Below are 115,343 nucleotides of genomic sequence, written 5' to 3' on the forward strand. Positions count from 1 at the left end.
CTGGCATCATGGCTGACATGGGCGGCGGCTTCCTAGGTTGTATCGTCGCTGGTTTTATCGCTGGTGGTGTAGTTCTACAACTTAAGAAGATCCCTCTTTCTGCTAACATGACTGCGTTGGGCGCTTACTTCATCTACCCACTTGTTGGTACGCTTATCTCTGCAGGTATCGTTCTATGGGGTATCGGTGAGCCAATCAAGATCTTCATGGCTTCTATGAACGAATTCCTAGCTTCTATGGCTGGCGCTTCTAAAGTGGTTCTAGGTACGATTCTTGGTGGTATGACTGCATTCGATATGGGCGGTCCAATCAACAAAGTAGCAACGCTATTCGCTCAAACTCAAGTTGATACTCAACCATGGCTAATGGGTGGTGTTGGTATCGCAATCTGTACGCCTCCTCTAGGTATGGCACTAGCAACATTCCTATTCAAGAAGAAGTTCACTAAGCAAGAGCAAGAAGCCGGTAAAGCAGCAGCAATCATGGGTTCTATCGGTATCTCTGAAGGTGCTATCCCATTCGCTGCAAACGACCCAGTACGCGTTCTTCCTTCAATCGTTGCTGGTGGTATCGTTGGCTGTGTGTTCGGCTTCCTAACAGACGTACTACTACACGCACCATGGGGCGGTCTAATCACAGCACCTGTATCAAGCAACATCCCAATGTACGTTGTGGGTATCGCACTAGGCTCACTAACAACAGCAGTTATCGTTGGCTTCTGGAAACCAGTTGCTGAAGAAGAAGCAGAAGACGAAATCGCAGAAGCAGCACCGACGCAAGCTCAAGCGGCTCCAGCAGCAGGCGAAGGCGAGTACGACATCGTAGCAGTAACATGTTGCCCATCTGGTGTAGCACACACATTCATGGCAGCGAAAGCACTAGAGAAAGCAGGTGCGGCAGCAGGTCTGAAAATCAAAGTAGAAACTCAAGGTCAAAACGGAATCCAGAACCGCATCACTGACCTAGATGTAGCAAACGCGAAGCTGGTTATTCTAGCTCACGATATCCAAGTAAAAGACGCTCACCGCTTTGCAAAAGCAAACGTTGTTGAGTGTTCAACGAAAGAAGCGATGCGTAACGCAACGACTCTTGTGAAAGCTTAAACCTTAAGCTCCTCCCCCTAAGAGCCCTTTCCCCCAAAGGGCTCTATTTCAAGTTTTTAAGTTTTAGTAATACCTCTGCTTTCAACAACTACATAAACCTACAACTTACAAGGCTTTAAAAATGAAATTCAAACCTTCCCTACTCGCTTGCGCAGTTCTCAGTGGTCTAGTCGGTCTGACTGGCTGTAACGACGACACAACCAACATTTATGAAGGCGGTGATACCAACCCTGCACTGCCGGATATTCCTGACGGCGGCAAGCCAGTATGTCCTCCAGTTGGCGATGGCGACTGTGATGACAAGCCAAACCCAGAAACACCTGAAATCGACATGGGCGTTCACATCCCGGTAGATTTCGCCGATATGGACGTAACACGCTACGTCAACCCATTCATCGGCACAGGTAACCTAGGCAACACCTACCCTGGTGCAACCACACCACACGGCATGGTGCAGCTTTCTCCAAACAACGGCTCTAATGGCTGGGAATACATTTCAGGCTACTACTACCACGACGCACGTACTTCCGGTTTCTCTCATACCCACCTTTCCGGAGCTGGTGCTGGCGACTTGAACGACATTCTCGTCATGCCAATCAACTCGCGTTCGGATTACATGATTGATGAAGGTTCGGCAACGCTAAACCTAGAAGCGTCTCGCTTCCAACATCGTGACGAGCAAGCGACAGCAGGTTACTACAAAGTCGATCTATTGGATTACGACATCAAAGCTGAGTTGACGGCGTCTGATCGCGTTGGTGTACACCGGTACACCTTCCCTCGTGATGAGAAATCAGAAATCATCGTGAACACCGGCTTCAAAATTAACTGGGACTACACATCAGATTCTTACTTGAAATGGGACAAAGACAATAACCGTCTTGAAGGTCACCGTTTCTCTGATGGTTGGGCACCAAGCCAAAAAGAATTCTTCGTGATGGAATTTGACCAACCAATCAAAAACGTTCGCTTTGCTTACTACGATAAAGAGCAAGGTCGTTACATGGATGTGCCAGAAGGCATTACGGAAATCGGTAACGAAACACGTGGCAAGTATCAATACGCACGCGCTTACGTTGAGTTCGACACATCTAAAGACGGCTTAACGGTTGAAGCGAAATTGGCGCTATCAAACGTTGAGATTGGCGAGAATGGCAAGTCTGGTGCTTCTCTTAACATGACAGAAGTTGCGGGCATGAACTTCGACCAAGTACGCGAAGCGGCAACGAAGAAATGGGAAGACGAACTCGGCAAGATCCAAGTCTCTGGCGACGAAGATTACAAACAAACCTTCTACACCGCGATGTACCACTCGTACCTAGGTCAAACCATTCACTCTGACTTAGATGGTCGCTACCGCCAAGTTCACCAAGGTCGCAACGCCTACCCAGATGGCAACACACCTTGGGGCGATAAGATCGATACGCTGAAAGAGTCGATCCGCACAGCCGATGCTAACAAAGATGGCAAAGCAGACTTCACGCGCTACGACACTTTCTCTTTGTGGGATACCTACCGCGCAGTTCAACCGCTGTCTTCGATTCTTGAACCTGACCGCCTAGCAGACGTGGTGCTGTCTATGCTGTCTTACGCCGAAGAAGAATGGGTGGATGACAAAGGCAACGTGCGCAAAGGTCGCCTGCCTGAGTGGACATTCAAAGGCAACGAAACTGGCATGATGATGGGCATGCACTCAACGCCTGTGATTCATGATGTGTTGTCGAAAGGCTCACTAGAAAAACGCATGATCGACCTTGGCTTCACAGAAGCAGAGCGCAAAGACGTTAAAGAACGTTTAGTTGAAGCGATGATCACAGACGCACGCGCCGCAACGAGCCAAGGCGTAGCATGGATCAAAGAGTACGAAGAACAAGGTTACGTGCCAGCGCAATTGCACGATACACCACCAGATTCTTACGGCAGTCACTCACCATTTAAAGACTCTTGGACAGCATCTTACTCGCTTGAATACTCAATGAACGACTGGGCAATCGCACAATCGATCAAAGAAGTGTTCGGTGAAGAAGATCCACGCTACACCGAGTTCGCTAACCGTTCTAAAAACTGGCAAGCGCAATTCGACTTCGGTGGTAAGCAATACCAAGGTTGGTTCAAAGCCCGTGACTACGATGGCGAGTTTATCGATGCAGGTTGGGTAGACCCAATCACCGGTCGTGCGGTTGGTAAAGACTGGCGTCCAGACATGTTCAACTGGTCATTCTCTGAATCGAACGGCTGGCAATACTCGTTCAGTGTTCAGCACGACATTCATGGCTTGATTGACCTGATGACACGCTTCGACAAGACACAAAACCCTGAAGCAGAACGCGGTGACTTGTTTGCAGCGCGCTTGGATGAGTACTGGTCAACCTACCCAGACCGCAACGCAGGCGACAACCAATTCCCAGTGTTCAACACAGGTAACGTTGGTCAGCACGTTCAAGGTAACGAACCAGATATCCACGTTCCGTACTTGTACAACTACGTAGGTCAGCCTTGGAAAGGTCAGGCAGCCATCGCCGCAGCGACCAACATTTGCTACAAGAACACCGCTGACGGCATTTGTGGTAACGACGACTTCGGTACGCTCTCTGCGTGGTTCGTGTTCCGGGCGCTTGGTTTCTACCCAGTAAACGCTTCTTCTGGCATCTACGAAATCGGTACTCCGCTGTTTGAAAGCGCGTCTATCGATGTCGGCAACAACCAGAAGCTCACGGTGACTGCGAAGAACGTTAGCCGCGAAAACATCTTCATTCAATCGGCTCGCTACAACGGCAAAGACTTCAACCGTACTTACCTGACTCATGACGAAATCATGTACGGCGGTGAGTTGGAGTTCGTGATGGGCGACAAACCAAATCAACGTTGGGGCTCTCTAGAGCAAGATCTTCCACCAGCACAAGGCATCGGTGAGTTCTTGCATGAAGACGAGATGCCAGCAGGTTCTCGTTAATCCCAATAGTGACAACTCAGCCGGGAGCGCATCTCCCGGCTATCCCTACAAGCAAATTTTATAAGCAGTCCTTTAGAAACAGTCTCTTATAAACACTTTTATATACGAATAACGACAAAACGGTATGCACATGTTTAAACGTAATCTTATCTCTTTGGCTATCCTGGTTGGTCTGACGGGTGGCTTGGCTGGCTGTAACAGCGACAACGATTCTTCCTCTTCACTGCCGGGCGATCCAATTGTTGATCTCGCGGTGTTGAAATACGTCGATCCAATGATCGGCACAGCAGCTTCTGGTCATACATTCCCGGGCGCGACGGTACCGGCAGGTATGGTTCAACTGTCTCCAGATACTTTCATCGGTTCTAACACAGACCACGAATCGGGACTTAACCCATGGCATTCAGCTTCTGGCTACTGGGATTCATCCAACTACGAAACTGGCGAAGTAGTTAACACTGACGTTCCGCTGTACGGCTTCTCCCATACTCACCTTTCAGGTACAGGCGCAACGGACTTAGGCGACATCTTGGTTCTGCCATACGCAGACATGGCGAACACACAACTGAACTCTTTCGACAAAGCCAATGAAGAAGCAAGCGCAGGCTACTACAAAACCAAGCTAAACCAAGGTCAAATCGAAGTCGAACTGAGCGCAACCAAACGCGTTGGTTTGCACAAATACACTTTTGCTGAAGGCGCGGACCGTAACGTGAAGTTCGATTTAGGTCATACCCTAATGAACAACAACGGCAAATCTTTGAAGAACAAAGTAGAAGTGGTGGACGAATACACCATTCGCGGTCGTAAAACCTCAACAGGCTGGTTCCAAGGGCAAGATCACCAAGGTCAAGACATCTTCTTCTACGCGAAATTCAACCAACCAATCGCCAAAGCACTGTTGGGCGAACAAGATCTAGAACCAACGCGCGAAATGCGTAGTGGTGCGGTTTACTCAGGCGATGATCTGACGGCTTACCTAAACTTCGGCACTGGCGAAGAGCCAATTGAAATCCGCGTCGGTATCTCTCCTGTTAACTGGCAAGGCGCACAGAAAAACTTAGAAGCGGAAGCACCAAGTTTCGACCTAGCACAAGTGAAAGAAGACGCGGAATACGCGTGGGCTGAGAAGCTAGCAAAAATCAAAGTAGAAGGCGGCACAGACGCAGAGAAAACCAACTTCTACACTGGCATGTACCACATGATGATCGCCCCAATCGAGTTCTACGATGTGGATGGTCAATACGTGGATATGCTTGGCACGGTGCGCACACTGAAAGATGGCGATACGCCAAACTACTCGATTTACTCAACGTGGGATACGTTCCGCGCGGTTCACCCAATGTGGACCATCATCGACCCAGACCAAGCAACGCTATACGTGAAAGACTTGATTCGTAAATCCAACGACGAGTTTGGTCTATTGCCGAAATGGGAAGGTCACGGCTCAGAAACCGGCACCATGATCGGCTACCCATCGGCAGCGATTCTTGGCGATGCCGTAACCAAAGGCTTGATTGATGCAGAGCAAGCTTACACCGCATCAGTAAAATCAGCACGCTACACACCGCATGAGTACCCACAGATTCATGACGACATCCTAAGCTCACTTATGGCAGGTCAGTTGAATTACCACGAGAAAGAACAGTGTGTTCGTTACCCGAACTGGAACTCAGTATCGTACTCGTTGGAATTTTCATTCTACGATTGGACGATCGCAGAAATGGCAAAAGCCGCTGGCGATATGGACGCGTATGAAGAGTTCAAAGCTCGTTCTTACAACTCTTTGAAACACTGGGATGCAGAAGCAGGTAACGCAGACGGCACGGGCTTCTTTGTACCGACAGAACTGAAAGAAGGTGACCCATGTGCACTGAAATACGCTTCAACTGACTTCGACCCTTACAAATCTGACGCGTTCTACTACACAGAAGGTAACGCGTGGCAGTGGCAATGGGCGTTCATGCAAGACTTAGACAAGCTGACTGAAATCATGGGCGGCACGCAAGGTCTGAACGACAAACTGAACAACCTATTTACTGCCGATCCAAATGGCGGCGAAGCGCACCAAGACATGACAGGCTACATCGGTCAGTACATTCACGGTAACGAACCTTCGCACCACGTCATCTACTTGTACAACCGTACTGAAGAGTCTTACAAGGCGCAGGAATACCTAGACCAAGTTTACGACCAGTTCTACAAACCGACGCCAGACGGCCTCATCGGTAACGAAGACGTAGGTCAAATGTCGGCGTGGTACTTGATGTCAGCACTGGGCTTCTACCAAATCTCGCCAACCGATCCAACCTACAGCATCGGTCGTCCAATCTTCGACAAAGCGACGGTAGACATTGGTTCTGGCACGTTCACGGTAACGGCTGAGAACAACGGTCCAGACAACATGTACATCAAAGAAGTAACCATCAACGGTAAGCCTCTGGATATGTACAACACCTTCAAGCACAGCGAATTCAAAGCAGGCGGCGAACTGCACTTCGTGATGACAGCTGACAAGTCTGAAGCAATGCAAGCCAACCTAGGCAAATAATAATTTTGAGGGGACCTTGTGTCCCCTTTTCTCGTGGAATAAAAACAATGAAACTAAAAAGAACCCTACTCTCTACCGCAGTGTTAACCGCCATGCTTGGTCTTGCAGGTTGTGGCAGCGACTCTGATCCAGAAACTCCGGTTATTTCTACCCCTACTTTGGAATTCGTTGATACCTTGATCGGCACTAAAGGTCTTGGCAACGTCAACCCATCGCCAGTGATGCCAGAAGGTATGATTCAACCGTCACCAGATAACTTCGATCCAAACGGTTGGAATGGCAAAGGCTCGCCTGTCGAATACGACCCAGTACACAGCTTGCTTTCTGGCTTCTCAATGACCCACATTTCTGGCGCAGGTAAAGGCGACCTAAACGACTTCGCTTTCTTGCCATACACAGGCTTCAATACCGATGCCGTAACCATGGATAAAAGCTCGGAAGTGGCAGAAGTTGGTTACTACTCGGTTGACCTTGTAGAAACTGGCGTAAAAGCAGAACTGTCCGCAACCGAGCGCGTGGCGTTCCAACGTTACACTTTCAAACCGGGCGAAGACCGCAAAGTACGTATCGACCTGCAACACGAACTGTTGGAGCAATACGGCAACCACTCTCGCAGCATCTACTACAAACGCGTTAACGACACCACCGTCGTAGGTGCACGTACCTCAAACGAATGGGGTCAATGGCAAACCGTGTTCTTCGCAGCAGAATTCTCTGATCCAATCATTGAAGAAAACCTGTACACCAAGCTGGCTTCTGAAAGCAAACTCACCCCAACTGACGCTACCGAAGTCGGCTTGGAAGATTACCGTGGTTACGCTGAGCACAAACCAATGCTGGGCGAGCCAGAACCTGACCCAGAACGTTTGGCAAAACGCGCAAACGATGTCCTGACGCATTTGAACTTTGGCAAGAGCGATGAGCCATTGGTGGTCAAAGTAGCGATTTCTGGCACTGGCGTTGACGGCGCACTGAAAAACCTAGAAGCAGACACTAACGGCTGGGACTTCGACAACGTCGTACAACAAAACCGCGTGGCTTGGGAAAACATCCTTGGCGAGTTTGAACTGGAAGGCGGCAACAAAGCTGATAAGACCATGTTCTACACCTCGCTCTACCGTACGTTCGTTGCTCCATTCCTATACCAAGATGTGGATGGCAAATACCGTGGCATGGATGGCAAAGTGCACCAAGCAGAAGATGGCTTAGTGAACAACTCAGTGTACTCAATGTGGGATACCTTCCGCGCCGCACACCCACTGAAAACCATCATCGATAAAGACCGCGCGATTGAACACGCACGCGATCTATTGAACAAATACCAAACGGGTGGCGTGCTACCAAAATGGGAACTGCACTCGGATTACACTGGTGAAATGGTCGGTCATCCTGCAGTCTCAGTTATCGCCGATATCATGGTCAAACACCCAGAAGCCTTTACCGCAGCTGAGTTTGATTTGGCGTTGAAAGCCGCTGACGAAACGGTCAACTTTAACCTTGATAAAACTGAAAGCTGGGTGCCTTACCAAGATGCTTGGAACGGCGACAAACGCTTCACAGTAATGACGCGTCATAACGACTACCAAGAAGACGTCGGCTTTATTCCAGCCAACACTAAATGGGCGCCGGACTCTGGCGAAAAACCGGGTTACGTGGAAGGCTTGAAAGTCGATAAATACGACGAGCTCGTGAACGAATCGGTGTCTTACGGTCTTGAGAATGCTTACTACGACTGGTGTATCGCTCAGATCGCTAAACTTGCGGGCAACGACCAGCAGTACGACCGCTACATGGCTCGTTCTGAATCGTTCAAGAACTACTTCGATTACAACCCAGAGCAATACGGCAAACTGCAAGACACCAAAGGCAACGCATTGGGTGCAACGGGCTTTATGCGTCCGGCATACATGAATAGCGGCAGCAAGGTTTGGGCAAACAACCTGAAAGCCGAATGTTTGGACGAGAACATGGCACTGTCTATCCCAGACGGTATGGACTACAACGCCTGTAAAGACCGTAAAGCACTCAACGAAAGCGACGTGTTCTGGCCTTACCGCGCCGAGCACCGAGGCGAAGACTTTACTGAAGGCAACACATGGCAATGGACATGGTTTGCACCGCACAACTTGAACGGTCTGGCTAACGTGATGGGTGGAGAGCACATCGACCGCACCGACTTCTCTCTTCCTGAAGACGTAACCGAACAAGGCAAAGCGGCATTCCTCGCTAACTTGAATGCACTGTTTAATGCGGACTCCAACGCCGATACAAGCCAATCACACGATATGTCCGGCTACATCGGTCAGTTCGTGATGGGTAACGAGCCTGATCACCACGTGCCTTACCTATACAACTGGACGGCAGAGCCTTGGAAGACACAAGAAATCGTCGTTCAGGCGATGAACGAGTTCTACCACCCAACGCATGAAGGCCTGATTGGTAACGAAGACGTCGGTCAGATGTCGGCGTGGTATGTGATGTCTGCATTGGGCTTCTACCAAGTCACACCGGGCGAAGCAAGCTACACCATCGGTCGTCCTCTGTTCGACAAAGCCGTTATTCCAGTCGCGGACGGTAAATTCACCATCACCTCAGAAAACAACAGCCAAGAGAGCATCTACGTGAAGTCGGTGACCATCAATGGCAAACAATTGAGTGACAACTTCAGCTTCGCGCACAGCGATTTGAAAGATGGTGGTGAGCTGCATTTCGTCATGACTTCAGACAAATCTGAAGCGATGAAAGCGCAGTAGTCGATACCTATCCAAATAACGAAAGGGGGCATCTAGCCCCCTAAAAAACTTCACTACAGTGGAACCATAAAAATGAAACTAAAAAGAACCCTTATCTCTACCGCTATACTCGCTGCCATGTTTGGTCTTGCTGGTTGTAACAGTGATGACGACAACAGCAAATCTGGAACACCATCCCTCGACACCACGCTAACCCAATACGTCAATCCATTGATTGGTACAGGCGCAGATGGTCACACCTTCCCAGGGGCGGTTGTGCCTTACGGTTTGGTGCAACTTTCTCCTGATACCGAAATGGAAGGCTGGGGCTCTGCTGCAGGTTACTTCGACCACGGCAAGCTGACTGAAATCCCAGTGTATGGTTTTTCCCACACTCACCTTTCTGGCACAGGCATCACCGACCTTGGTGACATCTTAGTTCTGCCTTTCACCAAGAAAGAAAACGCCGTTTTCAACACCTTCGATAAAGACAACGAAACCGCAGAAGCGGGCTACTACGCGGTTGAACTAAACAAAGGCGAAATCAAAGCCGAGCTAACCACCACGCAACGTGTTGGCTTCCACCGCTACACCTTCAAAGAAGGCACTACGCCACACATCAAGTTCGATTTAGACCACACCCTCAACAAAGGTCACTTCAACAACCGCACCATGAAGGGTGATTTAGAGTTCATCGACGCTTACACCATCCGCGGTTTACGTAGCTCGAACGGTTGGGCGAACAACCAGCACGTTTACTTCTACGCCACTTTCAACCAACCTATCGTCAAAGCCATCGCTTTGGTTGACGGCGCAGAAACGGAAATCGATGTAAACAACGACAACATCGACGCAGTGAAAACCATCGCTTACCTAGAATTCGCACCATCATCAACACCGCTAGAAATCCAAGTCGGCTTGTCACCAACAGGCACAGAAGGTGCGGAGAAAAACCTAGAAGCAGAAGCGAAAGACGTGTCATTTGATACTGCGCGCGCTCAAGCCAACGACGCATGGCACCAAGAGCTTAGCCGCATGATGGTATCTGGCGGCACGGAAGATCAAAAAGAGATCTTCTACACCGCGCTTTACCACGCTTCTATCGCGCCAATGATTTTCCAAGATGTCGACGGTCAATACCCTGCGATGCGTACTCGCATTCAAAAAGACGCGGGTGACACACCAAACTACTCTGTGTACTCCATGTGGGATACCTTCCGTGCAGCGCATCCACTGAAAACCATCATCGACCCAGAACGTGCCGAAGAGTTTGCCAACGACTTAATTCGTAAATACGAAGACGGTGGCATTCTGCCGAAATGGGAACTGCACAGCCACTACACGGGCACCATGATCGGTTTCCCTGCGGTTTCTATCATTGCTGACGCGATGGCGAAAGGCTTAGACATCGACCCACAACTTGCCAAAGAAGCGGCTGAGTTTACGGTGCGTTACCACGAGGCGTCTGAATTCCCAGATTGGACGGAAGACAACAACATCGGCGCGGCAAACGTTGTGCAAGTGAAGGTGTATGAAGAAAATGGCTTTGTTCATCACGGCTACTGGAACAGTGCGTCTTACACGCTTGAGTTTGCTTACGGCGACTGGGCAATGGCAGAAATCGCGCGCATGGCTGGCGATGTAAAACTGCAAGAAGAGTTTATGACTCGTGCCGACAACTGGCTTAACCATTGGGATGCAGAAACTGGTTTCTTACGTCCAAAGAACCACCCGCTAAGCTCATCACCAAACAAACCACCATTGGAGTTCAACCAACCAATTGATGAAGATCGTTTGGATGAGTGTGAAATGGTTGAGTGGCCAGAAGGCTCAGGCGTGATGAAAGAGAAATGCCCACTGCTACCATTCGACCCTTACTATGTGGACGAGTTTGCCTACACCGAAGGGAACGCGTGGCAATGGAAGTTCCAACCAATGCACGATTTCAATCGCCTGAAACAAGAAATCTATCAAGCCGACTTGGCGCAAGGCAAAGACACCACGCCAGAGAAAGCGTTCCGTGAAGACTTGGACGAGCTATTCAACGCGCGTTCTTCAAACACAGGTGAAGAGCTGCCAGACCTAACGGGTTACATCGGTCAGTACATGCACGGTAACGAACCATCGCACCACATTCCTTACCTATACGCGCTAACGGATGAGCCATGGAAAGCGCAAGAGTACCTAGACCGCATCATGTCAGAGATGTACACCAGCGAGCCAACCGGTTTGATTGGTAACGAAGACGTAGGTCAAATGAGCTCTTGGTACTTGATGTCAGCAATGGGCTTCTACCAAGTGACGCCTGCGGATCCTGTCTACACCATCGGTCGTCCTATTTTTGATGAAATCACCATTCCAGTGGAAGGCGGCGAGTTCACAGTCATCGCAGACAACAACAGCCCACACAACAAGTACGTGAAGTCCGTAACCATCAACGGCAAACCGCTAGATGCCAACTTCACCTTCAAACACAGCGAAATCAAAGCGGGCGGCGAGCTTCACTTCGTCATGACCGGTGACAAGCAAGAAGCTCTTCAAGCTCAGTAACGTTTTATGTAATTCGTGTTTAAAGAATAAGCAGATAGATTAACTCAGTGGCAGGAAGTGACGCGCTTCCTGCCTAAGGAATCAAGATTATGAACTTTACGAAAACCGCTATCGCCACCGCAGTGATTGCAAGTGTTATTGGTTTGGCTGGCTGCAACGATGACGACGATAACACCTCACCAAGCGTCGATACTTCCAACCTAAAATACGTCGACCCATTCATTGGTACCGGCTTTAACGGACACACCTTCCCGGGTCCTGTTGTGCCAGAAGGCATGGTGCAACTGTCTCCAGATACCGAGCTGATCGGCTGGCACTCTTCATCAGGTTACCACTTCGATAAAAAGACCTTATTTGGCTTCTCCCACACTCACCTATCTGGCACGGGTATGGGCGGCTTAGGTGACATTCTGTTCCTGCCGTTTACCGAAGATAAAACCAAGTACATCGAAGACAGCGACGACTACCGCGAAGCGATTTCGGTCAAGATGGACAAAACCTCAGAAGTGGCAGAAGCGGGTTACTACTCGGTGAAAATTGCTGAGAACGGTATCAAAGCTGAGCTTACAGCTTCTGAACGTGTCGGCTTCCATCGTTACACATACCCGCAAGGTCAACCACAACGTCTGAAGATAGACCTCAACTCCATCCTAAACAGTGACTGGGGTTCGACCTCTCTGCGCAACAAACTGACGGTGAGCGAAGACGGTCATACCATCACGGGCGAGCGCGATGCAGCGCACTTCTCTGGTTGGGCGAAAAACCAAAAAATCTTCTTCTATGCGACTTTCGATAAGAAGATCAAAGACGTCTACATCCTTGCCAATGGCGAACCTGTTGACGGCCTAACGGCAGAACACGTTTCTGAATTGATATACGATGACCAAGGTAATCCAGTTAAGCGTGTCAAAGCGGACGTCACTGCCTACATCGAATTTGAAGATGAAGGCTCACAAGAGTTGAATGCGCAAGTGGCGTTATCTGCGGTTGACCCACAAGGCGCAGAAAACAACTACGATGCCGAAGCGAATGTCTCTTTCGATACTGCGCGCAACAACGCACGTGAGAAATGGGCAAAAGCACTCAACTTCTCAATTGAAGGGGGCACAGAAGATCAGAAAGAGATCTTCTACACTGCGCTTTACCACACCAAAATTGCGCCTATGGTGCATCAAGACGTGGATAGTCGATTCCGTGGCATGGGCAAAGGCTCAATTCGTGAAGGCGAAGGGGAATATTCCATCGCTTACGGTCAAGCGACAGAAGAGCAGCCAAACTTCTCGGTATACTCTCTATGGGATACCCAACGTGCATTGCACCCACTAAAAACCATCACTGAGCCAACCCGCGCGGTGCAATACGCGAAGAACCTAGTTCAGAAGTACACTGAAAGCGGCTTGCTGCCGAAATGGGAGCACTTAGGTGACGAGACAGGTACCATGGTTGGCTACCCAGCGGTAGCAGTGATTGCGGATGCGATCACTAAGTTCCCAGAAGAGTTTACTCAGCAAGAGAAAGAGCTGGCGCTGAAAGCCGCGATCGACTCTTCGACTTACGAGAACTACCCTGCATTGCAAGCAGATTGGGATCAAGGCGTATTGGATCGCACTTTAACCAAGCACATCGACTACATTGAGAAAAACGGCTTCACGCCTGCTATTCAGCGTGTCGATGGTGAACCTGTATTTGAAGACTACACGGTTGAGTCTGTTTCTTACGGTCTGGAAAATGCGTTCTACGATTGGGCTATCGCGCAAATCGCCAAAGCAGCCGGTGATACTCAAGCGGAAGAGCAATACCTTGAACGCTCAAAAGACTACAAGAAGTACTTCGATTACAACCCAACGGAATACGCAGAACATGGCGTGACGGGCTTCATGCGCCCAGTGATGATTGATGAAACCTTCATGACGCCATTCGACCCATACGGCACAGAACACGAGACAGGTAACTACACCGAAGGTAACGCGTGGCAGTGGACTTGGTTTGTGCCGCATGACATCGCGGGCTTAAAAACCATCATGGGTGGCGATGCTGAGTTCCAGAAAAACCTAGAAGCGACCTTCACCGCAGAAAGCCAAGGTACAGAAACACCGGATATGTCTGGTTTGATTGGTCAAGTTGCGTTTGGTAACGAGCCTTCGCACCACATTCCTTACCTATTCAACTGGACCGCAGAACCATGGAAGACGCAACAAGTCGTCGACCACATTCTTGATGACATGTATTTCGCTGCGCCAGAAGGTGTTATTGGTAACGAAGACGTGGGCGCAATGTCCGCTTGGTATGTGATGTCTGCATTAGGCTTCTACCAAGTGAACGCAGCAGAACCTATTTACACTGTGGGTCGTCCGCTATTCGACAAAGCGGTGATTCCGGTGAAAGGCGGCACGTTCACCATCACCACAGAGAATAACGCCGATGACAACATGTACATCAAGTCTGTCACCATCAATGGCAAAGCTTTGGATAACGGTTTCTTCTTCGACCATTCCGAGTTCAAACCAGGTGGTGAGTTGCACTTCGTGATGACAGGCAAGCAATCTGAAGCGATGAAAGCGCCTCAATAACCTTCACTTGAAATGTGTTCCTCAGGCCAAATCAGTCTGAGGAACATAAGCTCAAATCAATCCCTTCCACTAATGACAGTGTCATTTCTGCTGCCGAAACTTCCTTGCAACCCGACGAATTTTGTCCGCACCACAACGGCGTAAATTCATCTCGGTTTTGCTTCTCCATAAGCGCTCTTAACTGAGTCATTTCAATGGAAGCATATGGGAATTTCGGCGCAGACTCACAGATGTAGCCTAGATCCGACATCGCGCGATTCACAATGCCTCGTGCTGGCCTGCCCGAGAAAACATTGGTCACCGCCGTATGCTGCGCACGCTCACTGGCAATCGCATATCGATGTAAAGACGATGTTTTCGCCTCATCACACAACAAATAGGCGCTGCCAACTTGAACGGCACTCGCTCCTAACTTCAGCGCGGCTTCTACACCGTTTCTATCGGCAATTCCTCCTGCTGCAATAACAGGCAAATTCACGCGCTTGACGATTTGCGGTAACAACGCCATCAGACTTAATTGAGTAGTTAAATCATCCGATAAAAACATGCCTCGGTGTCCACCAGCCTCCAAGCCTTGAGCAATAATGCCGTCAACGCCTTTTGCTTCCAGCCACAGTGCTTCATCCACAGTGGTCGCTGTCGAAAGGATCTTCCCTCCCCAACCTCTAATTCGCGCTAACAAGTCATCGGCAGGCAAACCAAAGTGGAAACTGATTACTGGCGGTGCAAATGGTTCAATCGCGTCAGCAATATCATGATTGAAAGGCATCCTTGTCGGAGCGTTTGGCTGAGCCTGCACGGTTGCACCCACTTCAGCAAAATACGGTTGCAGCGTTTTTTGCCACTCTTCGTGCTTGTTGGCATCATATCCCGGCATTTCATGGCAAAAGAAGTTGAGGTTGAACGGTCGGTTGGTTGCCTGTTTGATAAGTTGAAGTTCTTTTACGATGGCGTCTTTGTTCAGCATTCCACAAGGTAACGAGCCAAGCCCGCCAACATTACTGACAGCTATGGTCATTTGGCTGTCTTGCACGCCGGCCATTGGCGCTTGAATAATCGGTAACTCTGTTCCCAAAAGTGTATTAAATACCTTGTTTATCATGATCTTTCCTTGAAAACTTAACCTTTACCTGTGATGGCTCTGCGCCATAGTTATCCAGACTAGACTTTCACATGATTAACCACTTATAAAGTTAAAGTGATGCATTTGTGCGCTATGCACTTTTGATAGAAATGACAAAGGGAGCCTATGGCTCCCTTGATGTAGTGGCGAACAAGAATTGAAATAGCTATCGTGCTACATCTGATTCAAGCTCTAATTCTGCAACAGAAAGCATGGCAAACTCTTCTTCGGCGGTTGCTGCCACCAATTTGTTGCGGCTGTACAACCCATAATAAACACCACCGATAAGAAACAACCCCATTGTCATGAAAAAGGCTGAGGGATCAAAAGCATAAACACCTGTCATTGCAATCAAAGAAAGCACCAGAGAAATACTCGAAGTAATTATCCCGCCAGGCGTTTTATATGGGCGAGCTAACTCCGGCTGTTTAATTCGCAATAAAATATGGCTCAAGGACATTAATGCGTACGATACCGTCGCACCGACAACAGCCATCGCCAAGATTAAGTCCCCCTCCCCCGTAAGAGAAACCAAGAACCCAAAAACGCCCGGAACCAAAAGCGCACGAGAAGGCACTTTTTTGTCACTGGTTAATGACAAAGTTTGCGGCAAATAACCCGCGCGGGAAAGCGCAAACACCAAGCGACTGTAACCATAAATGATAGAGAAGAAAGACGCGATAAGACCTGCCAACCCAAGTAAGTTCACGGCCATTGCTATCGTTGAATTGCCTGTAAGCTTCAGCGCGTCAACTAATGGCACCGCGCTATCGCCTATGACCTTTGAACCAACCGCACCAGCCAAAAGAACGACTACTAGAGTTGCGGTTAGTAATAAAAACAACATCGCACCAATGATGCCTTTTGGAACATCTTTTGCCGGATTTTTTGCTTCCTCTGCCGCTAAAGGTACACCTTCAACCGCAAGAAACAACCACATTGCAAATGGCAACGCCGCCCATACGCCATACCACCCAAACGGCAAGATTTCTGTTGCCTGAGCCGTCGCCGGAGCAATATCGAATAAGTTATTAACATCAAAGTGACCAATAAGCACAGCAGCAGTGATTAGAATAGCTAGCACAGCCAAACCGCTGATGACCATCATTACTTTGAGAGCTTCGCCAACACCTGCCATGTGAATAGCGATAAAGACGGCGTAGAAAAGTGCGTAAACAACAGGGCCATCGATACCAACCAATTCATTCACTGCTGAGCCAATAAAAATTACTATCGCAGCAGGCGCGAGCGCATATTCAATCAAAACTGATAAGCCAGTGAAAAAGCCACCTGTCGGCCCCATCGCCTGCCTTGCGAAGCTGTAACCACCACCCGCAGCAGGAATAGCCGCAGACATTTCAGCTAAAGACAATACTAGCGTGAAATACATTACTGCCATCGCGATAGCAGCAATAAGAAAGCCTCCCCATCCTGCTTGAGCGATGCCAAAGTTCCAACCGGCGAAGTCACCAGATATAACATACGAGACACCTAAGCCAGCAAGTAAAATCCAACCTGCGGTGCCTCTTTTTAGCTGCCTTTTGGCCAAGTACTCCTGATGTTTAGACATAGTAAATCCTTCTACTTTGATGAAATTAAAAAGTTGTCGCTGTGTTTATCTTCAACGCTTGCGCCACTTGGCTCATTGATGTCGGAGCGATCTTTCAGGTTCACTCCTGACAGTTGTAATTTTCGAGCCTCCTTGAGCAAGTAAAATGCGCGTTCACAGGCATCGTCATAATTGAGCCCCTGAGGGCGCACATTGGAAATGCAGTTTCTTTGGGAATCTTTAGAGCCTCGTTTAGCCCCCCAAGTGAGATACATACCCATGCTATCCGGAGAAGTTAGACCGGGCCTCTCTCCAATTAAAACCAGCACGGCCTTAGCGTTAAAACATTCACCAACATCATCCCCTACTGCTACTCTTCCTTGCTTTACGATTGTGATAGGTGTGAATTTCCATTGATGTTCATCATCAGCGCTTAAAAGAGAAATCAATCGCGTAACAACAGGCACGGCATGGTTTTGAATTGCGACGGAAGAAAGTCCATCAGCAATAACAATCGCAAGATCAATGTCAGTGTTATGCTCATTTGCTATCGAGTTGAGCGTTTTCCAAGAAGATTCATCGAGCTGCCGTCCTAAATCGGGCCTTTGCAAGTACATAAGCCGATCACTCACTTGGCTGCTCACTACCACTGGAGGCTCTAAGGTATTTTCAAGAATCGAGTAAGAGTCCGACAAACCAGCAACGAGGGACTCAATATTCAAACTGCAATGCACTGCATCCATAGCTTGGGCATGATCCAGCTGAAATGAGAGTAACTCGTTGGTTGGTACACTGTTTCCGCTGCGACCCAGAGCGATCCGAGCAGAGGTGAAGTCGCGTAACTTGCCCCAAGGGTTGTGTGTGACAACTTCAGACTCGTCTTGTGTGGACTGAGAAATGGTGATCACTTTACCCATGAGAATACCCCTTATTCAGTTGGTTAATTGCTCCCGAAAACGAGCGAGAGATTTGCTCACTTAACCGAACGTCTTGCACGCTCTCGAAAATTTGCATCTCCATTAACCATTGTTCAAACTCTGGTGCTGGCTTCAAACCGAGTACTTTTCTTGCATAAAGGGCATCGTGAAATGAGGTAGTTTGGTAGTTGAGCATGATGTCATCAGACCCTGGAATACCCATGATGAACGAGCACTCGGCCACGCCTAACAGTGTCAGCAAATTATCCATGTCATTCTGATCGGCATAGGCATGATTGGTATAACAGATGTCGCAACCCATAGGTAAACCAAGCAGCTTCCCACAGAAATGATCTTCAAGCCCAGCACGAATGATCTGTTTGCCATCAAACAGATACTCAGGGCCAATAAACCCAACAACTGTATTAACCAACAAAGGATCGAACTGTTTCGCGACAGCATAAGCACGAGCTTCGCAAGTCTGTTGATCGACCCCATGAAATGCATTCGCAGACAGCGCGGTACCTTGTCCGGTTTCAAAATACATCACATTGTTTCCTACACTACCTCGATTCAAAGACAACGCGGCTTCATGGGCCTCTTTCAAAATTGATAAGTCGATTCCGAAGGTATCGTTCGTTCCTTGCGTGCCGCCTATCGACTGAAAAACGAGATCGACTGGTGCACCCATTTCAATGGCTTCGATTGTGTTCGTTACATGAGTTAACACACAAGACTGAGTCGGTATTTGATAGTGTTGAATCACCTCATCCATTAAGTTCATTAACTTAATAGCTTGAGGCACATTATCTGTTGCCGGATTGATACCGATAACCGCATCGCCATTTCCGTACATCAGACCATCAAAAATGGTCGCTGCGATACCGTTGAGAGAATCAGTGGGGTGATTCGGTTGTAAGCGAGTAGACAGGCGACTCGGCAAACCAATCGTATTCCGAAAAGCCGTGACAACTTGGCATTTTTTAGCAACGAGAATCAAATCCTGGTTGCGCATAATCTTACTGACTGCGGCCACCATTTCTGGTGTTAAACCTTGACGAATTTTAGCCAACGTTTCACCATCGGCTTCTTCACTCAGCAGCCAATTTCGAAAATCCCCGACCGTCAAGTGCTCAATCGGTTTAAAGGCTTCAAGGTCATGCGTATCGATAATTAGGCGAGTGATATCGTCGCTTTCGTATGGAATAACCGCCTCGTTAAGAAACGTTTTAAGTGGTAACTCAGACAGCGCCATTTGTGCGACTACGCGTTCTGCCGCTGACTGAGCACAAACCCCGGCTAACGCATCGCCTGAGCGCTCCGGTGTCGCTTTCGCCATCAAGTCAGCCAATGACTTAAAGGTATAGACTTTACTGCCTTGTTGCCGACGATAAGTTGCCGTCATTGCTCTTCCTCTTCACTATTTGGTTCGCTTTTTGCTGAACTATCAATAAGCTTTAAGAAAGTATTGCCAAATGTGTTCCGTAGCGTTATCAAAAACTGGCAACATTTATAAAACAATAATAAACAATGAGTTACATAAAAACTGCTCCAACATGACTCACAAAAAAGGAATGAGCATCACAAGGATGAGTGACCCAACACCCCAAACCGCACCAATGCTGTGCATCAATCACACAAAGGATGCAAACCAACAAGCTGCAAGCCTAATAAACTGGCAACAGGAATACGATCAACTCAGCGATGGCCGATTTTTAGGTCAAATTCGAGAACGACGATTTCCCAATTTCCATGTATTTCGAGAAGACAGTAACCGCTCACTAAGACAGCAATGCAGGGTTGAAGAAGGGGGAATTTGGTTGGGTTTGAGTGCGGAAAATAAGCCGCTACACCTAAATCACAGTCAGTTTAATGCAAGCCAGCTTTTGCTTAGACAAGGTGGCGCTGATTTTGAGTTAATGACACCGGAGCAGTTTTCTATCTATGGGATAGTGCTCGACAAAAACTTCGCTCACATCATAGAAAATCAACTTGAGCTTGGGAGCATCCAAAACAACACATTACACTTAACGGGTTTGACGGAAAAACACATTCAACAACTTAAATACTACTTAGGCACGTTACTTGGTTCCGCCGAGCCAAGATGGTCTGAAGCCACACATCAAGCAATCTTAAAAGATATTGTACTGGAGTTGTTCTCACTCAGTTCACTGCACACGAGCCATCCGATATCAATCTCTCATCGTCAACACGTGATGCACCGTATAAAACAACAGCTACAGGATCTAGACTACCGTACACCGATAACCGTCAGTGAACTGTGTGACGCAGTACACGTCAGTCGCCGAACACTGCAGTACACCTTTGAACATTGCTGTAATACTTCGCCAAAGCAGTTCATACATCGAATGCGGCTGAATCAAGTACGTAGAGTGCTACAAAGCCCTGAAGATAATCGAACAATTGCAGAAATCGCTTTTGACTTTGGTTTTTTTCATCTCGGGCAGTTCAGTCAAAGCTACAAGCGGCTATTTGGTGAGACGCCAACTGAAACGAGAAAATGGGAGTCCAGCAAATAAAATGACAGGCAGTATATTCTTTCAAATTCTGCGTTGGGGCCATGTTATGTAGTCGCAATGATTTGCTGAAACTTAGCATGAAGATCTGTAAGCGCGGCTTCAACATCTGGTTCTGCTCGGCTTAAATGTGCGATTAGCGTCATGAAGTAGCAGTCAAAAATCAACGGCATTTTGTCTTCAAGAACAGAACTTACGCTCGCAGATTGAAACAAAGCTTGGTTAAACGACTGGTAATAATCCAAATCCCAAATCACCTCTTTCAACAAGGCTCGGCTCAACTCGACGTTCGCAAAATAGTAGCGATAGTATTTCTCCGTCAGCGCCAAACCAATGTCGATAGCTGTCTTACCTTCCACACTGACTAGCGTCTCTTGGCTGATCTGTTGCAGTTGCGTCAGCATCCCTTCGCGCAAAATCGACAGTTTGGTCGGGAAGTGGCTAAATACCGTACCATCGGCGACTCCTGCTTCTCTCGCAATCTGCCTTGTGGTCGTCATGTCATAGCCATTCTGAGCAAAAGATGCCCACGCGGCTTTTAGGATTTTGTCTCTGGTTTGTTGTCGCTTCGTCATTGATGTATCTACTTAATGAGCCTGAAAGGATCATACCTTGAGCGGCTGACATTGACAAATTGAGCGCGCTCAATTATAAAAATGAGCACGCTCAATTTTTATATAAAAACAAAAGGAATCGCTCATGTACGTATTAAACAAACTAGGCCAAGGATTGATTTTCTTGCCGACCATATTCTGCTTTTCTTATATTTTAAGACCAATATTGATGGTGATTCTCATACCAGGTGGACTCGCACTTTTGGCGTTAATCGGTGGGGCAGAAGTCAGAGCAGAACTCAAAGCCATGCTGCTTGAGGAGCTTTTGGGGGTCAGTCCATCACACACCACCTCGAAAAAGGCGTGAGTGCGCGAGAAACGTTGGCAAGGTTAAGCAAAAACAAAACGCGCAGGTATCGAGATCTCAATACCTGCGCGATATAGATGTGGTGAAAAGAGGACTGGCGTTAATCAGTATTCATGTTCTGACCGATTCGCCATAAAACGCCACTAGGGTCAAACAAACAACATTCGCGCATACCCCAAGGTTGCTCGACCAGCTCAGTTAAACGCGAACCAAATTCCTCATGGCCTACTTTGGATAAGTGCTGATGCCAGCTTTCTGCGTCTTCTACGAGCAAATGCATCATGAAGTTGTTGCCGTGTTCTGGCTCATAAAAATTCTGTAAAAGAAACGCGCAACTGCCTTGAGAGAAGTACGCCACATCACCGAAGTCTGACGCCATATCAAAGCCTATCGCCTCATAAAAACGTTTTGAGAGCGCGTAATCTTTCGCTGGAACAAATGATTTGATTTCAACAATATTGAGGTTTTCCATTTCCAATTTCCTAAGCCCTTTTCCATCAAACTGACTGACGTAATCACGCTCTACGCCTTCTATTCGCCTTGCGTATTTTTTTGCGATGGTAGTGGTACACACTCTACCATTTGCGTTTGTAACCACGTGATGAATTTATGTTCGAGTTCTGTACGCTTTTTATCTTGGCTCAATAAAACATAATTGCAACCTGATAGCACAAAACCAAATGGCGCGACCAAATTACCGCGCTTAATATCGTCCATAACAAAAGGATACGATCCCATCGCCGCGCCTAAGCCATCCACCGCGGCTTGTATGCAAAAATAAAAATGCGCAAATGATTGCTGAGTGTTGCCGTTGAAGGTTTCACAACGTGTTGATTGCTGCCAATCCACCCAAGCATGCGGTCTAGTTTGGCTATTCAACAATCGAACTGCATCCAAATCGTCTTGAATGGATTGCCAATATTCAGGAGAAAATACTGGCCCCACCCACTCTTCCACAAGAATGGTTTTGTTGTAATCGTGCTGCTGAGCAAAATCGTCTCGACGAATCGCCATCGAAAGCCCTGTTGACCCTAATGTTACCGGGCCTCCCGCCGTCGACAAACGAACATCAGCACGGTGTTCATCATTAAACGCAGCAAGCCTTGGCATCAACCAACGCATGGTTAATGTCGGTTCACAAGACACTTCAAGATGCTGATGCTTTTCTTGAATGAGTGTATTCACGCCTGTTTCTAGCGTTTGGAATGCCGTTTTTGTGTATGTCTTGAGTAATTCACCTTCTGCCGTCAACACGGCTTTCCTGCCCTCTTTCAAAAACAAAGGTTGCGACAGATATTGCTCAAGTTGCTTGATCTGCTTACTCACGGCTCCGTGGGTGATGTTCAGTTTGTCAGCCGCTTCAGTGTAGCTTGAAGAGCTCGCCGCAACGTGGAAGACATAGAAAGATTTTAGGTGACGCATCTGTGAGTTTTTCTCACCAATATGGGAATATTTTTCGATTATAGTCAGTAACAAAGACGCCTACAATTCCGCTACATCACAGACTTCATCATTCAAACAGGAAACCGATATGGAATTTGTAACTCTTGCGCTATTGGGGGTGCTTATTGTTATTAGCCCTGGCGCAGACTTTGTTTTGGTATTAAGAAACAGCTTAAATCAAGGACGAGAAGCTGGCGTGTACAGTGCGATTGGTATCAGCATGGCGATAAGCATCCACATCGCTTACTCCATGCTGGGGATCAGTTACTTAATTTCACAAAATGAATGGTTGTTTAATCTCGTGCGCTATCTTGGGGCTGCTTATCTTATCTACCTTGGGATTAAAGGAATATTCTCCTCGCAGCCTGCGCCAAACTCAGAAACCATTCAACAGAGCGAGTATTCAATGTGGCGATTTTTCATGCAGGGATTTCTGTGTAATTTACTCAACCCTAAGACGATGCTGTTTTTTCTGAGTATTTTTAGCCAAGTGATTTCTCCCGATTCTAGTCAGCAACATATCGCCTTGTTTTACGGGATTTATATGATTGCGCTGCACGGCATTTGGTTTTCTATCGTTGCAGTTTTACTCACGTCCCCCCAATTACAAGCCTTCTTGTTGAAGATTAAGCATCGACTCAATCAAGCATGTGGGGCGGGTTTGGTCATTTTCGGCGCGATGCTGGGCTTAAAGGCTTAATACGTTTGCGGTCAGAGTTTGAACACAAAAAATGCGGCTACTGGAGCCGCATTACAATCCACAAACCTTAGGTCTGATAAGTGAAACGTTTATTGAGTGATAACGGTGAGCTTATCCCAATCAATCGTGAAGCGAATTTGCGCCTCAGTGTAGTGGCTCGTTGTACCTTGATCGTACCAGTTGCACGCATTGCGAGAGAAACCTTCTTCAACTTCTTTCATGCCAGCTCGTGCGATCATCTCCGTTTTTGGCTCTTCTCCGCGCTCAAATTCTGGTGTGAACACGTACTGGAATTTCGGTTTGAAACCGTAGATCAAACGCGGCAAGTTCTCTTCTGGTAATAGGTTCTCGTTTGAACAACCTGTGTAGTGGTAAACGCCCGCCCATTTACCGTAGTACTGGTAGTCGTTGGTGTAAATTTGGCTAAGAGAGGTGGTCCACTTAACGCCCATACCGCGTTCCATGGAAGCCTTTGGTTTGGCTGCGGTGACGTAATCCTTACTTGAGTAGCGAGACGTATAAGCCACACCGAGATCGGTCGTCAACGAGCCAGAAAAACTTGGTGCCGAGCCCGGTGTTGCAGTCGCGGTTAAGCCGATAGACGGAGCAACCGTGGTTGTCGATACGGAAACATCATTGGCTTCGTTTTGCGGTGAGTAATCCTCACTAAATACCGGCGTGCCACCAGCTTGATAGATACTGTAGTCGAACGCGACTGGATAGTTTTGAGTAAAACGGTCCACAATCGCAGCATCGTAAGTGTGTTTTACACCCGGATTACCTGGTACATAACCATTCCCTAGAGTGATCACGCGAGCCGCTTTTTTGTCGTTCTTTGAATTATGGAATAACTCAACCAGTAACTTCATTTGCACACGGCTACCACGAAACGCGTACGGGAAAAGCTCAGGCTCGCTTTGCATCACGACCTCATAGCTTTTCTTCACGTAACCTTCTAGCGCGATGTCATCAATCAAGACACTTTCTACAACCTTGTTATCAGAAGCAGCGGCAGTAGCGGAAATCCCTAACATTAAGGGAAGCAGTATTTTCTTATTCATTATTTTATTACCTTACTTGGGAACAGTCCCAATTTAAGCTAACACATTGAACAAGTAGCGACAATCAAACGAAAACGATTCACATTATCAATAATTTGACCTACACCCAGAAATGAAAAAAAACAGCCAACTTACGCTGGCTGTTTCGATGCAGTTAATGAATGACCCGTGCGTCCCCTTTAAATAACTGAGACAAATCGATAGTGAATATTGTCACTGTCGGACGTTTAGGCAGAGCATTTTCGATCGAAAACTCTGGCCCAGCTGGAACGAGGGGGAAGTGAATAGCCGTCGGCCACGTTGACGAAGCTTCATTACCGCTCGGCTCAGATATTGAGAAAGAAAACGCAGGTAAACGGGTCATAACACTTACCTCAAATGACTGATTCGCGGGCTCAAGCGAGCCCGCTTAGGTTTTGCAATGTTATTGTTGTTTTAACGCTTACTTAATCACTAACGATTGGTAACGTTAGATATCAAGTTCTTTGTCTTCAACGTGGTTGGTGATCATCGCTTCAGTGGTGATCATCAAGCCAGCAACAGACGCTGCGAATTGAAGCGCTGAGCGTGTTACTTTCGCAGGGTCCAAGATACCCATTTCGATCATGCTGCCGTATTCACCTGATGCAGCGTTATAACCGTAATCGGCATCACCCGCTTTGACAGCATTCGCTACGACTGAAGCTTCGTCACCTGCGTTGGTTGCGATTTGACGAAGAGGCTCTTCCATCGCACGTAGCGCAACTCGGATACCCACGTTTTGGTCATCGTTGTCACCTTTTAGATCAGCCAATTCTTTCGCGATCTTAGTTAAGGCAACACCACCACCAGCGACAATACCTTCTTCAACCGCTGCGCGAGTAGCATGTAGCGCATCGTCCACTCGGTCTTTCTTCTCTTTCATCTCAACTTCGGTTGCAGCGCCGATCTTGATCACCGCTACTCCGCCAGAAAGCTTCGCAACACGTTGTTGAAGCTTGTCTTTGTCGTATTGAGAAGTGGTTGTTTCGATTTGTTTTTCAATCGAAGCCACACGATCAGCAATCGCGCTTGCTTCTGCTGCACCACCCACGATGGTTGTTGTGTCTTTGGTGATGGTCACTTTCTTCGCGCTACCTAGTTGCTCTAGCGTTGCTTTTTCAAGCTCTAGGCCGATTTCTTCAGAGATGACCGTACCTGCGGTTAGTACCGCAATGTCTTCCATCATCGCTTTACGATTGTCACCAAAACCAGGTGCTTTCACCGCAGTCGCACGCACGATGCCACGCATGTTGTTCACAACCAATGTCGCTAGCGCTTCACCTTCGATGTCTTCAGCAATGATCAATAGCGAGCGAGAAGATTTCGCCACTTCTTCTAGCACTGGCAATAGCTCGCGGATGCTGCTGACTTTTTTGTCCACCAATAGGATGTAAGGGTTGTCTAGCTCTACGCTGCCATTTTCTTGGTTAGTGATGAAGTATGGCGACAAGTAACCGCGGTCGAATTGCATACCTTCAACCACAGACAATTCGTTGTCTAGACCTTGGCCTTCTTCCACCGTAATCACGCCATTGCGACCCACTTTTTCCATCGCTTCTGCAATGATTTCACCGATCGCGCGATCGCTGTTTGCAGAAATGCTACCCACTTGGGTAATGGATTCTTTGTCGCTACATGGCTTAGACATTTCACGTAGTTTCTCAACCGCCGCTTCAGTGGCTTTGTCGATACCACGTTTTAGGTCCATTGGGTTCATGCCAGAAGCTACCGCTTTAAGACCTTCGTTGATGAAAGATTGCGCCAGTACAGTAGCCGTCGTTGTACCGTCACCCGCTTCATCATTCGCTTTGGACGCCACTTGTTTCACCATTTGTGCGCCCATGTTTTCGAACTTGTCTTTCAGTTCGATTTCTTTCGCTACAGACACACCATCTTTGGTAATGGTTGGCGCGCCGTAAGATTTATCAAGCACAACGTTGCGGCCTTTAGGGCCTAGTGTCACTTTTACTGCATCCGCCAGTAAGTTCACACCTTTCAGCATTTTTTGACGTGCGTCATTAGCAAATAATACGTCTTTTGCAGCCATAATTATCTCCTCAAAAACTACTACAAAAATAATTACTCAACGATTGCTAACACATCAGATTCGGACAGAATCAAGTATTCTGCGCCGTCAATTTTCTCGGTTTTCACGCCGTAACCGTCATTGAAAATGATTTGGTCGCCCACTTTGACTTCCATCGCAGCGCGTTCGCCATTTTCGAGGCGTTTACCTAAACCAACAGCAATGACTTTCCCGCGGTTTGATTTTTTCACCGACTGAGAAGTTAAAACGATTCCCCCTTCAGATTTATTTTCCACCTCTTGTCTTTCAACAATTAGCTTGTCATTTAAAGGACGAATTTTCATTTTTAAGTGCCTCCTACTTGGAACCAAAAATAAAAGACAGAATAAACATCAAGATGGATTTGCGAGTCGACCGCTCGCTTTCGATGAGAATAATAAGGTCGAAAAATTGGAGTTCAAGAGGTGGATTTCATAAAAATTTTTTATTGAATTGAATAAAATCTTCTATCGAAACTTTTGACATTCACGACCACTTAAAACCTCTTTATGATGGAAAATGTGTTCAATCAAATCTAGAGTGGTTACATACTCTTAAAAAGGATAATCAAACAATGAAAAAGGTCGTATCTCTGTTTCTTGCAACATTGTGCGTTGGCTTGCTTTCTCCCAACGTGGCGGCTTCTGAGCGTGCTGAGCAAGGGTGGCAACTGATTGAGAAAGGCGCAATGATTGTCGATGTACGCACGCCGCAAGAGTTCTCTGAGGGGCATTTAGACAATGCGGTCAATTTCCCTCTATCTGAGCTTGATAAACACTTCCAAGCCGTCGATAAAGATCAAGCGATCGTATTGTACTGCCGCAGTGGTAATCGCTCTGGTAAAGCGTATCAATATTTGCAATCGCAAGGGTTCACGAATCTGCACAATGCAGGTGGCTTAGAAGAACTGCAAGACGCCAAATAATCATCTCTGTTCTAATTTCAAAAATAAAAGTGCAGAGGGCGTTGCAAACTTATTGCAACGCCCTCTGTTACTAAATAAATCTCTTCCGCTACTACTCTATTTGGGCCCGGCCTCAAACTGAGTCAGGTTATCCGATATCTCAAGCCACGGCGCTTTGGACGCGACAAAAATATGGAAATTTGGCTTGTGGGATGGTGCATCATCCAAGACCCCTAGGCGAATATTGACAATCCCATTGTTCTTTTTCGAATACAGGCTCGACCCGCAATGGCGACAAAAACATAACATGGTATTTTCGCTTTTCTGATAAGTCTGAATATCCTCTTTTCCTTGAACAATTAGCAACTTATCCAAAGCGACACCACCTGCAGACGAGTAGTCGGAGCCTGTGAACTTGCGACATTCCGAGCAATGGCAATTTCCCATGTACTTGAATTCATCTGCCACTTCCAATTTCACCTTACCACACAGACATGAGCCTTTGAGTACTTCCATTTGAGTCCCTTTTTGTTATGAATCTAATTGAATTAGACGAATACACCGACACCTTGCCACTGCAATGCGAAAAATTAAAGGCAGGTAATACAGGTTTTCAAAAATGAAACGAAAATGTAAAACACTCTACTCAGAGGAAAGATAGGTGTGTTCAGCACGTGAGAGCCCAAGCTATTGTCGATACAAAAACACCAAGCAAGACGCTTGGTGTTTTCTTAATATTTTGTCTAACACAGTCATCGCTCTTAATGAGAGACGCCTTGTTGAGAAAGTGTAGTGCTTAGAAAATGCAGTGCTTAGTGAAGCTGGTGGCTTCGTTTGCACTCCAGTCACCTTTTGGCTTATCTTTCAGGTTCTCACACCATTGCTCGCTGCCCACACCATCTTGAAGAACACAGTGCTTCGCAAAGTCTACTGCGTTGTCTGCTGTCCATTCTGTTTTTGGCTTATCGCGCATGTCGTTACACCAGCCTTCAGTGCCCACTTCATCACTACAAGCGGTTAAAGCATAAGCCGCCAACATCAGCATGACTAGTTTTTTCATAAATTTAAGGTTCCAGTTGCAAACAATATTAAAATAAAACTCAATCGCTTCAACAAATGCCCATTCAACTGTTGAACTAAGCAGTCACTTGTTGAAGTGACTTTTGTATCAACTATAACGAAATTATCAGTCTACGTGTTAAGACACCGAAAAATTATTGAGCCAAGCTGCGTAAATGACACCATAAACACCTATAAGCAGCGCGCTTGCGTTAATGCATTGATCTTAGAAGAACCCGTGCCAAAACATGCTAAACGTAACTCTAACGCCATTTGCTCAAAGTGCTCGACCACCGCTTGAGTGCTTATGGTAGCCGCTTTCAAGACTGCGCCCGCTTGCCCAACGAGATTGGCGCCCAAATGTATGGCTTTCGCCGCTTCAAGTCCGTTATGCACACCACCTGAGGCGATCAAAGGTAATGTAGGATGCTGTGCTCTTATTTGAGTCAAACATTTTGCCGTTGGGATGCCCCAATCGCGGAAAAGCTCGGCTGCACGCTGCATTTTCGGGTTATCTTGGCAATAGCCTTCAACCGCGCTCCAACTTGTGCCACCCGCGCCCGCTACGTCAATGGCATCCACACCGGCATCAACCAATCGCTGCGCAACGTGACCACTAATACCAAAACCGACTTCTTTGATAATGATCGGAACATTCACGCGAGATTTAAGCTGCTCGATAGCGTGTAAGACCCCAATCCAATTATGGTCGCCATTTTTCTGAAACGCTTCCTGCATTGGGTTTACGTGTACAAACAACGCATCCGCTTGAATGGATTCAACCGCACGCTGCGCATTATCAAGTTTACCTTTGTCGCGCAATTGAGCGGCTCCAAGGTTGGAATAAAGCGGCACATCTTTGGCTAAATCACGAATGGTTTTACCTAGACCTGCGTGTTGGCGCTCTTCTAAGCTAATACGCTGCGACCCCACGCCCATCGCAATGCCTAATTCACTGGCGGCTTCAGCCAAACGACAATTGATCACTTCAGCGTCTTTCGCTCCACCTGTCATCGAGCTAATCAAAAACGGCAGCGCCAATCGGTGGCCAAGAAACTCTGTCGACAGGTCGATCGCCTGAAAGTCACATTCTGGCAGCGCGCAGTGTTCAAACTCGACAGACTCAAAGCCCGCCGTTTTATGCTTCATGCTCATGTCATGATGTAAAACAGCGTCTAGATGTAAATCTTTTCGGTTAGTTTGCGGAGCCATAATGTCACCCTAAAGTAAAACAGTCGCGCAGTATTGCGATCCTTATCAGTAACGTCAATGCGAATTTTCTGAATTCACGAGATTACTTTTCCGAAACCAGTAATGAATCACGACTTACTCTGACATTATAGAAAGAGAAACTCGCCTTCTGTTTTAAACAAGCAGGCGAGTGTTTCTCCAAGTTGAAGTAATCAGCGTGCGAGAAACCACGATAAAAGAGCCGCATACTTCTCTAATTTACTTTGCGCTTTCTGACAGAATCAGAGACACAACGGTGCTTGTGGTGGTTGGAGCAAACTGCTCAGGATCATCACAGAATTGAATTTTCCCTTTTTCTTCAACGTGGAACAACGGTACTACCGAGTTCCCTTTGTGGTGCGCTAAATAGTCTTGATACGTAAAGTTGTCGCTCAATTTCGTGTGTTTTATCTCTGCACCGCGGCTCAACAAACTGGCCAGTTGGGTATAGCTTACGTTACCGCCCATCAGCAATTTACCGTGGTACTCCTGAGCCACGGAGTGCTTCTCGCTACCATTGCCGTTGGTTTTCACTTTTTGCAAGCAGTGAACTTTATCTTCACCAAACTCGTCGACAAATTGCATGCAAGCCATAATGTTGAAATGCTGGTCAGGCGTTAATGCAACGACTTGTCCCACCCCTATCAGGTTCAAATTGTCATCTGCGTGACTAGAAATCGGATTCCCGTAGTAGTAATCCAGCCCCAACATACGAACTTGACTGATGTACTCCCAGTTAGAATCGGTCATCAATATGCGGCGGTCATAACGTGCCAACGCTTGACCAATTTCTCTTGCTACTCGGTTAGCACCAATCAACAAGAAGCCACGTGGCGCTGGCTCCGCGACGCCCAACATCAATGCGACAGGACGTGCCGTTGCACTTTGTAAAACAACCGTTCCGATGATCACCATGAAGGTCATAGGAACCAGTAAAATCGCTTCATCAATACCGTATTCGGTCAATTTGATCGCGAAAAGAGAAGAAATAGAGGCAGCGACAATACCGCGCGGTGCAACCCAAGACAGAAACAGTTTATCTTTAAGTCTCAAGTTACTGCGGATGGTTGAGAGGAAAATCGACAACGGGCGCGACACCAACTGCATAAATACAAACAGCAATAACGCCCCACTACCCAGCGCAGCAAAATCATCCAAGCTAATGCGTGCAGCAAGGAAAATAAATAGGCCGGTGATCAGCAATATGGTCAAGTGCTCTTTAAAGTGCAGAATTTGTTGAATATTGATGCCCTTTGCGTTGGCAAGCCACATACCCATTACAGTAACCGTGAGTAATCCGGCTTCAGACTCAATATGGTTGGAGACGGAAAATACGCCGAGCACGATCATCAAAACCGCAAATGGCTGCAAGTATTCCGGTAGCCACGCACGGCGCATAATCGTTGCGACTGCTGCGCCAGAGGCCGCACCAAGAATGACGCCCACGGCAATGAGCGTCCCGAACACTTCGACGCTATTTATAGCGCTGTGCGATACGATGAACTCATAAACCATCACAACAAAAAGCGCACCGAGTGGATCAATCAAGATCCCCTCCCAACGCAAAATATTAGCAAGCGTACTGTTAGGCCTTACCGTCCGAAGAAGTGGCACGATCACCGTCGGACCTGTGACCACGGTTAAACTGCCGAACAACATGGCGAGCTCCCAAGTAAAACCGAGGAAATAGTGCGTCGCAATACTGGTTGCTGCCCACGAAATGATGGCCCCGATGGAAACGATACTCCAGACTGAGCCACTCACACCGCGAATTTCTTTAAAGTTTAGGGTCAAGCTGCCTTCGAAAAGAATCACCGCAACCGCCAATGAAACCAACGGAAAGAGCAAACTCCCTAAAATCTCATCTGGATTTAACCACTGCATAAATGGCCCGACAATCAACCCAGCTAGCAGCAAAAATAAAATCGCTGGTAAGCGCAATCGCCATGCCAACCACTGACAACCTAAACCAATGACCCCAACCGCTGATAGAACCAGCGCTTCATTACCCACTTGCATTAATCATTACCTGTTTTGTCTTTTTTCGCGTGAATGCGCTATACCCAAATAACCTCGGCGTGCGGTTCAATAAGCATGACTTGGCATGCAGACTAAACGGCTTACCTTCGACTATTCGACAGCATGCCTCTGAAATGCACATTTTTGAGGTCACTTGGGTATCGCATCAGAATTATGAATATAGTTGAACCCCAATGACTTAACGACTCATTTCTGTTCATCAGATCTTAAAGTGACACACAAGTATGTCGCTTCGTCGAATTCATCATTACGCATTGAGTTTCATTATGTAGAATGATTCTTAAAGAAAGCGCGGAACCTAGCACTATATGAAGCTAAGGCAAAGCGCTTGGACTAAGCTTTAGCGTACGTGCTCAAAGTTAAGAATCGTGTGTCACGCGACGTACGCAAGGAGAAATGGATTGTACGTAATACTAGCACTATTCATGGCATTGATCGCCATCCTCATCGGAGTGAAAGCCGCCAACCGAGCAGCACTTTTAGAAAAAGAGCTAACCAAACTTCGTGAAGAGGTAACATCACTGCGAGTCAGTCTAAATGAGGACTCGAACCAACCAACGCGTCAACAATCCAGCGTTGAAGAGGTAGCAAAAGAGGCAAATTCCTCATCCTCTAAGGAGCATGACCCGATTACCGACCGAGCATCTTATCCAAACACAACACATCAAGCTCAATACCAGGCAAGCGAAGTTCAACTGGACGTTTTTAGTCAAGAACAAGAGTCTATATTGCCAAGTAGAGTGCAGAGTCTGCTTAGCAACATTCAAGAAAACTGGTTGGTTTGGGTGGGCGCGCTGGCAATGCTAATTGGTGGGGGGTATCTCGTACAGGTTATTGGTAGTCACATTGAATTTTCGCCATTTATGCGTGTGTCCTTTGCGTTTGTACTCTCGTTACTTATGGTGCTTGTTGGCGAATGGTTCCACCGCAAAGAACAACAAAATCCTCAACGAGCAACACGAGCCCAAGGCTTTACTTATGTGCCTGCCGCCGTTACCGGAACCGGGCTAACTGGCATTTACTGCACGGTTATCTTTGCGTTTGTTGTTTATCAAATGCTGACGCCTAGTGTCTCGCTTATCATCTTAGCCGCTGCCGCATTTTGCAGCTTGGCTCTATCTTTACAGCAAGGGCCGTTGATGGCGGTGCTTGGTCTGATTGGTGGATACACCGCACCGTTATGGATTGGTGGAAGCGAGCCTAATTACTTCTTACTGGCTGGGTATATCAGCGCGATCTCGGTCGCGGCAACATTGCTAATGCAAAAAGTACGTAGTGCATGGATTTCTCCAAGCATCGCGCTTCCACATGTTGTTTGGATGCTGTTGCTCATTGAAAGCATGCCGCTTGAGACACTTTTTTCTTGGCTGGCTATTTATCTCTCCATTACTCTTTATCTTATTTTCGCCGTTCCAAGACTGGGTTGGACACTCAATCCTCGTTATCATCACTGCCAGAATAAGTGGACAAATCCGCCGACCGCTACCTCTCTCGCGATTGCGTTATTGACCTTTTCGGCTGTCACCAGAATGCCAGAATTGGACACACTGCAAATGGTGTACTGTTATGCGCTGCTCGTTGCGACAGTATGGCTCCCAGCGGTTCGCACAGGTTGGTCATTGCGCGTATTTTTGCCTTCCATATTGGTCTCTGCGACCGCACTTGTTGTCCTCACTGTCGCGTTTGACGCTTTGTATATGCCAGAACATGGTGCCAGTATCTTACTCGCATTGGCCACCAGTATTGCACTGATCTGCTGTCGAACTTATTGCCAGTCACTCAGTGACCGATCGCAACTTAGCGGCGTACTTCTGTTAGTACTGGCTCCTGCAATGAGTTTGATTACGCTGTTTTATGTCGACGAATTTATGCAAGGCTACCTGTGGCACTGGACTGCATTCTGCGCATTGGTGACCGTTTATTACGTTGTACTTGGTCAGCGCTTACATTCGCTAGCATTGGAATGCTCTGCCGTCATGCACGCTTTAATCGTAGGCGTCGCCTTTGTTTGGTTAAGCGATACCTGGTTGACGACAGCAATCTCGATACAAGTTGCGGTAATGGCGCTACAGACGCAATCAGGGTTATTTCGCCCCGCAAGTTGGGCGATTAAAGTGGCGATGGGGATACTGGTCATCCGCCTCACACTTTTACCCTTCATCCCTGAATGGCAACCCGTAGAAGCAGGACATTGGGCTTGGGTTATTGTGAGTTACCTACCGTCTCTCATCATCCTGCTCTATGCTCGAGCCACGCTAAAGCAAGTGGACCTCGAACTGACCAACTGGTTTGAAGGCGCATTTTTGCATGTATTCTTAATGGCGCTATTCACCCAAACCAACTACTGGTTAACTGGGCAGTACGGCTATTTGGGACACCTTGATTTCACAAGCGCCATCGTTTTTGCTAACCAAGCGTTGGTTATGGGTTTGGTGTACAGCTACCGTAGCCAATTTGCACAACGCTTAAGCCGCATCTATGAAGCCTACAGCTACCTGCTTTGGTGTGCCTTCGCATTGCTGATAATTTTGCTTAATACGGCAGAGTCGCCATTGGTGACTGACAACGTCTCAGCCCAAGCTCTTCCCGTCATTAATATGCTAAGCGTCGGCTGGTTGCTGCCAGCTTGCATCCTACTTATCGCAACCTTTAGAGGCTGGAATACGTTACAGGTTCATCGATTTGCGGTTGCTAGCCTGGGCTTTGCACTCGCTGCTATTTGGTTAGGTATGTCTATCCGTCAATTCTGGCAAACCACATCCATGATGCTGTACCAACCGACCAGCATGGCAGAACTGTTCAGTTATTCAGTAGCAGGTTTGCTCGTGGGTGGATTGCTTACTTGGCGCGGTGTGACACACAGAGGGTTGATGATGCAGCGCGTGGGTCTAGTGGTTTTAGCTTTTGTCGCACTAAAAGTATTCTTATGGGATGTTAGCTCTCTGGATGGGTTCTGGAGAGCAATCAGCTTCTTAGGTTTAGGAGCATCTTTAATCGCGCTTGGGTGGTTATTCCAGAAATTGAATCGCTCGGTGGCAAAAGCACTCGAACCATAAACGAATTAAAGAGAGATTCCCGACAATGCACCGTTCTCGTTATTGGGGGGCGATAGCGATGCAAAGCCGGGAATCATTGGAGTGTTCGTTATTTTAGCAAGGCAACAACCGTATGGCGACGCACGTTTGCTTGTGCATTCAACGCTTGAAAAGTCGAGGTGAACTCACCAGACTTCTGCACAAAACCATCCAGTTTTGCATTCACATCATCCACAGAAAGCTGCGCGGTTTTATTTTGAATTGAGCGCATTTGAGTATTCAACTCTCCATGAAATGCTTTCGCTTCCTGCAAGCTCGTTTGCACTTGTCTTAGATGCTGGTTCACTTTGGCAATCGTCTGTTTCATGCCATCGCGTGATGCCAAATCAAACCCAAGTTCTGCAATACCATCTGGCTCTGACTTTAGATTTAGAACGTTCGGCTGGCCCGCAGGAAAACGGTGCCCTTCGCCCGTAACCATCACTTTCTGCTGCATTTGCTGATAAGCGTTGTCTCTGGCTTCAAATAAAATGCTGCCATCGTCAGCTAATGAGGCGCGCATCCCTAAAGCAATCAAGCTTCGGTCAAGCATTTTGACAGTTCGAGCACCATCGGCTTGTCCATCGAACTGAATCATTACCGCTTGACCCTGAGGGAAATCCAAACGAATTTGCTCAGCTTTGTCACTTAAGCGATGCACGTTCAAGCCAGGAATAGAAAAGCGACGAATGTCTGCTTTATCTAGCTTTAAATGCAGTTCGTTGTTGAGCACTTTCTGGCCGTCGAAACGAGCATGCTCCACAACGTTCTGAATGGTGGCTTTAGAACGAACCAATGTATCCTGCAAGCCAGGCACATTTTGCATGCCTTGATTCACCGCTTGCGTCAAACCACGTTTAATTTGAGTCAGCTCTTTGCCAATCACCTGCAACGATTTCGATGCGATCTGCACTGCCGTCGCTTGCTGCTGACCCTGGGTCAGTTGAATCCCAGAGACAGAGTAGGCTGACGCAGTGTCAGCCTGAACTTGCGCCGGGCGCGGTTTAATTGCAGTACTTGAGTCTGCAGAACGGGTCGGCATGATAGAGGCTTGTTCTTGCCCACCCAAGCGTATGCTATGGGGTCTAACCTCTACTGTACTCATTACCATAAAAGAACTTCCTAACCTTATAGACGGTCAAACAACGATAGATCATTGATCTTTACATAGCTTGCTTGCGTTGCTTGCAAAGCCGCCATGTAATTGCTCAAGCGTACCGATGCTTCACCGTAATCCAGAGCTGAGAGGTCACCTGATACTTTATCAACGAACAGTTTATTCTCACCATGAGCACCGCCAACCAAATCTAGGTTATTGTGTCGGCCACCAATCTCCGTCATCGTGCCAAGTACGCTTGCCAACGTATCATCAATGGCACTCAGGCTTGCGTCCACTTCAGCTTGGAAATTCGGACTCGGGTTCTCAAATTCCGTAATTAGATTATTAATTTGATCCAGTACGTTTTTGCCGCCACCAAGGTCCAAAATATCCTTTGCCGTCATGTTGGAATCCATCGTTACGCCTTTCGCAATCGTCACGACACGTTTATCGCTGTTGCCCTCGATGACATAACTACCGCTTGCACTGTTTATAGCAGGGGTGTCAGTTTTGGTGCCTGAAAATAGGTAGTGCCCTTCTTCATCCTGAGCATTGAAAGACGACTCAATTGAATCACGATAGCTCTTTAGCTCCGTGATCATACCGGTACGGTCTTGATCAGTCAGTGAGCCATTCGCGCCCCATAATGCAATATCACGCATGCTCATCAGGCTCTCTTTCACTGAATCTAAATGTGTTTCTTGACTCGAAAGTGTGGTTTTGACGTTTGCGATATTGTTTTGATATTGGGCGATGGCGCTGTTTTCACGATCCAAATTAAGCAGCTTAATCGATGCCATTGGATCGTCAGATAGTTTAGTTAGACGCTCACCTGTCGTCATTTGTTGTAGCACGTGCCCCAGACCTGCATTGTTACCTTGCAGGCTTTGCAGCATCATTTGGCTAAATTGATTGTCACTGATTCGCATCTGGGTTTCCTTTAGAATAACTGCAATACAGAATCGAACAGCTGATTCGCTGTGCTGATCACTTTCATGTTGGCATTGTGTGCATTAGCAAACGTCATTAAGTTAGCCGCTTCTTCATCACTGTTAACGGCACTCACATTGTCACGAGCCGCATGTGCTTGCTTGTTCATGGCTAACTTAGCTTGGTAATCAGCGTCTGCTTGGCGTGCTTTAATCGCGGTTTGACCCACCATAGAACTGAATGCGTCATTCAAGCTCACTGAGCCATAGCCAGTCACAGAAACAGGCTTGTTGCTTAAATTAATCAACGACTGCAATACATCCGCATTACCTGGCGTACCATCACTTGAAAACGCAAGCTCACCTGGAGTCAACTCAGTGATATCCAAACTTGCCGCTGGGTTGGCAGGGTCGTAACTGAACAATGGTTTACCTGGGTTACCATTTAAATCTTGTCCAGTAGCGAGCACAGCGTTGTATTCATCCGCTAATGCTTTCGCCATGTCATTCAAAGCCAATTGGTTTGGTTTTAATACATCGGTTTGATAATCGTTAATCGCACCTAATTTGCCACCAAGAGAGTCACCAATCGCAAAACTTTGGCTTGAGAATGTTACGTGTAAGTCTGCTACGTAAGGGTCACTAGGGTCTGGAACGGCTGCGAGTTTGCCATGGTCCGTGCCCATCACAAGTGGCTGACCAGAGGTCAACGTTACCTGAACACTGCCGTCAGGCTGTTCTGTTGTTCTGATTTCGATGGTTTGAGATAACTCGCCGATCAATTTATCTCGTTCATCCATAAGTTGCGATGGGTTGCCGCCTGTTCCTTGCATTTCAACCAGCTGCTTGTTTACCTTCGCGATGTTTTCCATGAGGCTATTCGCGTGGTTAAGTGCCGCATTACGCTGATCGCTCATATCTTTATGTTGATTGTGCAAAGACTCGGTCAGCGTATTAAAGCGGCGTGCCAACGCTTCAGATTCGTTGATGATTTGTTGACGGTAAGGGATCGACTCAGGCTTAACCGTAGCATCGTTAAGCGCAGCGTTTAGAGAGTCCAAACCAGCAGAAATACTGAAGCCATCGGCCCCTAGCGTATTTTCCAATTGGCTCATGTTGCTGGTGTAACCAGAAGCGTACGCCGCCATACTGTTAGTTGACCACGTTTGCTTAATCAGAAATTGGTCTGTAACGCGGCGAATGCTGGTGACCTCTACCCCTAAACCAGGGCTTAAGCGGTTGGCTTTTCCGTCATCAACTGATGCCATCAACGCTTGTTGACGACTGTAGCCCACAGTATTCACGTTCGCCACGTTTTGTGCCGTTACGTCTAAGGCCACGCGGTTCGCGCCTAAACCTGAAAGGGCAATATTAACTAGGTTCATTTACAGCTCCATTTTCCTGATCAACGGCTGAGAAAACGCGGTAGTCATACCGGCCTCACCGAGCACCTGTTTTACAGAGGCGACGGCTTGAGAGGCGGTATTAAATAAGCTTGAGTTCCCCTCAATCTCGTTAGCATCAAGCTGTGAGATAGATTCAGAATTCGCACCTTTACCATCGTTTGCAGATGAGATGTTACGCGCAGCGTCAAAGGCGACTTCGCGCATAGAGGGGCTAAGTTGCTGGATGAGCATATTGGCAATGCCAGAGCTCTGCTTTTTTGCCAGTTCCATTGCCAGTTGCCCATCGTACATATCGCGGAAAACACCTTGCTGTTGGCTCGCAAACGGGCTGTCTTTATCCGCTAGAACATCGCTGCTGCTGCGCATTTGACGCAGCACCATTTGTAAAAACATCGCCTCAAATTGACCCGCTACTACTTCAAGCGCGCCTTCCTGATCTCGACTCTGCTTGATGTTGGCAAGTGCGCTGTTGTCGTGATACAGCATCGAATTCAGTTGAGTTTGTTCATTGGTACTGTCTAGTTTCATCCTTAACTCCTTAAATCACGACCAATTCAGCGTTCAATGCACCCGCTTCGCTCAGTGCTTGCAGGATAGACATTAAGTCAGTAGGTGTGGCACCTAAGCTGTTTACCGCAGTCACAATAGTGTTGAGCTCCGTGCCTGGAGGCCAAATCACCATTTGAGCTAAATCTTCGTTCACATCAAGATCCGTTTGGTTAACGACTTTCGTATCGCCATTTGCAAACGCATTTGGCTGACTGACTTGTTGTGATTCAGAAATTCGCACGGTTAAGTTGCCGTGGCTCACTGCCGCCTCACTCACTTTGACACTCTTACCGATCACGACCGTTCCCGTGCGAGAGTTAAAGACAATTCGAGCCGGCTTGCGGCCTTCCACGACGCTCATTTCTTCAAGCATCGACATCATCACTACGCGCTGTTGGGTATCTTTTGGTGCACGCATATCAATGCGCGCTTTATTGATCGCAACAGCAACGTTAGGCCCAAAAGTATTGTTAATTTCACGCGCGATATTTTTTGCCGTCGTGAAGCTTGGTTTACGCAGGTTTAAGGTGACTTCATCACGCTGGTTGAAATCAGTTTTGATTTCTCTCTCTAACGTCGCACCATTCGGGACGCGACCTGCCGTTGGTGTATTAACTTCGACTTTGGAGCCGCTTCGCCCTTCTGCAGACAAACCGCCCACCACGACGTTTCCTTGTGCAATGGCATACACTTCACCATCAATACCGCGTAAAGGCGTCAACAATAGCGTACCGCCACGGAGGCTTTTCGCGTCACCAATTGAAGACACGACCACGTCCAAAGTTTGTCCGGGGCCCGCCATTGGATCAACGGTTGCTGTCACGCTCACAGAAGCCACGTTTCGTAGCTTAGGGTTCATACTGTCATCAATTTGAACCCCAAACTGACGAAGCATGTTGGTAATAGATTGAGAAGTAAATTTCACTTGGTTTCGGTCACCCTGGCCAGCTAAGCCAACCACCAAACCATAACCAACCAATTGGTTTTCTCGAATGCCGCGTACATCGACCAAGTCCATGATCGGAATTTCCACTTCAGCATGTGAAGTGGTTGGTAATCCCAAGGTCAACACCAATAGGAAAGACGTAAAGAAAGATTGCATTGTCTTCATTAGAAAGGTACCCATGGGCTGTTGAAGAATTGAGTTAGCCATCCGGCTGCGTTGCTGTCAGCCAGAGCTCCGCGACCTGCGTAGGTAATTCGTGCATCAGCAATTCGTTGAGAAGAAACTTGGTTGCTGCGATTAATATCATCCACACGAACAATGCCAGTGAGACGAATAAACTCATCTCCCTGGTTTAGGCGCAGCCATTTTTCGCCACTGATACGCAATACACCATTAGGTAACACCTCGTGTACCGTTACGGTGATTGCACCTTGCAGCTTATTGCCCTGTGAGCTTGAAGCGCTGCCATCAAAGTTGCGGCTGCCATCGACACTAACCCCTAACTCATCGAACGTTTTCGTTCCTATGGTCGGCGCCGCGAAATTAACCGCTGAGCTTTTGCCAAACTTAGTACCCGCTTTTTTGCTCGATGAGGTTTCTTCTGATAGTTGAACCGTTAACACATCGCCAACTCGGTAAGCACGACGATCCTGAAACAGGGTCATCGTGTATTGGTGACGATAAAGGCTACCAGACTGGGTTTCCGGCAACGTGTAATCGAGCGTTGGTGGTGCGTATTCCTCGGCATTTGGCTCAGGCGGAATAAATTCCTGACGGCCGGCACATCCCACCAGCAACACGGCGGCTACTGCCCAACTCTTAGAAAGCCATTTCATTGCTTTTTCCTTCATCATCACCAATTTCATACTTACATTGATTGCGAAACAAACTTCAGCATGTCATCTGCAGCAGAGACCACTTTCGCATTCATCTCATACGCACGTTGAGTCGTGATCATGTCGACCATCTCTTCCACTACTTGTACGTTTGAACCTTCCAATGCACCTTGCTTGATGAGGCCTGCGCCATCTTCACCAGCAATCAGTTCATCTGCCGGGCCGCTGGCTTCCGTTTCACGGAACAAGTTACCACCCACGGCCTCTAAGCCTGCTGGGTTAATGAATTTTGCGAGCGTGATTTGACCAAGCTGCTGTGGCGTTGGATCGTCCGCCGTCGTTGTTGTTACCGTGCCATCAACACCAACAGAGAATGAAGAGGCATTATCTGGGATCTGAATTTGTGGCTCTAACGGCAAGCCTTGGCTATTAACCATCAAGCCTTCAGAGTTGACATGGAACTGACCATTACGTGTGTACATGATCTGTCCATCCGAGTTTTCGATTTGAAAGAAACCCTGTCCCATAACGGCAAGGTCCAACTCTTGTGTTGTATTTTGAGTGTTACCTTGCGTAAACACTTTTTGCGTGCCGACTACGCGAACACCGCTACCTAGCTGAATACCACTTGGCAATTCGTTAACTTGATCTACTTGAGCACCAGGTTGACGCTGAATGCTGTAGAAAAGGTCTTCGAATACAACTCGGTCACGCTTAAAGCCAACTGTATTTACGTTCGCTAGGTTGTTAGAAATGGCAGTCATCTTCGTGTCCTGCGCTGCCATGCCTGTTTTACTTACCCATAATGCTGAATGCATTTTTTATTACTCCTTGCGGGGCGAGACTTATCTCGCCGCCATTAATTTATTACCAGCTTGTGCCAACGTCTCGGCCGTTTTCATCATGCGAACTTGCATCTCGAAGTTACGCGTTAACGACATCACGCTAATCAACTCATCAATGGCAGATACGTTACTGCCCTCAATGTGCTCAGGAGAAAGTTGCACGGTTTCATCGGCAGCGAATGGCACGCCATCTACACTGTGCAGTAGGCTGTCACTCTCTTTTTGAAGTTGGTTCATTTCTGGTTTAACCAACTTCAACGTTCCCGCGACGATTTCTGCGCCACCACCTGGCGGAATCACGGATACTTGACCACGCTCGCTGATTTCAATCTTTTGATAATCAGGCACAACCAAAGGCCCATTTTCACCAAGAACAGGGAAACCATTGATGGTCATGGCACCAAAAGTGTCGACTTGGATATTGCCCGCTCGCGTGTACGCTTCGTTACCCGCAGGGGTTTCAACAGCAAGATAACCCTCACCCATGATGGCGACATCCAACGGGCGTCCCGTTTTCATAATGTCGCCAGAATCAAAGCGCGTTGAGGCAGAGTTGGTCACAACCATAGTGCGACCATCAAAACCTGGGCCTTGCATTTCTACACTGCGCACGCGCTCCATATCCGCTCGAAAGCCAGCAGTATCAGCGTTTGATAAGTTGTTTGAACGCACGTGCTGAGCCTTAAGAACTCGACTCGCACCTGACGTTGCAGTAAATAACAAGCTATCCATGCAAAACTCCCATTACACCGCGTTAAACAAAGCTTGAGTTAGCTTGTCGCTGGTAGAGATGGTTTTCGCGTTTGCTTGGTAGTTACGCTGTGCGGTCATAAGCGCCACAAGCTCACTGGTTAGGTCAACGTTAGAACCTTCTAGCGCACCTGGAGTTAAATCACCCAACGTACCTGAACCAGGGACACCCGTGATTGGCGCACCAGAGCTGAAGCTTTGAGTCCATGCCGTACCACTCACTTTTGCTAAACCTTGTGTGTTGGCGAAGTCTGCAAGTACAACTTGACCTTGCAGCTGTGATTGGCCGTTAGTGTAGGTCGCGTAAACCATGCCATTACCTTCAACGCGTACACCTGCAAGCTCACCGGATGTATAGCCGTTCGGGCTGTTAGTACTTACGCCGAATTTCGCACCGAACTGCGTGCTGCCCTTCAAGTTAATGTCGACACTCATCGCGTTTGCGCCTGCCGCAGGGAATGAAACATTAAACGGAGCCGTCGGTGAAGAAAGCGAACCGTCTTTGTCAAACGTTACTGGCACCGTTGTCACTGGTGTTGCACCACCATCCACTTGAACATTCACTTCCCAAGAGTTAGAAGCGGTCTTAGTGAAGTACTGAGTTACCGTGTGCGAGTTACCCAGCGAGTCATAGACTTTTGTGGTGTAAGACGAATTGAATGAGTTTGGATCGTCCGGATTAAACGGCGTTACCGTTTTATCAATGGCAGACGCACTTGCATCAAAGTTTGCAACAAAATCAAGACCGTCTGTCGCTTTTGCATTCAGTGATGACGTAGATACTTGGATATTGCCCACAGAGCCTGTCATCAGGTTGTTGTTGCTATCCACACTGTAACCTTGCAGTTTTGCGCCACTGTTAGCGGTAACAAAGTTATCTTTATCTGTCGCGAATACACCTGAACGCGTGTATAGCGTTTGACCCATGTTGTCTTTAGTGACAAAGAAGCCACCACCGTTGATCGCCAAGTCCATCGCACGGCCAGTTCCTGAGATACTGCCGTCTTTGTCGAAGTTCTGTGAAATTGACGCGACTTCTACACCACCAGGTTGCATGCCGTTGTATACTGCGGAGAATTCTGTGCGGCCACCTTTAAAACCATACGTTGATGCGTTGGCAATGTTGTGACTGATTGTGTTTAGCTCTGTGTTGGTCGCGTCCAGACCACTTAGTGCGATGTTAAAACTCATAAAAAGACCTCTGATTTCCCTATTTGGTTAAGCACCAAACTGAGTGATTTGATAGAAAGGAACGTTGCCAACGCCATGGACATTGACTAATGCTGCGCCGCCAGTATTTGGAATACGCACTTGCTCAACAGTGCCAGCCATGAGCACATTTGGACTTGCTTGCCCTTCTTGCACTTCTACTGCCACTGAGTATTTGCCTGGTTTAAGACCAAGTTCTTCAGGATTAATTGAAAAGTCGACGTCACCTTTGCCGTGAGCACCTAATGGCACTTTAGTAGATTGACCAAACTCATCTTTCACAACTAACGTCACTTGGTTTGAGCTATGAGCGAGTTCGATTTTTCCGTTCTGTACGCCTTCACCAAGCTCAAATTCTTTGGAGTTGACGTAAACAGTTTGTCCGACGAGCCCCGCTGTCGATAGCACTTGCATGTTGTCTAGGAGAATCATGCTCTGTTGCATTGTCTTGGACATATTCTCGGTACTTTGAACTTGAGAGAATTGAGCCAACTGACCAACGTATTCCGTGCCATCAAGTGGGTTAAGTGGATCTTGGTTTTGGATCTGCGCCACCATCAAAGAAATGAACTCGTTCTCTAATGAAGAAGCACTGTTCATATCTTTAGGATTTGGTGCAATGCCATTGTTCTCTTTTGCTTTAGTGCTCACCGGAGCATCAGACGATAAAGGTGTATATTGTGCGAGACTCATTAACTGCCCTGCCCTAATCTAAGCAGACCTTGCTGCATACTTTTCACATTTGATAACACTTCAACATTGGTTTCGAAGCTACGTGTCGCTGACATCATGTCTGCCATTTCAGCCACGACATCGATATCTGGGTAATACACATAACCTTCATCATTGGCCAACGGGTTGTTTGGCTCAAAGCGTTTCTCGGCTTCTCCCGCATTTTTCACAACGTCAACAATGCGAACTTCAGCATTGGGATAAACCCCGTTTTCCGTTGTCAGCTGCGCTTTTTGGTACACAGTCGCGAATACGGGCTTCAGCGCTTTATAAGCGTCATCTGGATTTGCAGACACCGCGTCCGCGTTAGCTAAGTTACTGGCGACCGTGTTAAGACGCACAGTTTGTGCCGTCATCGCGGATCCAGTGATCGAGTAAATATCAGTGAATGACATAATTAACGTCCCTCAATCGCTTTCGTTAAGCCATTAAATTTCATGTTGAGAAACGTCAGGCTAGTTTGAAAGTCCATGTTGTTTTGCGTGAATTTCGCTTGTTCAACACCCAGTTCTACAGTGTTGCCATCTTTGCTGTTCTGGTAAGGCACCGAGTATTGGGCCTGAACCTGAAACTTAGGCACTGGTTTGTTCACACCGCCTGCAGCCACCTGGTTCATTACGGTGGTGAAACTTAGGTCTTTCGCCAAATACCCAGGGGTGTCAACATTTGCTAGGTTACTGGCAAGGACTTTGGTACGCTGAACGCGAAAATTAAGTGCCTCTGGATGTACACCTAAAGCATTTTCAAATGTGATCGCCATGCATCTTCCTTACAGTTGGCTCGAATACGCCAACATACAAACAAGATGCGTGCCATAAAAAATAGTTATACATATCAATGATTTATAAACAAGGATGGAAGCCAAACTTCCGGCTCACGGAAAGCATTAAAAGCAAGGGGAAAGTGCTTACTTCCTCAACATTAATGCTAACTCTGCTTGCTCTAATACCAGGACAAACTTTCGCCAACACCTCTGGCAGAACCCTAAGCGTTGAGGAGATAAAATCCGTTGTAGCAGAGCATTTCAAACAAGAAGTGGCCCAAAATGCTCACTCTAACCAGTGGGGAGAATACCAACTGGATTTCGACATGTGGGTACCAGGCTCGGCGAATCACCTACCTGAGTGTGAGTCGCCTCTGGTCATCACTGGTCGCGACAATCAAGCGTTGCCAGTTGGAAACCTTAAGCGCTCAGTAAGTTGCGATGACATCGCCTCACCCTGGCGAATTAACGTCACGATAAAATCTTCTCTGACACTGCCTGTCTTGGTTGCCACAACCACGGTCGGTCGAAATGAAGTTGTGACTGCCAAGCACGTTAAACTGGAAACGCGCACCATCTCGCGACAAGACGATTTTTATACTCGCCCAGGACAAGCAATAGGCTTAGAAACCTCTCGCCGTTTACGTGCAGGGCAAGTGGTCAACCCATCCAATTTATCGGCTCCACCTTTAATCGAAAAAGGCAATGAAGTCATAGTGATTGCGAGCAAAAATGGATTTAGCGCCAGCACGAAAGGAGTCGCCTTAGAAGATGGTGCGAAAGGGCAACAAATTGAAGTAGAAAACCTAAGTTCTGGCAAGGTCATTAGAGCTGTCGTAACCGGGTTAAACCAAGTTCATACTCAATTTTGATTTTGGACTCAGAGTAACATTTTTTAATTTTGGCTCTCGTCAGTAACGCTGAACTTCGAGTACAAAAAAATATTTAATGTTTATCACATCCTAACCGCCTACTTAATTTAGAACATGATGATGAGGACCACAGCATGAAAATCGACAAAGTCGCGGGCGGTCATGTCCCACAAACAAAATTACAGCAAGCAAGCAAACAGCCTGTCGACGTCGTCGAACAGAGCAAGGTACACGAGCCTGCATTTCAAGCGAATACCGTAGCGATAGATCGCGCTCAAGCTGAAATGGCATCACTACCTGATGTTGATATGGAAAAAGTAGAACAAGTACGTAACGCATTAGCGCGTGGCGAACTTAGCCTAGATACCAAAGCACTATCAAAGGCGATCATGCAATTCCATACAGGTCACGAGTAATAACACACTAGGAAGAGATCATGGCAAGCGCAGTATCGCAGCGAATTCAACAATTTATTCGCTCAATACCTGAGGATATCAAGCTCTATCAACAACTTATCCCTTTGCTTCAACAGCAAAAAACGTTGTACTTAAAGTTTGATGGTGAGGCACTGAGCAACAATGTTCAGAAACAAATGCCAATACTCAATAAGCTTAGTCGCTCAGCCAGTGATAGAAGCCAGTGTATGCGAGAGCTGGGGTTAGCGTGTAATGACGCCAGCGTAAAACGAATTTTCAATGCTTTGCCTGCCCAAATAGGTATGCAAGCTAGAAAACAATGGGCGCTATTGGAAACGTTGGTAAGTCAGTGCCAACAATACAATCAGAGCAATGGCCACAGCTCTGCGGCGTTCCATGAGTTGGTCAGTCAACTCAAACAACCTGTGCAACACACTTATGAAGATAAATCGTTCTAAACGATGTTCGTCTTGCCTACAGATTCAGTCGCCATCTCGGCTGAGTACTGTAGGCCTTTTTATTTTTATCGCCTTACTATCCTGCCTTTCAATCACCAGTCAGGCGAAACCAAGCTCAGCTGATATTCAAACGCAATATCAAGTTTTAGCCCCATACAAGCCACAAATTGCCAAGCGTCTCGATTCATCCATCCTGGTGATTCATCATATTTTCAAACAACTGCAAAGCCACTCTTTACCAAAGAGTCTAGCCTTAGTGCCAATGTTGGAATCCTCTTACAACCCCAAAGCCGTTTCTCATGCCAACGCCGCCGGACTTTGGCAACTGATACCAGCAACAGCTCAACGATTCGGGTTGACTGTAGATACAAAACAAGACGATCGCTTTGATACAGAAGCAAGCACAGCTGCAGCACTCAAGTATCTGACGTTTTTATACAACAAATTCGATCAAAACATGGCGCTGACATTAGCGGCCTACAATGCAGGCGAAGGGCGTGTCGCACGCGCTATTCAGCGAGCAGGCAGTAACGACTTTCAGAAGCTCACACTACCTAAAGAGACTCGCCAATACGTTAGTCGATTCTTCGCGCTGGAAAAGTTGATAGATATCGGTCAGTTACAATCCTCATCATTTCAACCTTTACTCTTATTTGCTTCAGATGCTCCGATGGTTTCGCAACCGCTGATCGACTTTAGTCCACTACCTCCGTTGGTCAATTTGTGATAAAAATCACGACAAAATCCAATGTCAGAAAAACGTAAAATTACAAGATCGTGTTCGGCCAATTTGAAAACTCGTGATCTCTATGCAAACGTGTGCAAAAAAGTTGAGGTAAGGTATCTCAAAGATAAGAAAGAGTAGTGGTTTATTAAAAGGTACCCAAATTGCGCTTGCCAATTGGGTAGATATGCGTCACATTGCGTTTGCAAAAAACATGAAAACCAATGGTTGGACCTAATAATTATTTACACACTAAATGTAAAACAGCTATTGTTTTCATAGTTCGAAACAAATTTAAAAATATCAAAATGACGCTTCGCTTGCGCGTCTGGAATAAGTCCGGGTTCCGGGGGGGAGTCCGGACTTTTTTTATCGATTTAAAAGCTGACCTATCAACAGAGCAACGAGTGGGTAAGTCACTATGAGGCGAGCTAAGTTATTTATAGTAATTCTTTAGAAATCAACTGAAGCAAAAACGTTTCGCGCTCGATGCTCATACCTTTTTTTGGGCTTTCTGCCATGGTCTTTTCATTGTGCGCTATCGCTTCGTGGATGTTCATCCATACTGGACGCATTCCATTTTTAACTTCATAGTCTTCATAAGCCGTTTCGCCTAGCTCACGATCAATTTTACATGTATAGCAATACGACACCATGTGCATTACGTCAGCGTCGTCTTTGTACCAAGGACGAAATTCCTCAAAGATCCCGAAAGGCTTAATACCATGGATATTTTGCGCGCCGGTTTCTTCTTCTAGTTCACGAACTAGTCCAGCAATCACATCTTCACCATCATCAATACCACCACCTGGCAAAGTGTAGTCATGGTAACGCTCTGTATAGAGCAACAACACATCTTCACCATCTAGTACGATGGCGCGTGCCGCATTGCGCTGGAAAATAATTTTGTCGTCCAAGTGCTCAATGTCCGGATGAACGGTCGATTTTAAGTGTCTCATCGAAAATACCACTGTCATGTTTTGCGCGCATATTACCGAACTTCACGCTTTAAATCATCGTTGTCGGTCCAAATGCGTTCAAGACATTGGTTTGAACGCAACGGTTCTAACCTTCGTAACAATCCGCAACAAATAGAAGTGTGACGTGATAACCAGTAAAAGATGAGAATATCTAAATTCTTATACGTCCCTCTTACTTTTAACATCGATAAGACAATAATCTCTGAAAGTTGCCTATAATCAATACAATACTCGCCCACCCCATGCGGAGATAAAGAATGAAAAAGACAAATTTAATGATGGCTATGGCTGCAACGTTGGTACTGGCTGGTTGTTCAACTTACGAAGGTGCCACTCGCTCGACTGAGTATACCTCCGTCGCAAATCCTGCAGCCGTTTACTGTGTTCAGCAAGGTGGTGAGTTGGATACCGTTTCGGAAAATGGCGAACGTGTGACTTACTGCGTGCTGTCTGACGATAATCGTGTCGAGCAATGGGAATACTATCGCGACAATCACAAAGAAAGTGAGAGTGGCGACTACTAAAATTTTTTGTCGACACGCCAGATTCCCTCTATCACTTAGGAGCCTTTAGGCTCCTTTTTTATTTGATTTATCAAAACTTTCTCACTTCATTTTTACATACCTCTGACTTTACCGCACATCGATACTATATCGAACAGTGTTCTATTCTTGACATTCCTCTGACATAACTTTCCACTTGGACAATAAAATCCCAAACACAGATCACACTAATTCACATTTCTTCCACATTTTCTGGAACAGGTGAGCAAGATGAAAACACAAATAGTAAAAGAAGCCGAGTCAGCCCCAAGCAACGTTGTTACTGAAGAGTCAAAGCGCATCATTTATAAATCGAGTTTAAGTGCATTGATGATTGTCGCTATCAGTATTCTCGTTAACCTCAGTCTTCGCCTTGATTATGTCGTGTTGGGTTCAAGCCTTGGTGAGCTTTCCATAACAGAAACACTCCAGCTTGTGATGCTTGCGATTGCGTCATGGTCATTTTTTAGCCTATCCAAACAACAGCCTCAGCTAAAGCATGCGGCCATTTTGATTGCCGGCTTTTTCGCGGTGCTCATTATTCGTGAAACAGACTATTGGACAGACATGATTCGTCATGGTTCTTGGGTTTTCCCTGCGCTCGCTGTCACCGCACTGGCTTGCGCCAAAGCTTACCAAGGTGGTAAAGGTACCATGAACGAAATGGCGACCATCTTAACGGTTCCCCACATGAAACTGTTAATTGGTGCCGTGATGCTATTGTTGGTCTTCTCTCGCTTGTATGGCATGGGCAGTTTTTGGCAACAAGTGATGGACGAGAACTACATCCGTGATGTTAAAAATATTTCGGAAGAAGGCATGGAACTCCTTTGCTACTGTTTGATCGCATTGAGCGCAGTCCGCACAAAACGCGAACTTAATGAATAGACTCAGGATCCAAGCGGCGGTTCAATGCAGTTAATATCGGATGAACGATCCTTAACGCTTGTTCCGCAGCTCCTACAGATTCATCCAAGGCCGTCATTTCGATGGCCTTTTTCATATCTTCAATCTGTTGCAAACTATCTTTATCGAGTGGTAAACCGAGCAATTGCTGAATGGCATGTCTCGCGATCATAAGCGGCTTCTTTCGGACAACCGATAAGTCTCGTAAAAATGCTCCCTGCTTGACCCCTTCTAAATAAACTCGGTAAGTCGTGAGTTCATCCAGTAATAAAAATGCCGCTGCCATAGGCCCTTTATGTGGGTATGGTACGCTGATATGTTTGTTGATATCTAATGGTAAGTTGAGAGTAACGCCCATGGATGCGCACTCAAATTTTAGTACTCGTAATAATCCCTGCTCATCCATCAAGGTTTGGATTTCTATGATTCGCTCAAGGTGGTAGTCATTCGACAACAAGGTGACCTCAACCGAACGCGCTGACCATAACTGGAACAAACCACTATCACACAAAACGCGAGAAGCGTAACGCATGTTCTGGAACGTATTCAAAGATCGATTTTCTAAAAGTATTTGATGTTCAGGGAACGGATGCACAGCGGCCGCATTTAGAGATTTAAAATAACTGTACATTGCATCTGCTTCAGAAATGCATTGGCCTTGCGTTAATCCACCACAAAAAATAATCGCCGTTCGCTCTGTCGGCAATGACGCAATCGCATTAGATAAGGCTTCGACTCTTGTTACCCCCTCAACGGTCAATCTGCTATTGACGAGGCGTTTACCTAAAACGATGACCACATTGTCTAACTTCATTTCAAAATCTCGCGCTTAGTTGGCAGTGTTACAAAAATCTTCTTTCACTCCCGGCCTACAGGCTTTAACATCTAGTTAACAACACTGTTCTAGAGACCTTTATAAAGGTTCACTGCTAAAGGAAGTCAATTATGCTGTCGATTTTCGATATATTTAAGATTGGTGTCGGGCCTTCTAGCTCCCACACTAATGGTCCTATGCTTGCCGGATTCCATTTCACTCAACTAGTTAGCGACTCTATGGCGAAAGTGCATCGGGTGCAAGTGGACCTTTATGGCTCATTATCGCTCACTGGGAGAGGGCACCACACAGACCGAGCCACTGTCCTTGGTTTGATGGGAAATAAACCCGATACCATTAAAATGAGTAGCGCTAAAAGTGCGCTACAAAATACGATAGACAACAACACGCTGCTGCTCGCTGGTACGCACCAGATTGAGTTTAGCTACGACCATGACATCGTCTTTCATAGTGACAACCTTCCCCTGCATGAAAACGGAATGACGATTACTGCACTAGACGCTGCGGGAGACCAAGTGGCGTTTGAAATTTATTATTCCATCGGAGGCGGATTCATCGCCACCGCTGACGAACTAGAAAACGGCACGCAACAAGATGAAGTCGCGGTACCATTTCCTTTCACATCAGCGGATGAGATGCTGGAAAAAGCCGAGACTAACGGTTTTAGTTTGGGAGGTATGATTCTACAAAACGAACTGGCATTCCGCTCAGATGAAGAAATTAGCCAAAGAGCAGAACAAATTTGGAAAGTGATGTCGCTCTGCATGCAACGTGGTTTCGATACGGAAGGGATTTTAGAAGGTGGTCTCAATGTCACTCGTCGTGCACCAAACCTTTTGAAAAAGCTCGAAGCCAACGCTGCAGTTGAGAATGATCCAATGGAGATCATGGATTGGATTAACCTCTTTGCCTTTGCGGTTAGCGAAGAAAATGCAGCTGGAGGACAAGTCGTTACTTCTCCAACTAATGGCGCTGCGGGGGTGATTCCGGCGGTATTGATGTACTACCATCGCTTCATCAAAGAGCTTGATATTAAACAGCTGAAAGACTTTCTTGCAGTCGCTGGCGCTATCGGCATCTTATACAAAACTAACGCGTCAATTTCCGGCGCCGAAGTGGGTTGTCAGGGAGAGGTCGGGGTTTCTTCATCCATGGCAGCCGCTGGTTTAACGGCGCTCAGAGGCGGCAGTAACGAGCAGATTTGTATAGCCGCGGAAATTGCGATGGAGCACTCATTAGGAATGACTTGTGACCCGATCGGCGGCTTGGTTCAAGTGCCTTGTATTGAAAGAAATGCCATGGGCGCAATGAAAGCCATTAATGCCTCACGTATGGCATTAAAGCGCACGAGCAAATGCCTTATTTCATTAGATAAAGTTATCGAAACCATGTATCAAACTGGTAAAGATATGAACAAAAAATACCGTGAAACTTCCTTAGGTGGCTTGGCCGTCATTCATATGGCACCGCCATGCGAATAATCAAATAAGCCCGCTATATCATTGCTGGCGATGCACTTCGTCAGCAATTTCCTTTCTCGCAAGACCTCTTTTTATTTGCCAGTAATCCTATAACCCCCCCCTTCAGCCCCAATCAGTAATAAATATAACAAAATTAAACAAAAGCAGAATTAAGCACTGCTTTATTCAAATTGATCTAGAACAACACATTAGCATTTAGCCACCTAAGCATTAGAAAATATAGTGCAGCATTTCCACGTTATGCGACAATTATTTCAATACTCAATCTTTCGTTTCATTACTATTTAATAGAAATAACAATACCTACCTTTCTCCGCTAATGTGAGTACAAAATTATGTGGAATAAACTCAATAAATCCATGATGTTCTGCCAAATGATGTTTGGCTTATCATTTTACGGTGTATTAGTAAGTCTAACTCGATTTTTTCTAGAGGATCTAAATTACAACGAAGCCGATACGATGATGATCGTTGGTGCTTTTTCGGCGATCGGGCCACTTTTCGCGATTGCGGGCGGCTTTATTGCAGATAAGTTTTTAGGCGCTTATCGCTCACTTTCTATCGCATATTTCGCTTTTGCATCCGGTTACGTATTACTCGTGTTGGGGGCTTCTGCTTCTAACGTTCCACTTTCAATGTGTGGTATTGCGCTCGCCAGTTATGGCCGCGGCCTGATGTCACCCTCTTACCCTAGCCTCTATAAACGAACGTTCAAATCACAAGAAGATTTTGAAAAAGGATACCCAATCAATTATTCAGTGAATAATGTTGGCGCCTTTTTAGGTCAATATTTGTTCCCAATGATTGTCCTTGTGATCGGCTTTAATGGCGGTTTTACCATCTCTGCTGTTATGGCAGCAGCGGCATTGATCATGCTATTGGTATTCCGCAAAGATCTTGTTGGCGTAGCCTCTGAGCTTGATCAAAAAACCGTAAGTTTAAAAAACTGGGTACTTTTTGCATTGATTTCATTGGCAATGATCGCGTTGGTATTTTTCATGTTTTCAAACATGGATATTGGCCAAAATATCGTATACGCCATCGGAGGGGCGGCGATCGCATACTTCATATCTCTGATGCTTAAAGCAAGCAAAGCTGAGTCTTTGAAGATGGGGACCATCTTAATTGTGACCTTGCTGACAACCTGTTTCTTTGTTTACTACGGACAAATGATGACCTCGATGAACATGGTTGCTATCAACACATTAAAAGGCTCTCTATTTGGTTTTATTCCGCTCGAACCAGAAGCAGCAATGGCAATGAACCCGCTTTGGTGTATGGTTGGTGGTCCTATCGTAGCTGGCTTTTTTGGGTTGCTGGAAAAGCGCGATATCTACCTCTCTACCGCGACAAAAATCGCCTTGGCATTTGTACTGACCGCGATAGCGTTTGGTATCTTGACGTTTGCCGTGACTACCGTGGGTGAAGATGTCGTGATCATGCCAGAAATCTTTCTCGCTATTCACTTCTTCCAGGCGATTGCAGAAGTCATCGTGGGTTCGATGGTCGTAGCGTTTATTCTTTCCGTCGCGCCGAAGCACATCGAAAACTTCTCTGTTAGCCTATTTTCTGTGGCAATCGCATTGAGCGGTATTATTGGTGCTGCATTTTCAACCTCTATCGCGTTAGAGAAAGGACAGACCATCACACAAGACATTGTACAAAACGTATATGGTGATTATTTCCAATTACTCACTGTCCTTGCTGTCGTGATGGTCGCTATCGCAATGGCAGCGTCACTCATTATTCGCAAGATGCTTGATGCGGCGAAAGAAAGCGATACTCAAGCGCAACCAGTCGAGATCGAAGCTGGGGTTGAAGTTCAAAGCTGAGTTTAATGATTTACCTATCTCAAAATATAAAAAATGCCGCGATATTCGCGGCATTTTCTTAACAACAACATGTTCGATTAATCACGTCGACCACGAAGTTCAATTTTTTGTGTAGCAGCATCCGTTTGGATGATTACCCCGCCATAAGCCGTTTCATTTCGACCTTTCAGCGTCAGTTGAGAATCTGCGCGCTCGACGTCGACCTGATTTTTCGTAGCCATCGTCATATCAATCGTGCCCGTGTATGACCCATCGCCAGCTAATGCTATGTTTGTTGAGCAAACCATCAAACCAAGTGCGATTAATTTTTTCATACGTCACCTCTGTTTTTGTTCTTACTTTCTTTCGATGAAAAAACTGTAACAACAGAAACATGTTCATACGAGGAAAGTCATCATTTACCAAATGGAAATCCAAACCACTAAATTGATATGACCAAGCATATTTGCTGTCCACCGTCGCCTTCAATAAACCATAAGATACGACAGCATGCTTAAATTGACCGAACGTTGTCTTTTATTCAGAAATTCAGAGATATGATTTCTCGGCAGAAGATAAATGAGACGATGTATGAGCATTAATCTGGACATTCAAAACGTATTGGTACTAAAACGGATGTATGAGTTACGTAGCGTCCGATTGGTGGCAGATTCACTCGGAAAGACCTCAGGATCAATCAGCAAAAACCTGACAAAAATGAAAGCGCAGCTCGATGATCCTTTGTTCATTCAGACTAAAAATGGCTTTGAACCGACCGCTTTTGTCGAAGCGAACATGCCACATTTTGAACAAATACTCACCAGTATTGATTCCATCAAACCACAGAGTTTTTCACCCGCTCATTTTGACGGCTCGATCACTATTTATGCGAACACATTGTTTTGGGATTACTTTGGTGACAAGTTTTACTTAGAATTACTAAAACACGCCCCAAAAGCAAAGTTCTCTTGTTTACGTTGGGGGAGCGACGCGAAAAAGCGATTAACTGAGGGTGAAAACGCTATTGCGATTCATTATTTTGATGAGGATCTTCCGCAGTCAATTATTCAAAACGAACTAGGTCGAGGAAAAGCCGTATTTTTTGTTCGAGATGAGCATCCCGCTCAACATTTCCAAGAGCTAGAAAACTATCCCTTTTTACTTTTCAAAACGCCGGGATGGAACGACTACCGATACCCGTTGTTGGAAAGGCTCAACCATATGGGGTTTCGAACCACACCTAAGGTAGAAATTGAACACCCTGCGATGATTCAAAAAGTGCTCCTACAAACGGATCATTTTGGTATAACCATGAGTGGACATGTGCCTAAGGGCTGCCGAAGTATCGCGCTTCCTGGCGGGTTAGAGCTTGATGTTCGCTACGTGATGAGCTGTCGTCGATCACAACAGCAAGCCCCGATAAACCAGTGGTTATTCAATGTCATTAAAGATATCGCCCAGCCCTAACCTAAAAGTCCTAGGGTGATGACTTGTCTATGTTTTCTTAGGTACTCGATATCGTTGAGGTAAGCGGTATGATGGCAATCTTCTAGGTTCGCTTGAAACCTATCATCACCTTGAGCTGCTAACCCCCTCATATGATCAACTAACACGGTGAGTCGGTGTGTCATCACCTCCACCAGCTCTTCCCGTTCCAATCTCGAACAGCCATAAGCGTCACAGAAAAGTTTTGCACGCTGAATTTGTTGCTCCAAACAGCCCATTTTATCGTGCTCATCGGTTTTAAATGGTGCCCAACCATAGACCGAAAAAGCGACATCCCAAACTCTTGGCGCCGGATGCGCCGTATCAAAATCAAACACACCAACGACAAACTCTCCATGGAGTGCCACGTTATATGGCATGAAATCACCATGACAAATCACCTCTTGTGGTGTTCGTGGTGGCAGCATCCAGTGCAGCGTTTCATTTTGATATTGCTTAAGGAAACCCTCAGATGCATCGTGCATATCGCGTAACATTTTTGCCGCAGATTGGAGCGCGGAAACAGAAGCAATGTTGCCAATCAATGGATAGTTGTAAGTCTCTCCTTCGACATAGCTAACCCACTCTTTTCCTTTCTCAATACCAACCGCTTTAGGGCATGCCGTAAAGCCTCGTGAATGAAGATAGGTAAGTAGCTGATGGATAGTCATCGTCCAATAACTGGCAGGACGAGATATCAAATTCCCTTTTCGATAGATGGCATTTTCTCTACCGCCTTGCATTGTTTCCATAACAGTATCCTGTGTGGATTAAGTGCGCATCAGATAACGTAAAGCTAGATCATCATACACTCAAAGCTTTTAGAGAAGGTTGACTGACCCTATAAGAAACCGCGCATTTTGTTAGGTAAATCGCAAGAATAAGTACCGCTGTAAAAATAGACCGTAAACATCAAAGGCTTTGTATTAACCATTGGGCAAAGGTGTTTACGTGTGACTTTTCTGATGCTCTAACTATCATATAGTGTGCGCCGGAGCTGGGCATACGCCAATCTCCGATTTGTACTAATATCCCTTGTTGCAACTCATCCTCAACAAGAAAGTCTCTCACCAGCAAGACACCAAGTTGATTGGTTGCAGCTTGAATAGCAAGCAGTGAATGTTCAAATTCGGCTATCACTTTGCTCACCTTGCCTTGATAACCTTGGTACGCAAACCACACCGGCCAAGATTCATGATAACCGCTGGTGCAGATTTTAGGTGTTTGAGACAACTTCGTGAGGTCATCAATCGGATTTAACTGAATAAAGCCGGGGCTTGCTACAACGATCCAGTTTTCTTGGGTAAGCTGAATAGCTTGTTGCTCTTGCCAACCGCCATCTCCGTTAATAATTTCTATATCTGCGATCGCACTGGCGTTTGGAACCGTATTCGCGGTTGTCGAGATCTTAAAGGAAACATCTGGAAATTGACGCTGAAAATCGGCCAGCCTTGGCATTAGCCATTGCGAGCAAAAACTGTGGGCGACATGTAAGGTAATTTGCTTGTTCTGTGGGCGAGTAAATAAATGATGGGTCGAGGTTGATAAGGTTTGAAGCACATGGTTAACCACAGGCCAGTATTCTTTTGCTGAGCTGGTCAGCGTAAGGTGCGTACCCTTGCGCTCGAATAATGTTGCATTTAACTGCAGTTCTAGCGATTTCACCTGCTGACTGACGGCCGCACGGGTCACATTTAGCTCCTCTGCGGCTTTAGTGAAGCTCTGTAATCGCGCCGTGGCTTCAAACGCTCGGAGCAAATTAAGCGGCGGTAAACTTTGCATAACACTCTCCCAAATACTTGGTAGCCATGGTATGAACTGGTGATGACAAATTGATGAAAGTGCTGAGTTTGTTAAGCGGGATCAAAAAAGCCAGCGTGATACACGCTGGCTTTTGGAACTGTCTCTTAAGCAGGAATTATTCTGCTTTCTCAGTGGTTTGGTATTCAAACGCAGGGACAACTACTTCAACACGACGGTTCATTTGACGACCTTGACGTGTTTCGTTGCTTGCTACTGGGTTAGCTTCACCCATACCTTTCACTGTCATACGCTCAGCCGCAATACCTTTTGCTTGGAACTCGTCAGCAACGGCTTTCGCGCGTTTTTCTGTAAGTTGCTGGTTGTACGCAGCAGAACCCGTCGTATCACTGTAACCCGTGATCTCAACTTGAGCTTGTGGGTAAGTGTTCATCAGATCAACGGTACCAGAAAGGGTCGATGCATCTTTCACTTCTGCACTTTCTAGGTCGAATTGTACTGTCGCTGTTGTTTGAGCAGGGTAAACATGCTCAACAATACGTGTTGCAGGGCGTGTTTCTACTACTTCCTCAACCACTTCTTCTTGAACTACTGGCTCAGAGCCGAACTTGTAGTTAAAACCAATACCGAAGAAATCTGAATCCATATCTTCAATCACGTCATCAGACATATCTTGGTAACGTTGGTATTCAGCACGTAGGCTCCAGTTGTAGTTGATTTTGTACTCAGCACCTAGAGAGCCTGTTGGTACGAAATCTTTTTCGTCACCCGCCATCATGTATGCAGCACCAACTTTCGCGAATAGATTCCAAGAATCCGTTAGCGGTAGGTTGAATTTAGGAGCAAGAGTCAACGCCCAAAGATCACCGTCAACGGTGTTTAGGCCGGGCTTTTTGAAGTTTGCAGTGAAGTCACCAAGGTAATCAACACCGTACTCTGCTGCAACGTACTCGTTGAAGCTGTAGCCCAAGTGCATAGATGCAGCAAAACTGTCGTCGTCACAAGGTTCGTTTAGGTAACACGCATCATTTAGAGAGTTGTAACCTACTTTACCGCCCATGTAAGTGTCAGCAAGTGCAACGTTTGAGATCACACCACCAGCAAGTACAGTAGCCACTGCTATAGCGATTTTTTTCATTATTCTTTTCCTTTTTCTTGTACACAAAGCAACACATCGAGGCAGCATACTGCCGTAAAATATGAAGCCGTAACTTTCTCTTTTCTTCGAACAGAAATAGCTAAATAGCGTAGGAAAGAATCAAAAAATGATATTCAAACGCCAATGACGTAAAACGGAGAAAGATAACCTCAAGACCATCTATTCATGAGCTTCATCCGCATACCCAACCGAGAAATAAAGTCTCGTTGCGTTGGTTTAGCCATAGTCAATTCGTTGCGGAGAATATCACAAAATAGCCAGTTTTCTGTGACGCAAATCACCATAAAAACCCATATTCTCAAATTTAAGAATCGACATTTAAGCCTGTGAATGGCAACAAATTTTTACAGGAGAGAATGGATATCGAAGGCATAAAAAACAGCTCATTTAAAATGAGCTGTTTTCGAAATAATTAACAGACGTTAAGTTATCGAACTAGATTTTATCCGCCACGGTAAGCGTTGCAGCTAAGACATCTTGCCCAAATAATACACTGCGTTCTGGTGACCAACCATAAAGCGGATCTGGGTGATTGTTGTTGTCTTTAAATGGCATCTCGATCGTGTACGACAGGCATTTGAACTGCTCCGCGACCCAGTTTGAGCCTACCGTCAAATTCGCTTTACCCGGCTCATCTTTATCATAACCAATCTCATCTTGGAATTCAGGGGTAATAGTCAGTAGCGCTTGCTTAAATGATGCCTCTAAAGCGGCAAGATTTTCATCGTAAGAAGGAATACCTTCTGAGCCAGCGACGAAGTTATACGGTATCGCTTCATCACCATGGATATCTAAAAACATGTCAACACCCGTTTCCATCATACGTTGACGCACAAGGTAGACTTCTGGACTTTTCTCCATAGACGGAGTTTGCCATTCACGGTTCAAGTTCACGCCTACCGCGTTCGTACGCAAGTGGCCGCGAATACCACCGTCTGGGTTCATGTTTGGTACCACGTAAAGCACTGCTTTTTCCAGTAATGCACGCGCAACAGTGTCATTTTCATCCAGTAAACGTTGGATCATGCCTTCCATGAACCATTCAGCCATGGTTTCACCCGGATGTTGGCGTGCAATCATCCAGATTTTCTTTTTGCCTTCTTCCGGCTCACCAAACGTTAGCAAGCTCATGTCATTGCCGTCTAATGTGTGGCCTAATGTTTCTAGTTGGCAGTGGTGCGCACTTTGTGCCATGTGTAACAAGTCTAAATGACGATCGTATGTGTAAGGCGCAAAGTACGCGAAGTAAATTGAGCTACGCTCAGGGATAACAGTGAAAGTCAGCGTGTCGCCATCGAACTCTGCTGGTATACGGAACCATTCTTCACGGTCGTAAGACGCCGCGACATCGTAACCTTGCCACCCTTCTGGATAAGCCGACTTAGCCAAATCAAGCAGTTTGATCGTGTGCGACTGCTCGGCTTCGGTTTCTAGACGGAAATGGAACCACTGGTAGAATTCCGACATATTGTCATTAGGGATTTTAAGTTTGATGTCATTTTTGTCGTCCGCTTTCACTACGTGAATGCTGCCGCTATCGAAGTTGCTGAATACTTTCATTATATTACTCACCTTTTAAATCTGAGCTTGAAAGACAGAGGCTAACACAAGGCTACATCGCCCCCCAATGACTTTCACTGCAAACTGTCTCGTTTGTGGCTAAAGTCTTCAGTTTAGTCGAGCTTATCCGCTTTGCCTGCTGGTCCTGCGAGTTTCGCTAGCCATTTATCCCAAACAAACGGATGTTTCTCATTGTCTTCCGCTTCCTCTTTTCGGCGAACAGCATTTCGTACCATCATTGCTCCCAGCCAACGTATTGGTTCTGGTGGAAAATACCCAAGCAGTCCTTGCGCTAAACCACTTCGCGTCCATTCGTTATCTAGCCCTAACACCAACGACGATAAAATTTTTCCACCCATTCGAGTTTGAGCAACGCCATTACCTGAATAACCAAACCCGTAAAAGACATTACTTTGCTCATCCAATTGGCCAAAAAAAGGAAAACCAGTTGCGGAGCGATCCGAACCGCCAGTCCAAGAGTACTCAAATTCAGCCCTTTTTAAGCGAGGAAAAAGGTGGTCGAATGATTTTTTTAGTAGCGTTTGATAACGCGTCGGCTTGTTAAACATCGCATCAACTTGGTTGTTGAAAGAGAACTGATTACCGCCTTTACCTAGCATCAAACGGCCATCTGGCGTATCTCGGTAATAATGTACGAAGATGCGTGAGTCCAACACACTCGAACCTGCTTGCCAACCAGATTGAGACAAAGTATCACCAAGCGGTTTGGTAATAACCATATCCGAAGACACCACAACAATACTGTTTTTGAACTGCTTAAATTGCTCCACCATCCATGCATTTAATGCCAACACCACCTGCTGCGCTTGAATGTTTCCTTTAGGTGTACAGACGGTGGCAGGTTTTCCATAATCTAGACGCGTCATTGGCGTGTTCTCATAAACTTCTACACCCAGATCAATAGCAACACGGCGTAACCCTCGCGCGAGTAAGGCGGGTTGTACGTTAGCAGCAACCGGAGAGTAATAGCCTTCAATATGGCGAGGTGAACCCGTATTGGCAAGCAGTTCCTCCACCGAGCAACGACGCCAACTGTTCACATCTAGCCGTTGTAACTCGTCGACAACTGGCTGCATGCCACCTTTCTGAGCCTGATTGGTTGCGGTGTAATAAACCCCTTTTAACGATAATTGCGCATCGATATTGTATTGCTGACAAAAGTCGTCAATCTCCAACACCGCTTGTTCCGACTCTTTTACCAACCAAACAGCATGTTCTTCACCGAATAACCGTTTCAACGTCGGGAACTTGGTAGACCATGTCAGCATACAGCCGCCATTCGCGCCAGATGCCCCACTGCCACACAAGCCCTTTTCGATAACAACCACCTGTTTTTCAGGAGATTGCTGCTTAATCATAATCGCTGTCCAAAGTCCGGTGTAGCCACCACCGACAATAGCAATATCGGTATCAATATTTTGATGTAATGGTTGCGGCGTTTCTGGCTGTTCAGCTTCAATGGCCTGTTTGAACCAGTATGAACTGTGTGTCATCGGATATCCTTGTTAGTGCGTTGCATCGTTTCTGTAAACACTTTACAAACGATGAGCACAATCAACGAGCAAGAATATCTAACGCTGAGCGATAGCAAATGTTGCGCTGAGAGAGTGGAAGTTTCCGCTATCAATGAATACAAAAAAGGGGAGCAGCGCTCCCCAAAACAAACAGCAAGGATATAAATTATCGGAAAATCGAGACGGTCTTACTGGTTAGTATTTACCGGTTTCACGCATGCGGTACTCGTATTGAACATTGAGAATAGGCTGGTATACAACTTGCCCGTCACTTTGCAAGAACTCATTCACCATGACTTTTGAGTCGGTGATAGAAAACGACTGGCGATCAACATACTCTGTAAGGCTTGTAAACTCGTCACGAAGCTGACCTGGTGATTTGCTTTGATAGTTCTGAATCATGTCACGACCCATTTCATAAGCCGCTTGTTTGCTATCCATAACATCACCATGGATCGTTTCGGTATCGTTTGTCCATTGATAGCCACCAGCAAAAACAACAGAAGGTGCAGCAGTCAGAGCAATCATACTTGCTAAAGTCATTAAGCGTTTCATAAACCTCTCCTTACTTACCTTTATATCGGGCCTAAATTGGCTCGATATTTATAAGGTACGTATAAAGACCAGAAACACGTCAAAATAATTTCAAATAACGTTCAATTCTTGTTCAACTCATTTCACTTTAACTTAGCAACACGGCATCATACTCTGCCAACACGAGCATTTTTCTACCTCGTAATCACAACGTTCAAAGTGGCTTCCAAACTGACATTTCCTTACCAACCCATACAATACCTAAGGTCAATTTTCTCTTAGAATTCCAACAAAAGAACAGTGTTCAAAACCTTATATAAACGTCGGGCACAGCAAAACCTCCCCTTTTAGTAGTGCTTTGCATTTCCCCCTTTTTCGGGTTCTTCGCTGCTCGTCCGTCGGTTCTTAATTGTGGCTGTTGAGCACACGTTAATCTGGAGTGAAAATGACCGCGAACAAATCCATTTTTTACCATAGCAAATCAATTTACTCAGATGATTATGCTGATGTCTATAAGCCAATTTGGACCTACAGAGCTAAGTTCATCTTGCGCGCACTTTACTACAAACGAGCGTTTAAGCACCTGTCAGATAATATTGAATCGTCATTGCTAGAGATGCTTTGTGCACGTACGCACCGATTTTTAGAAAAACCGTTTCGTCCCTACATCATCAAAAATAACTCAGCGTTCGATCGTTCAAACCTAGTGGTTGATCACTACAAAACCATTTCAGAGCTGTTTTCTAAACAGACCATTGAAGAGATCTATACCGATTCAACTGGCTTAACATTAACATCATTTGAAATCGACGAGACATTGTACTCTGTGCGATTGGTGTACGAAGCGCGTTACCAAAAAGAAGGCGACATGAGCCTAGTGCTACACAGCGCGGAGGATGGCAACTTCTATACGCTCTCATTTACTCTCGGCCACATAGAATCTGGACGCAGCATTATGATTGGCGGCTTGCAAGGGCCACGCAGCAGTGAAGAGAACAACGCGAAAATTAAAAAGTTAACTCGTAAGCTTTACGGGCAAAGACCAAAAAGCTTGATGGTGAGTTTGCTCACTTTACTCGCGCAAATTTGGGAAGTGAATACGATTCTAGCGGTAAAAACACAATCCCATACTTATGCTGCACGACGCTACAGTAAAGGACGAATCAAAACGGATTACGATGCACTCTGGCAAGAGTTGGGCGGCACCGAATACAACCGTCATTTCTACTCACTCGATGTGAATGCCCCGCGTCGTGATATCGAAGGCATGTCGCGTTCTAAGCGTTCGATGTATCGACGTCGTTACGAATGGTTAGACAATACCAAAGCGGAGTTCATAACAAGGCTACGTTAACCCAACGCAGCACATGACGTTTTGTTTTTTCATTTTATGATTCGGAGTTTTTATGTCTTACAAGTACGCCGTTGCATGCTTACTGTCCGCACTTTCCTTAACGGCTCATGCACAACCAACCCAACATGTTGTTGGAGCAAATTTAGGCTACGGTAATGTTAGTTACGATGTGAACAATAGCCATGATGAAGGTGACATGTTCCTTGGTGATGTATATTACCGTTACATGTTCGATCACAACTTTGGTATTGAAGCCGGCTATAAGGGCGCATTTAACGGCATTGGCTCCGTACTTATCAGTCCCTTAACAGAAATCACCGATGTCAGTTATGGCGGACCTCGACTCAGCGGTTACGCAAGTTACCCTCTGGGAGCTGGCTTTGAGCTTTACGGGAAAGGCGGTGTCACTTACTACACGTTAAGTTATACATTTAAAAATAATGGTCAGAGCAAAGAATATGATGAGTCCAGCCTTGGAGGCGAGGCCGCCGCTGGTGTCGCTTGGGCCTATAAACACTTTGGTTTGAACTTAGAGTACAACTACGCCAAGAATAGCGATTTTGATTCTGGCGGTGTGATGTTTGGTGCACAATTGCGATTTTAAAAATTTAGCTGTGCCAAGGCACCGAATCGACATCGGTGCCTTATACCTCAAGCAGAGCTCAATGACATAATGATTCCGCTCAGGATCAACAGCACCCCGACGCCTCGCGTGAAATACCATTTTTCAGCCAACAACCACACGCCCATTAATAAACCAAATACAATGCTGATTTGTCGCAAAGCCACAACAAGGCTGACGTTATCAGTCATAGTCATCGCAAACAGCACCAAGCCGTAGGTGGATGCCATCATGATGCCAGCCATGCTCGCACTTTTGCGAATCATCCAAGCGGTTTGTAGTTCTTGCTGACTCCCCGAAACAATACACCACAATAAAACCGGTACTCCCATAACCCAAAACTGCACGCCTAGATAAAAAATCGCGCTATAGTGGTCGTTAAGAATGGTCGATGTTTGTTGAGTTAGCAGATTCAGTGCTTGCTTGTCCACAACGGAGTAACCCGTCGTGCCAAACGCCGCAATCAAGGCCCAAAACACACCAACATTCAGGTACTCCCCAAGAGTAATTTGACGAAAACTGGTCACTGGAACTAGGACACAACCTAAAGTAATAAGCAGGAAACCCAACCACTGCTGAGCATTCAACTCATAACCTAAGGCGACGGTGAGTGCGCCCACCATCATTACAGGGAGTGCTCTCGCAATCGGATAAATCACTCCCACATCAGCGTGCTTGTAGGCCACGATCAAACCAATCAAATAGACGATTTGAGATAAACCACTGATAAACAGCATTCCCCAAAACACGTTGGGCAACGTCGCCCAGCCAATGTTAAAGAGATACCAAATAAGATAAGGCGTGAGCAGAAGGCAAGCAGATAAACTTGCCGCCATCGTAAACGCGAGCCCTGAACCAGCATTGCTTTTACCAAGAATATTCCAGCCAGCATGCATAACCGCAGACAATACAACGAGTGCGATTGCCAAGAGATCCATTCCGTTTTCCTGTTTATGATATTTAGATACCCTCAAGGTGCTTGGGTACAACAAAGGCCCCAATATGGAGCCTTTGAATTTGAGATATAAATTGCTCGCTGCCAACTAGACAGATGCCCAGCAAACAGAGATTAATTCAGCTCCGCGACAGACTCGATGCTGATGGCATCATGACGCCAGTATTCGATGTCACAGTCAATCAACTCGCCATGTTGGTTGTAGTTGATACGTTCAACCAACATTGCAGGCGTACCAGACGTCGCGCGCAATGCCTGTGCCACCTCACCCAACAAAGTACTAGTCGAAATTCGGTAACGAATTTTTTGATACGTCACACCGTAGTGTTCACGATAAATGTCGGTTAACGAGTTTGATAAATCATAAGACAATAAGTTGGGAAATATGTCTGGTCGAATGTAGTTCGTGACATAAACCACCGGACGCTCTTCTAGGTAACGAACGCGGTCGACACGAAATACGTCTGAAAACGGCTGAAGGTCCAACAAACGAGCGGCCAATTTATTAGCCAAGGTGCCTTTTGCGGCTATCACTTCTGTTTTTGGCACGCGATTTTGCGCTTTTGCCATGTTTGGGAAGTTCAACGTTTGGGTTGGGTCGTAACGCAATGGCTCAGGTGAGATAAACCAACCTCGGCGATCTTCGCGATAGATTCGACCTTCTGCTTCCAGCAGTGATAAAGCTTCACGCAGAGTGACGCGTGTAGTATCGAACGACTCCGCCAACTTACGCTCTGCTGGCAGTTTTTGACGCGGCGATAGCATGCCCGCTTCAATCTGTTCAACAATCGAATCTTTAATTTTTACGTATTGCACGAAGTGTCCTTATCTTTTGCGCCAAGCTTGTGTGCGATTCTCTAACAATTTACCCAAAGTCATCTGAACAATCTTCGCAATTGCGGCAGCAATCATGATCATCACAGCCATTGCCGCTGCAGCGCCAGTTTGACCTGCATCGTCCATATTCAGAATCGAGACCGAAGCCGGAATCGTATCGGTTGAGTAAAGGAATACTACCGCAGAAGTGGTGGTCAATGCATTAACAAACAAGTAAGTCGCAATGTCCAAAATCGCAGGTAAACACACAGGTAATGTCACTTTAAAGAACAACTTGTATTGAGGAAGCTTCACCGATGCCGCCGTGGCTTCAATCTCCGATGGCAACTGCTTTAGCGCTGTCAGTGCTGTCATGTGACCCACGGTGTAGTAATGCACTACCGTGTTAATCATCAAGAATGCCATGGTGCCATAAAGCACATTCAGAGGATTGTTCGCATCATTGAAGTAAAAGATGTAACCCAAGCCAAGCACCATACCCGGAACCGCCATTGGCACCACGCTAAGCATTTGCATCACCTGACGAATTGGACCGAACGCACGCCCTTTCTCAATACAGTAAGCACCGACAAATATGATGGCAGTACCGATCACTGCCGTCCAACCTGCCAGCGTTAGCGAGTTGAAGAATGGGCTCCAACCGTAAGTGCTCATTTCAGCAAAGTTGTAGTTGTTTAGCGTCAGCGCTTTGTTCCAAGGCCAGAACGTAACTAACGAGCCATACACTGCCATGCCAAGCACAGCCAACACTGCGATAGAAATGATGCTGCAGTAAACCAAACAAATGCTGTCGCGCGCTTTGTTAGGTTCTGGCTGGTAAGGCACTGAACGTGTGTCGAACAAGCTCTTCTGCTTTTTCTGTACCCAGCGGTCTGCGCCGAATGCCATTACCGCAGGGAATAACAACATAATGCTGGTCACTGCACCCATAGCAAAGTTTTGTTGTCCCACAACTTGTTTGAAGATGTCAGTCGCCAGAACGTTGTAGCTGCCACCAATCACTTTCGGCACACCAAAGTCCGTGATAACCAGCGTAAAGACGACGATAAGCGTACTGATCAAACCGTATTTCGCCGCAGGTAACGTCACTATAAAGAAGGTTTTGATGGGTGAGGTTTTAAGTGCGCGAGCAGCCTCATACAAGCGAGCATCTGAAGTGCGCAGCGAAGTGGTTAAGATCATCAATGCATGAGGGAAGGTCCAGAAAATCAAACCCATCGAGATACCAATCACGCCATAAATCGAGTTTCCTAACAGCATCTCTTTAGCAATGCCTTGATTACCGAAAAGGAAAATCAAACTGATCGCTGGCAGTAACGAAGGCGCGAGGATCGGCGCGGTACCTAGGATTTGAAACAAACCTTTAAACGGCATGCATGAACGAGTCAGCGCGTAGGCATAACCAAACGCAAGCACGCCTACTACCGAGGTCACTATCACGCCCAAAGTGAAGGTGTTGCCCACCGACACCCACAAGCTTGAAGAGGAAAAGTACGTCGCAAAGTTTGCCAATCCGACAAATTCGCCATTGGCATTTTGCACACTCTTGGTCAACATTGCCCAAAGCGGCATTAAGATGAACAGCACCATCATGGTCGACAAACCAGCGAGCAAACCAAACAACACAAGGTTATCGCGGCTAACACGTCCGAGTAGGGATTTTGCTTTGTCTTGCGTGGTTAGGCTATTCATCGTCATTGTCTTCGCATCCATGTTTACACCTACGCTGCTAGCGCTTTATCTACCGAGGGCACGGCGTAACCATGCAGCCCTTCTTCAGCAAACTGGATGTAACGTACATCGCCCGCCTTGATATTGAGTTTTTGAACCGTTTCCACAGGCACATCCACTACGATGGTTTTCGTTGAGCTGTCGTTTTGCAATACGCAATCAATACGGAAAAACGCCCCCAGAAACTCGGTTGCGGTAACTCGCACAGGTAAAGAGTTGTTGTAGTTTTCAACGAACTTGATGCTTTCAGGACGCACCGCAAGGTCGAAGCGGTCACCACGTTGGATCTTACGATTGGTCAAGCTTGGTGCTGGCATCAAGGTTTCTGCAATTCGTACTTGGGAGTCCGTTGCGACTGAGGTTTCAATAAAGTTCATGCTGCCGACAAACTCAGCAACAAAGCGCGTTGCTGGTTGTTGGTAGATTTCTTGAGGTGTGCCAACTTGCTCAATCACGCCATGGTTCATCACCACAATACGATCCGCCATCGACAATGCTTCGTCCTGATCGTGCGTAACCATGATGGTGGTAATGCCAAGCTTGCGTTGCAGCTTACAAATCTCGTCACGTAAGTGAACACGTACTTTTGCATCCAGCGCTGACAGCGGCTCATCCAATAACAGTAGACCCGGTGACAACGCCAATGCACGAGCCAAAGCAACGCGCTGCTGCTGACCACCAGAAAGTTGGTTAGGGAATTTCTCGCCAGAGGTTGGAAGACCAATGGTTTCTAACCAGTAATCCACCTTCTCTAACGCTTCTTTGGTAGACATGCCTTGGTTCTTCAAACCCACCGCAATGTTCTCTTGCACGGTTAGGTTCGGAAACAGCGCGTAAGATTGGAAGACGATACCGAAATCACGCTTCTCTGGTGGTAGGAATGTGGTCTCTTGACCGTTTTGAAAAATTGCACCAGACGTTGGCAAGTCTAAACCTGCAATAGCACGTAGCAGAGTGGTTTTACCGCAGCCAGAAGGACCAAGAAAACAAACGAACTCGCCCTTTTCAATCGCTAGCGAGATTTTCTTTAATGCAGTGAACTGTCCGAATTGCTTCACTACATTTTCGATATTTAGGTAATGTTGGTTAGTTGACATAACACACGCTCCAAATGGTATATACCAACTTTAGTTTTGGAGTGTTACGTTCCAATGACAAATTTATAGCCAGAAGATGACAAATAGATGAAGGGCGATGACGTTTGTTCAAGTGGTAGTTAGAGATTCCCGACTCACTCCTTCCTCACTCTCGAGAATGACGTTGTGAGTGCGGATGGATAGAAGCACCCAACTTTCTTAAGTCCGTCATTCCAACGAACCTAGGTGAGACTAGGAATCTACTTGCAGTAAACTCTGAAATAAAAGAGAAAACAAAAAATCCACCTCAACCGAGGTGGATTTCAACATTCAACTCAAAGCAAATTCCATTAAGACTTTGGCTCTGATTTCGCGTCAAATTTCTCAGACCATGCCGCTAGGATCTCTGCACGCTTGCTGCCCATTTGCGCGAAGTCCATCTTCGCCATGTTCTCTTGAACGTTCGGGAAGTTAGAAACGGTCGCTTTCACTTCTTTATGTGCAACCACTGGGTACATTTCTACGTAAAGCTCGTTTGCTGCTTTAGAGATTGACCAGTCGACAACACGCTTCGCTGCATCAGACTCTTTTACTAGACCAACAGCTTCTGATTCCCAGCCGATGCCTTTTGGTGTGATCACCGCTAATGGCGCGCCTTGTGTTTTCAACTTCGCGCCGCGGCTCGCCATCGAAATACCGATAGCCACTTCACCCATGCCCGCTTGAACACATGGCTTAGAACCAGAGTGCGTGTAGTGTGCAATGTTTTTGTCTAAGTCACGCATGTAGTTCCATGCCTGATCTTCACCCATGTTTTGTAACCAAGCAGAAACTTGCATGTAGCCAGTGCCTGAAGACGCTGGGTTCGGCATTGCAATGTGACCTTTGTAAACCGGCTTCGTTAGGTCTTCCCAAGACGTTGGTTTCGGTAGGTTAAGTTGTTTCGCTACCGCTTCGTTGAAACAAACTGCGTTAAAGAACGCATCATTCCCGAACCAAGCTTGGTTTGATTGAGGGTCGTTTAGGTTCGCGTGCAGCTCTTCCAAACCTTTTGGTGTGTAAGGCTTAAGAAGACCTTCATCTTTCAGCAGTGCCATTGACGAGCCAGCAAGCCCCCAAACCACTTCTGCTTGAGGGTTATTCTTTTCTGCCAGCAATTTCGCCGTCATGATACCTGTTGAATCACGAACCCACTTAATCTTGATATCTGGGTTGTCTTTCTCAAACGCAGACTTGTATTTAGCAAGAATGTCAGTTTCGAAAGCGGTGTAAACCGTGACTTCCTGTGCAGCCATTGCATTGGTAGCAAGCAGAGAGACAAGCGCAGCCAGCGATCCTTTCATCAAACGGTTTTTCATCATTTTCTCCAGTTAATTTGGCTAAGTTTTCATTTTGGTCTGTACCAGTTGACGCTAATTACCCTACTTCGCCAATGTGACGAATTCATGACCATAAAATGGCAGTTTTGAGAAAATTATCGATAAATAGGCGACCAACTGATCGGTGAAATTTTGGATATGAAAGTTTTATGAAATTCACTGAATGGCTATTTACGACCCTTTTTCATCCTTGCTAGAGTGAATTCAGTTTCTGGTGTAGACCAATTAAATTATTCTGATGGAAATCGAGATGAAAAACGAATACCTACTACTGACTCCAGGTCCTCTATCTACTTCTGAAACAGTACGTGAAGCCATGCTAAAAGACTGGTGTACTTGGGATGATGAATACAACAAAGACATTGTCGAAGTGATCCGCACTAAGCTTGTAAAACTGGCAACAAAGCATAGCGGCTATACCAGTGTACTAATGCAAGGTAGCGGCACCGCATCAGTGGAAGCAACGATTGGCAGTGCCATTGGCAAAGATGGAAAGTTGTTGGTTGTCGACAACGGTGCTTACGGTGCGCGTATCGCTCAGATCGCTGAATACCTAAATATTCCATGCCATGTAGTTTCCCCAGGCGAAACATCACAGCCACACTTGAACGAGGTGGAAACTGCATTGGCATCGGATCCTGCTATCACACACGTGGCAATTGTTCACTGTGAGACAACCACTGGCATGCTTAACCCAATTGAGGCATTTGCTTCTGCGGCAAAAGCACACGGTAAAGTGGTGATTCTCGATGCCATGTCGAGCTTTGGTGGCATTCCTATCGATATCGCAGAGCTAGGCATCGATTTTATGATCAGCTCTGCAAACAAATGTATCCAAGGCGTGCCGGGCTTTGGCTTTGTGATTGCGAAACAAACTGAGCTCGAAAAGTGCCAAGGTCAGGCACGTTCTTTGAGCCTTGATCTTTACGACCAATGGCACTGCATGGAAGTGAACCACGGCAAATGGCGTTTCACGTCTCCAACGCACACGGTTCGCGCTTTCTATCAAGCCTTGCTAGAGCTGGAGCAAGAAGGCGGCATTGAGGCTCGTCATCACCGCTACCAAACTAACCAGAAAACACTGGTTGCAGGTATGCGTTCTCTGGGTTTCGAACCACTACTGAGTGATGACCTTCACTCGCCAATCATCACCTCTTTCTACTCTCCAACTCACAGTGATTACCAATTCAAAGCGTTCTACACGCGTTTAAAAGAGCAAGGTTTTGTGATTTATCCGGGTAAGGTATCGAATGCAGATTGCTTCCGTATCGGCAACATTGGCGAAGTTTACCCAGCAGATATCGAGCGCTTGATCGGTGCAATTGAAAAAGCAATGTACTGGCAAGTTGCGTAAAGCAACTTTCTGATTGAGAGAGCGTTATGACTCAGAATATCAAACCGACTCATTTCCGCAGCGAAGGCGATGTCAACACGACGCCAGCGCGCCAAGCTTGGAATGCATCGATGGACGACGAACGCACGCAAGCATTATTGAAGCGTGATTCGGAAGTCTTTCTTCATCAAGCCATGTCAACGCCTTGCTTAGATACATTGGAAGCAGCAGAAGGCATCTACATCCAAGATGCTACCGGCAAAAAGTACATGGACTTCCATGGCAATAACGTCCATCAGCTGGGCTACGGTCATCCGCATGTGATTAAACGTGTGCAAGAGCAAATTGCCAAACTGCCATTTTCACCACGTCGTTTTACCAACGAGACCGCGATTGAATGTGCCGAAAAGCTTACCCAAATCTGTGGCGGCGAATTGAACCGCGTGTTGTTTGCTCCGGGTGGCACATCTGCGGTTGGCATGGCACTTAAACTAGCGCGCCACATCACGGGCAACTACAAGGTGGTGTCTCTGTGGGATTCCTTCCACGGCGCATCATTGGATGCCATCTCAGTAGGTGGCGAAGCGTGTTTCCGCCAAGGTATGGGACCACTAATGGCAGGTGTTGAGCGCATTCCACCAGCGGTGTCTTACCGTGGCGCTTTCCCAGTAGGGGACGGTAGCGACGTGCATTACGCCGACTACCTTGAATACGTGATTGAGAAAGAAGGTGGCGTGGGCGCGTTTATCGCAGAAGCGGTTCGTAATACCGACGTACAAGTGCCGAGCAAAGCCTACTGGAAACGCATTCGAGAAATCTGTGACAAACACAATGTCATGTTGATCATTGACGACATCCCTAACGGCATGGGTCGTAGCGGCGAATGGTTTACCTACCAAGCCTACGACATCGAGCCAGATATGCTCTGCATCGGTAAAGGCTTGGGTGGAGGCTTAGTGCCTATCGCAGCCATGGTAACCAAAGACAAATACAACACCGCCGAGCAAATCTCCATGGGTCACTACACTCATGAGAAAAGCCCTATCGGTTGTGCTGCAGCACTGGCAACCATGGAAGCCATTGAGCAAGACGGCTTGCTAGATAAAGCCAAAGCCGACAGCCAGTTCATGCGTGAAAAGCTGTTAGAGATGAAAGCCAAATACCCAGTGATTGGTGATGTGCGTGGCATCGGCATGTTGTGGGGCATTGAGTTGGTCACTGACCACGAAAGCAAAGCGCGCGCGTATGACGAGGCGGAAGCTGTGCTGTACCAATGCCTCGACAATGGCGTGAGCTTCAAGGTATCGCAAGGCAATGTGATTCAACTCAGCCCACCGCTGATCATCACTCGCGAACAACTGATAGAAGCGTTGGCGATCTTCGAAGAAGCGATCGCCAAAGTGTGTAAAGACTTTAACTACTTTTAGGGTCAATAGACCTCAACAAAAACCAATTTATTCAGAGCGCCGTTTCAACGTGAAGGCAAGCGCCCTGGCAAGCAAGAAAAAGGATTGAACATGAGCAACTCACAAATTCAAGCAGTGATCTTTGACTGGGCTGGCACTATCGTCGATTTCGGCTCTTTTGCGCCAACCAGTATCTTTGTGGAAGCGTTCAAACAAGGCTTTGATTTTGATATCGACCTTGAAGAGGCGCGTGAACCAATGGGGCTTGGTAAGTGGGACCACATCCAAGCTGTGGGTCGCATTCCTGCGGTTGATAAGCGTTGGAACGAGAAGTTTGGGCGCTCAATGACCAGCGAAGACATCGACGCTATCTATGCGGCATTTATGCCTCTGCAAAAAGCAAAAGTGGCTGACCACGCAGAACCAATCCTCAACGCGATTGAAGTGGTAAACGGTCTGAAAGACAAAGGCATCAAGATCGGTTCTTGTTCGGGTTACCCTCGCGAAGTAATGGATGTACTGATTCCGGTTGCGGCGGATTACGGCTACCAACCAGATTACGTTGTCGCGACAGACGATCTGCCACAAGGTGGTCGCCCTGCGCCGTTTATGGCACTGAAAAACGTGATTGAGCTTGGTGTAACCGACGTTAAAGCATGCGTCAAAGTGGACGACTCAGCACCAGGCATCTTTGAAGGTCACAATGCGGGCATGTGGACGGTAGGTCTGCTGCTTTCTGGTAACGAAGCGGGTCTGACATTTGAAGAATACCAAGCTGCAGACGAAGCAACCTTAGAGAAAGCTCGTGAAAAAGCACGCGCGAAGTTTATCAAGAGTGCACCTCACTACTTAATCGATACCATCTCCGATCTGCCAGAGGTGATCGTAGATATCGAACAACGCCTAGCCGCGGGCGAACGTCCGTAGTTTTCGCTCGCGAATTCAGAATGTAAAAAGCCTCTCCATATTGAGAGGCTTTTTGTATTTATGGAAAGCGGAAGTCTCAGTTAATCGCGGTACTTGCTCGACGCTTTAGCTTAAAGCCCATACTGGTTGGCCTTTCTTCTGGCTCACCTTTAATGGCATGCAACAGTTTTTCTGCCGCCTTGGTACCCATGCGCTCGTAATCAAATTCTGCCGATGTCAAACTTGGGTAAGCGTGCTCCCCCATAGAAGAGCCTTCAAGGCAAATAATGGCAATGTCGGTCGGGACTTTGAGCACGCGGCGATGGCACTCAAAGAGCGCACCAATTGCTATCTCCTCATGGCTACACACCAAAGCATTCAAGCTTGAATCGCGCAGCAATAACTTCGCCAATCCTTCCGCACCCAATTGTGAAGATGGCGCTTCATGAGTCGTTAGAAAATGATCTGGGGTGAGATAGTTTTCAATCATCGCACTTTGCCAACCGTGTAACTGGCGTTGCAACGTTGAGTGATTCCCGCGCGCCCCAATAAAACCAACGTTCTTAAAACCTTGTTCAATCAGGTGTCTGGTACAGGCCTTACCCACTTCGAAGTGATCCACGCCAATATTGAGATAACTGACCTTTGAGCTCAGTTCGGCAATCTCTAACACTGGCGTATTTGACGCCTCTAACAGTTGATGCGTTCGCTGACTATGCTCACTTCCAAACAGTACAACGCCCGCAGGACGGCTCTCTAAAAAAGTCGAAAGCAACTTTTCTTCTTGCTCAATCGAGTAGTCGCTGTAACCCAGCAATAGTTGATAACCCGCTTTGTTTAACGCCTGTTGGAAGCTTGGTAAGAAATGCGCGCACGCTTTTTCAAACAGTGACGGAATGATAAGAGCGATGGAATAACTTTCTGCAGATGCGAGTGCCCCTGCGGCTTTGTTCGGGATATAGCCGAGCTCATCAACCACTTGTTGAATTTTTTCTCTCAGCTTATCGGATACCAGCTCTGGCGTTCGTAATGCTCGCGACACCGTCATAGTGCCTACGCCTGCTTGTTTGGCGACATCAGCCAAAGTGACATTGCCGGTACTTCTTCGTTTGCGAGGTTCGCTCATTGTTTTTATTTAATGTTCTCTAATTTCAGCTGCGACATCTTATCACAGCGCTTTAATGGTTTTGATATTAGCGCATTAGAACTCGAACACCAGCACATGAAACTTCGATGCCTAATAAAAATGGTAGCGCTATCACAATTAATGGTAGCGCTATCAGATAGCGCTACCATTTGTGATCACTCTCAGGTTTTTCTGGCAAATTGATCGATAAAGTACGCAGCAACAAAACAACAAATCGGAAACATTCCAATGCTACGTAAACTGATTACCTCTGATGTCATTCGCATCCATTCTGACGCAACCGACTGGAAAGATGCGATCAGCAAATCTTGTGAAGCTTTGATTGAAAATGGCGCGATAGAACCAAGTTACGTTGAAGCAATTTACCGCTCGCACGAAGAGCTTGGCCCTTACTACGTGGTAGGTCCTGGCATGGCGATGCCACACGCTCGCCCTGAAGATGGCGTTAACCGTTTGTCACTGGCGATCACGGTGATCCAAAACGGCGTCAATTTTAACTCTGAAGAAAATGACCCAGTAAAAATGCTGGTCACGCTAGCGGCAACGGACAGTAATAGCCACGTTGATGCGATTTCAAAACTGGCGGAATTGTTTATGAATGAAGAGCATGTAGAGGCCATCTGCAACGCTCAAAGCAAAGAAGATGTTCTTGCGATCATCGACAAATACTAAGTTTTACTCCTGACATACCCCATTAACAAATGGGTATACCCCCTATAAAAAAGAAAAGGTCTGAATTATGAAAATTATGGTTGTTTGCGGTCACGGTCTTGGTACTAGCCTAATGATGGAAATGAGCATCAAAGGCATCGTGAAAGAATTGAATGTAAACGCAGAAGTGGATCATATCGATCTAGGCTCTGCAAAAGGTACGGATTGTGACATCTTCATCGGTACTAACGACATCGTTGAACAGTTGAATGCACTTGGCGTTGAACCACGCATCGTAGCGCTTGATAACATGGTCGACAAAGTCGCAATGAAAGAGCGTTTATCTGTGGCACTTCAAGAGCTTGGCGCTCTATAAGGTGGCGTTATGGAATTCTTCAGTTTCTTAATGAACGATGTCCTATCAGAGCCAGCGGTTCTGGTCGGTCTAATCGCCCTAATCGGCTTAATTGCCCAGAAAAAACCAGTCACCGAGTGCATTAAAGGCACGGTAAAAACCATTCTTGGTTTCATCGTGCTTGGCGCAGGTGCAGGCTTAGTTGTGAGCTCGCTAGGCGACTTCGCGACGATTTTCCAACACGCATTTGGCATTACAGGCGTGGTTCCAAACAACGAAGCTATCGTCTCTATCGCGCAAGAAGCGTTTGGTAAAGAGATGGCGATGATCATGTTCTTCGGTATGTTAGTGAACATCTTGATCGCTCGCTTCACGCCATGGAAATTCATCTTCCTAACCGGTCACCACACACTATTTATGTCGATGATGGTAGCAGCGATTCTGGCATCTAGCGGCATGAAAGGCGTTCCACTGATCGCGCTTGGCTCTGTGGTTGTGGGTTCTGTAATGGTGTTCTTCCCTGCGATCGCTCACAAGTACATGAAGCAAGTTACAGGTTCTGATGACGTTGCGATTGGTCACTTCTCTACCCTTTCTTACGTGCTAGCTGGCTTTATTGGCAGCAAGTTCGGTAACAAAGAACACTCTACTGAAGAGATGAATGTCCCTAAAAGCTTGTTGTTCCTACGTGATACACCAGTGGCGATCTCGTTCACCATGGGCATCATCTTTGTGGTGACGTGTTTGTTCGCTGGCGGTGATTTTGTCCGTGAAGTCAGTGGCGGTAAACATTGGTCTATGTTTGCGCTAATGCAATCCATCACATTTGCAGGTGGTGTATACGTTATCCTGCAAGGTGTACGTATGGTTATCGCAGAAATCGTTCCTGCATTTAAAGGCATCTCAGACAAACTGGTTCCAAACGCAAAACCTGCACTGGATTGTCCGGTTGTGTTCCCATACGCACCAAATGCGGTATTGGTGGGCTTCCTATCGAGCTTTGCAGCCGGTCTAGTGGGCATGTTCCTGCTGTACGTGATGGGGCTTACTGTGATTATCCCTGGTGTAGTTCCACACTTCTTTGTGGGTGCGGCTGCGGGTGTATTTGGTAACGCAACAGGTGGTCGTCGCGGTGCAATTCTAGGTGCGTTTGCACAAGGTCTACTGATTACTTTCCTACCTGTCTTCCTAATGCCGGTACTGGGTGATCTTGGCTTTGCAAACACAACATTCAGTGATGCTGACTTCGGCATTGTAGGTATCCTACTTGGCCTGATTGTGCGCTAAGCTTTTATTCTTATGAATGCAGAATTAGGCTCGTCGGCATTCATCTCTCAAAGGCTCTAGCAGGAAAAGTACTCAAACAAAACGCCCCTCACGTGAGGGGCGTTTTTCATATTGAGGCTATCTTATTGAGACAACAACTTTCTCGTTGGTTCTTGCTCGGTGTATTCAACGGATTCATTACCAGATAGCTTATCGACGTCCGCTTGTTCGCCGCTCACCACCAGTACCTGTTGCTTCACCAACGCATCAACCACTTTAAGGTTATGTTGACGAAGAAGCGCTCTCACTTCGCTCTCTTTCCCTTTATGATACTTAACAAAGTAACGCGTAGGTTGTTGCTCAGCTTGTTCAGAACGTTCATCCACGAGCGGAAATCCTTGATTGTTCGCCAAGCTGGCCGAGCTTAGTCCGATTGCCAATAGTGCGGTAGCACTCACCGCAGACAAAGAAAGTAAGGTCAACTTCTTCATAGCCACTCCTTATTGAAAAGTCAGAGTCCAACTGTTGATTGTGCCTGTGTCTCTTCTGGCACTGTCTACCGCTTTTAGTTCCCAAGAACCTTGTGATTCAAAACCAGAGAAATCCGCTTGGAAAGTGGCTTTGATATCGTTAGCACTGCCGCCAGTATTATCGTGAAGCACGACTTCTCCACCAGTCGGTGAAGTTAGCGTCACTCGTAGGTCACCGATGTAAGTGTGGCTAATATCAACGTCAATACTTACTGTACCTGAATCACCAGAGCGATCGACATCTACAGCGCTGATTGCACCAGAAGATTTGTTGTCAGGAATCGCAACAGGGCTGGTGTTTGAGAAGCTAGAGTCCGAAGAGCTACCGCCACCGTCAGGACCGTTACAGCCCGCATCCAAGAACAGTTTCGCTGCTTCCGCATTCACTAGGCCGTGACCTGTGCGGTTGTCTCGTCCAGCGACATCAATGTCTGTTGCCGTTTGAACTAGGGCATTACGTACTTGCGCTGCTGTACACGTTGGGTGGTAACTCCACACCAAGCCTGCTACGCCAGTTACATGAGGTGTTGCCATCGATGTACCATTGTAGTACTCGTAATCTTCACCAGAGGTAGTTGAAACCGTAATTTCTTGACCTACATACCCCAGCAACTCTTGACCAAATGCACGGTCAACCGTCACCGAAACCATACGATAAGCGTTGTTTGTGTCAACCAAGAATGGGTTTTGTAAACCAGGTAGTTCAGAGTTGCTGTATACGATTGCCGCTCGTGCACCTGCATTGTAACAAGCTTGAACTGCATCCACTTCTGGGTAGTTACCTGAAGACTGGTTGCCAATACGCTCAGTCAAACAAATTTTGCCCGACATATCACCACAGTTAAAGTTACCGCCAGATACATCACAGCTATCTAGCATTGCTGTTACTGAACCAACGATTGGATCTGGCACATACGAAGAGCCGTTATTAATCAAACGATTGTGAGGGACAATGCCGCGATCAAATTGGCTTACGCCATTCAAGGTAATATCAGAAAGTTTACCTTCGCCTACCGTAACCGTTGATAAGATCGCCACACCTGGGCCAGAGATCTCAACTTGATCAGTAGATTGCGAGAACGCCGCATGATCATTTTGGTTATCGACAGCAGCAACAGACATAACTGAATCGTAAGAAGCTGGGTAGCTGTGTGCGGTGTTACCGTCATTACCAGCTGCGGCGATTAGCAGAACGCCTTGATCGTAAATGTTTTGCAGTGCATTTTGCTCAGTTCGGCTTGATTGACTACCACCAAGACTCATGTTCACAACGTTGGCACCATTATCTGCACACGTTTGGATCGCTTTAACAAGCCCAGATGAGTAACCCCAACCTGATTCGTTAAATACTTTCACGATGTGCAAATTCACATTCTGGTTTGGCATCACACCCTTCACACCTTCGGTGTTGGCAATCGCTGCGATAGTACCTGCTACGTGAGTACCGTGGGCGTTATTGTTACCCGGATCGCTCCATGATCCTGTACCACTATCGTTGGTACCTGCAACGCGGTTACCGCTTAGGTCGTTGTGCGAGATGTCGTACCCTGAATCGATAATACATACAGTGCGATTACCAGCATTGAAGTCGTCTAACTGTTGAGCATTAACCGCTTCATAACCCCACGGGGTAGTTTCGCTGAGCAAATAGCGAGGCGGATCGACTTCGACATATTCCACATCACTGCGATTACGAAGTGGTTCTAAGTCATCACCATCCAACTCAACGCTGTAAATGGCGCGATTACCCAGTTTTTCCACCTTACGTGCCTTCACCTGTTCTAAAACAGACTCCTGCGCGATTCGTGGTCCCCAAAAAGAGTTACCACCCATTGAAGATCGGCTGACTGCATCTTCTTTGAATTTGACGATGTACTTCGTCGGTAACTTAGATTCATCAAATCCCATTGGTGGAGCCGCAAACGCTGACATAGAAGTGGTCAGTGCTATCGCTACGGCAGACAACGAAAATAAGCCTTGTTTTTTACTTGTTGTGTAGTGCATTTGCCCTATTCCTTATTTGAGCTAATTTTTATTCACTATATTCTCATGAAAAGTCATCACTATGATGTTCGCATGAGAGCTTCAGCTATAGTTTATAGGCCAAAAATGCCAAACAATTTGTTTCATGAATATACAACTTTGTACAAAAGATCATTCAATAAACATTTTTAGTTAACATCAAAAAGCATAAACAAAACCTTATAAAGCAATCACTTAATTAACAAAAAGTGCATGTTAAATTAATGTTAGTGAGTAATTATTCTAAATAATACACATTTAATCGATTGCTATGCTGAATGGATTTTTTGACCGTGGTGCCAAAACTGAAATATTGAATATTTAGTTGTTGACTGTCTTGAGTATTTACTCAGAATTAGAAGGTTTAGTGAGAAAAATTCTCATCTAAATACTGTTATAGCCGAGCGTATTCACGTATTCGGAACCATAACCATTACAAGAAGAGTGAATGATGAAAAAAACAATCACACTATTAACTGCATTACTTCCGCTTGCCTCTGCCGTTGCAGAGGAGCCAACATTATCACCAGAAATGGTTTCTGCGTCTGAAGTGGTCAGCACGCAAGAAAATCAAACCTATACTTACGTTCGCTGCTGGTATCGTACGAGCCACTCTAAGGATGATGCGGCTACCGACTGGAAATGGGCGAAAAACCAAGATGGTAGTGACTTCACTATCGACGGTTATTGGTGGAGCTCTGTTTCATTTAAAAACATGTTCTACACCAACACTTCACAAAACGTGATTCGCCAGCGCTGTGAAGAAACACTAGATCTGGCGAACGAGAACGCAGACATTACGTTTTTTGCTGCTGACAATCGCTATTCTTATAACCACACGATCTGGAGCAATGATGCTGCAATGCAACCAGATCAAATCAACAAAGTAGTGGCTTTGGGCGACAGCTTATCTGATACAGGCAACATCTTTAACGCTTCCCAATGGCGCTTCCCTAACCCAAACAGCTGGTTCTTAGGTCACTTCTCGAACGGTTTTGTTTGGACGGAATACGTTGCTAAAGCCAAAAACTTACCGCTTTATAACTGGGCAGTTGGCGGCGCAGCAGGTGAGAACCAATACATTGCGCTAACAGGTGTCGGCGAACAAGTTTCTTCTTACTTGACCTACACAAAACTGGCGAAAAACTACAACCCAGCAAACACATTGTTTACGTTGGAGTTTGGTTTAAATGATTTCATGAACTACAACCGTAGCGTGCCGGAAGTAAAAGCGGATTACGCTGAAGCTCTGATTCGTCTAACAGACGCGGGGGCGAAGAACTTCATGTTGATGACACTGCCAGACGCAACCAAAGCACCACAGTTCAAATACTCAACGCAGGAAGAAATTGAAACGATTCGCGCGAAAGTATTGAAAATGAACGAGTTCATCAAAGCACAAGCGATGTACTATAAAGCTCAAGGTTACAACATTTCATTGTTTGATACGCACGCGCTGTTTGAGACGTTAACCTCGGCACCAGAAGAACACGGGTTCGTGAATGCAAGTGATCCTTGTCTGGACATCAACCGCTCATCTTCTGTGGATTACATGTACACCCATTCATTACGCTCAGAGTGCGCGGCATCTGGCGCAGATAAGTTTGTGTTCTGGGATGTGACTCACCCAACCACAGCCACGCATCGTTATGTTGCTGAAAAAATGTTGGAAAGCAGCAATAACTTAGAAGAGTTTCGCTTTTAATAAGACTTTCTTATAGGTTAAACTCTTAATCATCATAAATACTTTGATGATAAAAATGGCCACGAAATATCGTGGTCATTTTGTTTTCATATACATGAGTCTACTTTTATATTTAAATATAGATGAACAATAATTAAAATACAAAATTCCAAGTTATAAGTATTATAAACAAAACTTTTAAATACCAGCAAACCAGTAAAATCTAAACTTATTCAACATGCAATCCATTTAAATTTCATCATGGTCATTTTTGATTATTGAATTTAAAGAAGAGTTAAGTGACAAGTTAATAAAAAATACCCACATAACACAGGTAAGACCGAGAGGAGTGTGTCATGTGGGTTTAAACGATAGTTCTCTTGCTGATTCGAACTACCAACGTTGGGATGCAATGGAAATACAAATGACTCAGAGTTTCCATCACGGACACTTTATCGCTGGATTTCCCTCTATTTGTTAGGGAACAGTCAGCACAATAAAAATAGAGAAGTAATACCGCAAAAATAAAAATAGAGGTTTAGGATTTAATTTACACGTAAAACAACTACTATATTCACGCCATGAAACATTAATAAATTCAACAATAAATATTTATTAAGTTAAATTTACTTATTGTCAGCACACTGTTAGTTTTACTCCTAAATACACTGGTCAGATTTGTTTATTTTACTAATTTTCGTTGCAATACAACTTCTAATTAATTCATGAGAAAAACATGCAGCGACAATTAACTCTTTCACCGATTTATTTATTAATCGGGTTAGCCTCCTCGACGGCGTATGCCGGTGGTTTTCAAATTAACGAACATTCGGCGACGGGTCTTGGTCGTGCTTTTGCTGGTGATGCCGTCATTGGTGATAATGCGTCTGTAGTCAGCCGCAACGCCGCAGCGATGACGCAGTTTAAACAAAGTGCCTTATCGTTCGGTGTCACTTACGTCAAACCTGACGTTACCGTTAAAAATGCGCAATATCATCGAGCTAATATTAATGCGGATGTCAATGTTGGTATGGGCGGTTTTCCTCCGTCCCCTCAAGTTGACATTACCCCGTCCTCCTCTCAAACCGTGACCGACATTGATGACGTCGATGGCGTTGGTCAACCAGCCGTTGTACCCAATTTTTACTTTATTCACCCTATCAACGACGACTGGTATCTAGGCTTATCGGCATACTCCAACTTCGGAACCGACATGGAGTTTAAACCAAACTATGGCGCACCTGTTTTTGGCGGTGTCACCAGCGTAGCGAGTGTCAACCTTGGCGCAAGCTTGGCATACAAGGTGAACGATCGTTTTAGTATCGGTGGTGGTATTGATGTGATTTACGGCTCTGGTGAGCTGTACCGCGATATGGACGTGGGTGTTTGCGTTGGTGGGAACATACTTGGAAACGAACTAGAACAACGTTGCGGAGCCGTAAAAGGCAACCCACTTGATGTGGAAGCTGGCGGCATTGGGCTTGGCGCGAACATTGGCATGATGTACGAGTTTAACGAACGTCATCGCTTGGGTTTGAGCTACAAGCACAGCCCTAACATCGATGCCAAGGGTGACATCCACTTTGCTGGCGAATCGTACGACTCACTTGCTATGCCGCTACCGGATATTGCGGAGTTTTCCGGTTATCACCGCGTCTTACCTAAATTTGCCCTGCACTATTCTGTGCAGTGGATTGGTTGGTCAGCATTTGACAGCTTGAAAGCTGATGATCAGTTGCTAAAAGATTTTCAGTGGCAAGACTCCGCGCACTACTCCATCGGTGCGACTTGGTACGCCAATGAACGTTGGACACTTCGCACGGGTTACATGTTCGACAAAACACCTGTCGATGAGCTGACTTCGCTTTCTATCCCAGATTCGAACCGTCACTGGTTATCTGCGGGTGCCTCTTACCAATGGTCATCAGATACCACGGTTGACATCGGCATGACGTACTTGATTGGTGAAGATGTCAACGTAGAAGAGTACGCGTATGAAGGTGTTCCTGCACCGATGGTAACGGGCGTGACCCATTCAAATGCGTTCCTAATTGGTGCCCAACTCAGCCACCGTTTCTAATTTGTCAGGCAGTGATCAAACCTCTAGGTCATTGCCTTGTAACAACGCTTATCGAAGCGACCGAACAGAGACATTATTATGAACAAAACACTACTTGCTTTTTCACTCTCACTTCTCACTCTAAGCGCGGCTCAGGCTTCGGAATGGGGCTATGGCAATGACAAACACGGGCCAGAACACTGGGGAGAAATCGCCAAAGACTGCGCAACCACGAAAAACCAAAGCCCAATCAACATCGACAACCCAGCCGATGCAAAACTGGAAGCACTGAACCTTTCGTACACTGGTCAGGTCATTGGTTTAACCAACAATGGTCATACGCTGCAAGCGCAAGTGAACGGACGTAACAGCTTCACCATCGATGGCGAGACGTTCGAGCTGCAACAGTTCCATTTCCACACACCTTCAGAAAACCAAATCAAAGGCCGCCAATATCCACTTGAAGCGCACTTTGTGCACGCCAACGCAGACGGCGAGTTGGCGGTAATTTCGGTGATGTTTGATGCTGGCGATCAAAACGCAGCACTGTCTAAACTGATCAACGCAATCCCACAAGAGAATCAAACCACTTTCTTTAAAGATACGTTTGAGATTAACGACTTACTGCCAAAAACTGCAAACTACTATCGATTTAACGGCTCTTTAACCACACCGCCATGTTCAGAAGGTGTGCGCTGGTTTGTGCTTAAAGACACTCAAACCTTATCCAAAGATCAAGCCGCGAAACTGATGGAAGTCATGGGAAAAAACAATCGTCCGCTGCAACCGCTAAATGCGCGCGTTGTACTTTCTAACTAAACGCCACATCCGATAAGGGGCATCGTATTTGCCCCTTATTTTGATTCGCTCTAACCTCACTTCGTTACAGGAACCCCCAATGAAAACTCCATCTGTTCTGTCACTCTTACTCGCACTCGCCCCGACACTCGCCTTCTCTCATAACCTTTCTGTCGGTCAAACCACCCCTTCCGTCAGCATTGATACCTATGGCGAAATGACGCTGCAAGGAGACGATGTGGCTTATCAACCTTGGGCAACTCAGCAGATGTTAGACAAAGTCCGTGTGATACAAGCCATTGCAGGTCGTAGTAAAGCCAAAGAGATGAACGCACCGCTGATGTCAGCAATCACTGCCGCTCACTTTCCTGAAGATCAGTATCAGACCACAACCGTGATCAACCAAGAAGACGCCATTTGGGGAACCGGTACATTTGTTAAATCGTCGGCAGAGGACAGCAAAAAGACATTCTCTTGGTCTTCCATGGTGTTAGACAAAAATGGCGTATTAGCAACAACTTGGGATCTACAGCAAGAAAGTTCTGCGATTATCGTACAAAATAAACAAGGCGAAATTTTATTCGTGAAAGAAGGGGCTTTAACTCAAGACGAAGTCACACACGTCATCGAACTGATTAAACAGAATATCTAAACCTAAGGTAAGGAAAAGCTATGAAACTGTTCAACACCATCGCACTCTGTCTTTTAGCGGCTGTAGCCTCTTTCCAATCGGTTGCTGGAGACAACGATTGGGACAAGATTGCAGATAAAACCGTCAGTTTTAAATCGGAAACCGACACAGTCAATCCACTATCACCATTTGCTAACGCTCGTTTCAGCCACATCAAAATCAAATGTACGCAAGGTACGGTCGATCTGAAAAGCGTTAAAGTGATCATGAAAGATGGTCAGGAAAAGACGTTCGACAGTTTAGGTGTTCTGACTAAAGGCATGTCATCAAGAAGCTTAAGCCTACCAACGAAAGATAACGCGAAATTAGACAAGATCGAGTTGAACTATGAATCGGTTGGCAGCACAGCGCTGCAAGTCGCGGGGGTGACCAAGAAAGCAAAAGTAGAAATTTTAGGTAAGAAAATCGACGAGTAAGCGATGGCTCAACGAGCTCTCCCAAACTAAAAACAGCGGCACTAGGCCGCTGTTTTCATTAAAAATTATCATTAAATGAATTTCTTCAGCTTCGCCAAACCATAAGCCGCGATAGTGACACAATCTTTGATCGTGCCGTCGATCATCATTTGTTCGAACTCCTCAACAGAAAAAGCGCGAGTGATCAAATCCTCTTCTTCACTGTCGAGTTGATTGCCCACGTCCGTTAAATCACTGGCGAAGTAGACGTGACATGTCTGATTCAAAAAGCCGTATGCGATAAACTGCGCGCCGACATACGCCATGGCGCTCGCCTGCATGCCCGTTTCTTCACGTAGCTCACCTTTGGCAAGCTCAAGATGATCCGCATCTGGGTTTGATTCCCACGCCCCTTGTGGGATCTCCCAGCAACGTTGACCTACGGTGTAACGGTACTGCTGAACCAAGTGAATCATCCCAGTATCGATAGCCAGAATCGCAGCACAATCAGGTTTGTCGACCACACCATAGATGCCCTCTGCGCCGCTCGGACGTAAAATTTTGTCCTCACGCACCGTCATCCACTTATTCTGGTAAACGACTTTGCTGTCTAGCTGTTTGATGTCTGGCATGGTTATTCCTTGATTTTTCTGAGGGTTACTGCGGAATAATACCCGATTCGGTTACGCCACCAAAATGTTCTTTAGTTCACTCAAAGACTCAACGGTGTAATTTGGTGCGATACGCTCATCGACACTTGCGCCTGTGGTATTTAACCAGCAAGTTTCAATACCAAAGTTATTGCCACCAAGAATATCGGAATGCAGATTGTCACCCACCATCAGTACGCGCGTTTTGCATGGGTTGCCCATTTGCTGCATCGCGTATTCAAAAATACCTAAGTCCGGTTTTGCTACGCCCACTTGTTCAGAGATCACCACTTTATCGAAGTACTCAGTCATCCCTGTGCGCTCAAGGCGAATTGCTTGCAACTCTGTAAAACCGTTGGTGATGATGCCCATTTTAGCTTTGCCTTGCAGCGCTTCCATCAGCTCTTTTGCACCTGGCAACAAGCTGCAAATATCGGCCATCGCTTCTAAAAATGCGCTGTTGAGATCGGCTGTTGTAGTATTCAACTTCTCAGCCCACTCGGTAAAGCGGTTATGTTTTAGCTCATCTGCCGTTACTTTGCCGTCTTGGTAATCCACCCAAAGCGGTTTGTTTACGGTTTGGTAATGAGCAAAATCTTGTTCAGTAAAATCTACGCCTTTGCGAGAAAACATAAGCTGCAAACCTTTGAAAGCATCAAAGTGGAATAAGGTTTCGTCAGCGTCAAACAGGATCCAATCGTACTTCATTTTCTTCTTCCCAAAATCAAGGTCGTAATACTGGTGCATAGTCTAGATTGTTTTCTTCTTGAAGATAATCTCTATAATTGGAAATTAATTGTATCCTTGTGCTCAACAATAAATGCTTCACGATGATAGGAGATTGATGTGAACGCGATTGCCTCCCTGCCCGTTTTTGTTGCTGTTGTCGAATGCGGCAGCTTTTCCCTTGCGGCCAAACAGCTGAATCTGACGAAATCGGCGATAAGCAAACGCATCAACCAACTAGAAGACGATTTGGGTATTCGTCTCCTTAACCGAACCACGCGTAAGCTGAGCCTGACCGAAGCGGGAGAACGCTATTTTGAGTACGCTTCTCAAGCGCTCAATCTGGCCCAGCAAGGCGTGGACGCGGTATCGGAACTGCAAGGCTCTCCACAAGGTCGGCTCAAAATTACCGTGCCGATGTCTTTCGGTGTGCTGCATATCGCGCCTTTGATCAGCGAGTTTCTCGCTCGTTACCCGAAAATTGAAGTGGATTTAAACCTCGAAGACAAAATGGTCGATTTGGTTAAAGACGGTTTTGATTTGGGGATCCGTATTGGTGAACTCACCTCTTCCAATCTAATCGCAAAACGTCTCGCCCCTTGTAAAAGTGTGCTTTGTGCCTCGCCAGATTACTTAGCGGAGTTTGGAACACCACAAAAACCAAGTGATTTAGTCAGTCACAACTGCCTGCGCTATTCCTATTTCCGTGGCGGCGTCGAATGGATGTTCATCAACAATGGCAGCGAATACAAGGTGCTTCCAAAAGGAAACTTTATCGTCAATAACAGCGAAGCCATTCGCCAGTTGCTGTTGAGAGGTTCGGGCATTGCGCAACTGCCGACGTTTATTGCAGGAAGAGACTTTGCCGCAGGAAATCTAAAACCGGTGATGGAAGAGTATTCTCTACCAGAACACGCCATTTATGCGGTGTTCCCTGAGCGCAAGCACATGCCGTTGAAAGTAAGAGCCTTTATCGATTTTATCAGCGAAAAACTCGGCACAGATTTACCTTACTGGGATCGTTACAACAGCCCAGAAAAATAACCATATTGATGATAAGTGAGTGAGATTTCACTACTGACATGTTCTGACATTCCATCCGCGTAACCTTATTTGGAACTCAACAGGCAATCCGCCAAAACCAATAAGGAATCACAATATGGAAACCGTTATCGAAACTGTGCAATTTCGTCTAACCACAGGCACAACAGAGCAAGACGTGATCGCCGCTGCCAAACAGTCACAAACGTTTGTGCAGAATCTGCCAGGCTTTTTGTATCGCTCACTCAGTCACGAAGCGACGGACGATGTGTGGACAGACATCATTTACTGGCGTTCAATGGACGATGCAAAACAGGCGGGAAAACAGCTTAAGCAAGCCGCTGAATTTCAGCCTCTGTTATCAATGATTGACTGCGAAAGCTTCGAGCTTAAACATCACAACTTAAAAATGTGCAGTGAGCTAGAGAAGTAATCAGCCGCACTACCACTAACAACCAGTAGGTCTAGATAAGGAACATCATGAGCAAATCAGAACGACTGTTTGAGCTACTGACGCTTTTGCGCGCAAAGCGTTACGCCGTGACAGCGAAAGAGCTCGCAGAAAGAATGGAAGTCAGCGAACGTACGATTTATCGCGATATTCAGTCGTTGCTTAGTTCTGGTGTTCCTATTCAAGGTGAAGCAGGTGTCGGCTACCTGTTGCAAGCGGGCTCTCATCTGCCGCCTTTGATGTTCTCAGAAAAAGAGATGATGGCGCTTGAACTGGGTATGCGGATGGTTCGAGCCTGGTCGGATGCCGAACTCGCCGAAGCGTCTCATTCTGCGTCCGCCAAAATACTTTCGGTATTGCCCGATAAGCTCAAACAACAAGTGGAAGATTGTCCGCTGATTGTGCCCGATTATCACACCCAATCCGAGACTGCCAAACGAGGGCAGCTTCTGCGCCACGCGATTGATCATCAGTTTAAGGTCAGTTTGGATTACCAAGATGAAAGCGGACAAGTGACCGAAAGAAAAATCCAACCGTTAGGCCAGTTCTTTTGGGGCAAAGTCTGGACGCTGGTCGCCTGGTGCGAATTGCGCGATGACTACCGCCAGTTCCGCCTCGACCGTATCCAAGCACTGCGTATGCATGATGAAGAGTTTCAGAGTGCGGAAACCAAATCTCTCAAACATTATATTGCGCAGTATGAATCGAAAGATTGAATGCTCTTCATCCTTCCATCACAAGGATTCTAAATTGCTCTGCTCAATACGCGATATTTGGAAAGGCACATTTAGTTAAACTAATGTTTCATTTTTAACAGATGCGCAACCAACCTAAGATCGTTAACTTAAGTAGCACGTCAACCACACCGGAGCGTGAAGCTATGAAAGTACTGATTCAATACACCCAAGCAGGGAAATATCGAGATCAAGCGTGGGAGTCTTTAACTCTTCGATCTAAAGGTGATATGCAGGCCGTTACCCCTTCTTATGCTGCCCAACTTATCGAACAAAGCGAAGCGACACTTGTGATGACAGAGGATCAACAAATCGTTATTCATCCATAACCGACTATTAGCCTTGTTTAACCAACCTTTGTTAGTTACGCAAGGCTTACACCTCGCCATTACACGTTATCAATTTTATATACGACCACCTATACTTACAAAAAAACCAATAAGATAGTTCTTATTTTCATTCTCGACATTCTTCTAAAACGCCCTTCCATTCATAGCTAAGATATAGGTTATCTGTTAGTCTCTTTATTTCTTCATGATAAAGATTAGGATATTGATATCCTATAAATAGGATAAAACCTTTGAAAAAGCATCGGTTTATTATAAAGACAGGTGCAATATGCAATTGATCTGGAACATTATTGGATACTTAATGTTCTCTGGTGTATTAGTTATTTTTTTCCAGACATTCTTTATAGGTATCATGCACCTTTTAATGCCAAAAGACATTGTCAATAGCTACTTTAAAGAACCTTATTTTAACACTTTCGAACTAGCTCTATTTACAGGTTGGCCTTACGCATTTTTCCGAACATTGATGTTTGTTCGTTTAATCGTCCAACCTAGTTCAGGTAACAAGCGAGAGTTACCCAATATCTCTAGAAAGGTCCCGAAATGGTACCGTATATTATCCTTTATATTAATATGGGTAATTATCATAAACTCTACAATGTTAACGCTTGTATTTTTTATCGCAGGTTTCTTAGCACTAGCGGATCATTTATGATATTGACTTATCCAGTTAAATCCAACATCACAATTTAAATGTAAATAACGACACTAACAATTGCACGTAAATGACAAATATATCATCCAATTTGGATATTTTTAAAATGAAAGTCTAGAATGCAAAAAAATAAACTTCCTAAATATAGTTTTTTGTTAATATCTGAGCAAATTAATTATTAGCTAGAGGTGCTCTATGTCGGGATTATTTGAGTATAAAATAAAAACTCATGATAACTTATCATCAATTATATTAAACATGTATGGTGCTCCATATGGTAGCAAAGACTATCAGAGAGTGCTGACTCATATAATGACATTGAACAAGCATATTTCAGATCCTAACCGCATTAAAGCAGGCGATATCATTTGGTTATCAGCTCTACCCAAATCAAGCACCCAACTTAACACTCAGCGTAACAATGCTTTACCTCCTAAAAGTATCGCGAAGCTAGGGACTTACCCAGCGTCTAAACCTCAAATGTCTAGTTCTCCGCCCCATAAAGTTTTGCCTCCCAATATTCTCAGCTACAATCAACCTCCAAAATCGATCTCAAATCAAGTTCCACCACAACATGCTGATATGTTTTGGGCGTTAGCATGGTTAGAAAACAACGCCAATATGATTACTATTCCAGGAGGTACCTTGATGGGTGCTACAGGAAACTTGATGAGTAAAGGAAATATTAAGCTGATTGAGAACATCAACGACCTTTACGCAAACTATAAAAACGGAGTAATAAGTAAAGGACAATATGATGGTCGACGTAAGAAACATCTAGACCTACTAAAGAAAAATGTTGGCCCTATGGAAAAGCTGTTGTTTGGCAACAAAACGACTCACCAGTCTATTCGTATTGCTCGAAGTGGAGGATTACCAGCTAATGCTCATATAGTTAAACAGGCCGAAAAACTGAATAAAATAGCTCAGGCATCTAAAGTTGGCGGACATGTTTTAGTAGGTGTTGGTCTAACGGCTTCCTGTATTCAGATCGCGAATACACAAGACCAACATGAGAAGAATGAAATTTTTGTTGAGTCAATAACTAGCACAGCTGTAGGAATGGGTACCAGCGCGTTAGTCGGTCTATTTTTAGTATCAAATCCTATTGGTTGGGGGACTGCTATTGTACTCGCTGCAGGTTCAACGGCTGTAGGCTACGCTTCCGGCAAAGTGGCAAAAGGCTTTTATAATTCAAGTGAAAGCAAGCCAAACTTAGTCGCTAGTACTGGAATAGAAGCTATATGCAGCAAGTAATCACATTTCTTTTTTACACTTTAATGACTGGTGTGGTTATTATTTTCTTACAAACCATTTTTATCGGTGTCATGCACTTTCTGATGCCAAAGAAGATTGTTGGGAACTATTTTAAAAAACCATATTTTAATGAATTTGAGCTTTCTCTATTCACGGGGTGGCCTTACGCATTTTTCCGGACATTGATGTTTGTTCGTTTAATCGTCCAACCTAGCTCAGGTAAAAAGCGAAAATTACCTAATATTTCTGGAGAAGTACCAAAATGGTATCGTTATTTGTCGATTCTATTACTAGTTATTATCATTGTTAACTCTGTTGTCGTTGCCCTGACTTTATCAATTGGGGCCGTTCTTTTAGCAATTGAGTGAGGAGTTAACACTTAAATATAACGATGTACTCGACGAAGAGAGTTCAGGCAGAACTCTCTAATCGCCAGTGTTTTGCCAACAGCTCTCTACTCTTCTTCGTTGAGACGACGAATCAACTTAGCAGGTGTGCCTCCGTATAGACAATCTGGCGGCACATCATGGTTGACGACCGAGTTCGCCGCAATCACCGAGCGAGCACCAATCGTTACACCTTGGTTAATGACGGAGTTACCACCAATCCACACATCATCTTCAATCGTGATAGGTTTACAAAACGTCTCCCAACGTCGGCGACTTCGGTAATCAACAGAATGAGAAGCGGTATACAATTGCACGCTTGGACCGATTAGCACGTGGTTCCCGATGGTAATTTTAGCGCCATCAAGCATGACCACATTCATGTTGATAAAGGTTTCTTCGCCAATTTCGATGGTTTTACCGAACTCGCAATGGAAAGGTGCTTGAACAATGCAAAGACCCGCTTTGCCAAACAGCTGTTTTTGTAATTCGTCGCGCTGACTTTCGTCGGTATTGTTATTGAGCGCTCTAAGTGCTTGAAGAGCATGACTTCTAATGGCGTCAATTTCTTTGTCCATGCCATCAAAGATTTGACCAGACATCATTTTTTCGAGTTCTGTCACTGGGAGACTCCTAAAACCTGCAATTACTACTTTCAGATTAATCACACGGTACGTGAATTGCGGAATAAAAAAAGAGAAAAGCCTGCACTTTTCTCTTTCCTGTTTTTATATTTTGTGGAGTCTGTCGACTTACACGATTTCCCAGCTGTGGGTCATCTCAACACCTTCACCTAGCATTAAGCAAACCGAGCAGTATTTTTCTAGCGAGTCAGCCGCCACTTTTGCTACGACTTCTGGGTCAAGCTCGTCACCTGAAACTTCAAAGTGGATATTCACTTGCGTAAAGATACGTGGTGCGGTTTCACGACGCTCTGTGGTTAGCTTGGCATTAACTGACAAGACCTTTTGGCCTGCCGTTTTCAAACCGTCGACAACATCGACAGAGCTACAGCCACCAGCGGCCATTAGTACCATTTCCATTGGTGAGAAATAAGTACTGTCACCACTTGCCATTATAATCTCTTGATTTTTATCTGTTTTACCAACAAATTTTAAATCTTCAATCCACTTAACTTCTGCTTTCATAACTCAATAATCTCGATAAAATGCATTTTTTAACAATCTGATTATATCCGTATATGACAGATAAGAAAAAGCCATACCGAGGAATAGCTTTTCATGTTTGGTAGTAAGAAGACGTGTAACTACTATTGAAACTTAGAAAGGAAAGCCTATTGAACAAATCGGTAGCAGATTGCTACTAAACCGCGTCTGGCATTGAGCAACGAATCGAGCAGGAAAGCTTGTATGAACTTTGGCAAACTTGAGCAAGATTCTGGAAAATAAATGCAACTTAGTGCATCATTGCTGAAAAAATCAGGGTGTCGCATCTATGATCAAAGAATGGGAAGGAATAATCAAAGTCACTGGAGCTGTTGGTTTAGTAGGGTTGTTATTCGCCCTGTTAATGCGACACTTCTTTAGTGAGCAAATTATATCTTTACTCGGTTCGGACAGAGTTTTCTTCATAATCATAGCACTTGTAGCTATATTCTTTATTTTAATGATAATTGCTCTATTGAATCGTTCAAGTTCAGCAAATGAACCAAACAACACTACGAGTCCGACCAAGAAAGAGGTAATTGTCACATACAGAGACAATGCTAATCACAACGGAGACAATAAGTTCTAATTATGGCTCAATCGATTAGTGTCACTTATGAAAATGAAGCTCAACACAATGGCAATAATATTTTTGTTCAACTTACATCGTTGGAGCAAGCTATTGAGCAAATCAAAACTAACTTAGGCGATTGTACTGAATCTGTTGCAATTATTGAGGATTTAGCTGATTACATCACGGATTTTCCTTCTCGTGAAGTTATCGGTCTTGAGAAGAAACTTGATACTGGCGGACGGAAAGAATTAAAAGACCGCGCTGTTCTACTCAAAAGTCGCTTCGAACGGAGAGTTGCTAAAAATCAGATGTCTTTATCCGAACAACACGTTTACATACAAATTCTTTCTGCTATTAGCACTATTTGGCACTCAAAAATAGCTCCATTAATAGAGAACAACGCTGCTACACACCAAATAGATCAGACTATATTTGATGAATTGGTAGAACCAATACACAAAGCAATTGTGAGATATGATACGCTAATAACAACCGATTTAGTTAGTGGTATGCTCTACTTCCTGACTGGAAAGTGTCATATTCAGTGGAGCAAGCAATGTTAATGTATCATCCAGCTCAAGATATAAACCACTGTTTATATCGATTAATATTAATATTGGAATTATCCGAGAAAGACTCAATCAACATCGAAACATATCGTGTCATGGACTTTTATACACTTTTCCCTCACCTATTAAAGATGATAAAACCATTACCCAATGAATTACGTTCATATCGAGAAGCTTTCAATAAAATCAAAGAACCTTTTGAAGCGATAAAAAACACAAAGAGAGTAATGTTTGAGTTGGAAAACTTCCAGTCAATTTGTATTCAAAACCTGATCGCAAAAGGGTTACTGGATAAAAAATCTTTCACAGATGGTCAGTTAAAAATTAATAGCGCAAACATACCAAAATCCTTAAAAGATTCAATTAACAATTCAAAGTTGTCCGATGAATGTTGGTTCAAGGCCATAATAAATCACCTTCCTGATATTTCATTCAATGGAAAAAAAGGATTGAAAGCTCGTTCAGGACTTATGGAATTTAGATATGATTTGGAGAAATCATGAGTTTATCAAAGCTATTTATAAATAGATTAGTGGTACATGGTTCCGGGAAAATTGTCTACGATCAAAAGTTTCACCTTGGCGTCAATATTATTAGAGGGAAAAATGGCACAGGTAAATCTACGATTATGGATTTGCTCAATTATGGACTTGGCGCTGAAATTACAGAATGGACTGAACATCAAATACAATGTGATTGGGTTGCACTGGAAGTAACTGTTAATGGTCATATTGTGACCTTAAAAAGAGATATAACCCCTACAGGTCAAGAAAAGGTACTGTTCTTTGATGGAGAAATGACATCTGCTCTTAAAGACCATGAACGTTGGACCAGATACGGAATGCGTAGAAGCGGCGACACACACAGCTTCTCTCAGCACATGTTTGAATTGTTAAATATGCCTCGCCATCAAACTGATGACAGTAAAAATTTAACCATGCATCAGATTCTTCGATTAATCTACGTTGACCAACTTTCTGCTCCACAAAAGCTTTTAAAAGAAGACACTAAGTTTGACAATTTGACGATTCGAAGAGCTATTGGTGAATATCTTTTAGGCATTGATACTCTTGACGCATATAACTTAAGACAGGAATTAATTGAAGCAAACAGAGAATTTGAAAAATTCAATGCCGAGCTAAATTCCATTTATAGAATGTTTGGTCATAAAGAGAACTTAGTTAACTTATCGTCGCTAAATAACGATATTGAAGCGGTAAAACAAAACATTGTCGATTTAGAAAATAAACGCTTAGAAATAAAGAGCACACCATCAGCCGAGGTTTCGATAGACACATCCAAACGAATTAGAGAGCTTGTATCTAAAATTGAAGAACTATCGAATAAATTGAGTAAATATTCAGCTAATAGATTGGAAACACAAGTAGAGCTTAATGAAACAACGCTATTCCTTCGTTCATTGGAACAACGTAAATCGGCTCTTGGCGAGTCTCAGGTAACATATAACTCCCTTGGTACTATCACTTTTAAATACTGTCCTTCCTGCCTTGAACCATTGGAAAGTGAAGGTAGTGATAATTGTGGTCTTTGCAAATCACCAAAACATAATTCAGAAAAAGATTTTGCATATTCACAACTACTTAATGAACTCAACTTTCAAATCAGTGAAAGTAAAAAGTTAATCAAAAGCTTTGAGGACGATTTATTAACAATTGACTCTCAAACTCCTTTAATAAAACAAGAACTAAATGCACTAAAATCAGAGTTAAAAGAAATAAACTCATCAACTGATGAAAAAGAAGCAGAACTCCTTAAAATATCAACCGAAATAGGCTTTAAACAAAGCCAAGTCATTTCATTAGAAGAGAAGCGAGAACAAGTATCTAATGTAGATAACTTACAACGTAAAAAGGTATTAGCACAGAATAAGATCAATGATCTTCAAGAAAAATTAGATACGATATCGGCTCGGCAAGAGCAAAGATATGTCTCTGTTTATGAGGGTATTGAATCAAAGGCCAAAGAGTTACTAAAAGCTGACGGTGGCTACGAAGGTGCTTTTGATGATCCAGATGACATCGTTTTTGATTTTTCTAAAGACAAAATGTATGTGAATGGAAGAAACAAATTTTCTGCAAGTTCAATGGTAGTGCTGAAGAACAGTATAAGATTCTCCATATTCTCTCAATCTGCCGATGATTCTTACTCTCGCTTTCCTAACCTAATCCTCATGGATAATATAGAGGATAAAGGAATGGTTGTTGAGCGAAGTCAGAACTTTCAACGCCAAATGGTCGAGGTATGTAATACCATCAAAAATGACTTCCAGTTGATATATACCACTTCTATGATCGCCAGCGAATTAGAAGGTACTACAATGTGTGTAGGTCCTTTTTATGAAAAAGGCTCTCATACACTTGAGTTCTGATTACAGTAAAGTGCTACTTAGAAAATCTGAGTAGCACGATTAGATAATCAATGCTCTTACTGTAACTGTAAGGTAATCACCCAAATAAATTGATTGATAGTAATCATATGTTGGGCGAGACTATACCAGATCTTTTAGATGATGGTTTTGATGTTTTAACCTTGTCTCCTGAAAGAACAATTTTAGAAAAGATGTTCGCAATACCCACAAACCATGTAAGAGAGTCCTTAGCTGATAAACATGCTCGACATCTTTATGATATTGTCGAAATTGACTCGGAATATCCAGAATGGTGTACAAATAAAGCATTGTTCGAAGTTGTGGTTAACTTTTGTGATGCCTACTACAAATGGCACACTGATTCATGTTCAACAGCTTTGAAGAGACAGTTAATGCTTGTCCCTCAGAATCAAAACATGACGGATAAGTATAAACAGGATTGGGAAAGCATGGCTGATATGTTCCCTAAAGCTGAACTGCCTTATTCATTCGAAGATTTAATAGCTAACGTAAAGTCGATTGAAACTAAAGCAAATGACAGCTTCTACGCTGATTTACCTTAGAAGCAATCTTCACCATTTTTAACCTCTTCATATTAAAAATATAACCACTCGACTGAGTGGTTATTTATCATATCTAAACCTGTGAAATATTTAAAAATTTATGCCTATGGATACTTTCAATATCTAAATACCTACAAATCTAAATCAAGTTAGCTTGTAGAAGTCATTAAACTATTTTTAATATTATTTAATTCAATCAAAGCATTAGAAACATAGGAGTTTTGTGGTTCTACTTTTTTAATATAGCTACCAATACCAATTAACTCATCAACTTCCAAAAGATTAAACAACCTCTCATTCCCTAAATTATCATAACCATTTTTAATTAAGTAATATGAGTCTTTTCTGAATTTTCTTCTTACTTTTTTAGGTACTCTTATAGTATCAGATTGAACTAAGAGACCAGTAACAACTTTTCGTTGATTGCCTGTCAAAAGTCTTGATTTTTCATCATTAATGCTAAAACCATGACTCTTCAAATGAGATAAAATATTATCTACAACATATTGGGAAATATTATCACCAGAAAAGCATAGATCGTCAGCATATCGAGTATAAATCAATCCATTTGATTGAGAAATATCATAGAGTATACAATCTAACTCATAAAATATAATATTACTTAATGCAGGGCTGGTTGGAGCACCTTGGGGAAGATGATCGTAATATGTACAAATTTTAGCTAATTTATTGCTTAAATCTTTAGTATACCCACATTCAATAAAAACCTTCTCAATTTGACTTATAGTTATATGACCAAAAAAGTTAACTAAATCCAACTTTAGCATTTGCTTACAGCCTATATGCATTTTTGCGTTATCAATATGAGATTTACCTTGCAAATAGGAATATACATTATCGTGGACGGTCAGAACAGAAAGGATATTATCATTTATCCATCTCTGAATATATTTTAGCTTAGGGTAAGGTGATTCGATGTGGCGAAAACCTTCATGTTTTTTTTCTAAACTAAATAGTCTATAAAACCGTTCATTTAGAGTGCAAATTCGGCTTAGTAATGATAGTTCAACACCCAGAAGTTTGGATAAGTGTTCAAGCTCAAAGATTACAGGGAGTGATTTTAACTCCAGTATTTGGGCATACTTAGTTAGAAGCTGTGCCTGTGATTTGTTTAAATCATTTTCTATAAAAAACTTAAACCAACGACTTTGTTCCATCATCAATGTAGCTTCTCTATAGACGTGTGATATGTAAAGCCGCCCACCGTCACGAAATCCGGTAGAGAATCAATGAGGTTAAAGTGAGCCTTATTGATGGCGGGCGAATCACCCGCTCTAACTAACGGTGAGCAGCCAGTGAACAGTATCATATTTTTCTCACGAGTCAACAAGTAAAGAACCATCAATCCTATTTAGATTTGGCATATATAAATCAGATATTCCCAGTGCTGATTCTTTGTAGCCTTCTATTATTTCGTGTTCAAGACTAAAGCTTCTAAACCTGATCGCATTATATAAATTCGATATATTTTCAATAGAAACATCATCGTTTAAAGAAAAGTTATACCCGTCAAAACTAACAATATTTTGATTATTGAGATAGCTGATAACATTAACTGACTCGGTATAAGTAAGACGAAACTTATTATGCAGATCAAATAATGAGGCTTGATTTTTTTCTTTCAAAAAATCAATAGCAACTTTCACATGTGACGGATTCATTTATCTTAACCTACCAAACATTGGGTTTCTGAAATTTTTATTTTCATCATATTTCCACCAAAAAATAGGAAGAACATTATTAGAACAGTTTGACATATATAACTGATAGAGTGCTTCTGATTCTTTGTAACCTAAACTAAAATCTGAGATATTTAACTTATTCCACTTCGGTAATAGCGACGCTTCCATATTTAGAACTACTCCTCTAATTATCTCAGAATTAGGGTGGTCTACAATTCCCTTTGTTAGTTCTGTGTGACAATAAATATCTATGCCAAGTTCGTTCCTTGCATAGTCAACACCAAACCGCATTCCAACAAACGAAAATACAAAATACTTCCTTTGTTTCTGACCTCGGCTATTCATCTCAGTTTTCAAAGTGCGAACTTTGTTCACTATTGTCTTTCCACTTCCAATAAAGTCATCAAAAACAACTATATTCTTCATACCAGCCTGATGAATCCTATCATAACTATCATCCAATACTGGCAGGAAGTTACGTTCTTTCCAATCAGCCTCCTGCCTGCCAAGTAGAGACTTTATTTGATATAAGCCAGTTTGAGAGCCATCGGACTCTTTACCATCGGATGTAGCGACAAATACAGTATTATTGGGCTGAAATTTATGTTCCTTTATGATCTTGATCAGTAGATCATTTGCTTCTAAACGATCATCGTTTTCATGATGAGTGAATCGGCGAAATAGTTCTTTTAACACTACTCTTTCTGGCTCAGTGTTATATGTATTCAATAACGCAGGAAGCGAAGATTCATAGTCTTTTTTAGCCAACCATGGTATTTCTTTTATCAGTTTACCGAGTTCAATGAAATCTTCTTCACTATTGGATTTTGAGGATAAAATTGACATTGATCTTTACACCTAAATTTCGGGTTAAATCTAACGGTAAGTTAGGGCTTGCTGATTATACCTAATAAGCGATAGATGTCTGTGCTCTATAACAAAGAGGTGCATCAATTTTCAGGCTTAAGTATATGCTGTATCAGTGTCTCACTTAAAGGTTAAGATGGGTGCATTGAGTATTCGAAGCTAACTTTAGAAATGCAAAAGAGACTTAAAAGGGACTAACGAAAAGCAAACCCTAAAAGACTTAAGTGGTTGATTTAAATAAAAATATGTATAACCTTAAGCAAAGCCAAGATGTAAACTCCCATCTCTAAATGTTAAATTTTGGTCCTACTCGCCAATTTCATTGGTGAGAAATAAGTACTGTCACCACTTGCCATTATAATCTCTTGATTTTTATCTGTTTTACCAACAAATCTTCAATCCACGTTACCCCACTCTGCTTTCATAACTCAATAATCTCGATAAAATCCATTTTTTAACAATCTGATTACATCCACAGATGACATCTAAGAAAAAGCCACTCAAAAGAGTGGCTTCAGTGTTCTCGGTGTTTTGTGGACATTTTAAGCTGCCTTGTTGTTAACAATGTAATCATTAACAATTTGACTGTCTTTCAGTCCTAACGCTCGCAATTCCACGTATCTATCGTAGTCAATCAGATAGCAAATTTTTTTGCTGTTGATTGTCATAAACACAGGAATTTTGAAGCTCACCTTGCTCATAAGTTTTACCTTTTTTTGAGAATGGTGACTTCGAACGTCCTTCCTTTTGATTCCTTTGAAAAATGGCGGTTATATTCCTTTAACCGGCTTCCTGCATTCGTTCGTGCTGATTTACATCAAGACAAAACTTGCCATGAACACAACATACTGTTTTAACCCACAGCTAAGGTTTTTTACCAAGAACTAAATGATTGTTTCACAAAACACTTTGTAGGTCATTAGCTGCAACTGATTTTCGGTAAATCAGACCATTTTGTTGTGTATTGTTTTGAAAGAAATTGCCGTTTCATACTCCATTCCTGTTTGATGCCTTGCGCGGCGATGAACACCGCATCAGTGCCGTATTTTCGATTTAGGCCGTCAAAAACAGCGTTAAGTTTTTCATTGGATGGATTCTCATTTAACATATCTAATTGATGCATCGTTCCATCAGACAAATCTAAAAGCCCTACTCCAATCTTGTAAAATCTCACACCTTCTTGAAACAATTCATCAGCAGCGTTAGACGCGACTTGTGATAGATGAGTAACGTCAGAGGTCGGAAAACTGAATCTATGTATAGTCTTGAATGAAGCTGGCTTTTCATCAAATGGTGAAGAAGCAGCAAAGCACAACATCACTTTTGTCATTGAATTTTCTTCTCTCAGCTTCCTTGACGCGATTCCTGCGTGTTTAACCAAAGCTTGACGCAAGCTTTCAACGTCTGTGATTCTCTCTCCCACAGATCTTGTAGAATAAATTTGCTGTTTATTAGCTTTTACTAAATCCCATCCTTTGCAGATCTGCCCGTTTAGCTCTCTTGCTGTTCGCTCCACTTCTACATTGAAATCTTTTCTTAATAACCCCACAGGGTATTTCGCTAAGTCATACGCTGTGTTAATCCCCATGAACTGCATACGCTTAGATAAACGTCTGCCAATGCCCCACACATCAGACACATCAACGTTTTTCAGTAGTTCTAACGTTTTGTCTTGATCATCCAAAACACAAACGCCATTGAAACTTCTGATCTTTTTAGCCAGATGATTTGCCATTTTTGCAAGTGTCAAAGTCGTTCCAAAACCGACACACACTGGAAGTCGTGTTTCTTTCCAAACCGCTTTTCTCAGAGCTTCACCATGTTTTTTCAAACATGGAATTGCTGGAAATGTTCTTTGAAATGACAGGAAACTTTCATCTATCGAATAAACGAATTGCTCAGGCGCAAAACGCCCAATAACATTCATCATCTTCGCACTCAGATCTGAATACAGTTCGTAATTCGAGCTAAAGGCGATCACACCTTTTGCTTCACACTCTGATTTAATCTTGAAATAAGGCGAAAACTTAGGAACACCAAGCTCTTTCGCTCTACGATTCGCAGCAACAATGCAACCGTCATTGTTCGAAAGAACGATGATCGGCTTATCCCTTAAATCAGGTCGAAAGACAGTTTCCGCACTGCAATAGAATGAATTGGCATCGACTAATGCAAACATGATTTATGCGCTCAACAGAAAGCTTTTCTTGAACAATCGAACAGAACTCACTACTACCCCTTCTATCGTGAATGTATCGTTTTCCGTGATCGTCACTGTGCCATATTTTGGGTTTGCTGATAGAAGCTGGCGGTTGTGTATATCTATGATTTTGCAGATAAATTCACCGTTCAAATTAGCTACTATCACATCGTTATGCTTTGCTACTGGAAACCTATCAACAATCAACAAGTCACCGTCAAAAATCCCCACGTCAATCATTGATTCGCCTTGTGCGAATCCAAGGAACGTACTTGAAGGACGTTCGACCAACAACTCATCGAGAGATAGGTCTAACTGGTTATACTCTGCCGCTGGCGACTCAAAGCCCGTGATGCCAGCAGAGGCAAAAAGTGGGATTACTTTCATATAAAATCACATAACTGTATAGATATACAGTAGTATGATTCGGAGAAACCAATAGATCAATATGACGGTGAACTGATCGGTCATTTGACACACAAAAAAGAGAAGCGATGCTTCCCTTCTCTAAAACTCCTGATTCACAAAAATACTTAATCTTTAAGCGGTATTTCACGAGGCATTGCAAACCCCTTTTGATTTTCCTTTTTGAAGTTTGTATCTAAGTTGATAGCTAATGACAGGTACATAATTGAAGTTCTAACAAGCTTAATGAGTGTGAATAACCGCTTCTCGAATTCTTCTATCGATACATGGAGAGTGTGAGTTGACAGCTTTTGCTTTTCGTATTTTTTCTGCTCAATTTTATTACTCTTTGATTCAAGCTCTTTTCTCTTGTCTATCAGTTCAGAAAGTTGTTTAGTATCTTGTGCTTTTTTTGCAGCCCTAATCGATTGATAAACAGATTCTAACTCGCTCCCAAAGTCAGATAGCTCTTTATCCAATTCTTCCGATTTCATCTGGGCATAAGCATTATAATTCACTGATAAATCGTAGATTTCACCGTCAACTATGACAAGCGACCTATGTTCAATTGCATTGCGTATCTCAGAAAATGCTTTTGTGTCTGGATCTACCCACTGAGAAACTGATTCATGACCTTCCACGTCACGCAAATCTTGCAGTATGAAAAAAAGCGCATTGATGAAGAAGTTTCTACCATGTTCAAGCTTCTCATTTGGCTTCCACTTGTTGCCGTTTAGCTTCCTGAACAACTTATCGATATAGATTTTATTGTCCTTTGAAATATCATTCAGGTCGAAGAATCGATGCAGAAAATACGCGATTTTGTCGAATAGCGAATACAAAGTTTTAAACGATGATTTCAAATGACTGACTTTGAGATTATCCAAATTTCCACAATAACCATCTACGTGCTTATAAGTGTTGTTGAAGTAGTGCTTTTCTTCATCTTCAATCATAAATGCTTGATGCATTAGGTATCGAGCATAGCAATAGTCGTTTTTGATTTCGTCGTAGTTTACGTGATACGCCAGTTTTTCTGACTCGATAATTATTGGATTGATGTCTGACACGAATGAAGAAAGAGCTAATACATCTTGATAGACAATTTCATCTTTGCAAACGTCATTTAGATCATTGAGAAACAAACGATTCTCACCACACCATTTCAAATACTCAGCTTGTTCTTCGGACTCAAACTCTTCTTTGAAAGTTTTGAACGAGTCAAAATCATCAAAACTGAAATTACCGTGGAACCACTCGTTAAAATCGTGCAGCATTCCTCCTTGTTCTATCGGTGTTCGTTGTTCTGGTTCGAGTTGATCTTTATATGGTTCTAACTGATTCAATAGCTTTGCAGCAGTGTAGTAATGATATTGTGAGTGACTCAAGTCATAAAGTGAGCCAGCTACAAACAGTTCATTTCGAGCCTTTGCTACATACGCAACTGGATTATTGTCTAACCTAATCGCTTCATCATAAAGCTCAATACAACAAAACGCCCTGCCCTGAGAAGATAGATGGTTCGCAAGATTTGTGCAGATCATAGACTTCAAAGAGTCTGTTTCTGGTTTTGAAGCGAGTAAGTTAATCTTTGCTAACGCTTTCCGATAACAAACCGCTACTTTGGTCGATTCAGGTGCATACCATTTTGAGGTTTGTGGATGGAACAAAGCCGAGTAGCAGTTGCCGAGGGCGTAATAATACTGAGCTTCGAGGAAAGGCGAATCAAACTCGTCTTGCTGTGATGTATAATGCTCTACGTGCTGCTTAAGACCTTGTATGTCGCCTGAAAGCAACAACTCATCTGATTTTGTAGAAAATTCGATTAGCTCACTCTGATTCATACGCCAAGCCACTTATTGCATACTATGACGCTATTGTAGCGCAACTTGATAATTTATTGCTTAACATATTGTATAAAAAGGATAATTTTAGCACATAGAATGACAATTGAGCTGATATTTTGATTGGCAATTGGTGAAAAAATCGGAGCTAATGATCGTTTGATTTTAACTGTGAGAGCTGGGCTTTGATGTAACGATTTCGCAGTTGTTTGGCAGTAATGTGTCGTTTATCTGAACAGATAGATTCTGTTCGTTGCTTCAACTGCTTGAGCACATGTTGAACAAAAGCAGATGGATTGGGCAGTCGTTTCTCAACACGCTCAAAGAAATGTTGTTTGTTAGAAATAATCAATCTTTCGTAAGCTAATAACTGATAAAGACATTGCTCGATAGGCTGACCTTGACTGACTGTAAAAAGCTCCTCACCATCAGGCACTCCCACTACATCAACTCGCCAATGTTCTCGATGCTCTTTAAGTGTTATGCACACCACACAAGGGTGTGCATGTTGCCAATACGCCAAAGATTCTTCATATGGCAAGATCTTACATCTTTTCATAATACTCCTCGTAATAAAGAGGATAAACATCATGTTCCTGATCTTGAGCTGCATTAAGCTGTGAAAGATAGATGGAATAATCTTCTGGTTGAGTCAGATTCTTCTTCGGTTCTGCCAAAACAAAGCAATAATTGTGATAAGAATAACCTTGTGATTTTGATGCTCGTTTTATGACTCTTACAGCATTTTTACGGTCTTTTTCTGTCTCACGGTCATACCCGAATAAGTCGAATAAAAACTCTCGTTTAAGTTTTACTTGCTGACCATAAAAGCTTTTAAAATTGTTCATCATCCAGCCAATAATGGAACGGTGCGGTTTCATATCATCTAAGTTTATGAAGTAGCTTTGATTTGTTTTATAACCATGATGGTTATCATTCATCACAACTTTTCTTGAATTAAATGAAGCAGTATCAACCGAGTATGTCACGTAGAAATTGTCAATAGAATCAATCTGAATTAAAGGATGTTTTAGATCGTATAGTATCTCCAGCATAGGCTTTCTGCTGGATTGAAAATAACTGCATAATTCCGACAGAGATATACGGCAAGTCACAATCTCATTGCTTTTGTTGTAGTAATTGAATAGTTGATTATGATGCAGAAGAAAAAACGCCACTTTTAGCGCTTTAAAGCTCAAACCTGATGGTAAGAGTAGGCTCTGGTACATATTAAAGTGAGTATGAATGAACTGGCGTTCTACGATTAGAACCTTATGTTTTGGGTTGTTTTTCGTGGTTTTAACAGACATTAGCTTCTCCTTTGATGTTTGTCGTTAAAGAGCAAAAACCAAAGCATAAAAGCCTATCCCAGCGTGTTTGAGTGCGGTGATGGAAGTGATTTAGCGTTAGTTTATTCTGTAAATTATCTCAATTTGATTTTTATCTCTTATATCGTTGTTACATATTGAAAAGATTTGTCAAGACCGTTCATCAAAATAATTTACAAATTGTCCACCCTATGCCATTCGTCAATGAGAGAAAGGTCAAAAACGAACAAGTTGGTGAGCAGTCCATTCGACCTTGATAAACCGTCTACGTTTTTCTGATGAAACGTCCGATAATCCTGATAGAGTGCCCACCTCTTTTAATATATTTAATAATCTTAATATAATTTCTTTTTTAATATAAAGTCGCTGACCAGCCAGCCGACTCGCCACACTTTAAAAACAACCCTTTTCATTCTCCTTTTGTCTTGAAGCCCAGTGCAAGCGTTGACCGTTTGATCGTCATCCAAACTCTGCGAACAAGTTCGCCTTTTCTGGTAAAGCCAAAACAAGAATTGCAATGAGATACATGAAAATCATGCCTGATACGCTCAGAACGTGCCCCCAACGGGGCGGATTTGCTCTGGAGATTAGAGCGATTGACAAGATTTAGGGTAAATAAAGGCAGTGCAAGCCTAAAGACTGACGAAACTATCTTTCAACGATCGTTAATTGCGGTTTTTCAACCGCCGCTCTGGTTTGATAGGCCAATACACCTTCAAATCGAGATCGTGACAATACGAGCTAATTTTGAGTGATAGAAATTAAGAAATCGAAATGTGTCAGTCAATCCAAAGCTTACGCTCACGAATAGCGTTTATCTTTGAACGGTAAGTGCCACGGTTCATCCCCAATAGTCTTGATGCTTTTGCCTGATTACCACGAGTATGGACAAGTATCTGCTCTAATAACTCATCACTGACCATCTGAATAACCCAAGACATATCGGGCGTTGCTTGTCGATCTTGGCGTGTTGGTTCAAGCTCCGCTTTAATGGACTCAATAATCAATTTCTTATCAAAAATGGTAGGGGTAGACACAATTACTCTCTGGCTGGTAAAAGGGGCAAGGATTATCATAGATCGTTGATCGATTGTCCAACGGTCTGCCCAAGACAAATCAACAAAAAACCACCTGGACTATCCACCTGTAAGACCATTAACCAACGATACTGGTGAACTGGCAAAACTCCCTTCCCCCTAAAAAGGGAGTATTCAAAACCGCTAAAATCACAAAACATTCAAATCAAAAGATCAAAAACCATTGCAAGACAAGGGTTTATACTCCCACCGCTGCGTGGGTGTATCGTATGAAACCTAATCAACGGTCACCGTTGACTTCTTACCAGTCGTTTAATGAAGTGCTATTGCAATATCTGAAAAGTGCGATACAACATAGAGATAAGCACAGGAAAAGGAGACGCTATGACGACACAAATCAAACACACAAATACACTGTTAAACCGTTCTATCAGACACTCAAACCCAGAAATTATTCTTCTCTCAATAGCCCCGAAGTGGACAAATAACCCCATCACTTTCACGCCCCACTCAAAAGAATCGTTATCAAAACTGATAACTTTTAAAAACTCGATTGGGGAGAATTAATGAGCAATAAATTCTTTCACTATTCAACGAATCAGGAGGTCGAACAATACCTGTCAGAATTGACGCAACAATGCGGATTTAAGCACAAAACCCAGCTAATCAATGCAATATTCAATGGCGAAGTGTTAACGATTCAGAGCGATGATTTAACGCTTCACAACAACCAATCAGCGCTGTTTAAACGAAACGCACAGCAATTGCTGGATTTAGATACACTGTTACGAGTACACCTGCCTGATACAAATCCTATTGATTTTGACATAAGCCAGTATCAGAGCATTGAAGATAAAATTGCAGCAGCAGAACAACTCACCATTAAGAACCGCCAGTTTTTACCTACGTATCTGCATATTTTGCAAGTGCTGCTACTGGTGTTTGACTTCGAGATAGCACAGCCAAAGATCGAACAATTAGGTGATGATGAAGAGTTTATACAGGAGCATAAGGCGAAGCTAAAGTCATTGGCTCAATCAAGCAGTGCAAAATCGAAAAGACGGATTGCCGTGAGCAATCAAGTGAGATTTGAAAAGACAATGGCTCAGTTTACAACTAAGCCATTAACCAAAGCGCAAGAGGAAGCGTTATCTGTAATTAACATCGCCAAATTGCAACTAAAAGACATCGCTCTTTCAACACAAGTCAAAACAGCTTTACTACAAGATTTTGACCGAGCGAAGCAAAGGTTAACCGCTACTCAAAAGCCACTTTCTCAACTTAACAAGCTACTATTACTGTTAGGCAAAGCCAAGTTTCAGCGACTGACCATCACTGAGCAGAACAAGCAAACCATTGAAGTAATGACAAAAGGACTGAATGAATTAAACCAGCACATCAAAGCATGTCATCAAGCTCAAATTAATACTGCCTTAACCGTTAAGCAGAAGATGGTTGAGATTGTAGAGCTGGAGATACAGTTAAAACACTGTGTTGCAAAAACAGAGAAAGAATAAGCACTATACTGCAGGGAAGTAGTGCTCATCAGGCGACTCCCTTCGCATTGATTACGGCTCGTTGAGGCGAGCTACCTAATAACAACTGTAGTTAGCAATTTCGAGTAGATCAAAAAATTAACCAGATATTAAAAGTACAATAACTCAGGAATCGAGCTTAGCAGCCATCTCGGGCACAGTGGTACATTGCACGAAAATCCCCACCACAGTTGTTTTTCAGTAAGAAAGCAGCCAACGTTTCATTTGGGCCATTCATCAACGCTTCCAGCTCTGATAAATCACTACGCTCAATCAGTTCACATGTCCCTTGAACTTCATTGTAGTTCATACACTTCTTATCACACATATCAAGTAACATCCTTTTAACTTAATAACCACAATTTTAATGTAGGACATTTAAGTGGCTAATTTTGATGGTTTGAATAAAAATGTGAAAATACCGTATAGATGAACAGTGTGAATGCTGTTTATTATGACGCTGGTCACACCAGTATATTAGTTTTACTTTCTAACCGTTCGCTTATCATTCTGTCTTGGAACAACGAGAGCGGTACGCTGGCTGCCATCAGGCACAATGAAACATCAACAGTAAAAGCTGCCACTTTTACAAACGGCTCTGGGTTTATCCTGCAATACGGATTATTTGACATTTTGCGCTCTCATGATACGACATAAGTATACATGGACGTTTACTTATGATCATCAAGATGAAGAAAGTCGCTTTCTCTTGCGACAACAAACGAAAAGGGAAAAACACAGGCTCGTTAACCAACCACATCCTTTACCTCATCACAGATAAGAAGACCAAGCGCTACTCCGACAAGCGCTGCAACCTTTCCTTTTCTCTAAACCCAAATCAACCCGATTTAGGTGCATTACTGACGCACAAAGGCGCATCTCTCAGCCAACCTGAACTGTCTGAATTGGTAAACACCTACTGTTTAGAGCAGCATTGCTACATAACTCAGCATTACGTGAAAAACAGCCGTAAAGCCAAGCAACTGGACGATTACCAAGAATGTTTAGATCCTCAGAAACTGTTCAACTATCAAGGCTCATTGAGCTTTACCCAAGCGGAATACCAAAGGTTATTAAAAGCATCTGGTGGTAACGAAGCACAAGCCAAAGCGATGATGGAAAACATCACTCGCCACTATCTTGCAAGCTATTACAACCAGATAAAAAAAGAGCAGAAGATTAAAGGGAAAAAGACTAAGCCAGAAGAGATTGAGCTTGTCTCGAATTTTCATATTGAAGGGGAAGCGAATCCGCACATCCATTTTTATACCCATGCTTTTTGTCCAACAACTCAACGCTACATGAACCCACGTTATTTCTATGAAACAAAGCAAAAGGTTCATAAGCAGATTGAGCGCCAATTCGCTCAGTTTTTAGAGCAAGGTGTTGCGACAGGTCAACAAAAGAATCAAGCCAGAACAGCCCGTAGGGAGTATCTTTCGTACCTGTTAGATCATTGCCACAATTGGTTTGAAGTTAAAAAAGTGTTTAGGGATTTAGAGGGATTGCTCAGTGAAGTGTTGAACAGCGATGATCCGTTACATGCGAAAATCAATGAATTACAAAAAAGAGGAATCTCCCTTAAGGTTAAATCTAATCAACAGGTTGAAATACAGCAGAAAGACGTACCAATCACCCTCTCTATTAATACGTTCATCAACAGAAAGTTGAAACAATCGTTAAAGCGCTTCGCTAAACAACACCAGTTTGAACAGCAAAGCCAACGCTACGGCAATACAACGCCAGTCGAAAAGATGGAAACGGTACTGTTAAACAACCTTAACGCTGTGAATAAGGCACTTTCTCAAGAGTTAGGTCAAATACCACCAAGCGAACATCAGGAAGCCAGAAACAAGGCATTTAAGACGTTCTATGAGCGATGCCTTGCCACTGGCGTGTTAGTGAATCTAAACAAGCAACATCATTTGTCGTTTCATAAATTGGATGAGAATAAGCAAGTGAGCAGCCAAAACAACCTTAAAGCGACAAAATACAACGCTTCTCTATTCAACTCTCCAGAATTGTCTGGCAAAGCGATAGCGCAGCAGTTTGAGTTAGATTTGGACGACATTCGCCAGCACCAATGCGAATTAATGGAGCTAATGCCACGCACCATCAACTATCGCAAGGTGGTGTTTTTCTCGATGGACAACCAACAGCACAACCATGTTTATCAAGAGTATTTCCACCTCAACCGTTACCAGTCTTTTTTTGATTATTACGGCTTGGAGGTCTTTGAGAATGATGATGAAACCACGGTATTGAACCGCAAAGGCGAATCACTGATCCAGATAAAGCAGATTGATGAAAATTATTCTCGCATTACGATGAATACGCTGCACGCCCCAAGTGCTGCTAAAGTCTTACACTCGATGTTGGTTCGTGAAGCCAAGTCATTATCCGATGATCAAGCAATCTTTATCAGACCAGCGAAATATTCTTTTGGGAGACAACATTTAAGGTATCTACACCTTGAAATCATGTTCTCTACCGACAAGCACAGTAAACGAATTGTGGTTGACTACAATGGGATGAGCAACGACAAAAAGCTACAACGCATGATTGATGCGAAGCTTGAGCAAGAGCTGGCAAGGTTTGAGAAGAACTTTGTCAGATACAGTCAGAAGAATCCAGACCAATACCAGTTTGGGGAAGCTGTTGGGACGCACCTTTTAGACAATGAGCACCTATCGCCAGAGCAGCGTGAACGTGTGAAGAAACAGATTGAGAGCCAGAAGCAGCGCTTAGAGATGAGCACCGCTAAGACAAATAAGAATAAAACTGAACCCGCTCCTAAGACCAAAAAGTTAAAACTATGAGATCTGTCCTAAACAGCTTGGTTCTATTTTGTGGCGCTAAAATTTTCTAATTCAATTGACAAGGTGAGCACAAATGGCTCACCTTCTCTTAGGTTTCGCAGTTGAATACTCTTTAAACTCAAACATCGATATTTTCAAGCACTCCGTATGGAAGCACCACAGATAGTGACTCAACATGCGAGTAATTAGCTCTACCCATTCCTGATACAGTGATAACGATTCACCACGTTCGCCAGCTAACATCATCTGATCCCAACCAATCTCATCAAGCGCGTCAGCAACTGCTCGTTGAGCAATCGTTTTATTCTTATCAACACTCAGATCATCAAGCAAATGGTTGTAAGTATGAATATGCGGAATCGCTTCGATTACAGCTTTGCAGAACTGCTGCAAACTCACTTCAAAATCACAGCGATAAAACAAGCGCTTAACTTGTGGGTCAGTATCAAGAGATGAAACAATTTCCCTGAGATCTCGTTTCGCTCCTTGCTCCAGTGCCCAGCGCATTTCTTGCGGCATTTCCATTTTCAACCAATAACGAGTATCACAGTGGTGGTTGATGATGAACACGAGCCCTGAGAGTGTTTGAGGGTGTAATTTAATCTTTTTCCCTTTTTCATTTAGGCACTTTGTCAGATTTCCTTGCTGAGATTCGAGGAGTAGTGTTTGTCCATCAAAGCGCAGCAAATCATCAGAAAATTCTGCTCTCCAATCGGTATGGAGATAGTCACGACAACCTTTCAAAAACGACTTAGTGACAACGAAGGTACAACGGCTCGGAAACGGTGTCGCAGAGTTAAAATCAAACAATCTGTCTTTGTTTGATAATACTCTTGAACGTAGGCGATCGACCTCTTTCTGATTCGCTCTTATTTCAACACGAAGATCGTGTTTTTCTATGTATTTTTCAGCCAGTTTCTCAAGCTGGAACAGCGTGATTTTAACTCTTTGCTGAACTGACGATAACGACTGTGCTTCTTCCAATTTTTCAGGATATTTCTCAACCAAAATCGACCAGTTTTTCGGCTTACTCTCTTCAATTTTTACGATAAGACCACTGTAATCTTCTCGCTGCTTTAACTCTTCAATTCCGTCTAAAAACGCTTTTTTATCCATAGAAACTCCTTATGTTTTGGGTACATAACCGTCTTATCACGCCAGCTAAATATTGCAAATAACCCAGTCTGTGGTAAGCCAATAAGAGGTCATTCAAACAAGGAGAGTTTATGAATTGGAGCATTGAGCAGATCGAAGATCAGCTAAATAGAAACGAACTAAAAGGCGTGATCGATTTGATTGCGAACCAAACCGATTTTGAAGTGTTATTTGAACAACAGTTGTGCAAGCAAGGTATCTCAAAACAGAGCTTCAATCGCCAGTTTTTCAGAGCCAAACAGCAAATGGATATTGTGCGTTTGCCAACCTATCAACAGGCGTTGGTCGAGGCAGAAGAGGTTAGCGAAGCGGATCGTTTGTTCTTAGTCGATTTTTTCAAACCTCTGGTTAAAAAATACCAGTGTCTACTGGCGTATCATGACAAAACCGAAGAGAAGAAAATTGCGGATTTTATTAAGAGAGAAACTCAGGAAGGTCAATGATGAAATCCATAATTAATCAACTGAATAATTACACATCCAACCTGACGATTGAGGATATTTGCCTACTATCAAACTATGACTATGGAGCCTTTTTGCAGCAGTACAAAAAGTTGGTGTATATCACAGGCATGAGGCAATACTGGTTGATTATAGCGAAGCAACAGCGCAACCACAGCAACATCAAGCAGTTTAAAACGTACCATAAAGCACAGCAGCACTTCTATCGACAGTTAACGCAAGAGTTTCACCTTATAACGGGTATTAATCCAAGTCAGTCATACAGTATTACTGAGCTGTATGACGCATTGGTAGAAAAGCATTCGCGCTTCCACATAGCGACAACCGTCTATGCGGATAATCTACTCACTGCTATTCAATATGCACGATGTAATACTCAACTATGGCAAAGATTTAAGCAAGAGCTGGCTGCTGTCGGTATCGCTTTTAAAGATGTATCGCAGCTACTTACAGCGTTGCACTATGCTGATGAAACGGATTATCAAGAAGCCACTGACAGAATGGCGAAAGGATTTCGTAGGTTTTATCAGTATCAAGTAGATCGAGACTTTGAAGCACTGGTAATGGAAGCCATGAGTTTTGGGCAAATATTCCAGCATTGCACACCGTGCTTTAAAATCTACAACTTGCGTCTCACCTTTCCTGAGATTTACGTCATTAAAGCATGTTTATCGCAGGCCATAGCCACACAGAACGGTTAACGAAGCCTCAATCGAGGCTTTGTTTTACTTTGCTTAGATTGTTCGAAGAAGAACAGTTTATCAATGACTTTCTCGCACTCAATATAAAGCGATGCCACTGATGGATGTGCCAATATCGATTCTAATTTTTCATTACAATCAGCCGAGCCAAAACCATACCAAAACGTATGAGGTTTATTCTGGCATTGATACTGACAAGTCATAAAGGCTTGTTTAACCGCTCGCAATGCGTCACCGACCTTGCTTCTTTTCGACTCTTCAACCGCTTCAACTAACACCTGATTCAAGCGCTCAAACATCGATGAGACAAACGGCTCATTCAAATCAAGATAAGCATTTTCAAATGCGGAATAGTCGTCTTGTGCTGACGGAATTGTTTCAAAATCACTATCAAACAAATGACCGAAAAAGCTCAGTGTTAATAACTCTTTTTTGGTCATAGTCGCAATCCCTTAGAGCGTTTAACTTTACGCTTCGCGACCGCTGGCTCTTCAAATAACCCCTCTTGGACTTCCCTTCTTAATTCAGCGATGATCTGTTCTTCATAATCTGGCACATCACTTGGCACTGGTTGAGCAACGTCTAATTCAACACCTTCAAATGGATTATCTTGTTCTTGTCCCAATACCTTATCAGGGAAGCAAACTTGCTGCACCGCCAGTTTGACACGCTGATCGACCTTTTCACCTACCGTGATCTTTTCCAAATCAAACAACGCATCTTGTTTGATTACTTCCAATGCCATACGCAGGCTTTCAACACTCAATTCTTGATACGGGAAAGAATGAATGTGTTTATCTTTGACGACCAATAGAGCATTAATCAACTCATCAACACTGGGATTTTTACCTAATAGCAAGCCATTCGCTGTAACAGGTGAAGCAAGTGATTTTTGCTTACCATTATGGTAATAAATGCTCTGACGCTGTGCTGTACCTCCAAGTAATTCAAGATAGCCATTTAACCACTCTTTTTGCTGCTTTAAGTCGTAATACTCCTTGATCATCGTTCCACTATCGCCAATAGAAATCGTTGAACTGCAATGCAACTGACGTAGGGAATCCAACGAGAGAATTTCGTCAACACCTTTCGGTTCTTCTAACGCATCAAATGCCACATCAGGCAGCGTTTCACCATTAAAACTCGACAGAATCTTATCGCCAAAATAGAATCCTTCTGGCACATCAACACTTGAGCCAATCACAACTTGTTTTGCTGGGTAGTTCTGCTTTATTTCCGCCATTCTCTGTGGGTTTAAAGGCACTGACTGATTGAGCGGATCAAACACCCAGTCGGGTACATCAAAACCGGTGCCAGCAAGATATAAACCTCTCTGTTCGTGATCTTGATACTCCAGCAGCATCGCTTTAAACAAGTCATATTGCTCAAAACTAAACAACATTTGAGCTGTAAACGGACTTCTCTCCTCAAGAATCAGCTCTGGTCTTAACAAATCTTGATCATAAAAATATTGAAACAACTCTCTCACGACGTTCTTATCACCGGATCCTTCCAACGTCTTAGCAAAAACAACGTATTGTTCGAATAGCTCAGGACGTTGCTCAAGCAACAATTTGCTCTTTTGTAACATCAATTTGGTATACGCATTTCTCATCTTTTTTCTCCTTTCGTTTACTTAATTGCATACCACAAATCCAACGTTTAACAAGAGTGTGCTGTTTTTCCCAAGCACCAAACAAGCAAAAAAACAATATCTAAAAGAAAAACTAACCATCAATAATTTCAGTAACTTGGAGATATTCAAAAGCGTGATACGACATAAGTAAGCTCATCAACAAAGGAGTGTATTTATGAGTAAATCCAAATCGAGTGCTACTGGCAGCACTAAGAACAAAAAAAGCCAGCAAGACCAAGTATTAGATCGATTATTCGACTTTTTCTCAAAGCCTAAAGGCGAGAAGCCAAGTTCTGACAGTGATGTTGAAGTGAGTTTCTACCGTTCAACGTTAAATGCTTTACCAATCAATTTTTTCGGTAACGAATACAACGGAATCAATATCATCATGTTGTTAGAAGCACAGCAAAATAGCACTACCAAAATACCGATTTACTGCACGTTCAAGCAAGCATCAGAACTACTCGAAAAGCACAAAGATCAACTACCCCCAAAATCTGACGATTTTGACCCTAATAAGCCGTTAAAAGGTATTAAACTGGAAAATGTCGTGGTGAAATATTTAGAGAACTACGCAAAGGACGGGGAAAAAATCAGTAAAGTACAGTTCGAAAAATTGACTAAGGGCATGAGCTTTAGCGAGATGAAAGACAAGGGTTTTGAGGCAAAGCGTGGGCTGCGTACTTATCGTGTTTTTCCGATAGAGAAAGTCAAACAC

110 protein-coding genes (2 of these 110 only partly in view) are annotated in these 115,343 nt (G+C 44.6%); 49 read left to right on the forward strand and 61 right to left on the reverse strand.

What is annotated here, in order from left to right; all coding sequences use genetic code 11:
* The 6 genes from NL644_RS07340 to NL644_RS07365 form a co-directional block, all read left to right on the forward strand.
* Positions 1–1,103: the 3' portion of a fructose-specific PTS transporter subunit EIIC gene (locus NL644_RS07340; RefSeq protein ID WP_114323446.1), read on the forward strand. Its footprint begins 298 nt before the window's first position; the window shows 1,103 of its 1,401 coding nt (coding positions 299–1,401); its start codon lies beyond the left edge, outside the window; its stop codon occupies positions 1,101–1,103.
* Positions 1,104–1,224: 121 nt separating this feature from the next.
* Positions 1,225–4,056, forward strand: coding sequence for a GH92 family glycosyl hydrolase (locus NL644_RS07345; RefSeq protein WP_114323447.1), 2,832 nt, complete (start codon positions 1,225–1,227; stop codon positions 4,054–4,056).
* A 130-nt stretch (positions 4,057–4,186) separates the two neighbouring features.
* Positions 4,187–6,607, forward strand: a complete 2,421-nt coding sequence (locus tag NL644_RS07350; protein ID WP_199804213.1) for a GH92 family glycosyl hydrolase — start codon at positions 4,187–4,189, stop codon at positions 6,605–6,607.
* 47 nt (positions 6,608–6,654) lie between these two features.
* A complete protein-coding gene (locus tag NL644_RS07355; protein WP_253658229.1) occupies positions 6,655–9,360 on the forward strand; it encodes a GH92 family glycosyl hydrolase in 2,706 nt (901 codons plus the stop codon).
* Between the two features lie 72 nt (positions 9,361–9,432).
* Complete coding sequence (locus NL644_RS07360; protein WP_253658230.1) at positions 9,433–11,889, forward strand: GH92 family glycosyl hydrolase; 2,457 nt, start codon at positions 9,433–9,435, stop codon at positions 11,887–11,889.
* An 89-nt stretch (positions 11,890–11,978) separates the two neighbouring features.
* A complete protein-coding gene (locus NL644_RS07365; protein WP_114323451.1) occupies positions 11,979–14,459 on the forward strand; it encodes a GH92 family glycosyl hydrolase in 2,481 nt (826 codons plus the stop codon).
* A gap of 31 nt (positions 14,460–14,490) precedes the next feature.
* Here the strand turns inward: NL644_RS07365 and NL644_RS07370 are convergent, their stop codons facing one another.
* The 4 genes from NL644_RS07370 to NL644_RS07385 all read right to left on the reverse strand — a co-directional run bounded on the left by NL644_RS07370 (position 14,491) and on the right by NL644_RS07385 (position 19,453).
* Positions 14,491–15,561: a nitronate monooxygenase family protein gene (locus tag NL644_RS07370; protein WP_114323452.1), complete on the reverse strand. Its 1,071-nt coding sequence runs from the start codon at positions 15,559–15,561 to the stop codon at positions 14,491–14,493.
* A 187-nt stretch (positions 15,562–15,748) separates the two neighbouring features.
* A complete protein-coding gene (eat, locus tag NL644_RS07375; protein ID WP_005398344.1) occupies positions 15,749–17,152 on the reverse strand; it encodes an ethanolamine permease in 1,404 nt (467 codons plus the stop codon).
* Between the two features lie 11 nt (positions 17,153–17,163).
* Complete coding sequence (gene eutC, locus NL644_RS07380; protein WP_114323453.1) at positions 17,164–18,048, reverse strand: ethanolamine ammonia-lyase subunit EutC; 885 nt, start codon at positions 18,046–18,048, stop codon at positions 17,164–17,166.
* On the reverse strand, positions 18,041–19,453 hold the full coding sequence (locus NL644_RS07385) for an ethanolamine ammonia-lyase subunit EutB (protein WP_005388715.1): 1,413 nt from the start codon (positions 19,451–19,453) through the stop codon (positions 18,041–18,043). Before NL644_RS07385 ends, eutC begins: the two co-directional genes overlap by 8 nt.
* A 184-nt stretch (positions 19,454–19,637) precedes the next feature.
* Here NL644_RS07385 and NL644_RS07390 point away from each other — a divergent pair, with 184 nt between their 5' ends.
* The gene (locus NL644_RS07390; RefSeq protein ID WP_253658231.1) at positions 19,638–20,588 is read left to right on the forward strand and encodes a helix-turn-helix domain-containing protein; all 951 of its coding nucleotides are present in this window, start codon (positions 19,638–19,640) and stop codon (positions 20,586–20,588) included.
* Positions 20,589–20,632: 44 nt separating this feature from the next.
* On the opposite strand, the gene NL644_RS07395 is transcribed toward NL644_RS07390, so the two are convergent.
* Positions 20,633–21,160, reverse strand: a complete 528-nt coding sequence (locus tag NL644_RS07395; protein ID WP_047008018.1) for a TetR/AcrR family transcriptional regulator — start codon at positions 21,158–21,160, stop codon at positions 20,633–20,635.
* 124 nt (positions 21,161–21,284) lie between these two features.
* On the opposite strand from NL644_RS07395, the gene NL644_RS07400 reads away from it, so the two are divergent.
* Positions 21,285–21,506 (forward strand): hypothetical protein, encoded by a 222-nt coding sequence (locus NL644_RS07400; protein WP_047008017.1) that lies wholly within the window; start codon positions 21,285–21,287, stop codon positions 21,504–21,506.
* Between the two features lie 100 nt (positions 21,507–21,606).
* Here the strand turns inward: NL644_RS07400 and NL644_RS07405 are convergent, their stop codons facing one another.
* Complete coding sequence (locus NL644_RS07405; protein WP_005395273.1) at positions 21,607–21,978, reverse strand: VOC family protein; 372 nt, start codon at positions 21,976–21,978, stop codon at positions 21,607–21,609.
* Positions 21,979–22,037: 59 nt separating this feature from the next.
* Positions 22,038–22,928 carry a LysR family transcriptional regulator gene (locus NL644_RS07410; RefSeq protein WP_114323455.1) on the reverse strand — a complete coding sequence of 297 codons (891 nt, stop codon included), beginning with the start codon at positions 22,926–22,928 and terminating at the stop codon, positions 22,038–22,040.
* A 109-nt stretch (positions 22,929–23,037) separates the two neighbouring features.
* Between NL644_RS07410 and NL644_RS07415 the strand changes: the two genes are divergently transcribed.
* Complete coding sequence (locus NL644_RS07415) at positions 23,038–23,649, forward strand: LysE family translocator (protein ID WP_025516807.1); 612 nt, start codon at positions 23,038–23,040, stop codon at positions 23,647–23,649.
* A gap of 89 nt (positions 23,650–23,738) precedes the next feature.
* Here NL644_RS07415 and NL644_RS07420 read toward each other — a convergent pair whose 3' ends face one another.
* The 4 genes from NL644_RS07420 to NL644_RS07435 all read right to left on the reverse strand — a co-directional run bounded on the left by NL644_RS07420 (position 23,739) and on the right by NL644_RS07435 (position 27,101).
* Entirely contained in the window at positions 23,739–24,710 is a 972-nt protein-coding gene (locus NL644_RS07420; protein WP_104970249.1) for a leukocidin family pore-forming toxin, read from the reverse strand.
* Positions 24,711–24,864: 154 nt separating this feature from the next.
* Positions 24,865–25,074: a hypothetical protein gene (locus NL644_RS07425; RefSeq protein ID WP_005395278.1), complete on the reverse strand. Its 210-nt coding sequence runs from the start codon at positions 25,072–25,074 to the stop codon at positions 24,865–24,867.
* A 105-nt stretch (positions 25,075–25,179) separates the two neighbouring features.
* Positions 25,180–26,778: a chaperonin GroEL gene (gene groL, locus NL644_RS07430; protein ID WP_152813439.1), complete on the reverse strand. Its 1,599-nt coding sequence runs from the start codon at positions 26,776–26,778 to the stop codon at positions 25,180–25,182.
* A gap of 32 nt (positions 26,779–26,810) precedes the next feature.
* Positions 26,811–27,101, reverse strand: a complete 291-nt coding sequence (locus NL644_RS07435; RefSeq protein WP_005373989.1) for a co-chaperone GroES — start codon at positions 27,099–27,101, stop codon at positions 26,811–26,813.
* Positions 27,102–27,370: 269 nt separating this feature from the next.
* On the opposite strand from NL644_RS07435, the gene NL644_RS07440 reads away from it, so the two are divergent.
* Entirely contained in the window at positions 27,371–27,721 is a 351-nt protein-coding gene (locus NL644_RS07440) for a rhodanese-like domain-containing protein (protein WP_048624720.1), read from the forward strand.
* Positions 27,722–27,817: 96 nt separating this feature from the next.
* On the opposite strand, the gene NL644_RS07445 is transcribed toward NL644_RS07440, so the two are convergent.
* The 4 genes from NL644_RS07445 to NL644_RS07460 all read right to left on the reverse strand — a co-directional run bounded on the left by NL644_RS07445 (position 27,818) and on the right by NL644_RS07460 (position 32,008).
* On the reverse strand, positions 27,818–28,216 hold the full coding sequence (locus NL644_RS07445; RefSeq protein ID WP_104973401.1) for a GFA family protein: 399 nt from the start codon (positions 28,214–28,216) through the stop codon (positions 27,818–27,820).
* A 280-nt stretch (positions 28,217–28,496) separates the two neighbouring features.
* The gene (locus NL644_RS07450; RefSeq protein ID WP_104973400.1) at positions 28,497–28,760 is read right to left on the reverse strand and encodes a DUF3012 domain-containing protein; all 264 of its coding nucleotides are present in this window, start codon (positions 28,758–28,760) and stop codon (positions 28,497–28,499) included.
* Positions 28,761–28,951: 191 nt separating this feature from the next.
* A complete protein-coding gene (fni, locus tag NL644_RS07455) occupies positions 28,952–29,971 on the reverse strand; it encodes a type 2 isopentenyl-diphosphate Delta-isomerase (RefSeq protein WP_199804208.1) in 1,020 nt (339 codons plus the stop codon).
* A 237-nt stretch (positions 29,972–30,208) separates the two neighbouring features.
* Positions 30,209–32,008, reverse strand: coding sequence for a sodium:proton antiporter (locus NL644_RS07460; protein WP_114323459.1), 1,800 nt, complete (start codon positions 32,006–32,008; stop codon positions 30,209–30,211).
* A 422-nt stretch (positions 32,009–32,430) separates the two neighbouring features.
* Here NL644_RS07460 and NL644_RS07465 point away from each other — a divergent pair, with 422 nt between their 5' ends.
* The gene (locus tag NL644_RS07465) at positions 32,431–35,085 is read left to right on the forward strand and encodes a DUF2339 domain-containing protein (RefSeq protein ID WP_253658232.1); all 2,655 of its coding nucleotides are present in this window, start codon (positions 32,431–32,433) and stop codon (positions 35,083–35,085) included.
* 88 nt (positions 35,086–35,173) lie between these two features.
* Here the strand turns inward: NL644_RS07465 and NL644_RS07470 are convergent, their stop codons facing one another.
* From NL644_RS07470 to flgB, 12 genes are read right to left on the reverse strand one after another with little or no spacing between them, the layout of a single operon-like run.
* Positions 35,174–36,214 (reverse strand): flagellin, encoded by a 1,041-nt coding sequence (locus NL644_RS07470; RefSeq protein WP_114323461.1) that lies wholly within the window; start codon positions 36,212–36,214, stop codon positions 35,174–35,176.
* A gap of 17 nt (positions 36,215–36,231) precedes the next feature.
* Complete coding sequence (flgL, locus tag NL644_RS07475) at positions 36,232–37,131, reverse strand: flagellar hook-associated protein FlgL (protein WP_005395290.1); 900 nt, start codon at positions 37,129–37,131, stop codon at positions 36,232–36,234.
* A gap of 11 nt (positions 37,132–37,142) precedes the next feature.
* Positions 37,143–38,516: a flagellar hook-associated protein FlgK gene (gene flgK, locus NL644_RS07480; RefSeq protein ID WP_005395291.1), complete on the reverse strand. Its 1,374-nt coding sequence runs from the start codon at positions 38,514–38,516 to the stop codon at positions 37,143–37,145.
* A complete protein-coding gene (locus NL644_RS07485; protein ID WP_005395292.1) occupies positions 38,517–39,065 on the reverse strand; it encodes a rod-binding protein in 549 nt (182 codons plus the stop codon). It abuts the gene before it with no gap.
* 10 nt (positions 39,066–39,075) lie between these two features.
* Positions 39,076–40,197, reverse strand: coding sequence for a flagellar basal body P-ring protein FlgI (locus NL644_RS07490; protein WP_031780462.1), 1,122 nt, complete (start codon positions 40,195–40,197; stop codon positions 39,076–39,078).
* Positions 40,197–40,868, reverse strand: a complete 672-nt coding sequence (flgH, locus tag NL644_RS07495) for a flagellar basal body L-ring protein FlgH (RefSeq protein WP_005395295.1) — start codon at positions 40,866–40,868, stop codon at positions 40,197–40,199. Before flgH ends, NL644_RS07490 begins: the two co-directional genes overlap by 1 nt.
* 32 nt (positions 40,869–40,900) lie before the next feature.
* On the reverse strand, positions 40,901–41,686 hold the full coding sequence (gene flgG / locus NL644_RS07500; protein WP_005395297.1) for a flagellar basal-body rod protein FlgG: 786 nt from the start codon (positions 41,684–41,686) through the stop codon (positions 40,901–40,903).
* 27 nt (positions 41,687–41,713) lie between these two features.
* Positions 41,714–42,445 (reverse strand): flagellar basal-body rod protein FlgF, encoded by a 732-nt coding sequence (gene flgF, locus NL644_RS07505; protein WP_006741308.1) that lies wholly within the window; start codon positions 42,443–42,445, stop codon positions 41,714–41,716.
* A 12-nt stretch (positions 42,446–42,457) separates the two neighbouring features.
* Entirely contained in the window at positions 42,458–43,654 is a 1,197-nt protein-coding gene (gene flgE / locus NL644_RS07510) for a flagellar hook protein FlgE (protein ID WP_005395301.1), read from the reverse strand.
* Positions 43,655–43,681: 27 nt separating this feature from the next.
* Positions 43,682–44,365 (reverse strand): flagellar hook assembly protein FlgD, encoded by a 684-nt coding sequence (flgD, locus tag NL644_RS07515; protein ID WP_005395303.1) that lies wholly within the window; start codon positions 44,363–44,365, stop codon positions 43,682–43,684.
* Entirely contained in the window at positions 44,365–44,799 is a 435-nt protein-coding gene (flgC, locus tag NL644_RS07520) for a flagellar basal body rod protein FlgC (RefSeq protein ID WP_114323462.1), read from the reverse strand. The genes flgD and flgC overlap by 1 nt, the downstream gene beginning before the upstream one ends.
* A 2-nt stretch (positions 44,800–44,801) precedes the next feature.
* Complete coding sequence (gene flgB, locus NL644_RS07525; protein WP_005395306.1) at positions 44,802–45,164, reverse strand: flagellar basal body rod protein FlgB; 363 nt, start codon at positions 45,162–45,164, stop codon at positions 44,802–44,804.
* Between the two features lie 77 nt (positions 45,165–45,241).
* Here flgB and flgA point away from each other — a divergent pair, with 77 nt between their 5' ends.
* From flgA to NL644_RS07545, 4 genes are all read left to right on the forward strand, one after another.
* A complete protein-coding gene (gene flgA, locus NL644_RS07530) occupies positions 45,242–46,039 on the forward strand; it encodes a flagellar basal body P-ring formation chaperone FlgA (RefSeq protein WP_006741306.1) in 798 nt (265 codons plus the stop codon).
* A 134-nt stretch (positions 46,040–46,173) separates the two neighbouring features.
* Positions 46,174–46,455, forward strand: a complete 282-nt coding sequence (gene flgM / locus NL644_RS07535; RefSeq protein ID WP_006741305.1) for a flagellar biosynthesis anti-sigma factor FlgM — start codon at positions 46,174–46,176, stop codon at positions 46,453–46,455.
* A gap of 20 nt (positions 46,456–46,475) precedes the next feature.
* The gene (gene flgN, locus NL644_RS07540) at positions 46,476–46,913 is read left to right on the forward strand and encodes a flagellar export chaperone FlgN (protein ID WP_006741304.1); all 438 of its coding nucleotides are present in this window, start codon (positions 46,476–46,478) and stop codon (positions 46,911–46,913) included.
* Positions 46,894–47,640, forward strand: coding sequence for a lytic transglycosylase domain-containing protein (locus tag NL644_RS07545; RefSeq protein ID WP_114323463.1), 747 nt, complete (start codon positions 46,894–46,896; stop codon positions 47,638–47,640). Before flgN ends, NL644_RS07545 begins: the two co-directional genes overlap by 20 nt.
* Before the next feature lie 437 nt (positions 47,641–48,077).
* On the opposite strand, the gene NL644_RS07550 is transcribed toward NL644_RS07545, so the two are convergent.
* Positions 48,078–48,596, reverse strand: a complete 519-nt coding sequence (locus NL644_RS07550; RefSeq protein ID WP_005395311.1) for an NUDIX hydrolase — start codon at positions 48,594–48,596, stop codon at positions 48,078–48,080.
* A gap of 278 nt (positions 48,597–48,874) precedes the next feature.
* Here NL644_RS07550 and NL644_RS07555 point away from each other — a divergent pair, with 278 nt between their 5' ends.
* Complete coding sequence (locus tag NL644_RS07555; RefSeq protein WP_005395313.1) at positions 48,875–49,141, forward strand: DUF333 domain-containing protein; 267 nt, start codon at positions 48,875–48,877, stop codon at positions 49,139–49,141.
* A 249-nt stretch (positions 49,142–49,390) separates the two neighbouring features.
* Positions 49,391–50,047 (forward strand): hypothetical protein, encoded by a 657-nt coding sequence (locus NL644_RS07560; RefSeq protein ID WP_048624711.1) that lies wholly within the window; start codon positions 49,391–49,393, stop codon positions 50,045–50,047.
* Here the strand turns inward: NL644_RS07560 and NL644_RS07565 are convergent.
* Positions 50,037–50,879, reverse strand: coding sequence for a YdcF family protein (locus NL644_RS07565; RefSeq protein WP_114323464.1), 843 nt, complete (start codon positions 50,877–50,879; stop codon positions 50,037–50,039). The two genes, NL644_RS07560 and NL644_RS07565, sit on opposite strands and share 11 nt — an antisense overlap.
* A gap of 131 nt (positions 50,880–51,010) precedes the next feature.
* Here NL644_RS07565 and NL644_RS07570 point away from each other — a divergent pair, with 131 nt between their 5' ends.
* Positions 51,011–52,381 carry an L-serine ammonia-lyase gene (locus tag NL644_RS07570; protein WP_005395319.1) on the forward strand — a complete coding sequence of 457 codons (1,371 nt, stop codon included), beginning with the start codon at positions 51,011–51,013 and terminating at the stop codon, positions 52,379–52,381.
* Between the two features lie 335 nt (positions 52,382–52,716).
* Positions 52,717–54,213, forward strand: a complete 1,497-nt coding sequence (locus tag NL644_RS07575) for a peptide MFS transporter (protein ID WP_005395321.1) — start codon at positions 52,717–52,719, stop codon at positions 54,211–54,213.
* A 77-nt stretch (positions 54,214–54,290) separates the two neighbouring features.
* Here NL644_RS07575 and NL644_RS07580 read toward each other — a convergent pair whose 3' ends face one another.
* On the reverse strand, positions 54,291–54,527 hold the full coding sequence (locus NL644_RS07580; protein WP_005395322.1) for a hypothetical protein: 237 nt from the start codon (positions 54,525–54,527) through the stop codon (positions 54,291–54,293).
* Positions 54,528–54,783: 256 nt separating this feature from the next.
* On the opposite strand from NL644_RS07580, the gene NL644_RS07585 reads away from it, so the two are divergent.
* Complete coding sequence (locus NL644_RS07585; RefSeq protein ID WP_074189789.1) at positions 54,784–55,659, forward strand: LysR family transcriptional regulator; 876 nt, start codon at positions 54,784–54,786, stop codon at positions 55,657–55,659.
* Here the strand turns inward: NL644_RS07585 and NL644_RS07590 are convergent.
* The 6 genes from NL644_RS07590 to NL644_RS07615 form a co-directional block, all read right to left on the reverse strand.
* Positions 55,656–56,429 (reverse strand): phosphotransferase enzyme family protein, encoded by a 774-nt coding sequence (locus NL644_RS07590; RefSeq protein WP_114323465.1) that lies wholly within the window; start codon positions 56,427–56,429, stop codon positions 55,656–55,658. The genes NL644_RS07585 and NL644_RS07590 overlap by 4 nt on opposite strands.
* Positions 56,430–56,589: 160 nt before the next feature.
* Positions 56,590–57,459, reverse strand: a complete 870-nt coding sequence (locus tag NL644_RS07595; protein ID WP_253658233.1) for a LysR substrate-binding domain-containing protein — start codon at positions 57,457–57,459, stop codon at positions 56,590–56,592.
* A gap of 136 nt (positions 57,460–57,595) precedes the next feature.
* On the reverse strand, positions 57,596–58,576 hold the full coding sequence (locus NL644_RS07600; protein ID WP_005395330.1) for an OmpA family protein: 981 nt from the start codon (positions 58,574–58,576) through the stop codon (positions 57,596–57,598).
* A 456-nt stretch (positions 58,577–59,032) separates the two neighbouring features.
* Positions 59,033–60,157 (reverse strand): M14-type cytosolic carboxypeptidase, encoded by a 1,125-nt coding sequence (locus tag NL644_RS07605; protein ID WP_253658234.1) that lies wholly within the window; start codon positions 60,155–60,157, stop codon positions 59,033–59,035.
* A gap of 113 nt (positions 60,158–60,270) precedes the next feature.
* Positions 60,271–61,671 carry an FAD-dependent oxidoreductase gene (locus tag NL644_RS07610; protein ID WP_253658235.1) on the reverse strand — a complete coding sequence of 467 codons (1,401 nt, stop codon included), beginning with the start codon at positions 61,669–61,671 and terminating at the stop codon, positions 60,271–60,273.
* 216 nt (positions 61,672–61,887) lie between these two features.
* Positions 61,888–62,247, reverse strand: coding sequence for a DUF3316 domain-containing protein (locus NL644_RS07615; protein ID WP_005395335.1), 360 nt, complete (start codon positions 62,245–62,247; stop codon positions 61,888–61,890).
* A gap of 424 nt (positions 62,248–62,671) precedes the next feature.
* On the opposite strand from NL644_RS07615, the gene NL644_RS07620 reads away from it, so the two are divergent.
* Both NL644_RS07620 and NL644_RS07625 read left to right on the forward strand, forming a co-directional pair.
* Entirely contained in the window at positions 62,672–63,580 is a 909-nt protein-coding gene (locus NL644_RS07620) for a VirK/YbjX family protein (RefSeq protein WP_253651372.1), read from the forward strand.
* A 52-nt stretch (positions 63,581–63,632) separates the two neighbouring features.
* Entirely contained in the window at positions 63,633–64,184 is a 552-nt protein-coding gene (locus NL644_RS07625) for an outer membrane beta-barrel protein (RefSeq protein ID WP_139060778.1), read from the forward strand.
* Between the two features lie 47 nt (positions 64,185–64,231).
* On the opposite strand, the gene NL644_RS07630 is transcribed toward NL644_RS07625, so the two are convergent.
* The 5 genes from NL644_RS07630 to NL644_RS07650 all read right to left on the reverse strand — a co-directional run bounded on the left by NL644_RS07630 (position 64,232) and on the right by NL644_RS07650 (position 70,162).
* Positions 64,232–65,140, reverse strand: coding sequence for an EamA family transporter (locus NL644_RS07630; protein ID WP_253658236.1), 909 nt, complete (start codon positions 65,138–65,140; stop codon positions 64,232–64,234).
* Between the two features lie 131 nt (positions 65,141–65,271).
* Positions 65,272–65,973, reverse strand: a complete 702-nt coding sequence (phnR, locus tag NL644_RS07635; RefSeq protein ID WP_253658237.1) for a phosphonate utilization transcriptional regulator PhnR — start codon at positions 65,971–65,973, stop codon at positions 65,272–65,274.
* Positions 65,974–65,982: 9 nt separating this feature from the next.
* On the reverse strand, positions 65,983–67,707 hold the full coding sequence (locus NL644_RS07640) for a putative 2-aminoethylphosphonate ABC transporter permease subunit (RefSeq protein ID WP_253658238.1): 1,725 nt from the start codon (positions 67,705–67,707) through the stop codon (positions 65,983–65,985).
* 8 nt (positions 67,708–67,715) lie between these two features.
* Positions 67,716–68,822 carry a putative 2-aminoethylphosphonate ABC transporter ATP-binding protein gene (locus tag NL644_RS07645; protein ID WP_005395343.1) on the reverse strand — a complete coding sequence of 369 codons (1,107 nt, stop codon included), beginning with the start codon at positions 68,820–68,822 and terminating at the stop codon, positions 67,716–67,718.
* A 329-nt stretch (positions 68,823–69,151) separates the two neighbouring features.
* A complete protein-coding gene (locus tag NL644_RS07650) occupies positions 69,152–70,162 on the reverse strand; it encodes a putative 2-aminoethylphosphonate ABC transporter substrate-binding protein (RefSeq protein WP_005384363.1) in 1,011 nt (336 codons plus the stop codon).
* A 268-nt stretch (positions 70,163–70,430) separates the two neighbouring features.
* Between NL644_RS07650 and phnW the strand changes: the two genes are divergently transcribed.
* The 3 genes from phnW to phnX all read left to right on the forward strand — a co-directional run bounded on the left by phnW (position 70,431) and on the right by phnX (position 73,846).
* The gene (gene phnW, locus NL644_RS07655; RefSeq protein WP_253658239.1) at positions 70,431–71,534 is read left to right on the forward strand and encodes a 2-aminoethylphosphonate--pyruvate transaminase; all 1,104 of its coding nucleotides are present in this window, start codon (positions 70,431–70,433) and stop codon (positions 71,532–71,534) included.
* A 26-nt stretch (positions 71,535–71,560) separates the two neighbouring features.
* On the forward strand, positions 71,561–72,940 hold the full coding sequence (locus NL644_RS07660) for an aspartate aminotransferase family protein (protein WP_253658240.1): 1,380 nt from the start codon (positions 71,561–71,563) through the stop codon (positions 72,938–72,940).
* Positions 72,941–73,030: 90 nt separating this feature from the next.
* On the forward strand, positions 73,031–73,846 hold the full coding sequence (phnX, locus tag NL644_RS07665) for a phosphonoacetaldehyde hydrolase (RefSeq protein ID WP_253658241.1): 816 nt from the start codon (positions 73,031–73,033) through the stop codon (positions 73,844–73,846).
* 76 nt (positions 73,847–73,922) lie between these two features.
* Here the strand turns inward: phnX and NL644_RS07670 are convergent, their stop codons facing one another.
* Entirely contained in the window at positions 73,923–74,951 is a 1,029-nt protein-coding gene (locus NL644_RS07670; RefSeq protein ID WP_065770278.1) for a LacI family DNA-binding transcriptional regulator, read from the reverse strand.
* Between the two features lie 249 nt (positions 74,952–75,200).
* Between NL644_RS07670 and NL644_RS07675 the strand changes: the two genes are divergently transcribed.
* From NL644_RS07675 to NL644_RS07685, 3 genes are all read left to right on the forward strand, one after another.
* The gene (locus tag NL644_RS07675) at positions 75,201–75,644 is read left to right on the forward strand and encodes a PTS sugar transporter subunit IIA (protein ID WP_253658242.1); all 444 of its coding nucleotides are present in this window, start codon (positions 75,201–75,203) and stop codon (positions 75,642–75,644) included.
* 67 nt (positions 75,645–75,711) lie between these two features.
* Positions 75,712–75,999 carry a PTS sugar transporter subunit IIB gene (locus tag NL644_RS07680; RefSeq protein ID WP_005374080.1) on the forward strand — a complete coding sequence of 96 codons (288 nt, stop codon included), beginning with the start codon at positions 75,712–75,714 and terminating at the stop codon, positions 75,997–75,999.
* 9 nt (positions 76,000–76,008) lie between these two features.
* A complete protein-coding gene (locus NL644_RS07685; RefSeq protein ID WP_047007992.1) occupies positions 76,009–77,265 on the forward strand; it encodes a PTS ascorbate transporter subunit IIC in 1,257 nt (418 codons plus the stop codon).
* Positions 77,266–77,387: 122 nt separating this feature from the next.
* On the opposite strand, the gene NL644_RS07690 is transcribed toward NL644_RS07685, so the two are convergent.
* Both NL644_RS07690 and NL644_RS07695 read right to left on the reverse strand, forming a co-directional pair.
* Entirely contained in the window at positions 77,388–77,735 is a 348-nt protein-coding gene (locus tag NL644_RS07690; protein ID WP_005395359.1) for a hypothetical protein, read from the reverse strand.
* 9 nt (positions 77,736–77,744) lie between these two features.
* A complete protein-coding gene (locus tag NL644_RS07695) occupies positions 77,745–79,778 on the reverse strand; it encodes a S8 family serine peptidase (RefSeq protein WP_161443519.1) in 2,034 nt (677 codons plus the stop codon).
* A 466-nt stretch (positions 79,779–80,244) separates the two neighbouring features.
* On the opposite strand from NL644_RS07695, the gene NL644_RS07700 reads away from it, so the two are divergent.
* The 5 genes from NL644_RS07700 to NL644_RS07720 all read left to right on the forward strand — a co-directional run bounded on the left by NL644_RS07700 (position 80,245) and on the right by NL644_RS07720 (position 85,444).
* Complete coding sequence (locus NL644_RS07700; protein ID WP_005395362.1) at positions 80,245–81,501, forward strand: type 2 secretion system lipase; 1,257 nt, start codon at positions 80,245–80,247, stop codon at positions 81,499–81,501.
* Positions 81,502–82,216: 715 nt separating this feature from the next.
* Positions 82,217–83,560 (forward strand): OmpP1/FadL family transporter, encoded by a 1,344-nt coding sequence (locus NL644_RS07705; protein ID WP_253658243.1) that lies wholly within the window; start codon positions 82,217–82,219, stop codon positions 83,558–83,560.
* 78 nt (positions 83,561–83,638) lie between these two features.
* A complete protein-coding gene (locus NL644_RS07710) occupies positions 83,639–84,358 on the forward strand; it encodes a carbonic anhydrase (protein WP_253658244.1) in 720 nt (239 codons plus the stop codon).
* Between the two features lie 79 nt (positions 84,359–84,437).
* Positions 84,438–84,989: a YtfJ family protein gene (locus NL644_RS07715; RefSeq protein WP_253658245.1), complete on the forward strand. Its 552-nt coding sequence runs from the start codon at positions 84,438–84,440 to the stop codon at positions 84,987–84,989.
* Positions 84,990–85,009: 20 nt separating this feature from the next.
* Positions 85,010–85,444 carry a hypothetical protein gene (locus NL644_RS07720; RefSeq protein WP_005393700.1) on the forward strand — a complete coding sequence of 145 codons (435 nt, stop codon included), beginning with the start codon at positions 85,010–85,012 and terminating at the stop codon, positions 85,442–85,444.
* A gap of 71 nt (positions 85,445–85,515) precedes the next feature.
* On the opposite strand, the gene NL644_RS07725 is transcribed toward NL644_RS07720, so the two are convergent.
* Both NL644_RS07725 and yjjG read right to left on the reverse strand, forming a co-directional pair.
* Positions 85,516–86,055, reverse strand: coding sequence for an NUDIX hydrolase (locus tag NL644_RS07725; RefSeq protein ID WP_253658246.1), 540 nt, complete (start codon positions 86,053–86,055; stop codon positions 85,516–85,518).
* A 51-nt stretch (positions 86,056–86,106) separates the two neighbouring features.
* A complete protein-coding gene (gene yjjG, locus NL644_RS07730) occupies positions 86,107–86,781 on the reverse strand; it encodes a pyrimidine 5'-nucleotidase (protein WP_029800868.1) in 675 nt (224 codons plus the stop codon).
* A gap of 138 nt (positions 86,782–86,919) precedes the next feature.
* Between yjjG and NL644_RS07735 the strand changes: the two genes are divergently transcribed.
* The 6 genes from NL644_RS07735 (at position 86,920) to NL644_RS07760 (ending at position 91,655) form a co-directional block, all read left to right on the forward strand.
* Positions 86,920–87,843, forward strand: a complete 924-nt coding sequence (locus NL644_RS07735; RefSeq protein ID WP_005384329.1) for a LysR family transcriptional regulator — start codon at positions 86,920–86,922, stop codon at positions 87,841–87,843.
* Positions 87,844–87,958: 115 nt separating this feature from the next.
* Positions 87,959–88,273 (forward strand): hypothetical protein, encoded by a 315-nt coding sequence (locus tag NL644_RS07740; RefSeq protein WP_253658247.1) that lies wholly within the window; start codon positions 87,959–87,961, stop codon positions 88,271–88,273.
* A gap of 47 nt (positions 88,274–88,320) precedes the next feature.
* Positions 88,321–89,007, forward strand: a complete 687-nt coding sequence (locus tag NL644_RS07745; protein WP_006741273.1) for a YafY family protein — start codon at positions 88,321–88,323, stop codon at positions 89,005–89,007.
* Positions 89,008–89,171: 164 nt separating this feature from the next.
* Entirely contained in the window at positions 89,172–89,354 is a 183-nt protein-coding gene (locus NL644_RS07750; RefSeq protein ID WP_253658248.1) for a hypothetical protein, read from the forward strand.
* Between the two features lie 871 nt (positions 89,355–90,225).
* Positions 90,226–91,287, forward strand: coding sequence for a glycine zipper family protein (locus NL644_RS07755; RefSeq protein WP_253658249.1), 1,062 nt, complete (start codon positions 90,226–90,228; stop codon positions 91,285–91,287).
* Positions 91,275–91,655, forward strand: coding sequence for a hypothetical protein (locus NL644_RS07760; protein ID WP_047008157.1), 381 nt, complete (start codon positions 91,275–91,277; stop codon positions 91,653–91,655). Before NL644_RS07755 ends, NL644_RS07760 begins: the two co-directional genes overlap by 13 nt.
* Positions 91,656–91,741: 86 nt before the next feature.
* Here the strand turns inward: NL644_RS07760 and NL644_RS07765 are convergent, their stop codons facing one another.
* Positions 91,742–92,296: a sugar O-acetyltransferase gene (locus tag NL644_RS07765; protein ID WP_005393677.1), complete on the reverse strand. Its 555-nt coding sequence runs from the start codon at positions 92,294–92,296 to the stop codon at positions 91,742–91,744.
* Positions 92,297–92,425: 129 nt separating this feature from the next.
* Positions 92,426–92,821 (reverse strand): OsmC family protein, encoded by a 396-nt coding sequence (locus tag NL644_RS07770; protein ID WP_253658250.1) that lies wholly within the window; start codon positions 92,819–92,821, stop codon positions 92,426–92,428.
* 307 nt (positions 92,822–93,128) lie between these two features.
* Between NL644_RS07770 and NL644_RS07775 the strand changes: the two genes are divergently transcribed.
* The 5 genes from NL644_RS07775 (at position 93,129) to NL644_RS07795 (ending at position 96,934) form a co-directional block, all read left to right on the forward strand.
* On the forward strand, positions 93,129–93,428 hold the full coding sequence (locus tag NL644_RS07775; RefSeq protein ID WP_140320694.1) for a hypothetical protein: 300 nt from the start codon (positions 93,129–93,131) through the stop codon (positions 93,426–93,428).
* A 2-nt stretch (positions 93,429–93,430) separates the two neighbouring features.
* Complete coding sequence (locus NL644_RS07780) at positions 93,431–93,976, forward strand: ABC-three component system protein (protein WP_253658251.1); 546 nt, start codon at positions 93,431–93,433, stop codon at positions 93,974–93,976.
* Positions 93,970–94,485 carry an ABC-three component system middle component 5 gene (locus NL644_RS07785; protein WP_069540689.1) on the forward strand — a complete coding sequence of 172 codons (516 nt, stop codon included), beginning with the start codon at positions 93,970–93,972 and terminating at the stop codon, positions 94,483–94,485. The genes NL644_RS07780 and NL644_RS07785 overlap by 7 nt, the downstream gene beginning before the upstream one ends.
* A complete protein-coding gene (locus tag NL644_RS07790; protein WP_253658252.1) occupies positions 94,482–96,371 on the forward strand; it encodes an AAA family ATPase in 1,890 nt (629 codons plus the stop codon). Before NL644_RS07785 ends, NL644_RS07790 begins: the two co-directional genes overlap by 4 nt.
* A 107-nt stretch (positions 96,372–96,478) precedes the next feature.
* Complete coding sequence (locus tag NL644_RS07795) at positions 96,479–96,934, forward strand: nucleotidyl transferase AbiEii/AbiGii toxin family protein (protein WP_140320689.1); 456 nt, start codon at positions 96,479–96,481, stop codon at positions 96,932–96,934.
* A 149-nt stretch (positions 96,935–97,083) separates the two neighbouring features.
* On the opposite strand, the gene NL644_RS07800 is transcribed toward NL644_RS07795, so the two are convergent.
* From NL644_RS07800 to NL644_RS07840, 9 genes are all read right to left on the reverse strand, one after another.
* On the reverse strand, positions 97,084–98,115 hold the full coding sequence (locus NL644_RS07800) for a reverse transcriptase family protein (protein WP_253658253.1): 1,032 nt from the start codon (positions 98,113–98,115) through the stop codon (positions 97,084–97,086).
* A gap of 156 nt (positions 98,116–98,271) precedes the next feature.
* The gene (locus NL644_RS07805; protein WP_140320685.1) at positions 98,272–98,616 is read right to left on the reverse strand and encodes a hypothetical protein; all 345 of its coding nucleotides are present in this window, start codon (positions 98,614–98,616) and stop codon (positions 98,272–98,274) included.
* Positions 98,617–99,483 (reverse strand): hypothetical protein, encoded by an 867-nt coding sequence (locus tag NL644_RS07810; protein ID WP_253658254.1) that lies wholly within the window; start codon positions 99,481–99,483, stop codon positions 98,617–98,619. It lies immediately after the preceding gene.
* A 940-nt stretch (positions 99,484–100,423) separates the two neighbouring features.
* Positions 100,424–101,683: a Y-family DNA polymerase gene (locus tag NL644_RS07815; protein ID WP_253658255.1), complete on the reverse strand. Its 1,260-nt coding sequence runs from the start codon at positions 101,681–101,683 to the stop codon at positions 100,424–100,426.
* A gap of 3 nt (positions 101,684–101,686) precedes the next feature.
* Positions 101,687–102,091, reverse strand: coding sequence for a LexA family transcriptional regulator (locus tag NL644_RS07820; RefSeq protein ID WP_253658256.1), 405 nt, complete (start codon positions 102,089–102,091; stop codon positions 101,687–101,689).
* Positions 102,092–102,237: 146 nt separating this feature from the next.
* Positions 102,238–103,953 (reverse strand): LA2681 family HEPN domain-containing protein, encoded by a 1,716-nt coding sequence (locus NL644_RS07825; RefSeq protein ID WP_253658257.1) that lies wholly within the window; start codon positions 103,951–103,953, stop codon positions 102,238–102,240.
* A gap of 148 nt (positions 103,954–104,101) precedes the next feature.
* Positions 104,102–104,512: a hypothetical protein gene (locus NL644_RS07830; RefSeq protein WP_253658258.1), complete on the reverse strand. Its 411-nt coding sequence runs from the start codon at positions 104,510–104,512 to the stop codon at positions 104,102–104,104.
* Positions 104,499–105,263 carry a hypothetical protein gene (locus NL644_RS07835; RefSeq protein ID WP_253658259.1) on the reverse strand — a complete coding sequence of 255 codons (765 nt, stop codon included), beginning with the start codon at positions 105,261–105,263 and terminating at the stop codon, positions 104,499–104,501. The genes NL644_RS07830 and NL644_RS07835 overlap by 14 nt, the downstream gene beginning before the upstream one ends.
* Positions 105,264–106,060: 797 nt before the next feature.
* Positions 106,061–106,318: a helix-turn-helix domain-containing protein gene (locus NL644_RS07840; RefSeq protein WP_228084435.1), complete on the reverse strand. Its 258-nt coding sequence runs from the start codon at positions 106,316–106,318 to the stop codon at positions 106,061–106,063.
* Positions 106,319–106,884: 566 nt separating this feature from the next.
* Between NL644_RS07840 and NL644_RS07845 the strand changes: the two genes are divergently transcribed.
* Positions 106,885–107,835 (forward strand): hypothetical protein, encoded by a 951-nt coding sequence (locus NL644_RS07845; protein ID WP_253658260.1) that lies wholly within the window; start codon positions 106,885–106,887, stop codon positions 107,833–107,835.
* Between the two features lie 157 nt (positions 107,836–107,992).
* Here NL644_RS07845 and NL644_RS07850 read toward each other — a convergent pair whose 3' ends face one another.
* Positions 107,993–108,181 (reverse strand): hypothetical protein, encoded by a 189-nt coding sequence (locus NL644_RS07850; protein ID WP_104975198.1) that lies wholly within the window; start codon positions 108,179–108,181, stop codon positions 107,993–107,995.
* 349 nt (positions 108,182–108,530) lie between these two features.
* Between NL644_RS07850 and NL644_RS07855 the strand changes: the two genes are divergently transcribed.
* Positions 108,531–110,672, forward strand: coding sequence for a hypothetical protein (locus NL644_RS07855; protein ID WP_253658261.1), 2,142 nt, complete (start codon positions 108,531–108,533; stop codon positions 110,670–110,672).
* Between the two features lie 78 nt (positions 110,673–110,750).
* Here the strand turns inward: NL644_RS07855 and NL644_RS07860 are convergent, their stop codons facing one another.
* Entirely contained in the window at positions 110,751–111,788 is a 1,038-nt protein-coding gene (locus NL644_RS07860; protein ID WP_253658262.1) for a hypothetical protein, read from the reverse strand.
* Positions 111,789–111,898: 110 nt separating this feature from the next.
* On the opposite strand from NL644_RS07860, the gene NL644_RS07865 reads away from it, so the two are divergent.
* Both NL644_RS07865 and NL644_RS07870 read left to right on the forward strand, forming a co-directional pair.
* Positions 111,899–112,270, forward strand: coding sequence for a hypothetical protein (locus tag NL644_RS07865; protein WP_253658263.1), 372 nt, complete (start codon positions 111,899–111,901; stop codon positions 112,268–112,270).
* The gene (locus tag NL644_RS07870) at positions 112,267–112,989 is read left to right on the forward strand and encodes a hypothetical protein (protein ID WP_025612742.1); all 723 of its coding nucleotides are present in this window, start codon (positions 112,267–112,269) and stop codon (positions 112,987–112,989) included. The genes NL644_RS07865 and NL644_RS07870 overlap by 4 nt, the downstream gene beginning before the upstream one ends.
* Here the strand turns inward: NL644_RS07870 and NL644_RS07875 are convergent.
* Positions 112,986–113,429, reverse strand: a complete 444-nt coding sequence (locus tag NL644_RS07875) for a hypothetical protein (RefSeq protein ID WP_025612743.1) — start codon at positions 113,427–113,429, stop codon at positions 112,986–112,988. The genes NL644_RS07870 and NL644_RS07875 overlap by 4 nt on opposite strands.
* Positions 113,426–114,604 carry a hypothetical protein gene (locus NL644_RS07880; RefSeq protein WP_253658264.1) on the reverse strand — a complete coding sequence of 393 codons (1,179 nt, stop codon included), beginning with the start codon at positions 114,602–114,604 and terminating at the stop codon, positions 113,426–113,428. The genes NL644_RS07875 and NL644_RS07880 overlap by 4 nt, the downstream gene beginning before the upstream one ends.
* Before the next feature lie 196 nt (positions 114,605–114,800).
* Between NL644_RS07880 and NL644_RS07885 the strand changes: the two genes are divergently transcribed.
* Positions 114,801–115,343: the start of a zincin-like metallopeptidase domain-containing protein gene (locus NL644_RS07885; protein ID WP_253658265.1), read on the forward strand. It continues 840 nt past the right edge of the window; only the first 543 of its 1,383 coding nucleotides appear in the window; it begins with the start codon at positions 114,801–114,803; its stop codon lies off the right edge, out of view.

Source organism: Vibrio sp. Y10_XG_PY6, from assembly GCF_024181795.1.
GTDB lineage: Bacteria > Pseudomonadota > Gammaproteobacteria > Enterobacterales > Vibrionaceae > Vibrio > Vibrio diabolicus.

What these genes read in the sequence shown, in the direction of transcription:
- NL644_RS07740 (WP_253658247.1), top strand. Translation starts at nt 87,959, where the DNA reads ATGGAAACCGTTATCGAAACTGTGCAATTTCGTCTAACCACAGGCACA.
- NL644_RS07810 (WP_253658254.1), bottom strand. Translation starts at nt 99,483, where the DNA reads ATGTCAATTTTATCCTCAAAATCCAATAGTGAAGAAGATTTCATTGAA.
- NL644_RS07660 (WP_253658240.1), top strand. Translation starts at nt 71,561, where the DNA reads ATGACTCAGAATATCAAACCGACTCATTTCCGCAGCGAAGGCGATGTC.
- flgK (WP_005395291.1), bottom strand. Translation starts at nt 38,516, where the DNA reads ATGAACCTAGTTAATATTGCCCTTTCAGGTTTAGGCGCGAACCGCGTG.
- NL644_RS07550 (WP_005395311.1), bottom strand. Translation starts at nt 48,596, where the DNA reads ATGAGACACTTAAAATCGACCGTTCATCCGGACATTGAGCACTTGGAC.
- NL644_RS07595 (WP_253658233.1), bottom strand. Translation starts at nt 57,459, where the DNA reads ATGCAAAGTTTACCGCCGCTTAATTTGCTCCGAGCGTTTGAAGCCACG.
- NL644_RS07450 (WP_104973400.1), bottom strand. Translation starts at nt 28,760, where the DNA reads ATGAAAAAACTAGTCATGCTGATGTTGGCGGCTTATGCTTTAACCGCT.
- NL644_RS07615 (WP_005395335.1), bottom strand. Translation starts at nt 62,247, where the DNA reads ATGAAACGCTTAATGACTTTAGCAAGTATGATTGCTCTGACTGCTGCA.
- NL644_RS07365 (WP_114323451.1), top strand. Translation starts at nt 11,979, where the DNA reads ATGAACTTTACGAAAACCGCTATCGCCACCGCAGTGATTGCAAGTGTT.
- NL644_RS07555 (WP_005395313.1), top strand. Translation starts at nt 48,875, where the DNA reads ATGAAAAAGACAAATTTAATGATGGCTATGGCTGCAACGTTGGTACTG.
- NL644_RS07490 (WP_031780462.1), bottom strand. Translation starts at nt 40,197, where the DNA reads ATGAAGACAATGCAATCTTTCTTTACGTCTTTCCTATTGGTGTTGACC.
- flgG (WP_005395297.1), bottom strand. Translation starts at nt 41,686, where the DNA reads ATGCATTCAGCATTATGGGTAAGTAAAACAGGCATGGCAGCGCAGGAC.
- eat (WP_005398344.1), bottom strand. Translation starts at nt 17,152, where the DNA reads ATGTCTAAACATCAGGAGTACTTGGCCAAAAGGCAGCTAAAAAGAGGC.
- NL644_RS07685 (WP_047007992.1), top strand. Translation starts at nt 76,009, where the DNA reads ATGGAATTCTTCAGTTTCTTAATGAACGATGTCCTATCAGAGCCAGCG.
- phnW (WP_253658239.1), top strand. Translation starts at nt 70,431, where the DNA reads ATGAAAAACGAATACCTACTACTGACTCCAGGTCCTCTATCTACTTCT.
- NL644_RS07870 (WP_025612742.1), top strand. Translation starts at nt 112,267, where the DNA reads ATGATGAAATCCATAATTAATCAACTGAATAATTACACATCCAACCTG.
- flgC (WP_114323462.1), bottom strand. Translation starts at nt 44,799, where the DNA reads ATGTCATTCACTGATATTTACTCGATCACTGGATCCGCGATGACGGCA.
- NL644_RS07395 (WP_047008018.1), bottom strand. Translation starts at nt 21,160, where the DNA reads ATGACGAAGCGACAACAAACCAGAGACAAAATCCTAAAAGCCGCGTGG.
- flgE (WP_005395301.1), bottom strand. Translation starts at nt 43,654, where the DNA reads ATGAGTTTTAACATCGCACTAAGTGGTCTGGACGCGACCAACACAGAG.
- NL644_RS07850 (WP_104975198.1), bottom strand. Translation starts at nt 108,181, where the DNA reads ATGTGTGATAAGAAGTGTATGAACTACAATGAAGTTCAAGGGACATGT.
- NL644_RS07460 (WP_114323459.1), bottom strand. Translation starts at nt 32,008, where the DNA reads ATGCAAGTGGGTAATGAAGCGCTGGTTCTATCAGCGGTTGGGGTCATT.
- NL644_RS07750 (WP_253658248.1), top strand. Translation starts at nt 89,172, where the DNA reads ATGAAAGTACTGATTCAATACACCCAAGCAGGGAAATATCGAGATCAA.
- NL644_RS07345 (WP_114323447.1), top strand. Translation starts at nt 1,225, where the DNA reads ATGAAATTCAAACCTTCCCTACTCGCTTGCGCAGTTCTCAGTGGTCTA.
- NL644_RS07815 (WP_253658255.1), bottom strand. Translation starts at nt 101,683, where the DNA reads ATGTTTGCATTAGTCGATGCCAATTCATTCTATTGCAGTGCGGAAACT.
- NL644_RS07590 (WP_114323465.1), bottom strand. Translation starts at nt 56,429, where the DNA reads ATGGAAACAATGCAAGGCGGTAGAGAAAATGCCATCTATCGAAAAGGG.
- NL644_RS07410 (WP_114323455.1), bottom strand. Translation starts at nt 22,928, where the DNA reads ATGCGTCACCTAAAATCTTTCTATGTCTTCCACGTTGCGGCGAGCTCT.
- NL644_RS07420 (WP_104970249.1), bottom strand. Translation starts at nt 24,710, where the DNA reads ATGAATAAGAAAATACTGCTTCCCTTAATGTTAGGGATTTCCGCTACT.
- NL644_RS07705 (WP_253658243.1), top strand. Translation starts at nt 82,217, where the DNA reads ATGCAGCGACAATTAACTCTTTCACCGATTTATTTATTAATCGGGTTA.
- flgB (WP_005395306.1), bottom strand. Translation starts at nt 45,164, where the DNA reads ATGGCGATCACATTTGAAAATGCTTTAGGTGTACATCCAGAGGCACTT.
- NL644_RS07680 (WP_005374080.1), top strand. Translation starts at nt 75,712, where the DNA reads ATGAAAATTATGGTTGTTTGCGGTCACGGTCTTGGTACTAGCCTAATG.
- NL644_RS07785 (WP_069540689.1), top strand. Translation starts at nt 93,970, where the DNA reads ATGTTAATGTATCATCCAGCTCAAGATATAAACCACTGTTTATATCGA.
- flgF (WP_006741308.1), bottom strand. Translation starts at nt 42,445, where the DNA reads ATGGATAGCTTGTTATTTACTGCAACGTCAGGTGCGAGTCGAGTTCTT.
- NL644_RS07575 (WP_005395321.1), top strand. Translation starts at nt 52,717, where the DNA reads ATGTGGAATAAACTCAATAAATCCATGATGTTCTGCCAAATGATGTTT.
- NL644_RS07580 (WP_005395322.1), bottom strand. Translation starts at nt 54,527, where the DNA reads ATGAAAAAATTAATCGCACTTGGTTTGATGGTTTGCTCAACAAACATA.
- NL644_RS07880 (WP_253658264.1), bottom strand. Translation starts at nt 114,604, where the DNA reads ATGAGAAATGCGTATACCAAATTGATGTTACAAAAGAGCAAATTGTTG.
- NL644_RS07650 (WP_005384363.1), bottom strand. Translation starts at nt 70,162, where the DNA reads ATGATGAAAAACCGTTTGATGAAAGGATCGCTGGCTGCGCTTGTCTCT.
- NL644_RS07640 (WP_253658238.1), bottom strand. Translation starts at nt 67,707, where the DNA reads ATGGATGCGAAGACAATGACGATGAATAGCCTAACCACGCAAGACAAA.
- NL644_RS07780 (WP_253658251.1), top strand. Translation starts at nt 93,431, where the DNA reads ATGGCTCAATCGATTAGTGTCACTTATGAAAATGAAGCTCAACACAAT.
- NL644_RS07390 (WP_253658231.1), top strand. Translation starts at nt 19,638, where the DNA reads ATGAGTGACCCAACACCCCAAACCGCACCAATGCTGTGCATCAATCAC.
- NL644_RS07805 (WP_140320685.1), bottom strand. Translation starts at nt 98,616, where the DNA reads ATGAATCCGTCACATGTGAAAGTTGCTATTGATTTTTTGAAAGAAAAA.
- NL644_RS07445 (WP_104973401.1), bottom strand. Translation starts at nt 28,216, where the DNA reads ATGGAAGTACTCAAAGGCTCATGTCTGTGTGGTAAGGTGAAATTGGAA.
- NL644_RS07470 (WP_114323461.1), bottom strand. Translation starts at nt 36,214, where the DNA reads ATGGTAATGAGTACAGTAGAGGTTAGACCCCATAGCATACGCTTGGGT.
- phnX (WP_253658241.1), top strand. Translation starts at nt 73,031, where the DNA reads ATGAGCAACTCACAAATTCAAGCAGTGATCTTTGACTGGGCTGGCACT.
- NL644_RS07645 (WP_005395343.1), bottom strand. Translation starts at nt 68,822, where the DNA reads ATGTCAACTAACCAACATTACCTAAATATCGAAAATGTAGTGAAGCAA.
- NL644_RS07385 (WP_005388715.1), bottom strand. Translation starts at nt 19,453, where the DNA reads ATGACGGCAACTTATCGTCGGCAACAAGGCAGTAAAGTCTATACCTTT.
- NL644_RS07755 (WP_253658249.1), top strand. Translation starts at nt 90,226, where the DNA reads ATGTCGGGATTATTTGAGTATAAAATAAAAACTCATGATAACTTATCA.
- flgH (WP_005395295.1), bottom strand. Translation starts at nt 40,868, where the DNA reads ATGAAATGGCTTTCTAAGAGTTGGGCAGTAGCCGCCGTGTTGCTGGTG.
- NL644_RS07405 (WP_005395273.1), bottom strand. Translation starts at nt 21,978, where the DNA reads ATGGAAAACCTCAATATTGTTGAAATCAAATCATTTGTTCCAGCGAAA.
- NL644_RS07620 (WP_253651372.1), top strand. Translation starts at nt 62,672, where the DNA reads ATGACCGCGAACAAATCCATTTTTTACCATAGCAAATCAATTTACTCA.
- NL644_RS07695 (WP_161443519.1), bottom strand. Translation starts at nt 79,778, where the DNA reads ATGCACTACACAACAAGTAAAAAACAAGGCTTATTTTCGTTGTCTGCC.
- NL644_RS07565 (WP_114323464.1), bottom strand. Translation starts at nt 50,879, where the DNA reads ATGAAGTTAGACAATGTGGTCATCGTTTTAGGTAAACGCCTCGTCAAT.
- NL644_RS07700 (WP_005395362.1), top strand. Translation starts at nt 80,245, where the DNA reads ATGATGAAAAAAACAATCACACTATTAACTGCATTACTTCCGCTTGCC.
- flgM (WP_006741305.1), top strand. Translation starts at nt 46,174, where the DNA reads ATGAAAATCGACAAAGTCGCGGGCGGTCATGTCCCACAAACAAAATTA.
- NL644_RS07715 (WP_253658245.1), top strand. Translation starts at nt 84,438, where the DNA reads ATGAAAACTCCATCTGTTCTGTCACTCTTACTCGCACTCGCCCCGACA.
- fni (WP_199804208.1), bottom strand. Translation starts at nt 29,971, where the DNA reads ATGGCTCCGCAAACTAACCGAAAAGATTTACATCTAGACGCTGTTTTA.
- NL644_RS07800 (WP_253658253.1), bottom strand. Translation starts at nt 98,115, where the DNA reads ATGATGGAACAAAGTCGTTGGTTTAAGTTTTTTATAGAAAATGATTTA.
- NL644_RS07435 (WP_005373989.1), bottom strand. Translation starts at nt 27,101, where the DNA reads ATGAAAATTCGTCCTTTAAATGACAAGCTAATTGTTGAAAGACAAGAG.
- NL644_RS07770 (WP_253658250.1), bottom strand. Translation starts at nt 92,821, where the DNA reads ATGAAAGCAGAAGTTAAGTGGATTGAAGATTTAAAATTTGTTGGTAAA.
- NL644_RS07485 (WP_005395292.1), bottom strand. Translation starts at nt 39,065, where the DNA reads ATGAAACTAGACAGTACCAATGAACAAACTCAACTGAATTCGATGCTG.
- NL644_RS07725 (WP_253658246.1), bottom strand. Translation starts at nt 86,055, where the DNA reads ATGCCAGACATCAAACAGCTAGACAGCAAAGTCGTTTACCAGAATAAG.
- NL644_RS07865 (WP_253658263.1), top strand. Translation starts at nt 111,899, where the DNA reads ATGAATTGGAGCATTGAGCAGATCGAAGATCAGCTAAATAGAAACGAA.
- NL644_RS07875 (WP_025612743.1), bottom strand. Translation starts at nt 113,429, where the DNA reads ATGACCAAAAAAGAGTTATTAACACTGAGCTTTTTCGGTCATTTGTTT.
- eutC (WP_114323453.1), bottom strand. Translation starts at nt 18,048, where the DNA reads ATGGGTAAAGTGATCACCATTTCTCAGTCCACACAAGACGAGTCTGAA.
- NL644_RS07370 (WP_114323452.1), bottom strand. Translation starts at nt 15,561, where the DNA reads ATGATAAACAAGGTATTTAATACACTTTTGGGAACAGAGTTACCGATT.
- NL644_RS07845 (WP_253658260.1), top strand. Translation starts at nt 106,885, where the DNA reads ATGAGCAATAAATTCTTTCACTATTCAACGAATCAGGAGGTCGAACAA.
- NL644_RS07630 (WP_253658236.1), bottom strand. Translation starts at nt 65,140, where the DNA reads ATGGATCTCTTGGCAATCGCACTCGTTGTATTGTCTGCGGTTATGCAT.
- NL644_RS07720 (WP_005393700.1), top strand. Translation starts at nt 85,010, where the DNA reads ATGAAACTGTTCAACACCATCGCACTCTGTCTTTTAGCGGCTGTAGCC.
- NL644_RS07710 (WP_253658244.1), top strand. Translation starts at nt 83,639, where the DNA reads ATGAACAAAACACTACTTGCTTTTTCACTCTCACTTCTCACTCTAAGC.
- NL644_RS07355 (WP_253658229.1), top strand. Translation starts at nt 6,655, where the DNA reads ATGAAACTAAAAAGAACCCTACTCTCTACCGCAGTGTTAACCGCCATG.
- yjjG (WP_029800868.1), bottom strand. Translation starts at nt 86,781, where the DNA reads ATGAAGTACGATTGGATCCTGTTTGACGCTGACGAAACCTTATTCCAC.
- NL644_RS07360 (WP_253658230.1), top strand. Translation starts at nt 9,433, where the DNA reads ATGAAACTAAAAAGAACCCTTATCTCTACCGCTATACTCGCTGCCATG.
- NL644_RS07795 (WP_140320689.1), top strand. Translation starts at nt 96,479, where the DNA reads ATGTTGGGCGAGACTATACCAGATCTTTTAGATGATGGTTTTGATGTT.
- groL (WP_152813439.1), bottom strand. Translation starts at nt 26,778, where the DNA reads ATGGCTGCAAAAGACGTATTATTTGCTAATGACGCACGTCAAAAAATG.
- NL644_RS07690 (WP_005395359.1), bottom strand. Translation starts at nt 77,735, where the DNA reads ATGAAGAAGTTGACCTTACTTTCTTTGTCTGCGGTGAGTGCTACCGCA.
- NL644_RS07570 (WP_005395319.1), top strand. Translation starts at nt 51,011, where the DNA reads ATGCTGTCGATTTTCGATATATTTAAGATTGGTGTCGGGCCTTCTAGC.
- NL644_RS07760 (WP_047008157.1), top strand. Translation starts at nt 91,275, where the DNA reads ATGCAGCAAGTAATCACATTTCTTTTTTACACTTTAATGACTGGTGTG.
- NL644_RS07675 (WP_253658242.1), top strand. Translation starts at nt 75,201, where the DNA reads ATGCTACGTAAACTGATTACCTCTGATGTCATTCGCATCCATTCTGAC.
- NL644_RS07600 (WP_005395330.1), bottom strand. Translation starts at nt 58,576, where the DNA reads ATGAAAAAAATCGCTATAGCAGTGGCTACTGTACTTGCTGGTGGTGTG.
- NL644_RS07560 (WP_048624711.1), top strand. Translation starts at nt 49,391, where the DNA reads ATGAAAACACAAATAGTAAAAGAAGCCGAGTCAGCCCCAAGCAACGTT.
- NL644_RS07745 (WP_006741273.1), top strand. Translation starts at nt 88,321, where the DNA reads ATGAGCAAATCAGAACGACTGTTTGAGCTACTGACGCTTTTGCGCGCA.
- NL644_RS07440 (WP_048624720.1), top strand. Translation starts at nt 27,371, where the DNA reads ATGAAAAAGGTCGTATCTCTGTTTCTTGCAACATTGTGCGTTGGCTTG.
- NL644_RS07605 (WP_253658234.1), bottom strand. Translation starts at nt 60,157, where the DNA reads ATGAAAGTATTCAGCAACTTCGATAGCGGCAGCATTCACGTAGTGAAA.
- NL644_RS07790 (WP_253658252.1), top strand. Translation starts at nt 94,482, where the DNA reads ATGAGTTTATCAAAGCTATTTATAAATAGATTAGTGGTACATGGTTCC.
- NL644_RS07625 (WP_139060778.1), top strand. Translation starts at nt 63,633, where the DNA reads ATGTCTTACAAGTACGCCGTTGCATGCTTACTGTCCGCACTTTCCTTA.
- NL644_RS07350 (WP_199804213.1), top strand. Translation starts at nt 4,187, where the DNA reads ATGTTTAAACGTAATCTTATCTCTTTGGCTATCCTGGTTGGTCTGACG.
- NL644_RS07820 (WP_253658256.1), bottom strand. Translation starts at nt 102,091, where the DNA reads ATGAAAGTAATCCCACTTTTTGCCTCTGCTGGCATCACGGGCTTTGAG.
- NL644_RS07670 (WP_065770278.1), bottom strand. Translation starts at nt 74,951, where the DNA reads ATGAGCGAACCTCGCAAACGAAGAAGTACCGGCAATGTCACTTTGGCT.
- NL644_RS07400 (WP_047008017.1), top strand. Translation starts at nt 21,285, where the DNA reads ATGTACGTATTAAACAAACTAGGCCAAGGATTGATTTTCTTGCCGACC.
- NL644_RS07610 (WP_253658235.1), bottom strand. Translation starts at nt 61,671, where the DNA reads ATGACACACAGTTCATACTGGTTCAAACAGGCCATTGAAGCTGAACAG.
- NL644_RS07775 (WP_140320694.1), top strand. Translation starts at nt 93,129, where the DNA reads ATGATCAAAGAATGGGAAGGAATAATCAAAGTCACTGGAGCTGTTGGT.
- NL644_RS07425 (WP_005395278.1), bottom strand. Translation starts at nt 25,074, where the DNA reads ATGACCCGTTTACCTGCGTTTTCTTTCTCAATATCTGAGCCGAGCGGT.
- NL644_RS07830 (WP_253658258.1), bottom strand. Translation starts at nt 104,512, where the DNA reads ATGAAAAGATGTAAGATCTTGCCATATGAAGAATCTTTGGCGTATTGG.
- NL644_RS07855 (WP_253658261.1), top strand. Translation starts at nt 108,531, where the DNA reads ATGATCATCAAGATGAAGAAAGTCGCTTTCTCTTGCGACAACAAACGA.
- NL644_RS07415 (WP_025516807.1), top strand. Translation starts at nt 23,038, where the DNA reads ATGGAATTTGTAACTCTTGCGCTATTGGGGGTGCTTATTGTTATTAGC.
- flgA (WP_006741306.1), top strand. Translation starts at nt 45,242, where the DNA reads ATGATTTATAAACAAGGATGGAAGCCAAACTTCCGGCTCACGGAAAGC.
- NL644_RS07545 (WP_114323463.1), top strand. Translation starts at nt 46,894, where the DNA reads ATGAAGATAAATCGTTCTAAACGATGTTCGTCTTGCCTACAGATTCAG.
- NL644_RS07835 (WP_253658259.1), bottom strand. Translation starts at nt 105,263, where the DNA reads ATGTCTGTTAAAACCACGAAAAACAACCCAAAACATAAGGTTCTAATC.
- NL644_RS07585 (WP_074189789.1), top strand. Translation starts at nt 54,784, where the DNA reads ATGAGCATTAATCTGGACATTCAAAACGTATTGGTACTAAAACGGATG.
- flgL (WP_005395290.1), bottom strand. Translation starts at nt 37,131, where the DNA reads ATGCGAATCAGTGACAATCAATTTAGCCAAATGATGCTGCAAAGCCTG.
- flgD (WP_005395303.1), bottom strand. Translation starts at nt 44,365, where the DNA reads ATGAGTCTCGCACAATATACACCTTTATCGTCTGATGCTCCGGTGAGC.
- flgN (WP_006741304.1), top strand. Translation starts at nt 46,476, where the DNA reads ATGGCAAGCGCAGTATCGCAGCGAATTCAACAATTTATTCGCTCAATA.
- NL644_RS07860 (WP_253658262.1), bottom strand. Translation starts at nt 111,788, where the DNA reads ATGGATAAAAAAGCGTTTTTAGACGGAATTGAAGAGTTAAAGCAGCGA.
- NL644_RS07825 (WP_253658257.1), bottom strand. Translation starts at nt 103,953, where the DNA reads ATGAATCAGAGTGAGCTAATCGAATTTTCTACAAAATCAGATGAGTTG.